The organism is Cupriavidus sp. 01L415 (assembly GCF_056400065.1).
The window spans coordinates 344,535-459,403 of sequence record NZ_JBFTSP010000002.1 but is presented as its reverse complement, the minus strand read 5'-3'; the positions used below and the strand labels follow the sequence as shown (position 1 = coordinate 459,403).

Annotated in this window: 97 protein-coding genes, 2 tRNA genes, 2 pseudogenes and 1 riboswitch (1 of these 102 only partly in view); of the genes and pseudogenes, 37 read left to right on the top strand and 64 right to left on the bottom strand. The window is 64.1% G+C overall.

The genetic code is table 11. The features are described from left to right. Positions 1-1,096, bottom strand: the 5' portion of a protein-coding gene (locus AC1DOX_RS07340) for a 3-hydroxyacyl-CoA dehydrogenase NAD-binding domain-containing protein (RefSeq protein ID WP_441614423.1). 986 nt of this gene lie to the left of the window's left edge; 1,096 of the gene's 2,082 nt are visible here — the first part of the coding sequence; it begins with the start codon at positions 1,094-1,096; its stop codon lies beyond the left edge, outside the window. A gap of 481 nt (positions 1,097-1,577) precedes the next feature. Here AC1DOX_RS07340 and AC1DOX_RS07335 point away from each other — a divergent pair, with 481 nt between their 5' ends. Next, positions 1,578-3,101: an amino acid permease gene (locus tag AC1DOX_RS07335; RefSeq protein WP_441614425.1), complete on the top strand. Its 1,524-nt coding sequence runs from the start codon at positions 1,578-1,580 to the stop codon at positions 3,099-3,101. A 72-nt stretch (positions 3,102-3,173) separates the two neighbouring features. Here AC1DOX_RS07335 and AC1DOX_RS07330 read toward each other — a convergent pair whose 3' ends face one another. The 6 genes from AC1DOX_RS07330 to AC1DOX_RS07305 all read right to left on the bottom strand — a co-directional run bounded on the left by AC1DOX_RS07330 (position 3,174) and on the right by AC1DOX_RS07305 (position 10,154). After that, positions 3,174-3,887, bottom strand: a complete 714-nt coding sequence (locus AC1DOX_RS07330) for an ABC transporter ATP-binding protein (RefSeq protein WP_092133814.1) — start codon at positions 3,885-3,887, stop codon at positions 3,174-3,176. Further along, a complete protein-coding gene (locus tag AC1DOX_RS07325; RefSeq protein WP_441614427.1) occupies positions 3,887-4,684 on the bottom strand; it encodes an ABC transporter ATP-binding protein in 798 nt (265 codons plus the stop codon). The genes AC1DOX_RS07330 and AC1DOX_RS07325 overlap by 1 nt, the downstream gene beginning before the upstream one ends. Then, complete coding sequence (locus AC1DOX_RS07320) at positions 4,681-5,994, bottom strand: branched-chain amino acid ABC transporter permease (RefSeq protein ID WP_441614429.1); 1,314 nt, start codon at positions 5,992-5,994, stop codon at positions 4,681-4,683. The genes AC1DOX_RS07325 and AC1DOX_RS07320 overlap by 4 nt, the downstream gene beginning before the upstream one ends. Positions 5,995-5,997: 3 nt before the next feature. Beyond that, a complete protein-coding gene (locus tag AC1DOX_RS07315; RefSeq protein WP_092133820.1) occupies positions 5,998-6,945 on the bottom strand; it encodes a branched-chain amino acid ABC transporter permease in 948 nt (315 codons plus the stop codon). A 146-nt stretch (positions 6,946-7,091) separates the two neighbouring features. Next, positions 7,092-8,342: a branched-chain amino acid ABC transporter substrate-binding protein gene (locus AC1DOX_RS07310; protein WP_092133822.1), complete on the bottom strand. Its 1,251-nt coding sequence runs from the start codon at positions 8,340-8,342 to the stop codon at positions 7,092-7,094. A gap of 186 nt (positions 8,343-8,528) precedes the next feature. Then, on the bottom strand, positions 8,529-10,154 hold the full coding sequence (locus tag AC1DOX_RS07305; RefSeq protein ID WP_441614432.1) for a 3-(methylthio)propionyl-CoA ligase: 1,626 nt from the start codon (positions 10,152-10,154) through the stop codon (positions 8,529-8,531). Between the two features lie 387 nt (positions 10,155-10,541). Here AC1DOX_RS07305 and AC1DOX_RS07300 point away from each other — a divergent pair, with 387 nt between their 5' ends. From AC1DOX_RS07300 to AC1DOX_RS07275, 6 genes are all read left to right on the top strand, one after another. After that, complete coding sequence (locus AC1DOX_RS07300) at positions 10,542-12,101, top strand: protein adenylyltransferase SelO (protein ID WP_441614434.1); 1,560 nt, start codon at positions 10,542-10,544, stop codon at positions 12,099-12,101. A 96-nt stretch (positions 12,102-12,197) separates the two neighbouring features. Beyond that, positions 12,198-12,605 carry a peptide-methionine (R)-S-oxide reductase MsrB gene (gene msrB / locus AC1DOX_RS07295; RefSeq protein ID WP_441614436.1) on the top strand — a complete coding sequence of 136 codons (408 nt, stop codon included), beginning with the start codon at positions 12,198-12,200 and terminating at the stop codon, positions 12,603-12,605. A gap of 85 nt (positions 12,606-12,690) precedes the next feature. Beyond that, positions 12,691-13,230, top strand: a complete 540-nt coding sequence (locus AC1DOX_RS07290) for a septation protein A (protein ID WP_092133829.1) — start codon at positions 12,691-12,693, stop codon at positions 13,228-13,230. A 27-nt stretch (positions 13,231-13,257) separates the two neighbouring features. After that, the gene (locus tag AC1DOX_RS07285; protein WP_092133831.1) at positions 13,258-13,572 is read left to right on the top strand and encodes a BolA family protein; all 315 of its coding nucleotides are present in this window, start codon (positions 13,258-13,260) and stop codon (positions 13,570-13,572) included. 4 nt (positions 13,573-13,576) lie between these two features. Continuing rightward, positions 13,577-14,371 carry a peptidylprolyl isomerase gene (locus tag AC1DOX_RS07280; protein ID WP_441614438.1) on the top strand — a complete coding sequence of 265 codons (795 nt, stop codon included), beginning with the start codon at positions 13,577-13,579 and terminating at the stop codon, positions 14,369-14,371. A 190-nt stretch (positions 14,372-14,561) separates the two neighbouring features. After that, the gene (locus AC1DOX_RS07275) at positions 14,562-14,993 is read left to right on the top strand and encodes a hypothetical protein (protein ID WP_441614440.1); all 432 of its coding nucleotides are present in this window, start codon (positions 14,562-14,564) and stop codon (positions 14,991-14,993) included. 128 nt (positions 14,994-15,121) lie between these two features. Here AC1DOX_RS07275 and purL read toward each other — a convergent pair whose 3' ends face one another. Together purL and AC1DOX_RS07265 are read right to left on the bottom strand one after the other, a co-directional pair. Further along, the gene (gene purL / locus AC1DOX_RS07270) at positions 15,122-19,168 is read right to left on the bottom strand and encodes a phosphoribosylformylglycinamidine synthase (RefSeq protein ID WP_441614442.1); all 4,047 of its coding nucleotides are present in this window, start codon (positions 19,166-19,168) and stop codon (positions 15,122-15,124) included. Between the two features lie 307 nt (positions 19,169-19,475). After that, positions 19,476-20,090 carry a winged helix DNA-binding protein gene (locus tag AC1DOX_RS07265; RefSeq protein ID WP_441614444.1) on the bottom strand — a complete coding sequence of 205 codons (615 nt, stop codon included), beginning with the start codon at positions 20,088-20,090 and terminating at the stop codon, positions 19,476-19,478. A gap of 224 nt (positions 20,091-20,314) precedes the next feature. Here AC1DOX_RS07265 and AC1DOX_RS07260 point away from each other — a divergent pair, with 224 nt between their 5' ends. From AC1DOX_RS07260 to pgi, 8 genes are all read left to right on the top strand, one after another. Next, positions 20,315-21,667: an amidase gene (locus AC1DOX_RS07260; protein WP_477113998.1), complete on the top strand. Its 1,353-nt coding sequence runs from the start codon at positions 20,315-20,317 to the stop codon at positions 21,665-21,667. Positions 21,668-21,798: 131 nt separating this feature from the next. Beyond that, on the top strand, positions 21,799-22,770 hold the full coding sequence (locus AC1DOX_RS07255; protein WP_092133841.1) for a TRAP transporter substrate-binding protein: 972 nt from the start codon (positions 21,799-21,801) through the stop codon (positions 22,768-22,770). 134 nt (positions 22,771-22,904) lie between these two features. After that, the gene (locus AC1DOX_RS07250) at positions 22,905-23,456 is read left to right on the top strand and encodes a TRAP transporter small permease subunit (protein WP_092133843.1); all 552 of its coding nucleotides are present in this window, start codon (positions 22,905-22,907) and stop codon (positions 23,454-23,456) included. Continuing rightward, positions 23,456-24,766, top strand: coding sequence for a TRAP transporter large permease (locus AC1DOX_RS07245; RefSeq protein ID WP_092133845.1), 1,311 nt, complete (start codon positions 23,456-23,458; stop codon positions 24,764-24,766). The genes AC1DOX_RS07250 and AC1DOX_RS07245 overlap by 1 nt, the downstream gene beginning before the upstream one ends. Positions 24,767-24,906: 140 nt before the next feature. Then, entirely contained in the window at positions 24,907-26,202 is a 1,296-nt protein-coding gene (locus AC1DOX_RS07240; RefSeq protein ID WP_441614449.1) for a D-amino acid dehydrogenase, read from the top strand. A 7-nt stretch (positions 26,203-26,209) separates the two neighbouring features. Next, the gene (locus AC1DOX_RS07235) at positions 26,210-27,841 is read left to right on the top strand and encodes an NAD(P)H-hydrate dehydratase (protein ID WP_441614451.1); all 1,632 of its coding nucleotides are present in this window, start codon (positions 26,210-26,212) and stop codon (positions 27,839-27,841) included. Beyond that, positions 27,838-28,794: a DMT family transporter gene (locus AC1DOX_RS07230; RefSeq protein WP_441614453.1), complete on the top strand. Its 957-nt coding sequence runs from the start codon at positions 27,838-27,840 to the stop codon at positions 28,792-28,794. Before AC1DOX_RS07235 ends, AC1DOX_RS07230 begins: the two co-directional genes overlap by 4 nt. A gap of 188 nt (positions 28,795-28,982) precedes the next feature. Next, positions 28,983-30,611 (top strand): glucose-6-phosphate isomerase, encoded by a 1,629-nt coding sequence (gene pgi / locus AC1DOX_RS07225; RefSeq protein ID WP_441614455.1) that lies wholly within the window; start codon positions 28,983-28,985, stop codon positions 30,609-30,611. Positions 30,612-30,661: 50 nt separating this feature from the next. Here pgi and AC1DOX_RS07220 read toward each other — a convergent pair whose 3' ends face one another. Continuing rightward, on the bottom strand, positions 30,662-31,360 hold the full coding sequence (locus tag AC1DOX_RS07220; protein ID WP_092133855.1) for an ABC transporter ATP-binding protein: 699 nt from the start codon (positions 31,358-31,360) through the stop codon (positions 30,662-30,664). Between the two features lie 100 nt (positions 31,361-31,460). On the opposite strand from AC1DOX_RS07220, the gene AC1DOX_RS07215 reads away from it, so the two are divergent. Beyond that, entirely contained in the window at positions 31,461-32,075 is a 615-nt protein-coding gene (locus AC1DOX_RS07215; protein WP_441615051.1) for an arylesterase, read from the top strand. Between the two features lie 266 nt (positions 32,076-32,341). On the opposite strand, the gene AC1DOX_RS07210 is transcribed toward AC1DOX_RS07215, so the two are convergent. The 8 genes from AC1DOX_RS07210 to mnmC form a co-directional block, all read right to left on the bottom strand. Further along, positions 32,342-34,288 (bottom strand): SurA N-terminal domain-containing protein, encoded by a 1,947-nt coding sequence (locus AC1DOX_RS07210; protein ID WP_441614458.1) that lies wholly within the window; start codon positions 34,286-34,288, stop codon positions 32,342-32,344. Between the two features lie 183 nt (positions 34,289-34,471). Next, a tRNA-Asp gene (locus tag AC1DOX_RS07205) sits at positions 34,472-34,548 on the bottom strand. 49 nt (positions 34,549-34,597) lie between these two features. Further along, a tRNA-Val gene (locus AC1DOX_RS07200) sits at positions 34,598-34,673 on the bottom strand. Between the two features lie 270 nt (positions 34,674-34,943). Next, positions 34,944-37,355: an endopeptidase La gene (lon, locus tag AC1DOX_RS07195; RefSeq protein ID WP_092133861.1), complete on the bottom strand. Its 2,412-nt coding sequence runs from the start codon at positions 37,353-37,355 to the stop codon at positions 34,944-34,946. A 248-nt stretch (positions 37,356-37,603) separates the two neighbouring features. Further along, positions 37,604-38,881 carry an ATP-dependent Clp protease ATP-binding subunit ClpX gene (gene clpX / locus AC1DOX_RS07190; protein ID WP_092133863.1) on the bottom strand — a complete coding sequence of 426 codons (1,278 nt, stop codon included), beginning with the start codon at positions 38,879-38,881 and terminating at the stop codon, positions 37,604-37,606. Between the two features lie 262 nt (positions 38,882-39,143). Beyond that, positions 39,144-39,794: an ATP-dependent Clp endopeptidase proteolytic subunit ClpP gene (clpP, locus tag AC1DOX_RS07185; RefSeq protein WP_092133865.1), complete on the bottom strand. Its 651-nt coding sequence runs from the start codon at positions 39,792-39,794 to the stop codon at positions 39,144-39,146. A gap of 108 nt (positions 39,795-39,902) precedes the next feature. Beyond that, entirely contained in the window at positions 39,903-41,258 is a 1,356-nt protein-coding gene (tig, locus tag AC1DOX_RS07180; protein ID WP_441614720.1) for a trigger factor, read from the bottom strand. A 157-nt stretch (positions 41,259-41,415) separates the two neighbouring features. Further along, entirely contained in the window at positions 41,416-43,419 is a 2,004-nt protein-coding gene (gene mnmC, locus AC1DOX_RS07175; protein ID WP_441614722.1) for a bifunctional tRNA (5-methylaminomethyl-2-thiouridine)(34)-methyltransferase MnmC2/FAD-dependent 5-carboxymethylaminomethyl-2-thiouridine(34) oxidoreductase MnmC1, read from the bottom strand. A 115-nt stretch (positions 43,420-43,534) separates the two neighbouring features. Here mnmC and AC1DOX_RS07170 point away from each other — a divergent pair, with 115 nt between their 5' ends. Next, positions 43,535-44,392: a 23S rRNA (adenine(2030)-N(6))-methyltransferase RlmJ gene (locus AC1DOX_RS07170; protein ID WP_441614724.1), complete on the top strand. Its 858-nt coding sequence runs from the start codon at positions 43,535-43,537 to the stop codon at positions 44,390-44,392. A gap of 4 nt (positions 44,393-44,396) precedes the next feature. On the opposite strand, the gene AC1DOX_RS07165 is transcribed toward AC1DOX_RS07170, so the two are convergent. Further along, on the bottom strand, positions 44,397-44,876 hold the full coding sequence (locus AC1DOX_RS07165; protein ID WP_441614726.1) for a VanZ family protein: 480 nt from the start codon (positions 44,874-44,876) through the stop codon (positions 44,397-44,399). A 146-nt stretch (positions 44,877-45,022) separates the two neighbouring features. Here AC1DOX_RS07165 and AC1DOX_RS07160 point away from each other — a divergent pair, with 146 nt between their 5' ends. Continuing rightward, positions 45,023-45,871: a hypothetical protein gene (locus tag AC1DOX_RS07160; RefSeq protein WP_441614728.1), complete on the top strand. Its 849-nt coding sequence runs from the start codon at positions 45,023-45,025 to the stop codon at positions 45,869-45,871. 63 nt (positions 45,872-45,934) lie between these two features. On the opposite strand, the gene AC1DOX_RS07155 is transcribed toward AC1DOX_RS07160, so the two are convergent. Next, positions 45,935-46,150: a hypothetical protein gene (locus tag AC1DOX_RS07155; protein WP_092133875.1), complete on the bottom strand. Its 216-nt coding sequence runs from the start codon at positions 46,148-46,150 to the stop codon at positions 45,935-45,937. Between the two features lie 101 nt (positions 46,151-46,251). Beyond that, positions 46,252-47,583, bottom strand: coding sequence for an aminotransferase-like domain-containing protein (locus tag AC1DOX_RS07150; RefSeq protein ID WP_441614730.1), 1,332 nt, complete (start codon positions 47,581-47,583; stop codon positions 46,252-46,254). A 103-nt stretch (positions 47,584-47,686) separates the two neighbouring features. Here AC1DOX_RS07150 and AC1DOX_RS07145 point away from each other — a divergent pair, with 103 nt between their 5' ends. After that, complete coding sequence (locus AC1DOX_RS07145; protein ID WP_441614732.1) at positions 47,687-48,283, top strand: DJ-1/PfpI family protein; 597 nt, start codon at positions 47,687-47,689, stop codon at positions 48,281-48,283. A gap of 152 nt (positions 48,284-48,435) precedes the next feature. Then, positions 48,436-49,404 carry a bifunctional helix-turn-helix transcriptional regulator/GNAT family N-acetyltransferase gene (locus tag AC1DOX_RS07140; protein WP_441614734.1) on the top strand — a complete coding sequence of 323 codons (969 nt, stop codon included), beginning with the start codon at positions 48,436-48,438 and terminating at the stop codon, positions 49,402-49,404. 50 nt (positions 49,405-49,454) lie between these two features. On the opposite strand, the gene AC1DOX_RS07135 is transcribed toward AC1DOX_RS07140, so the two are convergent. From AC1DOX_RS07135 to AC1DOX_RS07120, 4 genes are all read right to left on the bottom strand, one after another. After that, positions 49,455-51,587: a di-heme oxidoredictase family protein gene (locus AC1DOX_RS07135; RefSeq protein ID WP_441614736.1), complete on the bottom strand. Its 2,133-nt coding sequence runs from the start codon at positions 51,585-51,587 to the stop codon at positions 49,455-49,457. Positions 51,588-52,265: 678 nt separating this feature from the next. Next, positions 52,266-53,855 carry a gamma-glutamyltransferase family protein gene (locus AC1DOX_RS07130; protein WP_441614738.1) on the bottom strand — a complete coding sequence of 530 codons (1,590 nt, stop codon included), beginning with the start codon at positions 53,853-53,855 and terminating at the stop codon, positions 52,266-52,268. 67 nt (positions 53,856-53,922) lie between these two features. Further along, on the bottom strand, positions 53,923-54,900 hold the full coding sequence (locus tag AC1DOX_RS07125; RefSeq protein ID WP_092133883.1) for a Bug family tripartite tricarboxylate transporter substrate binding protein: 978 nt from the start codon (positions 54,898-54,900) through the stop codon (positions 53,923-53,925). A gap of 268 nt (positions 54,901-55,168) precedes the next feature. Next, on the bottom strand, positions 55,169-56,434 hold the full coding sequence (locus AC1DOX_RS07120) for a 4-aminobutyrate--2-oxoglutarate transaminase (RefSeq protein WP_441614741.1): 1,266 nt from the start codon (positions 56,432-56,434) through the stop codon (positions 55,169-55,171). A gap of 143 nt (positions 56,435-56,577) precedes the next feature. Between AC1DOX_RS07120 and pdxR the strand changes: the two genes are divergently transcribed. Next, positions 56,578-58,113: a MocR-like pyridoxine biosynthesis transcription factor PdxR gene (pdxR, locus tag AC1DOX_RS07115; RefSeq protein ID WP_441614743.1), complete on the top strand. Its 1,536-nt coding sequence runs from the start codon at positions 56,578-56,580 to the stop codon at positions 58,111-58,113. 56 nt (positions 58,114-58,169) lie between these two features. Here pdxR and AC1DOX_RS07110 read toward each other — a convergent pair whose 3' ends face one another. Both AC1DOX_RS07110 and AC1DOX_RS07105 read right to left on the bottom strand, forming a co-directional pair. Beyond that, complete coding sequence (locus AC1DOX_RS07110; protein WP_441614745.1) at positions 58,170-59,162, bottom strand: tripartite tricarboxylate transporter substrate-binding protein; 993 nt, start codon at positions 59,160-59,162, stop codon at positions 58,170-58,172. A 36-nt stretch (positions 59,163-59,198) separates the two neighbouring features. Continuing rightward, a complete protein-coding gene (locus tag AC1DOX_RS07105; protein ID WP_092133892.1) occupies positions 59,199-60,365 on the bottom strand; it encodes a mandelate racemase/muconate lactonizing enzyme family protein in 1,167 nt (388 codons plus the stop codon). A gap of 112 nt (positions 60,366-60,477) precedes the next feature. On the opposite strand from AC1DOX_RS07105, the gene AC1DOX_RS07100 reads away from it, so the two are divergent. Next, positions 60,478-61,401 (top strand): LysR substrate-binding domain-containing protein, encoded by a 924-nt coding sequence (locus AC1DOX_RS07100; RefSeq protein WP_441615053.1) that lies wholly within the window; start codon positions 60,478-60,480, stop codon positions 61,399-61,401. A 40-nt stretch (positions 61,402-61,441) separates the two neighbouring features. Here AC1DOX_RS07100 and AC1DOX_RS07095 read toward each other — a convergent pair whose 3' ends face one another. From AC1DOX_RS07095 to AC1DOX_RS07055, 9 genes are all read right to left on the bottom strand, one after another. Next, a complete protein-coding gene (locus tag AC1DOX_RS07095; RefSeq protein ID WP_441614747.1) occupies positions 61,442-62,440 on the bottom strand; it encodes a Gfo/Idh/MocA family protein in 999 nt (332 codons plus the stop codon). Between the two features lie 25 nt (positions 62,441-62,465). Further along, a complete protein-coding gene (locus tag AC1DOX_RS07090; RefSeq protein ID WP_092133898.1) occupies positions 62,466-62,825 on the bottom strand; it encodes a Dabb family protein in 360 nt (119 codons plus the stop codon). 53 nt (positions 62,826-62,878) lie between these two features. Further along, entirely contained in the window at positions 62,879-63,181 is a 303-nt protein-coding gene (locus AC1DOX_RS07085) for a YciI family protein (RefSeq protein WP_092133900.1), read from the bottom strand. Positions 63,182-63,193: 12 nt separating this feature from the next. Next, complete coding sequence (locus AC1DOX_RS07080; RefSeq protein WP_441614750.1) at positions 63,194-64,075, bottom strand: intradiol ring-cleavage dioxygenase; 882 nt, start codon at positions 64,073-64,075, stop codon at positions 63,194-63,196. A gap of 226 nt (positions 64,076-64,301) precedes the next feature. Continuing rightward, complete coding sequence (locus tag AC1DOX_RS07075; RefSeq protein WP_441614752.1) at positions 64,302-65,270, bottom strand: sugar ABC transporter substrate-binding protein; 969 nt, start codon at positions 65,268-65,270, stop codon at positions 64,302-64,304. Between the two features lie 64 nt (positions 65,271-65,334). Continuing rightward, complete coding sequence (locus AC1DOX_RS07070) at positions 65,335-66,300, bottom strand: ABC transporter permease (RefSeq protein WP_441614754.1); 966 nt, start codon at positions 66,298-66,300, stop codon at positions 65,335-65,337. Further along, complete coding sequence (locus AC1DOX_RS07065) at positions 66,297-67,265, bottom strand: ABC transporter permease (RefSeq protein WP_441614756.1); 969 nt, start codon at positions 67,263-67,265, stop codon at positions 66,297-66,299. Before AC1DOX_RS07065 ends, AC1DOX_RS07070 begins: the two co-directional genes overlap by 4 nt. 1 nt (position 67,266) lies before the next feature. Continuing rightward, positions 67,267-68,775 (bottom strand): sugar ABC transporter ATP-binding protein, encoded by a 1,509-nt coding sequence (locus tag AC1DOX_RS07060; protein WP_441614758.1) that lies wholly within the window; start codon positions 68,773-68,775, stop codon positions 67,267-67,269. Between the two features lie 9 nt (positions 68,776-68,784). Continuing rightward, positions 68,785-70,137: an amidohydrolase family protein gene (locus AC1DOX_RS07055; protein WP_441614760.1), complete on the bottom strand. Its 1,353-nt coding sequence runs from the start codon at positions 70,135-70,137 to the stop codon at positions 68,785-68,787. A 235-nt stretch (positions 70,138-70,372) separates the two neighbouring features. On the opposite strand from AC1DOX_RS07055, the gene AC1DOX_RS07050 reads away from it, so the two are divergent. Next, complete coding sequence (locus tag AC1DOX_RS07050; RefSeq protein WP_441614762.1) at positions 70,373-71,287, top strand: LysR family transcriptional regulator; 915 nt, start codon at positions 70,373-70,375, stop codon at positions 71,285-71,287. Between the two features lie 51 nt (positions 71,288-71,338). Here the strand turns inward: AC1DOX_RS07050 and AC1DOX_RS07045 are convergent, their stop codons facing one another. The 3 genes and pseudogenes from AC1DOX_RS07045 to AC1DOX_RS07035 form a co-directional block, all read right to left on the bottom strand. Beyond that, positions 71,339-72,211, bottom strand: a complete 873-nt coding sequence (locus tag AC1DOX_RS07045; RefSeq protein WP_441614764.1) for an NAD(P)-dependent oxidoreductase — start codon at positions 72,209-72,211, stop codon at positions 71,339-71,341. A gap of 45 nt (positions 72,212-72,256) precedes the next feature. Beyond that, positions 72,257-73,330, bottom strand: coding sequence for a maleylacetate reductase (locus AC1DOX_RS07040; RefSeq protein ID WP_441614765.1), 1,074 nt, complete (start codon positions 73,328-73,330; stop codon positions 72,257-72,259). A 167-nt stretch (positions 73,331-73,497) separates the two neighbouring features. Next, positions 73,498-74,343 (bottom strand): annotated as a pseudogene (locus AC1DOX_RS07035) (tyrosine-type recombinase/integrase); the annotation flags it as partial. Between the two features lie 775 nt (positions 74,344-75,118). On the opposite strand from AC1DOX_RS07035, the gene AC1DOX_RS07030 reads away from it, so the two are divergent. From AC1DOX_RS07030 to AC1DOX_RS06995, 8 genes are all read left to right on the top strand, one after another. Then, positions 75,119-75,544: a hypothetical protein gene (locus AC1DOX_RS07030; RefSeq protein WP_441614767.1), complete on the top strand. Its 426-nt coding sequence runs from the start codon at positions 75,119-75,121 to the stop codon at positions 75,542-75,544. A gap of 162 nt (positions 75,545-75,706) precedes the next feature. Continuing rightward, entirely contained in the window at positions 75,707-76,213 is a 507-nt protein-coding gene (locus AC1DOX_RS07025) for an adenylyltransferase/cytidyltransferase family protein (RefSeq protein WP_441614769.1), read from the top strand. Position 76,214: 1 nt separating this feature from the next. Then, positions 76,215-76,922, top strand: coding sequence for an HAD family hydrolase (locus AC1DOX_RS07020; RefSeq protein WP_441614771.1), 708 nt, complete (start codon positions 76,215-76,217; stop codon positions 76,920-76,922). Further along, a complete protein-coding gene (locus AC1DOX_RS07015) occupies positions 76,870-77,364 on the top strand; it encodes a GNAT family N-acetyltransferase (protein ID WP_441614773.1) in 495 nt (164 codons plus the stop codon). The genes AC1DOX_RS07020 and AC1DOX_RS07015 overlap by 53 nt, the downstream gene beginning before the upstream one ends. A gap of 168 nt (positions 77,365-77,532) precedes the next feature. After that, positions 77,533-78,354 carry a nucleotidyltransferase domain-containing protein gene (locus tag AC1DOX_RS07010; protein WP_441614775.1) on the top strand — a complete coding sequence of 274 codons (822 nt, stop codon included), beginning with the start codon at positions 77,533-77,535 and terminating at the stop codon, positions 78,352-78,354. Continuing rightward, a complete protein-coding gene (locus AC1DOX_RS07005) occupies positions 78,344-79,678 on the top strand; it encodes an aspartate aminotransferase family protein (RefSeq protein ID WP_441614777.1) in 1,335 nt (444 codons plus the stop codon). Before AC1DOX_RS07010 ends, AC1DOX_RS07005 begins: the two co-directional genes overlap by 11 nt. Positions 79,679-79,684: 6 nt before the next feature. Continuing rightward, entirely contained in the window at positions 79,685-80,458 is a 774-nt protein-coding gene (locus AC1DOX_RS07000) for a hypothetical protein (RefSeq protein ID WP_441614779.1), read from the top strand. Continuing rightward, positions 80,373-81,161: an aspartyl/asparaginyl beta-hydroxylase domain-containing protein gene (locus AC1DOX_RS06995; RefSeq protein WP_441615055.1), complete on the top strand. Its 789-nt coding sequence runs from the start codon at positions 80,373-80,375 to the stop codon at positions 81,159-81,161. The genes AC1DOX_RS07000 and AC1DOX_RS06995 overlap by 86 nt, the downstream gene beginning before the upstream one ends. Before the next feature lie 33 nt (positions 81,162-81,194). Here AC1DOX_RS06995 and AC1DOX_RS06990 read toward each other — a convergent pair whose 3' ends face one another. Then, positions 81,195-82,361, bottom strand: a complete 1,167-nt coding sequence (locus AC1DOX_RS06990; protein ID WP_441614781.1) for an aminodeoxychorismate synthase component I — start codon at positions 82,359-82,361, stop codon at positions 81,195-81,197. A gap of 96 nt (positions 82,362-82,457) precedes the next feature. Continuing rightward, positions 82,458-82,544, bottom strand: a riboswitch (ZMP/ZTP riboswitch). 281 nt (positions 82,545-82,825) lie between these two features. Here AC1DOX_RS06990 and AC1DOX_RS06985 point away from each other — a divergent pair. Continuing rightward, on the top strand, positions 82,826-83,872 hold the full coding sequence (locus AC1DOX_RS06985) for an IS110 family RNA-guided transposase (RefSeq protein WP_441614783.1): 1,047 nt from the start codon (positions 82,826-82,828) through the stop codon (positions 83,870-83,872). 1,049 nt (positions 83,873-84,921) lie between these two features. Beyond that, positions 84,922-85,831, top strand: a pseudogene (locus AC1DOX_RS06980) (IS1595 family transposase); the annotation flags it as partial. Between the two features lie 322 nt (positions 85,832-86,153). On the opposite strand, the gene guaA reads toward AC1DOX_RS06980, so the two are convergent. The 3 genes from guaA to guaB all read right to left on the bottom strand — a co-directional run bounded on the left by guaA (position 86,154) and on the right by guaB (position 89,949). Next, entirely contained in the window at positions 86,154-87,773 is a 1,620-nt protein-coding gene (guaA, locus tag AC1DOX_RS06975) for a glutamine-hydrolyzing GMP synthase (RefSeq protein ID WP_441614785.1), read from the bottom strand. Beyond that, positions 87,748-88,392 carry a hypothetical protein gene (locus tag AC1DOX_RS06970; RefSeq protein ID WP_441614787.1) on the bottom strand — a complete coding sequence of 215 codons (645 nt, stop codon included), beginning with the start codon at positions 88,390-88,392 and terminating at the stop codon, positions 87,748-87,750. Before AC1DOX_RS06970 ends, guaA begins: the two co-directional genes overlap by 26 nt. Before the next feature lie 93 nt (positions 88,393-88,485). Beyond that, complete coding sequence (gene guaB, locus AC1DOX_RS06965) at positions 88,486-89,949, bottom strand: IMP dehydrogenase (RefSeq protein ID WP_441614789.1); 1,464 nt, start codon at positions 89,947-89,949, stop codon at positions 88,486-88,488. A 115-nt stretch (positions 89,950-90,064) separates the two neighbouring features. Here guaB and AC1DOX_RS06960 point away from each other — a divergent pair, with 115 nt between their 5' ends. Then, on the top strand, positions 90,065-91,024 hold the full coding sequence (locus tag AC1DOX_RS06960; RefSeq protein WP_441614791.1) for a DMT family transporter: 960 nt from the start codon (positions 90,065-90,067) through the stop codon (positions 91,022-91,024). 90 nt (positions 91,025-91,114) lie between these two features. After that, positions 91,115-91,681, top strand: coding sequence for a DUF4124 domain-containing protein (locus AC1DOX_RS06955; protein WP_441614793.1), 567 nt, complete (start codon positions 91,115-91,117; stop codon positions 91,679-91,681). 34 nt (positions 91,682-91,715) lie between these two features. Here AC1DOX_RS06955 and AC1DOX_RS06950 read toward each other — a convergent pair whose 3' ends face one another. Together AC1DOX_RS06950 and AC1DOX_RS06945 are read right to left on the bottom strand one after the other, a co-directional pair. Next, on the bottom strand, positions 91,716-92,075 hold the full coding sequence (locus tag AC1DOX_RS06950; RefSeq protein WP_441614795.1) for an RnfH family protein: 360 nt from the start codon (positions 92,073-92,075) through the stop codon (positions 91,716-91,718). Beyond that, positions 92,059-92,499 (bottom strand): type II toxin-antitoxin system RatA family toxin, encoded by a 441-nt coding sequence (locus AC1DOX_RS06945; protein ID WP_092133933.1) that lies wholly within the window; start codon positions 92,497-92,499, stop codon positions 92,059-92,061. The genes AC1DOX_RS06950 and AC1DOX_RS06945 overlap by 17 nt, the downstream gene beginning before the upstream one ends. 176 nt (positions 92,500-92,675) lie before the next feature. On the opposite strand from AC1DOX_RS06945, the gene smpB reads away from it, so the two are divergent. After that, the gene (gene smpB / locus AC1DOX_RS06940) at positions 92,676-93,128 is read left to right on the top strand and encodes an SsrA-binding protein SmpB (protein WP_092133935.1); all 453 of its coding nucleotides are present in this window, start codon (positions 92,676-92,678) and stop codon (positions 93,126-93,128) included. Positions 93,129-93,179: 51 nt separating this feature from the next. On the opposite strand, the gene AC1DOX_RS06935 is transcribed toward smpB, so the two are convergent. The 3 genes from AC1DOX_RS06935 to ppsA form a co-directional block, all read right to left on the bottom strand. Continuing rightward, positions 93,180-94,109, bottom strand: a complete 930-nt coding sequence (locus tag AC1DOX_RS06935; RefSeq protein ID WP_092133937.1) for an SPFH domain-containing protein — start codon at positions 94,107-94,109, stop codon at positions 93,180-93,182. Positions 94,110-94,179: 70 nt separating this feature from the next. Beyond that, positions 94,180-94,605, bottom strand: a complete 426-nt coding sequence (locus tag AC1DOX_RS06930; RefSeq protein ID WP_441614798.1) for an NfeD family protein — start codon at positions 94,603-94,605, stop codon at positions 94,180-94,182. A 182-nt stretch (positions 94,606-94,787) separates the two neighbouring features. Further along, positions 94,788-97,172: a phosphoenolpyruvate synthase gene (gene ppsA, locus AC1DOX_RS06925; protein ID WP_441614800.1), complete on the bottom strand. Its 2,385-nt coding sequence runs from the start codon at positions 97,170-97,172 to the stop codon at positions 94,788-94,790. Positions 97,173-97,432: 260 nt separating this feature from the next. Between ppsA and ppsR the strand changes: the two genes are divergently transcribed. Next, on the top strand, positions 97,433-98,359 hold the full coding sequence (ppsR, locus tag AC1DOX_RS06920) for a posphoenolpyruvate synthetase regulatory kinase/phosphorylase PpsR (RefSeq protein WP_441614802.1): 927 nt from the start codon (positions 97,433-97,435) through the stop codon (positions 98,357-98,359). A gap of 172 nt (positions 98,360-98,531) precedes the next feature. On the opposite strand, the gene AC1DOX_RS06915 is transcribed toward ppsR, so the two are convergent. The 16 genes from AC1DOX_RS06915 to rpsB form a co-directional block, all read right to left on the bottom strand. After that, positions 98,532-99,311, bottom strand: a complete 780-nt coding sequence (locus AC1DOX_RS06915) for a TrmH family RNA methyltransferase (protein WP_441614804.1) — start codon at positions 99,309-99,311, stop codon at positions 98,532-98,534. Between the two features lie 9 nt (positions 99,312-99,320). Next, complete coding sequence (gene rnhB, locus AC1DOX_RS06910; protein ID WP_441614806.1) at positions 99,321-99,983, bottom strand: ribonuclease HII; 663 nt, start codon at positions 99,981-99,983, stop codon at positions 99,321-99,323. After that, positions 99,983-101,191, bottom strand: coding sequence for a lipid-A-disaccharide synthase (gene lpxB, locus AC1DOX_RS06905; RefSeq protein ID WP_441614808.1), 1,209 nt, complete (start codon positions 101,189-101,191; stop codon positions 99,983-99,985). The genes rnhB and lpxB overlap by 1 nt, the downstream gene beginning before the upstream one ends. A gap of 13 nt (positions 101,192-101,204) precedes the next feature. Beyond that, on the bottom strand, positions 101,205-102,008 hold the full coding sequence (gene lpxA / locus AC1DOX_RS06900; protein WP_441614810.1) for an acyl-ACP--UDP-N-acetylglucosamine O-acyltransferase: 804 nt from the start codon (positions 102,006-102,008) through the stop codon (positions 101,205-101,207). A gap of 70 nt (positions 102,009-102,078) precedes the next feature. Continuing rightward, positions 102,079-102,531: a 3-hydroxyacyl-ACP dehydratase FabZ gene (fabZ, locus tag AC1DOX_RS06895; RefSeq protein ID WP_092133949.1), complete on the bottom strand. Its 453-nt coding sequence runs from the start codon at positions 102,529-102,531 to the stop codon at positions 102,079-102,081. Continuing rightward, positions 102,528-103,634, bottom strand: coding sequence for a UDP-3-O-(3-hydroxymyristoyl)glucosamine N-acyltransferase (lpxD, locus tag AC1DOX_RS06890; protein ID WP_441614813.1), 1,107 nt, complete (start codon positions 103,632-103,634; stop codon positions 102,528-102,530). The genes fabZ and lpxD overlap by 4 nt, the downstream gene beginning before the upstream one ends. A 50-nt stretch (positions 103,635-103,684) precedes the next feature. Further along, positions 103,685-104,218, bottom strand: coding sequence for an OmpH/Skp family outer membrane protein (locus AC1DOX_RS06885; RefSeq protein WP_092133953.1), 534 nt, complete (start codon positions 104,216-104,218; stop codon positions 103,685-103,687). A gap of 21 nt (positions 104,219-104,239) precedes the next feature. Further along, positions 104,240-106,549 (bottom strand): outer membrane protein assembly factor BamA, encoded by a 2,310-nt coding sequence (bamA, locus tag AC1DOX_RS06880; protein ID WP_092133955.1) that lies wholly within the window; start codon positions 106,547-106,549, stop codon positions 104,240-104,242. A gap of 160 nt (positions 106,550-106,709) precedes the next feature. Continuing rightward, on the bottom strand, positions 106,710-108,113 hold the full coding sequence (rseP, locus tag AC1DOX_RS06875; RefSeq protein ID WP_441614816.1) for an RIP metalloprotease RseP: 1,404 nt from the start codon (positions 108,111-108,113) through the stop codon (positions 106,710-106,712). Between the two features lie 41 nt (positions 108,114-108,154). Further along, positions 108,155-109,333: a 1-deoxy-D-xylulose-5-phosphate reductoisomerase gene (gene ispC / locus AC1DOX_RS06870; protein ID WP_441614818.1), complete on the bottom strand. Its 1,179-nt coding sequence runs from the start codon at positions 109,331-109,333 to the stop codon at positions 108,155-108,157. A gap of 28 nt (positions 109,334-109,361) precedes the next feature. Further along, positions 109,362-110,183: a phosphatidate cytidylyltransferase gene (locus tag AC1DOX_RS06865; RefSeq protein WP_441614820.1), complete on the bottom strand. Its 822-nt coding sequence runs from the start codon at positions 110,181-110,183 to the stop codon at positions 109,362-109,364. 45 nt (positions 110,184-110,228) lie between these two features. Continuing rightward, entirely contained in the window at positions 110,229-110,999 is a 771-nt protein-coding gene (locus AC1DOX_RS06860; RefSeq protein WP_092133961.1) for an isoprenyl transferase, read from the bottom strand. A gap of 48 nt (positions 111,000-111,047) precedes the next feature. After that, positions 111,048-111,608: a ribosome recycling factor gene (gene frr / locus AC1DOX_RS06855; protein WP_092133963.1), complete on the bottom strand. Its 561-nt coding sequence runs from the start codon at positions 111,606-111,608 to the stop codon at positions 111,048-111,050. A gap of 108 nt (positions 111,609-111,716) precedes the next feature. Further along, positions 111,717-112,427, bottom strand: a complete 711-nt coding sequence (pyrH, locus tag AC1DOX_RS06850) for a UMP kinase (protein ID WP_092133965.1) — start codon at positions 112,425-112,427, stop codon at positions 111,717-111,719. Between the two features lie 318 nt (positions 112,428-112,745). Beyond that, positions 112,746-113,624 (bottom strand): translation elongation factor Ts, encoded by an 879-nt coding sequence (tsf, locus tag AC1DOX_RS06845; RefSeq protein ID WP_092133967.1) that lies wholly within the window; start codon positions 113,622-113,624, stop codon positions 112,746-112,748. 229 nt (positions 113,625-113,853) lie between these two features. Beyond that, positions 113,854-114,597, bottom strand: a complete 744-nt coding sequence (gene rpsB, locus AC1DOX_RS06840) for a 30S ribosomal protein S2 (protein WP_092133969.1) — start codon at positions 114,595-114,597, stop codon at positions 113,854-113,856. Between the last annotated feature and the right edge of the window lie 272 nt (positions 114,598-114,869).

The window sequence follows — 114,869 nt, the reverse complement described above, 5'->3', positions numbered from 1 at the left end:
AGGACAGCGACGGGGTCAGCAGGGCCATGCGCTGCTCGACCTTCTCCTGCGTCAGCTTGCCCTTCTTGGCGCTGTTTTCGTAGTTCTTGCGGATCGTGGCCACGCCGCGGTCCAGCGCTTCCTGCTTCGTTTCCAGCATGGTCACCGGAATGCCGGCGTTCAGGAAGTTCATGGTGATGCCGCCGCCCATCGTGCCGGCGCCGATCACGGCGATCTTTTCGATCTTGCGGGTCGGCGTGCCTTCGGGCACATCGGGGATCTTGCTGGCGGCGCGCTCACCGAAGAACGCATGGCGCAGCGCGCGCGATTCCGGCGTGCCGACCAGGTACATGAAGCCTTCGCGCTCGGCCTTCAGACCGGCTTCGAACGGCTTGAGCGAGGCGGCCACGGCCTCCACGCACTTGCCCGGGGCCGGGAAATTCTTGGCCACGGCAGCCACGGTGTTCTTGGCGAAGGCCAGGAAGCCTTCGGCGTTCTCGTGCTTGACCTTCAGGTCGCGCACCTTCGGGTACGGGCCGGGGGCGGCGGCCACGTTCTGGGCAAACTTCACGGCGGCGGGCAGGACGTCGCCATCGACAACCTCGTCGAACAGCTTCGAGCCGGCGAATTTCTCCGAGGGGATAGCCGTGCCCGACACGATCATGTTCAGGGCATGCTCGAGGCCGATCACGCGCGGCAGGCGCTGCGTGCCGCCAGCGCCCGGCAGCAGGCCGAGCTTGACTTCCGGCAGCGCGATCTGGGCGCCCTTCGCGGCGACGCGGTAGTTGCAGCCCAGGGCCAGTTCCAGGCCGCCGCCCATGGCGACGGAGTGGATCGCGGCCACGACCGGCTTGGCCGAGGCTTCCACGGCACGGATCACCGAATGCAGCGTCGGCTCCTGCGTAGCCTTGGGCGTATTGAATTCACGGATGTCGGCGCCGCCCGAGAATGCCTTGCCGGCGCCGGTGATGACGATGGCCTTGACGGCGGCATCGTCCAGCGCACGGGTCAAGCCTTCGACGATGCCCAGCCGGGTACTGTGACCAAGGCCGTTGACGGGGGGATTGTCGAGCGTGATGACGGCTACGCCGTCCTGAACCTGATATTGCGCTGTCATGCGGGTTCCTTTGGTGTCTTGAGTTGTCTCGGGATTCGAATTCTCGAATGAAGGTTTCCTGCCGGGTGTCGCGAGTACTGTTCTTATTCCCGCAATCCCTTGCTCCACGGGCCCTGGGCGCAACCGGGGGCACAAGAGCGGATCAAGCATACACAAAATAGCACGGTCGTTCAATTTCAATTTTCGGCCATGGAAACCGCGTCATGCGCGGGCTTCATGCCGGCTTTTTCCGGCGTTCATGGTGATCCTCGCCCGGGGTGGAATCCCTCAGGGCGAACCCGTAGAAAACGCCCGGCTTATGGCGCCAGCGGCACTTGCCGCGAGCAGGATCGGCGGCATCGAAGGCGCAATCGACTTTATTTGACGCCGTCCTCCAATCGACTAAAAAAGACACGGTAGACTCGCGCCTTTTCGTTTTTGGGGATGGCGTACGCCCCGGCGGCCCACAAGGCCACTGGTCCCCGAAGTTCCAGCGACCCTGATGTCTTCCCACTCCCACCCTCACCAGCACCCGGTCGTCGAGCATGACGACCTGCGCCGCAAGCTCAAGGCGCGCCACCTGACCATGATTGCGCTGGGCGGCGCCATCGGTACCGGTCTCTTCGTCGCCTCGGGCGCGTCGATCGCCCAGTCCGGCCCCGGCGGCGCCCTGCTGGCCTACTGCCTCATCGGCCTGATGGTCTATTGCCTGATGACCAGCCTGGGCGAACTGGCCGTGCACATGCCGGTGGCCGGCTCCTTCGTGACCTACAGCGCCTTGTACGTGGACGAAGGCTTCGGCTTCGCGCTCGGCTGGAACTATTGGTTCAGCCTGGCGGTGACCATCGCCGTGGAGCTGACCGCCGCGCAGCTCGTCATGCAGTACTGGTTTCCCGACGTTCCCGGCGTGGTCTGGAGCGCGGGCTTTCTCTCCCTGATGTTCGTGCTCAATGCGTTTTCCGTGCGCGGCTTTGGCGAGGCCGAATACTGGTTCGCGCTGATCAAGGTCGTCACGGTGATCATCTTCCTGGGCGTGGGCGTGCTGATGATCTTCGGCATTCTCAAGGGCGGACCGCAATCCGGCTGGCACAACTTCACCACCGGCGAGGCCCCCTTCGTGGGCGGTGTGCCGGGCCTGTTCGCGGTAGCGATGATCGCGGGGTTCTCGTTCCAGGGCACCGAGACCGTCGGCGTGGCCGCCGGCGAGGCCGAGGACCCGGCCCGCACGATTCCCCGCGCGATCCGCCAGACCTTCTGGCGCATCCTGATGTTCTATGTGGTGGCGATCCTGATCATCGGCGTGCTGATTCCCTACACCGACCCGAGCCTGCTGCGCAACGACGTGACCGACGTCGGCGTGAGCCCGTTCGCGCTGGTGTTCCGCCACGCCGGGCTGGCCTTCGCCGCCGGACTGATGAACGCGGTGGTACTCACCGCGCTGCTGTCGGCGGGCACCTCGAGCATGTACGTCTCCACCCGGATCCTGTACGGCCTGGCCGTCAGCGGCCGTGCGCCGCGAGCGTTCGGCAAGCTGACACGGGCCGGGGTGCCGTTCAACGCGCTGCTGGCGACGACCGCGATCGGTGCCTTGTGCTTCTTCAGTTCGCTGTTCGGCGACAAGGCCGTGTACCTGTGGCTGTTGAACACGTCGGCCATGACCGGTTTCTTCGCGTGGCTCGGTATCGCGGTCAGCCACTATCGGTTCCGCCGCGGGCTGATCGCCCAGGGGTACCAGCTCAGCGACCTCGCCTACCGGTCCCCGCTGTACCCGTTCGGGCCGATCTTCGCGGGCGTGCTGTGCCTGGTCATCGTGGCCGGGCAGAACTACCAGGCCTTTGCCGATATTCCGGGCCGCTGGCAGGAAATCCTCGCCACGTATATCGGTGTACCGATGTTCCTGGCGCTATGGATCGGCTATCGGCTGGTGCGCAAGTCGCGGATGATCGACTACGAGGACATGCCGTTCGAGTTGCCCAATGCCAGGCGCGCCGTGGACGCGGCGCGCGCCGGGCAAGAGGCGGCATAGAGCGAGCCACGCGGCGCAAGGCGGGCGGCACGGGGGGCTGCAGCACGAGGCGATGTGACCCGCCGTGGCACGCTACACCTCCAGCCACTCCTTGCGCACCTGCGTGTTCGCCTTGAGGTCCGCCGGCGTGCCCTCGAACACGATGTGGCCGTGACCCATCACGTAGACGCGCTGGGAGATGTCCAGCGCGATCGCCAGTTTCTGTTCGATCAGCAACACCGAGACGCCCCGTTCCTTGAGCGTCTTCAGGAAGTCCCCGACCAGCGTGACGATCATCGGCGCCAGCCCTTCGGTGGGCTCATCGATCAGGATCAGGTCGGGGTCGCCCATCAGCGTGCGGCACAGCGTCAGCATCTGCTGCTCGCCGCCGGACAGCACGCCGGCTGCCGTATGCTCGCGCTCCCTCAGGCGCGGGAACATGCGGAACATGTCCTCCTCGGTCCACCGGGGCTTAGGCTGCCGAGGGTTGCGCTTCTCCCCCAGCAGCAGGTTCTGCCGCACCGTCAGCGAGGGAAAGATGTCGCGGTTCTCCGGCACGTAGCCGATGCCCGCATGGGCGATCTCGAAGGTGCGCTGACCCAGGATCTCCTGGTCGCGGAAGCGCACGGAGCCTTCCGCCTTAACCATGCCGAGGATGGCCTTGGCCATGGTCGAGCGCCCCACCCCGTTGCGCCCCAGCAGCGCCACGATCTCGCCCTCGTCGATATGGGCATCCACGCCGTGAAGGATGTGGCTCTTGCCGTAGTAGGCGTGTAATCCGGTGACGTCCAGCATGCGCTTGCCCATCAGTGCGCTCCTTCCATGGCCGGTTCGTCGAGGGTCGTTCCCAGGTAGGCCTCCTTGACCTTGCGGTTGTTGCGGATGGCCGCCGGGGTGTCCGTGGCGATGACCTCGCCATAGACCAGCACCGAGATGCGGTCCGCCAGGCCGAACACCACGCTCATATCGTGCTCCACCATGATCAGCGTCTTGCCGACCGTGACCTTGCGGATCAGCTCTACCGCATGGTCGGACTCCGACCGGCTCATGCCGGCCGTCGGTTCATCCAGCAGGATCACCTCGGCACCGCCGGCGATCGTGATGCCGATCTCCAGCGCGCGCTGCTCCGCATAGGTCAGCAACCCCGCCTGAGTATGGCGGCGATGCTGCATGCCGATCAACTCCAGCACCTCCTCCGCCCGCTCGCGCGCATCGCGCAACTCGGACAGCCGGTGCCAGAACGAATACTTGTAGCCGAGCGCCCACAGCACGGCGCAGCGCAGATTCTCGAATACCGACAGCCGGTGGAAGATATTGGTGATCTGGAAACTGCGCGACAAGCCCATCCGGTTGATCTCGAAGGGCCGCAGTCCCGCGATGCTCTCGCCGTTCAGCTTCACGGAGCCCGAGGACGGCGCGAAGCGACCCGAGATCAGGTTGAAGGTGGTGGATTTGCCGGCGCCGTTCGGGCCGATCAGCGCGTGACGCTCGCCCTTGCCAATCGTCAGCGAGACGCCGCGGATGATCTCGGTCTGGCCAAATTTCTTGCGTACGTCGTTGAGTTCCAGCGCGGGCGTGCCCACGCCTGTCGTGGCCGCCGTCATGCCTGACCTCCGAATTCCGCCTGAATCTTGTCGAGTTCGGCGCGCACGCGCCCCGTCGCCCATCGCCACGCAAAGTAGCCCGCCGTCCAGAGCGCCGCCGCGGCGATCCACGGCGGCAGCGTGCCCGCGTCGAAACCGATGCCGAAGAGCCGCATCGCGGTGCCGTTGGCGCTATCCACCTGCACCTTGTAGACCAGCTCCACGGTCAGGATCATCGCGGCCAGCAACACCAGGCCCGCGGCCGCGGCCTGGCCGTAGGACGGCAGCATCCGGCCGAGCCGCTTCTTCGCCAGCAGCGGCAGCTGCATCAGCAGCAGGCTGGCGATGCCACCCGGCACGAACATCACCATCATCACGAAGAACAGGCCAAGGTACAGCAGCCATGCCTTGGTCAGGTCCGACAGCGCCACCGCGAACAGGACGAACACCACCGCGCCGATGACCGGGCCGAAGAACACCCCGGCACCGCCGATGAACGCCGCCAGCAGCACGCCGCCCGAGCGCACGGCGCTGACGTTCTCGGCCGATACGATCTCGAAGTTGATGGCCGACAGCGCGCCGGAAATGCCCGCGAAGAACGCCGACAGGATCAGCACCAGATACCGCACGCGCTGGGTGTTGTAGCCGATGAATTCCACGCGCTCGGGGTTGTCGCGCACCGCATTGGCAATGCGCCCCAGCGGCGTCTGCGTCCACGCGTACATGGCCGCCATCGACACCAGGCACCATGCGGCGATCAGGTAGTAGACCTGCCGGCCCGGACCGAACGTCAGGCCGAGGAACGACTCCCCTACCACTCGATTGGTGGAGATGCCGCCCTCGCCTCCAAAGAAGTCGGGGAACATCAGCGAACTGGCGAACACCATCTCGCCGATGCCCATCGTGATCATGGCAAACGTGGTGCCGGACTTCTTGGTGGTCACGTAGCCGAACAACACGCCGAAGAACGCGCCGGCCAGCCCGCCCACCAGCGGCAACATCGACACCGGCAGCCAGACCTTGCCCGCGCCGATCATGTTCAGCACGTGCACGGCGATAAAGGCGCCCAGCCCGGAATAGACCGCGTGCCCGAATGACAGCATGCCGGTCTGCCCGAGCAGCATGTTGTAGGACAGCGCGAAGATGATCATGATGCCCATCTGCGACATCAGCGTCACCGCGAAACCGCCCGTGAAGATCAACGGCAGCACCAGCATCATCAGGGCCGTGAGGCCCCAGATCAGCCAGCGCGCCAGGTTGAGCGGCCGATAGCGCATCGTGCGGCCGGTCACGACCTGATCCGGGCGTTGTTGCATGGTTGTCGACTCCATCGCTCAGCTCTCCCGGGTACCCATGAGCCCGCGTGGGCGGAAAATCAGCATCACCACCAGCAACAGGTACGGCAGCACCGGGGCCACCTGCGCCACCGTGAGCTTCCATAGCGAACTGAACGGCGTGGCGTCCGTCACGGCCATGCCAAGGCTGCCGAGCAGGCCGGCCAGGGAGGCATCGATCGTCACCGCGAAGGTCTGCAGCACGCCGATCAGGATCGAGGCAATGAACGCCCCGACCAGCGACCCCATGCCGCCCACCACGGCCACCACGAAGACGATGGTCCCGACCGCCGCCGCCATAGACGGCTCCGTCACGAAGGCATTGCCGCCGATGACGCCGGCCAGTCCGGCCAGCGCCGCCCCACCGCCAAACACCATCATGAAGACGCGCGGCACGTTGTGGCCCAGCGCCTCCACCATCTCCGGGTGCGTCAGCGCGGCCTGGATGACCAGCCCGATGCGCGTGCGCGTCAGCACCAAGTAGATCGCCACCAGCATGCTCATCGACACCAGCATCATGAAGGCGCGGTATTTGGGGAACGACGAGGTGAACACCGTGAACAACGGGCCGTCGAGTTCGGCCGGTATCCGGTACGGCACCGCGGCCAGGCCCCAGACCAGCTTGACACCTTCCTCGATCAGATAGGCCAGGCCGAAGGTGAACAGCAGTTCGGCTACATGCCCGTACTTGTGGACGGTGCGCAGGCCGAAGCGCTCCACGAGCGCCCCGGCGCCGGCCACCAGCAGCGGCGCCAGGATCAGCGCGGGCCAGAAGCCAACCTTGGTGGCGATGGTGTAGGCAAAGTAGGCGCCCAGCATATAGAAGCTGGCGTGCGCGAAATTGAGCACACCCATCATGCTGAAGATGAGCGTGAGCCCCGAGGACAGCATGAACAGCAACAGCCCGTAGCTGATGCCGTTCAACAGCGAGATGACGAAAAATTCCACCGCGGATCCTTGAAATGCATCCCGGATGCCCGGATGCCGCCGCCCCCGGAGCCAGGGACGGCGGTTCAGCGCGGGTCAGGTCCGGCAGGTCAGGAGTATGCAGCAAGTGGCGGCGGCGTCGCACCGCCACCATCGGCCGCCCACGTTCAGCCCGGCCGCTTCATCTGGCAGGAAGTCGGCTGCGCGGCCACGAACGGGTCGAGCTGCGCATTGGTCTTCCAGCCGTAGCCGGTGTTCTCCTGGTCGAACTTGATGTCCTTGCCGTTGACCTTGGTCCATGTGGCCACCACCAGCGGTTGCTGGGCCTGGTGGTCCGTGTTCCGCATCTCCACGGTGCCGTTCATGCTGTCGACCTTGATGCCTTCCAGCGCCTTGGCCACCTTGACCGGATCGGTGGAGCCGGCGTCCTTCATGGCCTTGGCGAGCATGGCGATGCCCGTGTAGGACGCCATCACGTAGAAGTCGTCGTTGTACTTCTTCTTGTAGCCCTCGACGACGTCGGCGCCCTTGAAGCCCTCGTTGTTCGGGTTGTAGTAGCCGACGTACTTGACATGCTCCGCGCCAGACGCGCCCATGGCGGTCGGCACGCCCGTGGTGGCGGCGTAGTAGGTGTAGTAGTTGGTGGTGAGCCCGGCGTCCTTGCCGGCCTTGATCAGCAACGCCAGGTCGCTGCCCCAGTTGCCGGTGATGACGGTATCGGCGCCGGAAGCCTTGATCTTGGCCGCGTACGGCGCAAAGTCCTTGACCTGTGCCAGCGGGTGCAGGTCTTCACCCACGATCTGGATGTCCGGGCGCTTGCGCTTCAGGTACTCCTTGGCTGCGCGCGTCACCTGATGTCCGAACGAATAGTTCTGGTTGATCAGGTAGACCTTCTTGACGTTGGGATCCTTGGCCAGGTAGGTGGTCAGGGCCTCCATCTTCATGTCGGAATTGGCGTCCAGCCGGAAATGCCAGTAGCTGCATTTGCTGTTGGTCATGTCCGGATCCACCGCGGCGTAGTTCAGGTAGATGATCTCCTTGCCGGGGTTGCGCTCGTTGTGCTTGGCCACCGCGTCTTCCAGCGCCAGGCCCACGGACGATCCGTTGCCCTGCACGATATAGCGGATGTTCTGGTCCACCGCCTGCTTGAGGATGGTCAGGCTTTCCTGCGGCGAGAGCTTGTTGTCGAAGCCCACCACTTCAAACTTGTTTGCGCCGCCCCAGCCCTTCTGGTTGGCCACATCGGCCACAAACTGCCAGCTCTTCAACTGGTTCTGTCCCACCGGGGCCATCAGCCCAGACAACGGATCGATGAAGGCAATCTTCACCGTTTCGGCTGCCGCCATGCCCGAAACCAGCGTGGAACCCAGTGCCGCAAATACCGCCACACCGGCTACCAGCGGACGCATCTTGGTCATACCTGTCTCCTTCACTCTATTGTCGTTTGGCGAATGGAACGGCTGCCCGCGGCATTGCGCGCGGACGACCGGGATCCGACGACGGCCACGCCCTCCTCGCGTGTACCGCCGTCTCTGCGGCGCCCCTCGACGGGACGCCGCAAATGCCTGCTGCTGCCTGCTATGGGAAATACGCCTGGATGGGGCTCAGGCGGTGGGCAGCTTGTAGTCCTTGAACTGATCGCGCAGCTTGAGCTTCTGCATCTTGCCCGTGGCGGTCAGCGGGATTTCCGTGACAAAGGCCACGTCGTCGGGAATCCACCATTTGGCGACCTTGCCTTCGAAGAAGCCCAGCAGTTCTTCGCGCGTGACGTCCGTGTTAGGCCGCTTCACCACCACCAGCAGCGGGCGCTCGTCCCACTTGGGGTGATAGGCCGAGATGCACGCGGCCATATGCACGGCGGGATGCGCCGCGGCCACGTTTTCGACGTCGATCGACGAAATCCACTCGCCGCCGGACTTGATCACGTCCTTGCTGCGGTCCGTGATCTGCATGTAGCCCTCCTGGTCGATCGTCGCCACGTCCCCGGTGGGGAACCAGCCATCGACCAGCGGGTTGTTGTCGTTGCGGTAGTACTGCCCGATGACCCACGGGCCGCGCACGAGCAGGTCGCCGAACGCCTTGCCGTCCCAGGGCAGCTCCTGCCCTTCGCCGTCGACGATCTTCATGTCCACGCCGTAGATCACGCGACCCTGCTTTTCGAGGATCTTGTGGCGCTCGTCCTCCGGCAGATCGTTGTGGCGGGCCAGCAGCTTGCACGACGTGCCCAGCGGCGACATCTCCGTCATGCCCCACGCGTGGATGACCTCCACGTCCAGCGCCTCCAGCGCGCGAATCATGGCGGGCGGCGCGGCCGAACCGCCGATCACGGTGCGGCGGAAGGTGGAGAATTTCAGCTTGTTGCTCTGGATGTACTGGAGCAGCCCCAGCCAGACCGTCGGCACACCGGCGGAGAAGGTCACCTTCTCCTGCTCGAACAGCTCATAGAGCGATGCGCCATCGAGCTTCGCACCGGGGAACACCAGCTTGGCGCCGACCAGCGGCACCGAATACGGCAGGCCCCATGCATTGACGTGGAACATCGGCACGACCGGAAGGATCACGTCGCGCGCCGAACAGCCCAGCGCATCGGGCAATGCAGACGCATACGAGTGCAACACCGTGGAGCGATGGGAGTACAGCGCACCCTTGGGGTTGCCGGTGGTGCCGGACGTGTAGCAGAGGCTGGACGCGAGGTTCTCGTCGAACTCCGGCCAGTCATAGTTGCCGTCCTGCGCGTCGATCAGGTCCTCGTAGCAGATCAGCGGGACCTTCGGCTCGGCCGGCATGTGGGCGCGGTCGGTCATGATGACCCAGCCCTTCACCTTCGGGCAGTGCGGGGCCACGCCTTCCACCAGCGGCAGGAACGTCGAATCGAAGAAGACGTAGCCGTCCTCCGCGTGATTGACGATATAGGCGATCTGCTCGGGAAACAGGCGCGGATTGATGGTGTGGCACACGGCGCCCATGCCGGACACGCCGTAGTAAACCTCGAGGTGCCGGTAGCCATTCCAGGCCAGCGTGCCGACGCGCTCGCCCTGTTGCACGCCCAGCGCACCCAGCGCCTGCGCCAGCTTGCGGGCCCGCAATTCGCAATCCCGGTAGGTGTAGCGGTGGAGGTCGCCCTCCGTCCGTCGCGAGACGATTTCGGTGCTGCCGTAATAGCGTGCAGCGTGCTTGATGATGGAGGAAATGAGCAGCGGCGCGCTCATCATTTGACCCATCAGTGCCATGAAATGGTCTCCAGTCTTATATTGATCGGTCGAAAAAACGAACAACCGTTCTTATTTTTGGCCGATTGTTCCCACACCCTGCCAACAGCAAAAATAAAACCCTGGTGATGTTTGCATTTGACGCATGCCGTGACCTCTCTCTCCAGCGGCACGCGGGCCCTGTCATGCACGAAATTGATGTCCGCTATTTGCGTGGCGTGGCGCCGACGCGGACACCCCTTGGCCGACAGGGGAAAACCGGTGCAAGTACAATACTGCGAGCCCAGATGTGTCTCAATATGTCGTTTTCCCCTAGCCTGTTGGCGCACGTGAACAGGGCACGCGGAAACGCCATCCGGCTCCGTACCATTCACCCCGCAAATAGCGCCCCTTGCGCATAGGCTGTCGATGTCCACCGATTCCCACGACGCGTTGAAGCGATCGCCCTACTCCGTGCCGTTCCGCACCGCACCCGGCTTTGCCGCGCTGGGCGAGCGTTTCTTCACCCGACTGCCCCCCACGCCGCTGCCATCGCCCTACCTGGTCAGCGTGGCCCCCGCCGCCGCCGCGCTGCTGGGCTGGGATGCCGGCACGATCGGCCTGGCCGCACGCGAGCCGGACTTCATCGATGCCTTCGTCGGCAACAGCATCCCCGACTGGTCCGACCCGCTCGCCTCCGTCTACTCGGGCCACCAGTTCGGCGTATGGGCCGGCCAACTCGGCGACGGCCGGGCGATCCGGCTGGCGGAAGCGCAGATGCCGGACGGTCCGTGGGAAATCCAGCTCAAGGGAGCCGGCCTGACGCCCTACTCGCGCATGGCCGATGGCCGCGCCGTGCTGCGTTCGTCGATCCGCGAATACTTGTGCTCGGAAGCCATGTTCGCGCTGGGCGTGCCGACCACCCGGGCGCTGTCGATCATCGGGTCCGACGCGCCGGTGCGCCGCGAGACCATCGAGACCTCCGCCGTGGTCACCCGGCTGGCGCCGAGCTTTATCCGCTTCGGCCATTTCGAGCATTTCGCGGCGCGCGAGGACCACGCGTCGCTGCGCCAGCTGGCCGATTTCGTGATCGACCGCTTCTACCCGGCCTGCCGCGACGCGGCCAGCCCCTACCAGGCGCTGCTGCGCGAGGTCTCGCTGCGCACGGCGGACCTGGTGGCCCAGTGGCAGGCCGTGGGGTTCTGTCATGGCGTCATGAACACCGACAACATGTCGATCCTCGGGCTGACCATCGACTATGGCCCGTTCGGTTTCCTGGACGCGTTTGACGCCAACCATATCTGCAACCATTCCGACCAGCAGGGCCGCTACGCCTACAGCCAGCAGCCGCAGGTCGCGTTCTGGAACCTGCATTGTCTGGCGCAGGCGCTGCTGCCGCTCTGGCGCGATGCGGATGCCGCCGACCAGGAGGCGGAAAAGGAAGCTGCCGTGGCCGCCGCGCGCGAGGCGCTGGACCCGTTCCGCGACCGCTATGCCGCCGCGTTCTTCAGTCAGTATCGCGCCAAGCTGGGCCTGCGCCCGCTGGGTGGCGAGGACAACGAGGACGAGGCGCTGCTGACCAACTTGTTCCGCGTGCTGCATGCCAACCGCGTGGACTACACCTTGTTCTGGCGCAACCTCGCCCGCATATCAGCGGCGGATGCGTCGGGCGACGCGCCGGTGCGCGACCTGTTCCTGGACCGAGCCGCGTGGGATGCCTGGGCGGCGGAATATCGCACCCGCCTGCAGGCCGAGCAATCGGACGATGCGGCGCGTGCCGTGGCGATGCTCGCTGTCAATCCGAAATATGTGCTGCGCAACCACCTGGCCGAAACCGCCATCCGCGCCGCGCGCGACAAGGACTTCGGCGAAGTGGACCGGCTGCTGGCGGTGCTGTCCCGGCCGTTCGACGAGCAGCCCGAATCGGAACATTACGCAACGCTGCCGCCGGACTGGGCGTCCGGGCTCGAAGTGAGCTGCTCGTCCTGATGCGGCGTGCCCGCGAGGTTGTAAGGCGCGCGAGGCAAGACCGACTAACTGGCTCCTCGGCGGCCCGGCCGGCCGCCGAACCTGAAAGGAAGCAAGATGACCACGACCAAGACCGACGCCGAGTGGCGTGACCAACTCTCCGACATCGAATACCGCGTGGCGCGGGAAGCCGCGACCGAGCGTCCGTTCACGGGCCGCTACTGGGACCACTGGAACCGGGGCATCTACCATTGCGTGGGCTGCGGCACGCCGCTGTTCGAGTCGTCCACCAAGTTCGATGCCGGCTGCGGCTGGCCGAGCTACTTCCGCCCGATCAACGGCGAAGTCATCGCCGAGCACGTGGACCACACTCACGGCATGACGCGCGTCGAAGTCCGGTGCAAGGAATGCGACAGCCATCTGGGCCACGTTTTCGAGGACGGCCCGGCCCCGACCGGTTTGCGCTATTGCATCAACTCGGCTGCGTTAAAATTCGACGATCGGGATCCGGCCGACCGCGGGTGACGCCGCCGTTACACCGGACGCCAGCATCGATCCGTATCCCGGATCACACGCGGGCCCTCGGGCCCGCCAACCAGACCTCGTCCGCATGAAATTTCTTTTCGACCTGTTCCCGGTCATCCTGTTCTTCATCGCCTTCAAGCTGTTCGGCATCTATCCGGCCACGGCGGCGGCCATCGTCGCCACGGTCCTGCAGATTGCGTGGGTGCGCTTCCGGCACGGCAAGGTGGAGCCGATGCAATGGGTCAGCCTGGTCATCATCGGCGTGTTCGGCGGCGCCACCATCCTGCTGCACAACGAGACCTTTATCAAATGGAAGCCCACGGTGCTGTACTGGCTGTTCGCCGTGACGCTGATCGGCTCGGTGGTCGGCTGGCGCAAGAACCTGGTCCGCGCCATGATGGAAAAGCAGGTCACCCTTCCGGATGCGACGTGGAGCCGCCTGAACGCCGCCTGGGCCGCCTTCTTCGCGGCAATGGGCGTCGTGAACCTGTACGTGGCCTATCAGTTTTCCACCGACACCTGGGTCAACTTCAAGCTGTTCGGCAGCATGGGCCTGATGGTCGTCTTCATCGTGGTCCAGAGCATCTGGCTGTCGCGCCACATCCAGGAAACCCCGTCCGAGTAACGGACCCACCCCAACGAAGGAACCCGGATGGCAGCCGATCCCGCCACCATCGAGGCGCTGCTGCGCGCGGCCCTCGCCCCCTCCCGCCTTGCCGTGCGCGATGACAGCGCGGCCCATGCCGGCCATGCCGGCGCGGCGTCCGGCGGAGGCCACTACGATGTCACGATCGTGAGCGAGCAGTTTGCGGGGCACTCCCGCGTAACGCGTCACCGCATGGTGTATGATGCGCTGCGCGCGCTGTTCCCCTCGCAGATTCACGCGCTGGCAGTGAGCGCATATACCGACCAAGAATATCAATCCCGCGAAGCATCACGCGACGCTACCCGCAACTCTCAGACCTGATTCCATGAAGACCACCGTCCTCTCGTTCAGCCTGGCGGCTGTGCTTGCTGCTGGCAGCCTGCCTGCAATCGCCCAGAACGCCGCCGTTGTGAATGGCAAGCCCATCCCCTCGGCCAAGCTGGACAAGCTGATCGCCGGCACCGGCCAGCCCGCTAGCCCGGAGCTGCGCGACCGTGCCCGCACCATGCTGATCGACCGGGAACTGCTGCTGCAAGAAGCCGGCAAGCGCGGCATCACCCAGCGTGACGACGTGCAGGAACAACTGGAACAGGCCAAGCTGAACGTGCTGGCGGGCGCCGTGTTCGAGGACTACGTGCGGACCCACGGTGCCAGCGACGACGAACTGCGCAAGCAGTACGAGAAGATCAAGTCGCAGTTCGGCAACGGCAAGGAATACCACGCCCGCCACATCCTGGTGGAAAAGGAAGCCGACGCCAAGGCGCTGATCGCCAAGATCAAGGGCGGCGCCAAGTTCGAGGACGTCGCCAAGGCGTCGTCGAAGGACACGGGCTCCGCGACCAACGGCGGCGACCTGGACTGGGCCAACAGCAGCAGCTACGTGCCGGAATTCTCGGCCGCGATGACCGGCCTGAAGAAGGGCCAGATGACCGACACCCCGGTCAAGACCCAGTTTGGCTGGCACATCATCGAACTGGTGGATACGCGCGACGCCAAGATCCCCTCGTTCGAGGAAGTGAAGCCCCAGCTCCAGCAGATGCTGATGGGCGACCAGGGCTGGCAACGCGAGCAGTTCCAGGCGATGATGAAGTCGCTCAAGGACAAGGCCAAGATCCAGTAAGGACCTTCGCACTGCCCCAAGAAAAAACCGGCGCTTCGGCGCTGGTTTTCTTTTTGGGACGCGGCACCGGAGGGTCCCAGATCACCGGGTTAAGCGCGCTAAGGCACACTTTGGTGACATCTTTCCATTTCCGCTGGTCGGGCCCATCGGTAAAATCCGAATTCTGGTTGTTTGGTGCCGGTCGCCGGGAATGACCCGTGCGCCGCGCCGCCAGAACACAACAGAGGGCAATGCGACGATGGGCGTAACGAGCGGCTACTGGCACATGTGGCACCTCTATTCCAGCGGCATCATTTACTGCGCGCTGGGCATGCCCAATATCGAGTGCACCGGCATGCGCTGGCGCCACCTCCACCCCTACGTGCCTACGCGCGACCGCTACGCGCAGTCCAAGCTGCTGCAGGCCACGATCGCCTACATGGAGATCCACGGCGAGATCGACGTGCCGCCCGATTCGGACCGCATGCGGCTGCTCTATTCGCGATACCTGCCCTGGAGTGCCCGACTGTATATGCCGTCGATGACGCCCCCCGATGCGGGCACACCCGGAGACCCCGAGTCCCCCGACGGGGCAGATGGCAGCGGTGGAGCCGGCGGGGCAGCGCCTGCCGCGGTGGCGTAGGCTCGCCTGCAAGACTGCCGCATCTGCTCCCCGCCTTTCCCCCTTCCCCTATACAGCTCTCCGCACCCCAAACAATAAGGCCCGCTTACGCGGGCCTTATTGCTACTGCGGCGAGTCGAACCTGGCGGTTATCCCACCCACTTCCGCGCATTGCGGAACATGCGCATCCACGGGCTGTCACCCTCGGCCGCTTGCTTCCAGGCATCCGGCGCCCAGCTCATGGTCGCGGCACGGAACACGCGCTCCGGGTGCGGCATCAGCACGGTGAAGCGGCCGTCCACGGTCGTCACCGACGTGATGCCTTCCGGCGAACCGTTCGGATTCAGCGGATAGGTCTGCGTTGCCACGCCCTGGTTGTCGACGAAGCGCAGCGCCACCTTGGCAGCGTTGATGTCACCCTGCTGGGAAAAGTCGGCAAACCCTTCGCCGTGTGCCACGACGATCGGAATACGGCTGCCTTCCATGCCGGCAAAGAAGATCGACGACGACTGTTGCACTTCCACCGTGACGAAGCGCGCCTCGTACTGCTCCGACTGGTTGCGCGTGAACTTGGGCCACGCATTGGCACCCGGGATGATCGGGGCCAGGTTGCTCATCATCTGGCAGCCGTTGCAAACGCCCAGCGCAAAGGTGTCCTGACGGTTGAAGAACGCCGCGAACTGCTCGGCCATCTGCGCGTTGAACAGGATCGTCTTGGCCCAGCCTTCACCGGCACCCAGCACGTCGCCGTAGCTGAAGCCACCGCAGGCCACGAAGCCGCTGAAGTCCGCCAGGTTGGCGCGGCCGGCGATCAGGTCGCTCATATGCACGTCGTGCGCGTCAAAGCCGGCGCGATCCATGCTGTACGCCATCTCGATCTGCGAGTTGACGCCCTGCTCGCGCAGGATGGCCACACGCGGGCGGGCGCCGGTGGCGATGAACGGCGCGGCGATGTCTTCGGCCGTATCGAACGTGAGCACCGGGCGAATGCCGGGGTCGCTGGCATCCAGCAGGCGATCGTATTCGCTGTCCGCGCAGGCCGGGTTGTCGCGCAGGCGCGCGATGCGCCAGCTGACTTCGGTCCAGTTGCGTTGCAGCTCGGCGCGCGCGGCACCGAACACCTTCTTGGCGTCGCGATAGATCTCGACCTGGTCGGACGCATTGGGCTTGCCGATCACATGGCTGCAGGCCGACAGGCCCGCTTCGCGCAGCACGCCGAACACGGTGTCGCGCTCGTCCAGGCGCACCTGGATCACCGCGCCAAGCTCTTCCGAGAACAGCGCGCGCAGCGTCTGGTCGTTGCGACGCTCGGCCACCTGCTGCGCCCAGTTCTTGGCGTCGCCGTAGTCCTGCTCCTGGCCCGGGTCCAGCGCGAGCATATCCACGTTCAGCGACACGCCGCAGTGGCCGGCAAACGCCATCTCGGCCACGGCCGCGAGGAAGCCGCCATCCGAGCGGTCGTGATAGGCCAGCAGCTTGCCCTCGCGGTTCAGGCGCTGGATCACGTTGAAGAAATTCTTCAGGTCTTCGGCGCTGTCCACGTCCGGCGCGCTGTCGCCCACCTGCTGCGTGACCTGCGCCAGGATGCTGCCACCCATGCGATTCTTGCCACGACCCAGGTCGATGGCGATCAGCACGCTGTCACCCAGGTCCGTGCGCAGTTGCGGCGTCAGCGTCCGGTTGACGTCATCCACGGCGGCAAACGCCGAGATGATCAGTGACACCGGCGCCACCACTTCCTTGTCGCCCTCGGCATCCGACCACTTGGTGCGCATGGACAGCGAATCCTTGCCCACCGGGATGCTGATGCCCAGTGCCGGGCACAGCTCCATGCCGACCGCGTGCACGGTGTCGTACAGCCTGGCATCCTCGCCGGCGACGCCGCACGCGGCCATCCAGTTGGCCGACAGCTTGACCTTGCCCAGGTCCTTGACCGGCGCGGCGGCCAGGTTGGTCAGCGCCTCGCCGATCGCCATGCGCCCGGACGCCGGGGCGTCGATCACGGCCAGCGGCGTGCGCTCGCCCATCGTCATCGCTTCGCCGGCATTGCCCTTGTAGTCGAGCGTGGTCACGGCCACGTCCGCCACCGGCACCTGCCATGGGCCAACCATCTGGTCGCGGGCATTCATGCCGCCAACGGTACGGTCGCCGATCGTGATCAGGAACGACTTGCTGGCGACGGTCGGGTGCCGCAGCACATCCTTGACCGCCTGCTCCAGCGCAATTCCGGTCACGTCTACGGCCGGCAGTTCCTGCGCCACGCGCGTCACGTCACGGTGCATGCGCGGCGGCTTGCCGAGCAGCACATCCATCGGCATGTCGACCGCGTAGTGCGCCTTGAGCGACGCGTCCACGTGCGCATCCACTAGTTGCAGCTGCTTTTCTTCCGTGGCCACGCCGACCACGGCAAACGGCGCGCGCTCGCGCTCGCACATCGCCTGGAACTGGGCAAAGCTGTTCGGGCCGATCGCCAGCACATAGCGCTCCTGCGACTCGTTGCACCAGATTTCCGCCGGGGACAGGCCCGACTCTTCCAGATGCACCTGGCGCAGGTCGAAGCGCGCACCGCGGTCGGCGCCGTCCACCAGTTCCGGGAATGCATTCGAGATACCGCCCGCGCCCACATCGTGGATCGACAGGATCGGGTTCTCATCGCCCAGTTGCCAGCACGCGTTGATGACTTCCTGCGCGCGGCGCTCCATTTCGGGGTTGCCGCGCTGGACCGAATCGAAGTCCAGATCGGCCGTGTTGGTGCCGGTGGCCATCGAGCTGGCGGCGCCGCCGCCCATGCCGATGCGCATGCCCGGGCCGCCCAGCTGGATCAGCAGCGTGCCGGCCGGCAGCGGGTCCTTGTGCGTGTGGCCGCCGTCGATGTTGCCGATACCGCCGGCAATCATGATGGGCTTGTGATAGCCGCGTACGGTGCCGCCCACGTTCTGCTCGTAGACGCGGAAGTAGCCGCCCAGGTTGGCGCGGCCGAATTCGTTGTTGAACGCGGCGCCGCCGAGCGGGCCTTCGATCATGATCTGCAGCGGCGAGGCGATGCGGTCCGGCTTGCCGGTCACGCCGGCCTTGTCGTCCGGATTGCGATGGGCCATCGGCTGGGCCGCGTCGCGCGCGTTCTCCCAGGATTCGACGGCGTCCGGCAGCATCAGGTTGGACACCGTGAAGCCGGTCAAGCCCGCCTTCGGCTTGGCGCCGCGGCCGGTGGCACCTTCGTCGCGGATCTCGCCGCCGGCGCCGGTGGAGGCCCCCGGGAACGGCGAAATGGCGGTCGGGTGGTTGTGGGTTTCCACCTTCATCAGGGTGTGGGTCAGCGCCTCGTGGCGGCCGTACTTCTGGTCCGCGCCACGCGGGAACCAGCGCTCGGCCACATCGCCTTCCATCACGGCGGAGTTGTCCGAATATGCCACGATCGAACCCTGCGGGTTCAGCTGGTGCGTATTGCGGATCATGGCGAACAGCGACTTGTCCTGGTTCACGCCATCGATGGTCCAGGTGGCGTTGAAGATCTTGTGGCGGCAGTGTTCGCTGTTGGCCTGCGCGAACATCATCAGCTCGACGTCGGTCGGGTTGCGGCCGAGCTTGCCATAGGCGTCCAGCAGGTAGTCGATTTCGTCCTCGGACAGCGCCAGGCCCATCGCCGTGTTGGCCTCGGCCAGCGCGGCGCGGCCACCCGCGATGTCGATGAACTGCAGCGGCTTGGCCGGCAGTTCCTGGAACAGGCCGGCGGCGTCCTCGCGCGTGGCGACCACGGTCTCGGTCATGCGGTCGAACAGATGCGCGGCAACGGCGGCGCGCACATCGGCGCCCAGCGTCTTGCGGCCGCGCAGCAGGCCCTTCTTGCAGATCACGGTGATCTCGACGCCGCGCTCGATGCGATGCACGTGGTTGAGGCCGCAGTTATGGGCGATGTCGGTCGCCTTGCTGGCCCAGGGCGAGATCGTGCCGAAACGCGGGATCACGACAAAGCGGTCGCCATCGGTCTGGGCGGTGAACGGCGCGCCATAGGTCAGCAACGCAGCGATGCGCGACTGGTCCTCGGCGGACAACGGGGTGTCGGTGTCGACAAAATGCAGGAACTGGCCGTGCACCGATTCAATATCGGCGTCGATCTGTTGAAGCGCGGCAAGCAGCCGTTGCTGACGGAAGGCGGAAAGCGCCAAAGCGCCGGGGAAGCATGAGAAATGCGCCATGATCGTAGCGGTCGGGAGGCGAAGGGAGGTCGGGGCAGGCGGCCGCCGACATCGCTGGATGGGGTGCCGGCTGGCGGAAAACCGCTATTGTACCTTGCCGGCGACCGCTTTTTGCATTGCGCAATGGGATGGAATCGGACACGGGCGTCGTGTCCGGCCTTCCGTGCGGGTTATGCGCGCAATCTTTGGGCGCGGCACCGTTTTGGTGCCCTATAAAGCACTTCGGTTTGGCGCGTCCGGAACAACGCGTTGCGGCACCCAGGTGACGCCGAACCCACACTGAAAAGAGGACAGCGCACCGGGCCGGTCAGAGCGACGTCGCCGACCGCGCGGCCTGCTCGTACAGGCCAGTCAGCACCCGTAGCAGCCGCGCCAGCTCGCCAATCTCCAGATTTTCCTCGCTGCCCTCGGTGAAATTGCTGGTCAGGCACTGCTCGCGGATCTCGCGATAGCGCGCGCAAGCCTCGGTACCGGCCTGGGTGGTCGCATAGGTGGCTTCCTTGCCCACCCGCTCGCCCGCCACGAGCCCCAGGCCCGCCAGCTTCTTGAGCGCGTACGTCACCAGGTGGGTGTCCTCCACGTTCAGCACGAAGCAGATATCGGCCAGCCGCTTGGCGCGGCCACGGTGGTTCACATGGTGCAGCACCAGCACATCGAGGAAGGTCAGGTCGCGCACTCCCGCCGCGCCCATGCAGCGCACGACCCAGCGGCTGTAGGCGTTGTAAGCCGTGTTCAACCCGAACTCGAACTCGGACAGTTCCGGGCTGCGCACGGACACCAGATGCGACGAGGACACGATGTTGACGCCCGCAGCACGGGCCAGCGAAGGGGCCGGCAATGAGGCTGACGACGGGGCTGGGGCGTGGGGGGCGGTCGATGCAGGCACGGCACCGGACGGGATCTGGACTGGCTTGCGTGCCATGCGAAAAGTCTCCTGTTCCTGGATATCAATGACCCGATTCGCGCGGCAAACGCCGGCGTGGCGCGGATGGCGATAGGTGAAAGCCCGAAGCGCCACCGGGCAATTTTGGCTTGACAGTTTATTGGCAAATTATGAGCATGAACACTTTAATTCACACAGGCAATGGGTGAAAGCGGCCTCATGTTGCGGCGCCTTTTCCCGTCTCCCGCCTGCGCACCCGCGACATGCTGCCTGACCTCGACACCCTGCACGCCGCCCTGCGCGCCGGCACCACCTGCCGCACCGACCTGATCGCCCAGGCCGCCGCCGCGGCCGCCAGCCCGGCCGGCAACGCGGTTTTCCTGCACCCGACCTTCGACGCCGCCAGCCAGGTGGCCCGCGCCGCCGATGCCGCAGCGCGCGCAGGCAAGCCGCTGCATCCGCTGGCGGGCCTGCCGGTGTCGATCAAGGACTTGTTCGATGTGGCCGGCGAGGTCACCCGCGCCGGCTCCGCCGCGCGGCAGGATGCAGTGCCTGCCGCCGCCGACGCCACCGTGGTCGCCCGCCTGCGCGATGCGGGCGCGGCACTGGTCGGCCGCACCAACATGACCGAGTTCGCGTTCTCGGGCGTTGGCATCAATCCCCATTTCGGCACACCGGTGAATCCGTGCGGCACGGCCGTCGCACGCATCCCGGGCGGATCGTCATCCGGCGCGGCGGTTTCCGTGGCAATCGGTGCCGCCGTGGCGGCTCTGGGCAGCGATACAGGCGGGTCGATCCGCATTCCAGCCGCACTGTGCGGCATCACCGGCTTCAAGCCCACGGCACGCCGTGTACCGCTTGCCGGGGCTTTCCCGCTGTCCTATACGCTGGACACCGCCTGCGCCATGGCTCGCACCTTGTCGGATTGCATCGCCGTCGACAGCGTGATCGCCGATGCGCCCGTCATCCCGCGCGTGACGGCGGCCGGGGCGATCCGGCTGGCGATCCCGCGCCAGTTGCTACTGGACGATCTGGACGACGCCGTCGCGCGGGCCTTCGACCGCGCCATCGGCCGGCTGTCCGCCGCGGGCGTACGGATCGAACATGTGGACCTGCCGGAGCTGAACGAACTGGCGGGCCTCAACGCGGCCGGCGGTTTTTCCGCGCCGGAGGCGTATGCCCACCATCGCGCGCTGATGGCCACGCATCGGGACCAGTACGATCCGCGCGTGCTGGCGCGTATCGAACGCGGTGCCGCGATGAGCGCCGCGGACTACATCGCCCTGCACCGTGCGCGGCTCGACTGGATCGCCCGCATGGAAGCCCGCCTGGCATCGTTTGACGCCGTGGTCTGCCCCACGGTACCGATGGTCGCGCCCGCCATCGCGCCGCTCGTTGGTGACGATGCGCTGTTCTTCCGCACCAATGGCCTGCTCTTGCGCAATACCTCTGCATTCAATTTTCTCGATGGCTGCTCGGTCTCGATGCCGTGCCACGCGCCCGGCGAACTGCCGGTCGGCCTGATGCTGTCCCACGGCCCGATGCGCGACGCGCAGTTGCTGGGCACGGCCCTTGCATTGGAAGCCATCGTCCAACCTTCACAGCGCGGCGGCTGAGCCACCGCCACGCCCGTGATCGCGGCTGCCACGCATGTCTCAAACATCTGAGACATGTGCAGCGGCCTCCAGGTAGTCCCAAACCCGCGCAGTCGGGCAGGCGCCCTTGCGCAACACCAGGAGAGATCGAGATGCGAGTCAAGGCAATGGCAGTCGCGGCGGCGGGCATGCTGCTGGTCGCCACGGCGGCACGGGCGGAAACCAAGTGGGACCTGCCCACGGGATATCCGGCCACCAACCTCCACACGGAAAACCTGCAGCAGATGGCCAATGACGTCGAAAAGGCCACCGGCGGCAAGCTCAAGATCGTGCTGCACCCCAATGGCTCGCTGCTGAAGGCCAACGAGATCAAGCGCGGCGTGCAGACCGGCCAGGTGCAGATGGGCGAAATCCTAATGTCGACGCTGGCCAACGAGAACCCCGTGTTTGGCGTCGATGCCGTGCCGTTCCTGGCCACCAGCTACGGCGATTCGTACAAGCTCTGGCAGGCCTCGAAGCCCGTCACGGACAAGGTGCTGGACCGCCAGGGTATGAAGCTGCTCTACGCGGTGGCCTGGCCGCCGCAAGGCATCTACGCCAACAAGCCGCTCAACAGCGCCACCGACATGAAGGGCCTGAAGTGGCGCGCCTATAACCCCGCCACCTCCAAGATCGCCGAACTGGTCAGCGCGCAGCCGGTGACGATCCAGGCCGCCGACCTGGCGCAGGCGCTGGCCACGGGCACCGTCAACTCGTTCATGTCCTCAGGCGCCACCGGTGTGGACACCAAGGTATGGGAGTCCGTGAAGTACTTCTACACCGTGGATGCCTGGCTGCCGAAGAACATGCTGGTGGTCAGCAAGAAGGCCTTCGCCGCGCTCGACAAGCCCACGCAGGACGCGCTGCTCAAGGCCGTGGCCGATGCCGAGAAGCGCGGCTGGCAAGTTTCCGAGCAGAAGACCCGCGAGTACCTGGCCACGCTGTCCAAGAACGGCATGTCGGTGGCGCCGCCCTCCCCGCAACTGAAGACCGATATGCAGAAGGTTGGCCAGGTCATGGTGGACGAATGGGCGAAGAGCGCGGGCGACGACGGCAAGGCGATCCTCGACGCGTACAGGAAGTAAACCTGTCCGCGGCCTGTCCGCAGCCTGCACGCCGCATCTCTCCGCACCGCGCACGCGGACGGCCACGGCCGTCTGCGTGCCGGGAAGCCCCGCCCTTTTCATTTCTTGGCTGTACGTAGCCCCCCAGAGGCACCATGGAAGCCCCCACCCCTCGCAAGCGCTGGCTGGACCACCTGCTCGATGTCTGCGCCGTGCTCGGCGCGCTTTGCATCCTCGCCGTCTGCATCGTGATGATTGCGATGTCGATCTCGCGCGAAACCAATATGACCTTCAAGGGCGGCGATGACATCGTCGCGTGGCTGTGCGCCGCGTCCGCCTTCCTGATTCTCGGCCAGACCTTCCAGCACGGCGGCATCGTCCGCGTGGAGATGCTGCTGGAAGCCGTGGGCCCGAAGCGCCGCTGGGTGCTGGAAGTCCTCTCGCTCACCATCTGCCTGGTGTTCTCCGGCTATGCCGCCTGGGCGCTCGGCACCTTCGCATGGCAGAGCTGGGACATCGGCGATGTGTCGCAGGGCCAGATCGTCATCCCGCTGTGGATTCCGCAGAGCTTCGCGGTGATTGGCGCCCTGGGATTCCTGCTGGCCGTCGCTGATGAATGGCTGCGCGTGGTGCGCCGGCAGAAGCCCCGCTACCAGTTGGCGCAGGAAGCCAAGCTGGCCTCCGGTGATTTTGGGGAGACCGTCTGATGAGCACCGTACTCGTTGCCCTGATCCTGCTGGTGGTGATGATCATCTTCCTGGCGGTCGGCGCCTGGATTCCCGTGGCCATCGCCGTGACCTCGTGGGCCGGGCTGGTGATCTTCTCCGACCACGATGCGCTAGTGAACCTGGCCAACGCGTGGTGGTCGTCGAGCGCATCCTATACGCTCGCGTCGCTGCCGCTTTTTGTCTGGATGGGCGAGATCCTGTTCCGGACCAAGCTGTCCGAGCAGATGTTCAACGGCCTGTCGCCCTGGCTCAACTGGCTGCCTGGCCGGCTGATGCACGTGAACATCCTCGGCTGCGGCATCTTCGGCTCGGTGTCGGGGTCGTCGGCCGCCACGTGCGCGACCATCGCCAAATCCGCCCTGCCCGAACTCACGCGGCGCGGCTACGACGAGCGCATCACGCTCGGGTCGCTCTCCACGGCCGGCACGCTCGGCATCCTGATTCCGCCGTCGATCACCATGGTGGTCTATGCGGTCTCGGCCGATGTATCGATCATTCGCGTGTTCCTGGCCGGCTTCCTGCCGGGCCTGCTGCTGATGCTACTGTTCTCGGGCTATATCGTGGTCTGGGCGCTGATGAATCCGGAAAAGACGCCGGCTGCGGAAACCTATGGCTGGCGCGCGCGGCTGGCATCCATCCGCCAGCTCATGCCCTGCATCATCCTGATCGCGTTCATCACCTGGATCATGATGGCCGGCTACTCCACCGCCACGGAGGCCGCGGCCTACGGCGTGGTGGCGTCGCTCGCGCTGGCCTGGGCCGGCGGCTCGCTCACGCGCAAGGCATTCTGGGAAAGCCTGATGTCGGCCACGCGACTGACCGCGATGATCATGTTCGTGCTGGGCGCCACCTCGTTCCTGTCCGTGACGATGAGCTTTACCGGCATCCCGCGCGCATTGGCCGAATGGGTGGCGGCGCTGCACCTGTCGCCCTGGTCGCTGATCGCGGTGCTGACCATCATCTACATCCTGCTCGGCACGGCGCTCGACGGCATCTCGATGATCGCGCTGACCACGGCCACGGTCCTGCCGATGGTGCAGGCGGCCGGCTTCGATCTGGTATGGTTCGGCATCTTCATCGTCCTGCTGGTGGAGATCGCCGAAGTCACGCCGCCGGTCGGCTTTAACCTGTTCGTGCTACAAAGCATGACCGGGAAGGACAGCAACTACATCGCCAGAGTGTCATTGCCGTTCTTCATGATGATGGTGGTCGCCATCGGCATCATCACCGTGTGGCCCACCGTGGTCACCTGGCTGCCGGACGTGGTGATGGCGAAGGAACTTAAATAGAGACAGCGGCGCGCCAACGAGCGCGCCGCAAACAGGCGGTACGTGGCCGAGAGGCAGACGGAAATACGGGATACGGGGATCGGGGATCGGGGATCGGGACGGCAGGCCAGAGGGGGTCATCCACAGGAAACACCACCAAGATGCACGTCATCGTCATCGGCGCCGGCGCAATCGGCGTCTGCTCCGCCTGGTACCTGCGCCAGGCGGGCTTCGAAGTCACCGTACTGGACCGGCGCGGCGCGCCCGCGCAGGAAGCCAGCTTCGGCAACGCAGGCGTCATCGCGCCCGGCTATGTCACGCCCTGGGCGGCCCCGGGCATGCCCCGCAAGATTCTTCACGCGCTGTTCCAGCGCGAGTCGCCGGTGCTGTTCCGCCCCAGCGCGGACCCCGCGATGTGGCGGTGGATCGCCCGCTGGCTGCGCGAATGCCATCCCGAGCGCTACCGCGCCAACAAGCTGCGCATGCAGCGCGTGGCCTTCTACAGCCGCGAATGCATGCACCGGTTGCGCGCGGAACTCGAGATCGAGTACGAGCAGTCGCGCGGCTACCTACAACTGTTCCGCACGCAGCAGGACGTTGACATGGCCGCGCCCGCGCTGGCGTTGCTGCGCGAGAACAATGTGCCCCACCGGCTGATCGATGCCGGCGCTTGCCGCCAGCTTGAGCCGGGACTCGCCGACGATACGGCGCTGGCCGGCGGACTCCACCTGCCGGAGGACGAGTCGGGCAACTGCCCGATGTTCGTACGTCGCCTGCACCAGCTTGCCGATGCAGCCGGCGTGAAGTTCCGCTTCGAAACCAGCGTGGCCCGCCTGCGCGCCGGCAAGGAGGATGGCCTGACGGTGGAACTTGCCGCGCCAGGCCGTGGCGCCACGGCGGAAACGCTGAGCGCGGACCGTGTGCTGATGGCCGCCGGCGTCGGCAGCGCGGCGCTGCTGCGCCCGCTGGGGTTGCGCGTGCCGCTGTACCCGGTCAAGGGCTACTCCGCGACGGTGATGGTCCGCGACGAACTGCAGGCCCCCCTTGGGGCGCTGATGGACGAGTCGTTCAAGGTGGCCATCACGCGCATGGGCAACCGGCTGCGTGTGGCCGGAACGGCGGAACTGGGCTCGCGCCGGCTGGACCTGCGGCCGGCCGCCCTGCGCACGCTGATCAGGGTGGCGCGCGACTGGTTTCCCGTGGCCGGCCACTACAACGAAGCCACGCTCTGGGCCGGCGCCCGGCCGATGCTGCCCGACGGACCGCCGCTGATCGGGGCGACCAGCGTGCCGGGCCTGTTCCTGAACCTTGGCCACGGCTCGACGGGCTGGGCGATGAGTTGCGGATCGGGCAAAATTGCGGCCGACCAGATCGCCGCCAGCGCGGGACAGGGTGATGGGCCTGCCATCGACATGGAAGGCCTGACCCCGGCGCGCTACGGGCTAGCGCCTGACTGACCCCGACATGAACGCCACCGCCTCTTCGTCCCCTTCGTCCCCTGCATCCCCTGCACCGCGACCCGCCACACCCACCGAGCCCGCATGGCTGCCACTCGACGCGACCGGCGCCGACGCGACCCCGCTCCACGATGTGGCTACGATCCGTCGGATCGAGCAGGCCGGACTGGCGGCATTGCCCCCCTTCACGCTGATGGCCCGCGCCGGCGCGGCCGCCGCCGACTGGGTGGCACAGCACGTGCCGGCAGGACGCATCCTCTTCCTGGCCGGACCGGGCAACAATGGCGGCGATGCACTGGTCGCGGCCACGCGGCTGCACCAGGCCGGCCGCCAGGTGGAAGCGTGGCTGACCGCCGAGCCGGACCGCCTGCCCGCCGATGCGGCACGGGCCTGGCTGGAGGCGCGCACGGCCGGTGTTCCCTTGATGTCCTTGCCGCCGGACGCCAACACGACGCTGCCGCCCTGGCCCACTGCATGTACAGCAATCGTCGACGGACTGCTTGGCATCGGCCTGAACCGCGCAGCGGACGGCGCCGTCGCCCGCTGGATCGACCATCTGAACGCCTCCGGGCTGCCGGTATTCGCACTCGACATCCCAAGCGGCCTTTTTGCCGATACCGGCGCCGGGCAGCCCGCCGTGCGCGCCCGGCGCACGCTGACCTTCCTGGCCGCCAAGCCCGGCCTGCTGACGCTGGATGGTCGCGACTGCGCGGGCGAGATCGACATCGCGCCGCTCGGTCTGCCCTATCCGCCGACGGAAGCGGCCGTGGCCTGCGTCAACCAGCCAGTCGGTTTCGTGCAGGCATTGCCGGCGCGACAGCACGCCGCGAACAAAGGCCATTTCGGGTCGCTGGCCGTGATCGGCGGCAGTCTTGGCATGACCGGGGCGCCGCTGCTCGGCGCGCGCGCGGGCCTCTATCTCGGCGCGGGCCGCGTGCATGTGGGTTTCCTCGCCCAGCCCGCGCCCGTGATCGACCCGGTGCACCCGGAGCTGATGCTGCATCCGGTGGCGGAGATCGCCTTCGATGCGATGACCGCGGTTGTGGCCGGCCCTGGCATGGGTACCGGCGCGGCCGCGCGCAAGCAACTGGGCCAGTTGATCGACGCGTGCGCCAATGCGGCCTCGCCGCCGTCGCTGGTGATCGATGCCGACGCGCTCAACTTGCTGGCGTCGGACGCCGCGCTGGCGCAGGCGTTGCGCGATAGCGGGCTCGCCCATGTGATGACCCCGCATCCGCTCGAAGCCGCCCGCCTGATGGGCTGCGCCGTCGCGGAGATCCAGCGCGACCGGCTGGCGGCTGCCGCCGCGCTGGCCACGGCATGGCGGGCCACCATCGTGCTGAAGGGATCGGGCACCGTGATCGCCGATGCCGACGGCACGCCGATGGCGATCAACCCGACCGGCAATGCCGCGCTGGCGACGGCTGGCACGGGCGACGTGCTGGCTGGCATGATCGGCGCCTTCCTCGCACAGGGCATGCCCGTGCCAGCGGCCGCACGCGCGGCGGTGTGGATCCATGGCCGCGCGGCCGACCGACTCGTCGCAACCGGCACCGGCCCGGCCGGGATGACGGCCAGCGAGCTCTGCCTGCCTGCGCGCGAGGTGCTCAACACATTGCTGCGAGGCGCCGCGGCATGACCCAGGCCGCCTCGATCGTTACCACCGAAGATCCGCGCCGCCGCCTGCTTACCGGCATTGTGCTGCTGGTCATAGGCCAGTGGATCCTGAGCCTGCTTGACGCCACCGGCAAGACGCTGACGCAGCAGGGCCTGCCCGTGGTCGCCGTGGCGTGGGTGCGCTACCTCGGCCATGTGGCCGCGATTTTCCTGCTGCTGGGGCCGGCGCGATGGCAGCAGCAGTCGCGCCCCGCACAGCCGCGGCTGCAATGGTTGCGGGGCGGGCTGATGCTGGCATCGACGCTGGTCTTCTTCAGCGTGCTGCGGCTGATGCCGCTGGCGCAGGCCACCGCCCTCAACTTCTGCGCACCGCTGTTCGTGGTGGCGATGTCGCCATGGCTGCTGGGCGAGCGTCCCGGCCCGCACGCGCGCTGGACGCGCTGGATCGGCGTGGGCATCGGTTTTGCGGGCATGCTTGTGGTGGTACGGCCGGGTGGCGAACTGAGCCCGCTGGGCGTTGGCCTCGGCCTGTTGTCCGCGCTGCTGTTCGCGCTGCTGCAGATGCTGACGCGTCGCATCGCCGCCCATGACGCACCGATGACCACGCTGATCCAGAGTGGCGTGACCGGCGCGGCGCTGACCACGTTGCTCGTGCCCTTCTTCTGGTTCGAAGCCGTGCCGACGCTGCTGCAATGCGCGCTGCTGCTGTCCGCCGGGATCACGGGATCGCTCGGCCACTATTTTGTGATCCGTGCGTTCCAGTACGCCGACGCATCCTTCCTGAGTCCTTTCCTGTACTTGCAGATCCTCTCGGCCACCGCCGTCGGTTACTTCGCATTCGGACAATTGCCGGACTGGACCACAGCACTGGGCATCGCCGTGATCTGCGCCGGCGGTGTGTGCGTGGCAGGCGGCGAGCCCGTGCTGCGCGCCGTCGCCGCCCGGTTGCCCGCACGCGGCCGCCCGCGCACTTGAGCTCTCACGTCGGACAACGACCGATAGGGTTGGCGATCCGCGCCTGCTAAGGTGGTATGTGGCTGCCCGCCGGCAATCAGAAATGCTTACAAAAGCTGTGCGACTTCGCGCATTTGTCATCACACGCCGGCGGTATACTTGCCTTGGCCCGCTTGACGGGCCTTCGCCCCTGAACTACAGAAGACCGCATGCCGACTGACCTCCACGCCTGGGACGCCCTCCGCCAACACCTCGATGCCATTCGCGATACGCCGATGCGCGAGTGGTTTGCCGACGCCGACGCCGGGCGACGGGTCGAGGACTTCTCGCTGGAAGCCGCCGGCCTGTACCTGGACTACTCCAAGAACCGCATCACGTCCGAGACCTTCGCGCTGCTCATGAAGCTCGCCGAAGAAGCCGGCGTGAGCCAGCGCCGCGACGCCATGTTCGCGGGCGAGCATATCAACGCCACCGAGGACCGGGCCGCCCTGCATGTGGCCCTGCGCGCTCGGCCTGATGCGCCGTTCAAGGTTGATGGCGCGTCGGTCATGCCCGGCATTCACGACGTGCTGCGCCGGATGCGGGATTTCTGCGAACGCGTGCGCAGCGGCGCATGGACCGGATCGACGGGTCACGCCATCACCGATATCGTCAATATCGGCATCGGCGGTTCGGACCTGGGCCCGCGCATGGTCTGCCGCGCGCTGGCGCATCTGGCCGATCCCGCCGGCCCGCGCATGCATTTCGTTTCCAACGTGGACGGCACCGAGCTGGCCGAAACGCTGGTGCGCCTGGACCCGGCCCGTACGCTGGTGATCGTTTGCTCCAAGACGTTCACCACGCTCGAGACGATGGCCAACGCCTGCAGCGCGCGGGACTGGTTCCTGCGCAAGGGCGTGGCCGCGAGCCAGCTCGCACGGCATTTCGTGGCGGTATCGACCAATCGCGAAGCCGTGACCGACTTCGGCATCGATCCCGCCAATATGTTCGAATTCTGGGACTGGATCGGTGGCCGCTTCTCGCTGTGGTCGTCAGTGGGCCTCTCGATCGCGCTCGCCGTGGGGTTCGATGCGTTCGAGGACTTGCTGCTTGGCGCACGCGCCATGGACGAGCACTTCCGCACCGCCCCGCTGGCGCGCAACATGCCGGTGGTCATGGGCACGCTCGGCATCTGGTACCGCAACTTCCACGGCATGCCGACGAGCTGCATGGCGCCGTATTCGACGTCGCTCGAGCTGTTTCCCGCCTTCCTGCAGCAACTGGAAATGGAGAGCAACGGCAAGTCCGTGCAACTCGACGGCAAAGCCGTGCGCGCGCACACGTCGCCGGTGGTCTGGGGCACGGCCGGCACCAATGGACAACACGCCTACTTCCAGATGATTCACCAGGGCTCGCAGATCGTGCCGGTGGATTTCGTCGCGCCGCTGGTGCCGCCGCGCGAACTGCCCGGCCATCACGCCAAGCTGCTGGCCAACTGTTTTGCGCAAGGCGAGGCGCTGATGCGCGGCCGCAGCGTGGAAGAGCTCCGCGCCGCCGGCATCACGGACGAGGCGCGCATCCCGCACATGGTGTTCGATGGCAACCGGCCGAGCAACACCCTGCTGATGGAAGACCTGACGCCCCACGTACTCGGCGCCCTGATCGCGCTATACGAGCACCGCACGTTCGTGCAGGGCGTGGTGTGGAATATCAATTCGTTCGATCAATGGGGTGTGGAATTGGGCAAGATCCTGGCGCGCCCGATCGAGGCAGAACTCAATGGCAGCGCGACGGCTACCCACGACGCATCGACCCGCTCGCTGATCGCCCGCGCGCGGCGCGTGCTGTCGCGCGCCTGAGAGGTTGCCCAACGACGCCAGGATCTTTCTGAAACGATCTCTGAGCCGCTTTACACCTCGGTGCCCATCCATTCGTCGCTGGCCACCCGGCCGGCGTCGATGGTGAGGATGCGCGCGCAACGCGCCGCCACGGAGCGGTCATGCGTCACGAGTACCAGCGTCGATCCCGCGTCGCGGTTCAGTTCAAACATCAGCGCAATCACGGCTTCGCCGGTGGCGGTATCCAGGCTGCCCGTCGGCTCGTCCGCAAACAGGATATCCGGCCGCGCCACGAATGCCCGTGCCAGCGCCACGCGCTGCTGCTCGCCCCCCGAGAGCGTGCGTGGATAGTGCGACAGCCGCTTGCCCAGCCCCACGCGCTCCAGCATCTCGGCGGCGCGCTCGCGCACGCGGTCCGTCTCGCCGCGGAGTTCCAGCGGCAGCATCACATTCTCCAGCGCCGTCAGATGCCCCACCAGCTGGAACGACTGGAACACAAAGCCGACATGGCGGCCGCGCAGTGCGGCACGCTGGTCTTCATCCAGCGTGAACAGATCCTGCCCATGCAACCTGACCGCGCCGGTGCTCGGCAGATCCAGCCCGGCCAGCAGGCCCAGCAACGTGGACTTGCCCGATCCGGATGCGCCGACAATGGCCAGCGTTTCGCCAGGCGTGACGGAAAACGAGACGTCATGCAAAATCGTCAGCGAACCCGTCGTGTCGGCTACGGTCTTTCCGAGTGACTCGACAGCGAGAATGGAAGAAGACATGAGCAAGTGGATTGGATACGGTTGGCGCCACAAGGCGCTGGTGGCGTGCGGTGCGATACTGGCCACGGTAGCGCTGACGGCGGCCCTGGCCCCGGACGTGATGGCACAGGGATCGGCGCAGGCAGCCAACAGGCCTGCAGTGGCCACCACGCCGGCGGTACTGGTGCTCGGCGACAGCCTGTCCGCCGAATACGGCATCGCCCGCGGCACGGGTTGGGTCAGCCTGCTGCAGGATCGCCTGCGCACGGAGCGGTTCGATTATAGCGTCGTCAATGCCAGCATCAGCGGCGAGACCACCATCGGCGGCAAGACACGCCTGCCCGACCTGCTGAAGCGCCACAAGCCCGCCATCGTGGTCGTGGAACTCGGCGCCAATGATGGCTTGCGCGGCCTGCCGCTCCCGTCGATCGAATCAAACTTGCGCAGCATTCTCAACGATGCCCAGAAGGCCGGCGCCGGCGTGCTGCTGGTTGGCATGCGAATCCCCCCCAATTTCGGCCAGGACTACACCGATCGCTTCTTCGCGCTGTATCCCAAGCTGGCCACGGAGTATCGCGCAGGCCTGGTGCCATTCTTCCTCGACAAGGTCATCACGCGGCCCGACTGGTTTCAGGACGATCGGATCCATCCGACGTCGGCCGCCCAGCTCACGCTGCTCGACAATGTCTGGCCGCAACTGAAACCATTGCTGAAGACGCACTCGAAACCACGCTGAGCGTGCGCTGCGGGCGCAGCTGCATCGCACACGGACATTGCGACGGGTACCGCTAGTACAGCGCTATTGCGACGCAAACACCGTGCAAATACGGTTGCAGTCGCGGGTGCAGACGCGGTGCAAACAAAAAGCCCCTGCTGCATAAAAAACACCCCAAAAGTTGGTGTCCAACTTTTGGGGTGCAGTTCACGGTGTCCAAGACCGCAGGGGCTTTTTGCTGGCTGGCGCCATTCCGGCCGACATCAGGCCGCCTTGATTTTCATCGCTTACTTCGCGGCGGCCTCGCTGGCCGGGGCGGCATCGGCCGCCACCACCGGACGCAGGATCTTGACCTTGGCCCGCGCCTTCAGCGCTTCGTAGTAGGCGCCGAGTTCGGTCTGTCCCGCGAGCTGGCTCAGCTGCTGCGACTCGGCCTGGCGTTGGCCGGCGTTCGCTTGCGGCGGCGTGCTGACCTTCGCGATGTGGTAGATCCCGTAACCCTCGGCACCCAGGTCCACGCCCACCACCGACGGCAGCTTGGTAGAATCGGCACGCATGATGGCTTCCACTGCCTTCGGCGAAACACCGTCCGCCTTGGTGCGCGACACGACGATGGTCGGGCCGAAACCCTCCGCGCTGCCGCTCTTCTTCAGTGCTTCCAGGCGCGCCTCGCCATCCTTGCGGGCCAGCTCGGCCGCCTGCCGGGCAACATAGGCCCGACGCACCTGCGCTTCCACATCCTCGAACTTGCGGGGCGTGGCCGGGCGATAGTCCGCGATGCGGGCCGCGACCAACGTGGTCGGACCGACCTGGACGGCCTCGGTATTGCGCTTGTTCTTGATGGCGTCGTCGCTGAACAGCGCCTTGAGCAACTTCTCGTTATTCAGCGGGTTCTCCGCGCCCAGGGCCGGATTCGGCTGGCGGGTCACGTTGTCCGCGGTCTGGATCGTCAGCTTGAACTTGTCGGCGGCCGCCTTGAGGCTGTCGGACTGTTCGTAGACGGTGTTGCCGAAAGCATCGGCCAGTTCCGCGTACTTCTTGCCGGCCAGCTGCTCCTTGAGTTCGGCTTCCAGTTCCGGGCGCACGGCATCGAGCGACTGCGTTTCCGCCGGCTTGAGGCCCGTCAGCTTGATGATGTGGTAGCCGTAGTCGGTTTCCACCACGTCGCTGATCTGGCCGTCCTTGAGCGCATACATCGCGTCCTCGAACGGCTTGACCAGTGCCCCGCGCCCCATGAAGCCGAGGTCACCGCCCTTGTCCGCCGAACCCGGGTCTTGCGAATTCTTCTTCGCCACATCGGCGAAGGTCTCCGGATGCTTGCGCAGGTCCGCCAGCAGCTTCTCGGCCTTTTCCTTCGCGGCCTTGCGATCGGCGTCCTTGCCATCCTTCGGGGCGGCGATGAGGATGTGGCTGGCACGACGTTGCTCTTCGGTACGGAAGCGCGCGATGTTGCTGTCGTAGAAGGACTTCAGCTCTTCCGGCGTCACGGTCTGGCTGGCGGCCAGCGCATCGCCCGACAGCACCAGATACTCGACCTTGGCCTGCTCGGGCGTGGTGTACGTCGACAGGTGCGCATCGTAGTAGGCCTTCAGCGCGGCGGGCTCGACCTTGACCTTCGACGTGAAGTCGGCGGGCTTGATCACCAGCGCCTGCACATCGCGCTGCTGGTCGCGGATGGCGATCAGGCGGTCCAGCAGGGACTTGGGCATGAATGCCGTCGTGCCAATGGCGCCACCCAGCTGCTGCGTGGCCAGTTCAAAGCGCAGCCGCGCATCGAACTGCTCCGGCGTCATGCCTTGCGATGCCAGCAACTGGATGTAGGCCTTTTCGTCGAGCTTACCTTCGGCGGTTTTCAGCTGGGCAATCGCCGGGATGTTCTGAATGGCCGCTGCAACCTGCGCGTCGGAAACCGTCAGGTGCTTCTCCGTGGTGGCGTTGGAAACCACGCGCTGCAGGATCAGTTGATCCAGCACGGCCTGGCGTGCCGCACCGCCCTCGAACATGCGCGGATCGTAGTTGTTACCCAGCATCTGGCGCATGCGCTCGCTCTGGTCCCGCACTACGTTGTCGACTTCCTGCACGGAGATCGCGCGACCGTCCACTTTGGCCGCGTCGTGCGAGCTGTCCATGAAGCGCGAGTAGCTCTCGACACCGAAGAACACGAACGACGGGAAGACAAGCACCAGCAGCAGCAGAAGCATCAGGCGCCGGTTGTTGCGTACGAAATCAAGCATGCTGATTCGGGTAAGGGGTTGGCACGAAGGACAAACTTCGCGATTCTAGCAGGAGCCGGCCGCTACACCGCGATTTGCTGACGCGCGGACGTCACGTTGCGGGTGGAGAACAAAGACCACGGGAATGCGAAGACGGCAGGCGCGAAAACAAAAATGCCCGCTGACGCGGGCATTGTTTGTATCTGGCGGAGTGGACGGGACTCGAACCCGCGACCCCCGGCGTGACAGGCCGGTATTCTAACCGACTGAACTACCACTCCTGTGTCGGTACCTGCCGGGAAAAACATTGCCTGGAGCGCGATGGTGAAGTGGTGGGTGCTGAGGGGCTCGAACCCCCGACCTACGCCTTGTAAGGGCGCCGCTCTACCAACTGAGCTAAGCACCCACTAGACCATCGCAGGCATCGCCTGCAGGATTTAACTCGCTTCGCACGACTCGGCAGTTACTGCTGTTTGCCGCTGTTTGCGTTGCGAGGCCGCGATTGTAATACGAGACTTTTCGGTTTGCCAAGCGTTGATTGCAACAATCTTGCCGTCGCCGCGCAGGTCCCATGCGGGAGCCGCGCGGGTGCTTCGCAATGACCTTTCCGGTCGGCCATCAAAACAAAAACGCCGCGGGTGTGACCCCGCGGCGTTCTGGTCATCGCAAGCGACGATCAGTGATGAATCATCTCGACCTTGGCCGTGGCCTTGTCCGCCACCTCGGCGGGCTTGGCCTCTTCCTCGGCCAGCGGCTCGGGCTTGCGCTCGAGTGCCAGCTCCAGCACCTTGTCGATCCAGCGGACCGGCACGATCTCGATGGCATTCTTCACGTTGTCAGGAATCTCGGCGAGATCCTTGACGTTCTCCTCGGGGATCAGCACGAGCTTGATGCCGCCACGGTGGGCCGCCAGCAGCTTCTCCTTGAGGCCACCGATCGGCAGCACTTCACCACGCAGCGTGATCTCGCCGGTCATGGCGACGTCCGCCCGCACCGGGATGCCGGTCAGCACCGACACCAGCGCTGTCGTCATCGCACCACCCGCAGAAGGACCGTCCTTGGGCGTTGCACCTTCGGGCACGTGGATGTGGATGTCGCGCTTCTCGAACATCTCATCCGCAATACCCAGGCGACGCGCCCGCGAGCGCACCACTGATCGCGCCGCCTCGACCGATTCCTTCATCACGTCGCCCAGCGAACCGGTGCGGGTAATGTTGCCCTTGCCGGGCATGATCGCGGCTTCGATCGTCAGCAGGTCGCCGCCAACTTCGGTCCACGCCAGACCGGTCACCTGACCCACCTGGTTTTCCTTGCCCGCCAGACCGAAGTCGTACTTGCGTACGCCCAGGAACTTGTCCAGGTTTTCCGAATCGACCTTCACCGCGCCAGACTCCTTCTTCAGGAGCAGCAGCTTGACTACCTTGCGGGCAATCTTCGACACCTCGCGTTCCAGCGACCGCACGCCAGCTTCACGCGTGTAGTAGCGGATGATGTCGCGGATTGCAGCCTCGCTGACGTCGATTTCACCGACCTTGAGGCCGTTGTTCTTGATCTGCTTCGGCAACAGGTAGCGCGTGGCGATGTTGACCTTTTCTTCCTCGGTGTAGCCCGACAGGCGGATCACTTCCATCCGGTCCAGCAGCGGCGGCGGAATGTTCAGCGAGTTCGACGTCGCCACGAACATCACGTCCGACAGGTCGAAGTCCACTTCGATGTAGTGGTCCTGGAACGTGTGGTTCTGCTCCGGGTCCAGCACCTCGAGCAGCGCCGACGACGGGTCGCCACGGAAATCCATGCCCATCTTGTCGATTTCATCGAGCAGGAAGAGCGGATTGCGTACGCCGACCTTGGACAGGCTCTGCAGGATCTTGCCCGGCATGGAGCCGATGTAGGTCCTGCGGTGGCCGCGGATCTCGGCCTCGTCCCGTACGCCACCCAGTGCCATGCGCACGAACTTGCGGTTCGTTGCGCGCGCCACCGACTGGCCGAGCGAGGTCTTGCCCACGCCGGGAGGCCCCACCAGGCACAGGATCGGCGCCTTCACCTTGTCCACGCGCTGTTGCACCGCGAGGTACTCGAGAATGCGTTCCTTGACCTTTTCCAGGCCGTAGTGGTCTTCGTCCAGCACGCGTTCGGCGTTGGCCAGGTCATTGTTGACCTTGCTCTTCTTGCGCCACGGCAGGTTGACCAGCGTGTCGATGTAGTTGCGTACGACAGTCGCTTCGGCCGACATCGGCGACATCAGCTTGAGCTTCTTGAACTCGGCGTCAGCCTTTTTCTTGGCTTCCTTGGGCATGCGCGCAGCCTTGATGCGCTTGTCCAGTTCCTCGAGGTCGGCACCTTCCTCGCCCTCGCCCAGTTCCTTCTGGATGGCCTTGACCTGCTCGTTCAGGTAGTACTCGCGCTGGCTCTTCTCCATCTGGCGCTTGACGCGGCCACGGATGCGCTTTTCCACCTGCAGGATGTCGATCTCGCCTTCCAGCTGCGACAGCAGGCTTTCCAGGCGCTCGGTCACATTGACCATCTCCAGGATCTTCTGCTTCTGCTCGAGCTTGATGGGCAGGTGCGCGGCGATGGTATCGGCCAGGCGACCAGCCTCGTCGATGCCCGACAGCGAAGTCAGGATCTCGGGCGGGATCTTCTTGTTCAGCTTCACATACTGGTCGAACTGCGACACGATGGCGCGACGCAGGGCCTCGGTTTCGGCAGATTCGGCCGCTGCGGGCGGCACAGGCACGGCTTCGCACATGAAGTGCGAATCGTCCTCGCTGACCTCGGTGATATTTGCGCGCTGCGTGCCTTCCACCAGCACCTTCACGGTGCCGTCGGGCAACTTCAGCATTTGCAGGATATTGGCGATGCAGCCGACCTCGTACAGGTCGTCAGCAGTCGGCTCGTCCTTGGCAGCCGTCTTCTGAGCCACGAGCATGATGCTCTTGCCCGACTCCATCGCAGTCTCAAGCGCCTTGATGGACTTCGGGCGACCCACGAACAGCGGGATCACCATGTGCGGAAACACCACCACGTCGCGCAGCGGCAACAGTGGGAGGCGAATCGGCTCAGCCGGGAGGAGTTGTGTTCCGGACATCATTTTCCCCAGTCAGTCATTTAAGGCGTAAATAGGGTCACGCGAATCGATTGCAAGATACCTGCCACTGATTCTTCATGCAGAAAAACATGCTGCAAACTGCACTTGCGACCCTCTCTGAAACAGCATACCCGCGTTTCCTCCCGTTCGTCGGTCGAATTGAAGAAAAAAAGCCGTTCGCTTTCACGCGAACGGCCGCTTGCCATTTTAGTCAGTGTGGTATGCACCACGCGGAGCAGGCGCGTTCGTCAGTTGGACCCCGCGACCTTGGGCTGCTGCTCCTCGTACATCAGCAGCGGGGGTGCATCGCCGGTAATCGTGTTTTCGTCGATCACCACCTTTTGCACACCTTTGTAGTTGGGCAGGTCATACATGACATCCATCAGCGACTGCTCCAGGATGGAACGCAGCCCGCGTGCCCCCGTCTTGCGGCGGATGGCCTTGCGTGCGATCGCTGACAGCGCCGCCGGGCGGATTTCCAGCTCCACGCCTTCCATCGCCAACAGCTTCTGATACTGCTTGACCAGTGCGTTCTTCGGCTCGACCAGGATCTGCACCAGGGCGGTCTCGTCGAGCTTGGCCAGAGTGGCCACCACCGGCAGACGACCGATCAGTTCCGGAATCAGACCGAACTTGATCAGGTCTTCCGGCTCGGTCTGCGGCAACACTTCGCTGACGTCGCGCTCTTCCTTGCTCTGCACCTGCGCGGCAAAACCGATGCCGGTCTTGTCCGAACGCTGCATGATGACCTTTTCCAGGCCGTCAAACGCGCCGCCGCAGATGAACAGGATGTTGGTCGTATCGACCTGCAGGAAATCCTGGTTAGGGTGCTTGCGGCCACCTTGCGGCGGCACCGAGGCCATCGTACCTTCGATCAGCTTCAGCAACGCCTGCTGTACGCCCTCGCCCGACACGTCGCGCGTGATGGACGGGTTGTCCGACTTGCGCGAGATCTTGTCGATTTCGTCGATGTAGACGATGCCGCGCTGGGCCTTCTCGACTTCGTAATTGCAGTTCTGCAGCAGCTTCTGGATGATGTTCTCGACGTCCTCGCCCACATAGCCGGCTTCCGTCAGCGTCGTGGCATCCGCGATCACGAACGGCACGTTCAGCAGTCGTGCCAGCGTCTGCGCAAGCAACGTCTTGCCCGAGCCGGTAGGCCCGATCAGCAGGATGTTGCTCTTGGACAGTTCGACGTCATCCTTCTTGCCAAGATGCTTCAGGCGCTTGTAGTGGTTGTATACCGCTACCGCCAGAATTTTCTTGGCCTGCTCCTGCCCGATCACGTACTGATCCAGGCTCTCGCGGATTTCGTGGGGCGTAGGCAGATCCGACCGCGTGGCCGCGCTGGCGTCCTTGTCGGTCGCGGCGGCCTCGTCACGGATGATTTCGTTGCACAGGTCGATGCATTCGTCGCAAATGAACACCGACGGGCCTGCGATGAGCTTCTTCACCTCGTGCTGGCTTTTGCCGCAGAACGAGCAATACAGAAGCTTCTCGCTGGATGAACCTTTTTTATCCGCCATAGGAATCAGTCACATTAGCAGTGTGTGCCCCGCGCAGCGGGAGAGCCCACGGGAAACGCATTAAACGCATCATACGCCAAAACAATTGGCACAGTCGGCGGCATCCCCGGCCTGTGGGGCAAAACGCAAAAACGAGGCACACAGCCTCGTTCCGGTGTAGCCTGCGTCATTTGGCGCGGCCTTGCGGCGGTGCCGGCGCCTGGCGCCGGACGCTGCCCGATCCATGCGGACCGGGCTACCGCGCCGACACACCGGCATCGGCTCACCCGCGGCGGGAAATGACCTTGTCGATCAGACCGTAGTCCACCGCCTGGTCGCCACTCATGAAGTTGTCACGATCGGTGTCGCGGGCAATCTTCTCGACCGGCTGGCCCGTCACCTCGGACAAGATGCTGTTCAGGCGTTCGCGCAGGTACAGGATCTCGCGCGCCTGGATCTCGATGTCCGAAGCCTGGCCACGGGCACCACCCAGCGGCTGGTGGATCATGATGCGCGAGTTCGGCAGCGCGCTGCGCTTGCCCTTGGCACCGGCCGCCAGCAGGAATGCGCCCATGCTGGCCGCCATGCCCATGCAGAGCGTGGACACGTCCGGCTTGATGAACTGCATCGTGTCGTAGATTGCCAGACCGGCGGAAACCGAACCGCCCGGCGAATTGATGTACAGCGAAACGTCCTTGTCAGGATTTTCGCTTTCCAGGAATAGCAGCTGGGCCACGACCAGGTTGGCGGTCTGGTCGTTCACTTCGCCGACCATGAACACCACGCGCTCCTTGAGCAGGCGCGAGTAGATATCGTACGCGCGCTCGCCCCGGCCGGACTGCTCGACGACCATCGGCACCAGTCCGAGACCCTGGGTTTCCAGAGCAGAGGCCTGCGTGGTGGCGAGACGGTCAAGCAAATCATTGCGGGTCATGCAGGTTCTCCAGATATTCAGGAATTGCGTCAATCGGCCCGCGCGCGAGACCCGTTGACGGCGACCGGTACCGCACCGGGAAGGCGCGGCAGCCGGTCATGCCCGACCTCAGGCTTGCGGAGCGTTGGTCTCGGCGGTGAGTTCCTCGAACGACACCGTCTTGTCCGTGACCTTGGCCTTGTCGCACACGAAATTTACCACGTTGTTTTCGAGCACGTAGGCTTCCATTTCCGCCAGGCGTTGCTGGTCGCCGTAGTACCAGCGCATGACTTCCTTCGGGTCTTCGTAGCTCCGCGCGAAGTCCTCGATTTCAGCCTTGATCTGGTCTGCCTTGGCGTCCAGACCGTTGGCCTTGACGATCTCGGCCAGGATCAGGCCCAGCTTCACGCGGCGCTCGGCCTGCTGGGCGAACATCTCGGCCGGAATCGGCATGTCCTTGGCGTTCGGCATGCCACGTTGCTCGAGGTCGCGACGAGCCATTTCCACCAGGCGCTCCTGATCTTGCTCGATCAGCGACTTCGGCACGTCCAGATCGCTCACCTTCAGCAGCGCGTCCATGACCTGGTCCTTCAGCATGGCGTGCGTGCGGCGCTTGACTTCGCGCTCCAGGTTTTCGCGGATGTCGGCGCGCATCTTCTCGACGCTACCGTCTGCGATGCCGAGCGACTTCGCGAAGGCGTCGTCCACCTCCGGCATGTGGGCCCATTCCACCTTCTTCAGGGTAACGGTGAACTCGGCAGTCTTGCCGGCCACTTCCTTGCCGTGGTAGTCGGCCGGAAATGCCAGGGGGAAGGTCTTGCTTTCGCCCACCTTCAGGCCCAGCGCCGCTTGTTCGAACTCGGGCAGCATGCGGCCTTCGCCCAGCACGAAGGCGAAGTCGTCGGCCTTGCCACCGGGGAATTCGACGCCATCGATCTTGCCGATGAAGTCCAGCGTCACGCGGTCACCGTTCTTGGCGGCCACGTCGGCGCCACCGTCACCGTGGGCACCGGCTTCGCCACGCGTGTGGTAGTGCACGCGCTGCTTGCGCAGGATGTCGACAGTCTTGTCGATTTCGGCGTCGCCGATCTCGGTCTTGGTACGGGTCACTTCGGCAGTCGCCAGGTCACCGATCTTGACTTCCGGGTACACCTCGAAGGTGGCTTCGAAGGCCACTTCGTCCTCGGCCACGCCATCGGTCTTCAGGTCGAACTTCGGCTGGCCGGCCACCTTCACGTCCTGAGCCTGCGTGATGTCGAAGAACTTGCGGGCGGCCTTGTCGAAGCGCACTTCGAATTCGACTTGCTGGCCGTATTGCTTCTCGACCATCTTCATCGGCACCTTACCCGGGCGGAAGCCGGACATCTTCACCGTCTTCGACAGACGCACCAGGCGTTCCTGGGTTTCCTTCTGCACTTCGGCCTTGGGAATAGCCAGGGTCACCTTGCGGTCCAGCTTGCCGAGGTTTTCAATGACGTTCGACATGGTCGTTAATCCAATCCAGAAATGTTGTTGTCAGCGCAACCGCCTGCGCACCGGCTTGCGGCACGTGCTCGCGAGCGAGGGTCTTCCGCGCAAACGGAAAACGAGGATTATCGCACGGTTTTGATTCGCTTCCGGCAGTTTTTACCCTGAGGCAGCCTTACGCTTCCTCGGGATCCATCGCTACCGTGTCAAAAGCGCGTCCGTGACGCAGGGCGCGCAGCAGCAGCCGGGCGGGGTCCACCGCATCGGCCAGTTCAGCCTCCAGCGGCAGCGGCTCGCCCTCCACCTGGCTGGCGATCAATTCCGCACCCAGCGCTGCCCATGTGAGGCCGCGCGACGCATATGCAAGTGCCGCATAGAGCCCGGGCAGCCGCGGGATAGTCCGCAGATGCGCACCGCGCAGCACCCCGGCATGGGCCAGCGCCTGCGCCTCGTCCGCGATGGGGCCGATCAGCGGCAGCCGGTTGTGCGTCACGGTCCGCACGCCGACGTAGCCTGCCAGTGCGGCGGGGTCCAGGTGCGCGATGGCGTCGGCGCGGTCCGGCAGCAGCGAGGACAAGCGACCGAGATTCGCCGCGTGCACATCGGGTCGCAGCGTGAGCGGGCCCTCGTCCGCGTCATAGCTCGACCCGATGCGCACGCCGCCATCGGCCCCACGCGGCAGCAGATAACCGCCCCCTGTCACCACGCAATCCGGCCAGCGGCCGAGTGCGTCGACCTGCCCCGCCGACAAATCCGTCAGCTGCCCGCGCACGCGCCGCAGCGCCAGGAACCGACCCGAAGTCAGTCGCTCGGCCTCATGGGCATTGGCCAGCACCATCACCGGCGCGCTGGCCAGCACGGTGCCGTCCGCCGCCCTTGCCTGCCAGATGTCGTCTGCCGCCTCGATCGCCGCCACACGGCAGTTGAACCTTGCATCCACCGCCGCGCCGGCCCGGGCAAGCTGCGCACGACAGATATCCGGCGGCGCCACCCAGCCACCGCGCGGAAACCACAAGCCGCCACGCGGCACGGTGGCGCCATGGGTCGCGGCCGCCTCTTCCGGCGCCATCCAGCGCACGAACGATTCGGGGAAGCCGAGCGCCGTCAGCGCGGCGCGCTGGGCGTCGCCCTCGGCATCGCCCTCGCCGATCTGAAGCACGCCGCAACCATGCCAGTCGACCGGATGCCCGGATGCGCCCAGCGCCGACCACGCTCGCAGCGCATGCAGGTTGCCTGCCCGGGACAAGCGGGACAGCAGACTGTCATCGGGCGAGACATGCGCGTGCATGGCCGCCGCCCGATGCCCGGAAGTCTGTCGCGCCGGTCCGTCATGCGCGTCGAACAGCGTCACCCGCCAACCGCGCATCGCCAGACTTTCGGTCACAGCACAGCCAGCCAGCCCGGCACCGATCACGATGGCGTGGCGGTCCTTCCATGCACCGGCCGCCGGCGGCGCGTGGCGCCGATTCTTCCAGGCCGGGGCGAACCGCGCGACGGTCATGTGCCGCTTGCCGCCAAATCCCGGTGCCTTCGCCACATCGAAGCCAACCGCCTGCAGGCCGCGCCGGACGAAGCCCGCCGCTGTATAGGTCGCTAGCGTTGCATCGGGCCGCGCCAGCCGCGACAACCCGCGGAAGACCATGTCGGACCACATGCCTGCGTTGCGCGACGGGGAAAAACCATCCAGATAGAAGGCATCCGCACCCGCGACCAGCCGCGGCAGCATCGTCTCGATATCGCCAAACGCCAGCGTCAGCGTGACCCCGCCCGCCTCGAAGGACAGCCGGTGCATCCCCGGCAAGGGATCAGGCCACTGCTGCTGCAGTTGTGTCGCCAGCGGCAGCAGGACACCCAGGCCGGCGTGCAGTTGCGCCAGCCCTTCACGGGTAAACGGGTGTTTTTCGATCGAAACGAAGTGCAGGCGCCGGCAGCGCTGCGGATCGTCGCGCCAGGCCTGCCACGTGGCCAGAAAATTCAGCCCCTGGCCAAAGCCGGTTTCGACGATGACGAACTGATCGCGCCCGGACCAGTTGGCCGGCAAGCCATTGCCGCCGAGGAACACATGATGGGCCTGCGCCAGTCCCCCGCGAGCGCTGTGATAGACATCGTCGTAACGTGGCGAATATGGGGTACCGTCGTCGGACAGGATCGGCTCGGCTGGCTCGAGGGCACGCGGCATGGCGGGAATCGGATCACGGGAAAACGGCGGCGGATGGTAGCATAGCGCCCTTCGCGCCACGCGCCCGCCGACAGCGTTTTGCGGCAACGTTTGCGCACCGTCATCCCGCCTTGCCATGCTCAGTTATCGCCACGCCTTCCACGCCGGCAATCATGCCGATGTCCTCAAGCACGCCGTCGTCGTCCAGTTGCTGGAACATCTCACGCAAAAGGACAAGGCGTTCTGGTATATCGACACCCACGCCGGCGCCGGGCTCTATGCGCTCGACCATGCCTACGCACAGAAGAAGGCCGAGTTCGAGACCGGCATTGCGCGCATCTGGCAGGCCGCCGCCAGCGGCCAGGCCCTGCCGCCGCTGCTGGACGAGTATCTCGACCAGGTCCGCACCCTGAACACCGATGGCAGCCTGAAGCACTACCCCGGATCCCCGTGGCTGGCGTGGCAGATGCTGCGTGACCATGACCGGCTGCGCCTGTTCGAACTCCACAGCACCGAGATCCAGGTCCTGCGCGACAACTTTCGTGGCGCCGGCCGCAAGGTCATGCTCTACGACGGCGACGGCTTCAACGGCATCAAGGCAATCCTGCCGCCTCCGCCGCGCCGCGCCCTCGTGCTGATCGATCCGTCCTACGAGGACAAGCAAGACTACGCCCGCACCGTCCAGACGCTGGAGGAAGGACTCGAACGTTTTGCCACGGGCGTCTATGCGATCTGGTATCCGGAAGTGCAGCGCCGGGAATCGATCCAGTTGCCGGCCCAACTGAAGCGGCTGCCGCTGAAGAGCTGGCTGCACGTGTCGCTGACGGTCAAGCATCCGGTTGAGGGCGGGCTGGGCCTGCACGGCAGCGGGATGTTCATCGCCAATCCGCCGTGGAAGCTCAAGGAAGCGCTTCAGGAAGCGATGCCGCTGCTGGTCGACCTGCTCGGCCAGGACGGCGGGGCGAAGTTCACGCTGGAGTCGCTGGACAACTGACGTCCTAGTTTCCCGCCGCGCCCTGGTTTCCCGCCGCCTTCCCGGCGGGCTTTCCATCTGACTTTTCGGCGGGATTCCCTGCCGCCGGCCCAGCTGCCGGCAGCGGCCGCGGCCAGATCCTGGCCAGCGCGGCCTCGACTCCCAATCCGAGCGCAATGCCGATCGTATCGGCCAGCAGATCGAGCCACGACGGCTCGCGGTCGCCGGACATCCCTTGCAGCACCTCGATCAGCGCGCCGTAGACCACCAGTCCGACGAGCACGCGCCACCTCCGCGCCGGCCAGGCGCGCAATCCCAGCACAGCCAGCACGGAAAACGCCAGCAGATGGTTCGTCTTGTCCCAGCCCGTGGTCGGCAATGGCGTGGACGGCGGCAGCAGTGACAGCACCATCACGGCCAGCGCGCAGAGCCAGAACAGCAAGCGGAATCGGGAAATGGTGAGAATCGGCACGCCGGTCGGTTCAGGAAGGTTGGACGGATCCAAGGCAGGGTCGCACATCCGAAGACCGGACAGCGTTGGAAATGGCACTGAAACCGCGAAATTCCCTCGCTCTTGCCATCCCCCTCGCCTATAAACGCAGAGTCGTCCAAGAAAACGTCTAGATGTAAAGAATAACGAGGGAGGCAAAAATGGAAAATTCAACAGATGCTCAGGGCGCGGAACAAACCGAGACGTTGTACGCGTGGTGCGTTCCAGCCTGGTTCAACGGCAGCGTCCTCGACCATACTTGGGTCACTTCCTACGACAACCGAACAGTGCAGCACCAATCCATCAATGACGTAAAGGGAGCCGGGGATTTCTACTGGTATTCGTGGGGGTCATTCCATCCGAAAGGAGGCGTTCCAGGACGCCCGGATGGCTTCATCGTCAGCAGTGGCGCTTCATTAAGCCTGGCGCGATGCCTGTGTGATCCGAATGTTGAGTCAAAGACACATCAAGGCGCCAGAGGAACCATATTCTCTTACGGTATCGATGGCGTCTGTCACCAGTTGGCAAACCAGATCCTGTGGGCTACAACGGCAGTGAATCCCCAGGCAAAGACTGTCAATGGGGTACGCGGCTATTGGCTGAGCAACGCGGCCTATGGCACATACGGACTGCAGCACGCTGCCTGGAAAGCGAAGAAGGCGCGTTGTCAGCAGAATCAGTCATCAACCTCTTCGGCCCTCGCAATGGCGAATGACCCTGACGATTTCGAAACTCACGCGATCGAAACATTGCGAGGCCACGCCACCGCCGAACAGATTGCCGATTTGTTGGGGCACAGGCAGCAATTTACTACCCGCCTGGCACTGAATCTGCGCCAGGCGACGTCGGCCCAGGAGCTGAATGAACAGCTCAACAGATTCTTTGCCAGGGCCGTCGAGATTCTCGGCCCGGAAAATTTCGAGCGAGTCTTCGGCACCCCAGCCGATGCAAACTTCGACCTGGTCGACCCCAAGATTTTCGAAGAGTCGCAAAAGAATCCCAATCCTTAGGCCTAGCGCCGCCAGCGCGCTCCGGCCTGAATACGTGCCCGCCTTGCGCGGGCTTTTTGATACCTACTGCTTGCGCTTCAGCGCCGCCACCACCCGTTCGTTCAGCCCGGCGCGGTAGAGCGTGGCGCCGACCTGCACCAGCAGCGCCCTCTCCTTCCCCTGGATCGTCGGGTCGGTCAACAGCACCGCGAGCCCCGTCACCACATCGTCAATTTCCAGCTCCTGGTCATCATCGAGCGCCAGGCGCTCGAATTCCCGGATTACGTCATCTGGCCCCATTTTTGTCTTGCCCTTGCAATGGAAAGTACTCAGTCTAGCGCAGCTCGCGGTCATCACCCCCCCAAGCCGATGACTATCTCATCAAGTACCGCGTGCGTGGGTCAGTAGGTCTGGTCGCTAATCACCCGCGCCACCGTTTCCAGGGATCGCTTGAGCGTGGCCAGGCTAACGGAGCCGAGTGCCAGTCGGATGGCATGAGGCACCTGCGCTGAAGTTGCGAACGGTTGAGCTGTCGACACGGCAATGTGCTCACGCATCAATGCCATGGCGATCGCATCCGCGCGAACCTCCTGTGGCAGCGGTAACCAGACGAAGTACGACGCAGGATGGCTGACCCGCTCCAGCCGCCCCAGAACTTCAGCGACAAGGCGCTGACGCAGTGTGGCGTCGCGCCGTTTGTCTGCCTCAAGCCTGGCCACGGTGCCGTCCTCGATCCAGCCGCAGGCAATCGCCGTCATGGCTACCGGGGTGTTCCAGGTCGTCGCCCGGATGGCCCGCTCGAGCTTTGGAATCCATTCATCGGGCGCATTGACGAATCCAACGCGCAGCCCCGTCGCGACACTCTTGGACAAGCTCGACACATAGACCGTTGCTTCCGGAGCCAGCGATGCCAAAGGCGGCGGAGCGCCTTCCGCCAGGAACGCGTAGGCGGCATCCTCGATGAGGATCAGTCCATGCTGTCGTGCGATGGCGACAAGTTCCCGACGTCTACTTGCGCCCATCACCCAGCCGAGCGGGTTATGTAGCGTCGGCATGGCGTACACGGCGCGCACCCTCCGTCGCCTGCACAGGGCCGCCAGTGCCTCCAGATCGGGGCCTAGCCCGGCCGCGGGAATCGGGGCGAGTTCCAGCCGGTTGGCCTCGGCGGCGAGCTTGAATCCCGGGTACGTCAGGGCATCCACAGCCACCACGTCGCCGGGCTCGAACAAGGCCATGGCGGCGATCGTCAACCCGTGCTGCGCACCGCTCACCAGCAATGTCGTGTCGCCCGATGCCGCCAGACCGCGGCTGGCCAGGTGGCGTGCCACGGTCGCCCGCTCGTGCTCGCGGCCGCCGTGGGGCTGGTATCGAAGCAAGGCCTCCAGGTCGCCTGCCGCCGCGAGTTGTCGCAGCGCTGCGCGGAGCAGGTCTGCCTGATCCGCCAACGAGGGATTGTTGAAGCTCAGGTCCGCCGTGTCTGCGCTCCAGGCATACAGGTCAACGCCCTGACCGCGCGGGAGCGCCTCCTTGACGAAAGTGCCGCGGCCGGTTTCGCCGCTCACCAACCCCATCGCCTGCAGTTCCGCATAGACACGCGTGGCCGTGACCAGCGCCAGCCCTTCCCGAGCTGCGAGATCGCGGTGCGTTGGCAGTCGCGTTCCGGGACGCAGGCGCCCCGCGCGAATGTCGGCCGCCAGACGATCGACTAGTTGCTTGTAGCGGGACTGAGCCATGCCGGAACGTATCCATGACAATTATTTGAATGTATCGATTATCGGTTCTAGGATGGCGCGATACAACGCCCCCCCCCCAACCTCTCCACCTCACGAGGCCGCCATGCACATCGCCATCCTGACCTTCGAAGGCTTCAACGAACTCGACTCGCTGATCGCGCTCGGGATCCTGAATCGGGTGAGGAAGCCCGGCTGGCGGGTTTCGATCGCCAGCCCCGCGGACAACGTGCGTTCGATGAACGGGGTGGTGATGGAGGCGCAAGTGTCGCTACAGGACGCATGCGATGCCGACGCCGTGCTCGTGGGCAGTGGGATACGAACCCGCGAAGTCGTCGCCGACGCCACGTTGATGTCGCAACTGAGGTTCGACCCGACGCGTCAGTTGCTGGGCGCGCAGTGCTCGGGCACTCTCATCCTCGCCAAGTTGGGCCTGCTGCACGACGTTCCGGCCTGCACGGACCTGACCACCAGGCCGTGGGTCGAGGAGGCGGGCGTGGCTGTGCTCAATCAGCCATTCGTGGCCAGGGGCAACGTCGCGACCGCCGGCGGATGCCTGTCTTCGCAGTACATGGCGGCCTGGTTTATCGCGCGTCTCGCAGGCATCGAGGCGGCAAGCAGCGCGATTCACTATGTCGCGCCGGTCGGGGAGAAGGAAACCTACGTCACGCGCGCGATGGAGAATATTGCGCCGTTCCTCTGATGCGCACCGGGCCCCAGCCAAGGACCAGAGCGATTCCCTCCACTCACTGAACCGGCAAGAGATCCCGGCAAAGATCAGGCTTGAACAAGTTGCGACCCGCAACTATATTTCCCGACTATCCCCTGCAATATGCAGCCGACGCGAGCCAGTTCATGGACCTTATCGATATTCCTGCCACACCCCGAGAAACGACGATCCTTGAGCTCCGGGAGTTTTCCCGAAGACTGGTTCGCGAACTCGGCTTTATGCGCACGACCCTGGCCGATAGCGATCTTGCGCCTTCGGCGGTTCACGCTGTCATCGAAATCGGCATGGCGCCGGGTATCAGTGCAAAGGACCTGGGCAACATCCTGCGATTGGACAAATCGAACACCAGCAGGCAGGTCGCAAGGCTGGAAGCCAGCGGACTCGTGAAGCGCACGGTCTCCACTGACGACGCCCGATCGTCCGAGTTGTATTTGACGCCGGCAGGACAAAAGCTCCGGAAGAAAATCGACCAGTTTGCGACGGACCAGGTATCCAACGCGCTTCGACGCGTGGTGCCCGAAGACCAGCAAGCCCTCGTCCGCTTCCTCGCGCTTTACGCCGACGCGCTCGCGCAAGACAACGCGGTCAAGACACCCTCCGGCGGTGCCGAGGCCACGCGGATTCTGGAGGGCTACCAACCCGGCTGCATTGGCGATGTTGCAAGCCTGCACGCCCGCTTCTACTCGGAACGCTGGGGCTTCGGCGCCTTCTTCGAGAAGAAGGTGGCGACCGAGCTAGCCGAGTTTGCCGGCGCGTTGCCAGCCGAAGGCAAGGCCCTTTGGCTCTATTCCGAAAATGGCCGGGCACTCGCTTCCCTGGCCATCGACGGCAATAACGAAACCGGCATCGCCCATTTGCGATGGTTCATCGTAGACGATTCGTTGCGCGGCTCCGGTGTCGGACGGCAACTCATGTCGCACGCCATGCGTTTTGTCGACGAGCGATTTAGCGAGACGTATCTCTGGACGTTCAAGGGACTGGATGCCGCACGCCATTTATACGAGTCGTTCGATTTTCGATTGACCAGCGAATCAGAGGGGACGCAGTGGGGAACCAAAGTCGTCGAGCAACGATTCAATCGGCGCTCTGCCTGATTCCACCGCGGCGCCCTCCCAGCTACCGTCAATTCATTAACGTACCCCGCTCACAACGATTTCACAAATTCGATCATTTGCTTGCGATCGTCCGCTTGCATTGCCTTGAAGCGATCGCGCGCGGCGCCGCCCTGCCCGCCGTGCCAGAGAATCGCTTCCTCGATCGAACGGGCGCGGCCGTCATGCAGATAGCGTGTCTGCGGGTCGATGCTGGCCAACAGGCCCAGACCCCACAGCGGCGCAGTACGCCATTCGGCCCCACTTGCCTTGCCTTGCGGATAGTTGTCCGCCAGGCCGACGCCCATGTCATGCAGCAGCAGGTCCGTGTAGGGGTGGATCAGCTGGTTGCGCAACTCGGCAAACTTGTGCGCGCCTCCCGTCGTCAGGGATGCAGCATGGCAGGACGTGCAACGCGCCTGCGCAAACAACCGGCCACCACGTGCCACGCGGTCCTGCGCGGTGCGTTCGGCCTGCTCCGCGGCGGTCACCGCGCCAGGGTTGCTGGCCAGTTGGTCGACAATAGTCGGCGCCGGCACCCCCAGATATTGCTGCCCGGCAAAGTGCCGCCGCGCAGGCACGCCCAGCAAGCTCAGGTAGTGCGTGATCAGCTTGACTTCGGTGTCGCCCAATTCCGGGCTGTTGGCGTCCGCGGCACGGCAGCCGCCGTCAGAAATCGCCCGGCCGCAAAAATGCTTCGGCAGCAGCGAGGTGGTCACGCCCATGTCGCCGCTGAGCGCATCGACGGTCTGTTGTTGCACCGTGGACGAGGTGGCCTTCCACCCGAAGCGCCCCACGCGCGGGATCGCGGGGTTGTGCGCGTCCGGCACGATCTGCAGACGGCCTACGGTGCCATCCGGGTCTGATGCGCTGGCCCGCGCCAATGCAGCCAGAGCCGACTCCGGCACCGCTTCCAGCAGCCCCATGCCGACGAGGTGCGGCGATGCGCGCACCGACATGCGCTCCGGCATCGGCAAGCTGTTGCCGTTGACGTCCGTCAGCGCATAGATCGGCGTCTGCAGGGTGTAAGCCGTGCCATCCGGGTACTTGCCATCCGTGTTCCGGTATCCCGTGACCTTGAGCACGCCGTTGCGGCCGTCATAAGTCTTGCCGGCATCGGTGACCAGCCCCTGCCAGATCCGCCCGCCAAATCGGCGGTCGACGGTCACGCCGCCGCTGGCATCGGTATCGCCCGTCAGCACCACCATATTCGCGAGCGGCGTGTTCATGCCCGGGCTGCTCTTGCCATTGTTCGTGTGACACTGGATGCAGGCGGCCTCCTGGAACTTCGGACCCGCCCGGCCGGCCAGCGTGTTGAACAGCGTCGGGTTGCCCGCTTCCACGTGGGCGCCAGTCAGGAACGACGAGTGAAACAACCGGCGGCCTTCCACAAACGGCTGAATATTCCGGCCGGCGATATTGGGCGACACCTGCAGCAACTGCATCTCGGGCTCGTTGGAGGTGTCCTCGTGCAGCGTCATCATCGCGCCACCAGCAAGGGCCTCGGACGGCAGCAGCTTCGTATCCCACGGAATCGCGGCCGCATCGCAACACCCGCTGCGGAACCACGGCTGGACGCCGGTCGTACCGACCTTGTAGGTGATGACGTCGGCGTAGTAGTTGAAGCGACCCAGCGCGTTCCCCTGCTTGCCTGCCAGGAAGATGCCGAGCTCGAACTCGACCAGGTCGCCAGCCCTGAGCCCGCGATTCAGGCGGGGCAGCGTCGTGATCTGCTTGACCAGCACGAATTCCCCGTCCTGCGGCGGCACGTTGAGATCGGTGTCGTAGTTGCTGTCCGGGTCCTCGCCCAGACTGCCGTAGTTGGCGATCGGCGTCTTCAGGTCCTGGCCATCGCGCAGCATGCCAAACGGCAAGCGCTTCATGCCGCCGTTATCGCCGTAGAGCGCCACGGCGGTCGGCCCGGCCGGATCGCCATCGCGACGTCCAATAAACCCGAAGCGGAAATTGGTGCCATACATCCACCATTGCGGCTTGACGACCAGCGTCAGTATCCGTTCCGCCGCATTGGAGGGCGAAGCATTCTCGTAGATCGTAATCTCGTGCGTTCGCCGTTCGAAATAGTGAGGCGCGAATATGCCGTACAGATCCCCACCAACATTCGTACCGGTTTCCGACTGCTCGCGGGCATGCCGGTCGCGAACGCGTCCACCGACGCGCGTCACCATCGTGCCGTCCGGCAGTATGTATTGGGTCGACGGCTCGATCTCCGACCAACTCAGCGGCGCATACTCGCCGGGCGTCTGCGGGGCACCGCCCCCCGGTGAGCCGGCATCTCCGCCCGGACGATCGCCACCACCTCCACCGCACGCGGCAAGGAAGCAAAGCGCGACCATATTTCCCAACACGGCGCCCCGGCAGCGCCTAAATCGCCGGATGAATTTCCCTGAAAGATTCAACACGATATTGACCCATTTTTTATGCAGCGTTTATTTTTGGTTTATCCATTTTAAATCATGGCGCGCGATACTTTTCCGCATTGACGCGCGCACGCTGATTCAGGCACGGCCATTGGAATGCCGCGACTGCAGGATGGAGCCCTTCTCTCTGTGGAGATCGGGCGGTCAGTCTTTTTATGGTGCGGGAAGATAATCGATTTGCTCGCGCGCGGGAGCCAGCGATTATTGGACGCAGCGTTCGGAAATCCTAAACGATGGTGGTGACTCGTCTTGCACAGCGTGGAGAGCGGCAACCTGGTCCGCTATCACCCATTCATGCGGCTGCGTGAATACGCCCAACTATTGATAAGTTGTGGCGCATTCCCCACGGACGCCATGACCTGCCTTTTTCATTTAACTCGGATCTGATAAAAGGCGGCCGCCCAAGAGAGCGGACCGCCTTTCCGGTCAGAACCCCACCGCCTGCCCATCGCGCCGCGAATCGGACGCAGCGACATAGCCGTGCGGCGCCTTGTAGATCAGTTGCGCGGAGCCGAATTCCAGGCTGTCGCGCGGCGCCACTTCCACGCGGTGACCGCGCTCGCGCAGCGTTGCCACCACGTCCGGAGGCAGGTGCGCCTCCACGTTGACCACAGGGCCGGCTTCCACGCGGAAGCGCGGAGCATCGCTCATGGCCTGCGGGTTTTGTCCGAAAGCCGCCAGCCGCGCCATCATCTGCACATGGCCCTGCGCCTGCATGGACCCGCCCATCACGCCGAACGCCATCACCGGCGCGCCATTGCGCGTGACAAAGCCCGGGATGATCGTATGCATCGGCTGCTTGCCCGGCGCCACGCAATTGGCATGACCCGGCTTCAGGTTGAAGCCTTCGCCACGGTTATGCAGCGAGATACCGGTGCCCGGCACCACCACGCCCGAGCCAAAGCCGCGATAGTTGGACTGGATGAACGACACCATCGACCCCGCCGCGTCGGCAGCCGCCAGGTACACGGTGCCGCCGGTCTTCGGCGTACCGGCCGATGGCGTGCCCGCGCGCTTGAGGTCGATCAACGCGGCACGCTCGGCCAGGTAAGCCGGATCGAGGAACGCGGCGGGCGCATGCTGCATCGCCGCCGGGTCCGCTACGTGCCGGTGCAGATCGGCAAAGGCCAGCTTCATGGCCTCGATGCTCACGTGATAGAAGTCCGGGCTGTCGACGCCCATGCCCTCGAGGTCGAAGCGATCCAGGATACCCAGGCCAATCAGCGCGGCAATGCCCTGGCCGTTCGGCGGAATCTCGTGCAGCGTGTAGCCACGGAAATCCTGCTTGATCGGTTCCACCCACGACGGCGTGTGCGCGGCCAGATCGTCGCCACGGATGGCACCGCCGGTTTCCTCCGCGAAAGCCACGATGCGCGCGGCCAGTTCGCCCTTGTAGAAGCTCTCGCCGTCGCTCTCGGCAATCTTCTTCAGCGTGGCCGCCTGCGCCGGGAAGCTCCACCGCTCGCCAGCTTGCGGCGCGCGGCCATCGCGCAGGAAGGCCTGGGCAAAGCCCGGCTGATCGCGCAGCACCGGCACCTGAGCGGCCCATTGGCGGGCGATCTGCGGCGACACCGCAAAGCCTTGTTCCGCGTACTCGATCGCCGGCGCAAACAGCCGCGCAAACGGCAACTTGCCGAAGCGTGCCGACAACGCCTTCCAGCCCGCCACCTGGCCCGGCACGGTCACCGTATCCCAGCCCACGGACGGCATGCGCTCGCGGCCCGCGAAGTATTCCGGCGTCCAGCGTGCCGGCGCGCGGCCGCTGGAATTCAACCCGTAGAGCCGCCCTTCATGCCAGACCAGCGCGAACATGTCCCCGCCGATGCCGTTCATGACGGGCTCCACCACCGTCAGCGCAATGGCACTGGCAATGGCGCTGTCGATGGCGTTGCCACCTTCGTACAACATGCGCAGGCCAGCCTGTGCGGCCAGCGGCTGGCTGGTGCTGACGGCGTTGGCAGCCAGCAGCGGCATTTTCTGGGAGGGATACGGGAAGGACCAGTCGAAGGGCAACATGGGCAAGATCGGTTCGGAAAAAGTGAAGTGGCGCCCCGGACGGCGCCACGGGATTGCGATATGCCGCTTATTGCAGGGCCACGCCGGATTGTTTGACGAGCTTCTCGGTGCGCGGAATCTCCGCGTTGATCATGGCGGTGAAATCGCCGACGCTGCCGCCGCGCGGTTCGGCACCGGTAACGGCCAGCTTCTCGCGGAAGTCCGGCGTGGTCAGCAGCTTGTTGATCGACACATTGAGCTTGTTGACCACATCGGCCGGCGTGCCCTTGGGCGCGACGATACCGTACCACGGGGCGATATCGAAACCTGCATAGCCTTGCTCGGCAATGGTCGGGATCTCGGGCGCCTGCGGCGAACGCTTCGCGGTGGACATGCCCAGCGCGCGCAGCTTGCCGGACTTCACAAACGGCAGACCGGTCATGATGGTGTCGAAGTACATCGACACCTGGCCCGACAGCAGCGCGGGAATCGCCTCGCCAGCGCCCTTGTATGGCACGTGTACGATGTCGATGCCTGCCACGGCCTTCAGCATTTCACCGGCGATATGCGACGTGGTGCCGGTGCCGAACGATGCGTAGCTCAGCTTGCCCGGATTGGCCTTGGCATAGGCCACCATCTCAGGCAGCGTCTTGAACGGCAGCGACGGACTGGAAAGCAGGATGTTCGGCGTGATCGCCACCACCGCAACCTTCTCGAACGCGTCCGGATCGTAGCTCAGCTTCTTGTACAGGAACCGGTTGGTCACCATCGAGGCCGGCCCGGACATCAGCAGCGTATAGCCATCGCCTGGGGCCCGCGCGGCGGCTTCACTGCCGATCATGGCGGCCGCGCCGGGGCGGTTTTCCACCACGAAGCTCTGGCCGAACTCCTTGCCCAGACCCGCGCCCAGCTGACGCGTGATCAGGTCGGTGGCGGAGCCCGCCTGGAATGGCACCACGATGCGCACGGGCTGCGTGGGCCAGTCGCGCGGACCTTGCGCCGACGCCAGCGACGACGCGGCTAGCATGGTGATGGAAAGTAGTGCCCGGAAAGAAGAGAAACGCATGTCTGTACCCTCGTTGTTTCGAATGATGGCCAGCCCCGATGACTGTCGGGAATGGCCCTCTTTCGTCCGCAATATGTGTGCCACTGGCATTGCGGCGTCTTCGACGCGAACCCCTTCCGCCCCCTTCGATACCGCGAAGTTTGCGTGGATGACGCACCGGATTGGTTATGGTGTGGCCGGTGCGTGCGGGGCCGGTCGTGTCTCCTGGTGCCGGAGCACCGTCAAGGTGCCCGGCAATCTCCTGGTGGTTGCGTGTGGCGTGGCCCGCCTATTCGGCCAGCGCCTGCGTCAGCACCGCCAACGCGGCGTCGAACTGGGCTTGCGGAACCGTCAGCGGATAGAGGAAGCGGATCACGTTGCCATGGGTGCCGCAGGTCAGCAGCACCAGCCCGGCTTCCAGCGCGCGGCTCTGCACGCGCTTCGCGTGGTCGGCACTGGGTGCCCCGGTGGCGGGATCGCGGAATTCGGCCGCGATCATCGACCCCAGGCCACGGACTTCGGCCAGCGCGGGGCACTGCTTGCGCAGGCCGTCCAGGTGTTGCCGCAGTTGCGCGCCCAGCGCCTCGGCGCGTTCGCACAGCTGCTCTTCGGCGATGGTGTCGATGACGGCGTGCGCGGCCGCCACGGCCAGCGGGTTGCCGGCATACGTGCCGCCCAGGCCGCCCGGCAGCGGTGCGTCCATGATGGCTGCGCGGCCGCACACGGCGGACAGCGGCATGCCGCCGGCCAGGCTCTTGGCCATCGTGATCAGGTCGACTTCCACGTCGTAGTGCGACATCGCGAACAGCTTGCCGGTACGGCCGAATCCGGTCTGCACTTCATCGGCGATCATCACGATGCCGTGCTTGTCGCAGATGGCGCGCAGGCCGCGCATGAAGTCCGCCGGCGCGGGCTGGAAGCCGCCCTCGCCCTGCACCGGCTCGACGATGATCGCGGCCACGCGTTGCGGATCGATATCGGACTTGAACAGGTTGTCCAGCGCGTACAGCGCCTGTTCGGTGGTGACGCCGTGCGACGCGCTCGGGAACGGCGCGTGATAGATGTCCGACGGGAACGGACCGAAGCCCACCTTGTACGGCACCACCTTGCCCGTCAGCGCCATGCCCAGCAACGTGCGGCCGTGGAACGCGCCCGAGAACGCGATCACGCCGGCGCGGCCGGTATGAGCGCGCGCGATCTTGATGGCGTTCTCCACGGCCTCCGCGCCCGTCGTGAACAGCGCGGTCTTGTTCAGCCCCTTGATGGGCACCAGCCCGTTGATGCGCTCCGCCAGCGACACATAGCTCTGGTACGGCACCACCTGGTAGCAGGTGTGGGTAAAGCGTTCGAGCTGCGCCGCGATGGCCTGCATGATGCGCGGGTGGCGATGGCCGGTGTTGAGCACGGCGATGCCGGCGGCGAAGTCGGTATAGGCACGGCCTTCCACATCCCACAGCGTCGCGTTTTCGGCCCGGTCCGCGTAGAAGTCGCACATCACGCCGACACCGCGTGGCGTGGCAAGGGAACGGCGTTGATTCAGTTCGATGTTTTTCATGATCATGGAGCGGTGATGGCAGGTCGGCGCCTGGACGACACGACGTACGGACGACTCGCTGGCGATTGCACAGCGATGTCGTGCATTTCAATCAGATTTGGCCCTACAATCCAGCGCCACTTTCATAAATCCAATGGTGCCAATTGAAGTCGATCTGCGGTGACCTCCTGCTCCAGCGCCTGGGCCCCGAGGGGCTCGGGGCTTTCGGCAAGCCCCTGAACCGGGGGCTCTACGAGTGCATTCGCGGCGCCATCCTCGATGGCAGCCTGCCACGGGCCACGCGGCTGCCGCCGCAGCGCGACCTGGCCGCCGAACTCGGGCTGTCGCGCAATACGGTGATGTACGCGTATGAACAGCTGCTGGCCGAAGGCTACCTGCGCGCCCGCACGGGCAGTGGCACCTTTGTGGCCGACACGGCACCGGAAAGCTATCTGAACGCCACAGCGGCAGCGATCACCGACGCGGGCCCGCGGGCGATGCCCGGCCTTTCGCCCCGGGGCCAGCAACTGCTGGCCAATGCGTCGGCCTCGCCCACGCAATGGGGTGCCTTCATGCCGGGCGTGCCGGATCTGCGGCGGTTTCCGCATCGGCGCTATGCCCAGATCTCCGCACGCCTCTGGCGCCAGCCGCCACCGGAATGGCTCAGCTATGGCCACGGCGGCGGCCTGCCCGCCTTGCGCGAGGCCGTGGCGGCACATCTGCGCGTGGCGCGGTCGGTGCGGTGCGATGCCGAACAGGTGCTGATCACCGAGGGCATCCACCAGGCCATCGACCTGGTGGTCCGCCTGCTGGGGTCGACGGGCGATCAGGCATGGGTGGAAGAACCAAGCTACTGGGGCATTCGCGGCGTGCTGCAAGTCAGCGATATCGGCATGGTGCCGATGCCCGTGGACGATGAAGGGCTGACGCTGCCGGAGGCCGACGCGGGCCGCCTGTCCGGACGAACGGAGCCCGCGCCGCGATTCATCTTCGTCACGCCGTCGCACCAGTATCCGCTGGGTGCGGTGATGAGCCTGAAGCGCCGGCGTGCGCTGCTGGAGTTCGCGCGCCAGCACGGCAGCTGGATTGTCGAGGACGACTACGACAGCGAGTTCCGCTTTTCCGGGCAGCCGATTCCTTCGCTGCAAGGGATGGAAGCCGACGCGCCCGTCATCTACATCGGCACGTTCAGCAAGACGCTGTATCCGGGCTTGCGCATGGGCTACCTCGTGCTGCCGCGCGAACTGGCCGGCGCGTTCCAGACCGCCCATGCCGAGCTCTATCGTGCGGGCCATCTGATGACGCAGGCCACCGTCGCCGAGTTCATGCAGGCCGGCGACTATGCCGCGCATATCCGCCGCATGCGGCCGCTCTACGCCCGGCGGCGGGCCGTGCTGGCCGCGCTGATCGAGCGCTACCTGGGGCCCGGCGCGCTGAATGCGCAAGGCAGCAATGCCGGATTGCATCTGGTGCTGCGCCTGCCCGACGAGGCCGACGACGTGGCAATCACCGCGGCGGCGCGCGCAAAGGGCATCATGGTGCGGCCGCTGTCGCGGTACTACCTGGGCACGCCGGTGCAGAGAGGACTTCTGCTCGGGTACGCATGCGTGCCCGAGGAAGACATCGGCCCCGCGTTCGATGTGTTGCTGGGATGCCTGGGGGAAAGCGGCCACGCTGCCCACGTAGCGCGCATCGGCTGATGCGTGCTCGTATGGCCGCCATCGGGCTTCCCCGACACCGGCCCGGGAAGAAACCGTTACTCCGGCTGAATGCCCGCGTCCTGGATGATCTTCGACCAGCGACTGGTCTCGCCCTCGAAGAACTTCCTGTGCCCAGCCGGCGAGAGTCGATCGTCGCTGACCACCGTCACGCCTAGCGCTTCTTCACGCTGGATAAGGGCCGGATCCTTCAGTGCCGCCCGGAGGGCCGTGTTGATCTTTGCCAGCACCGCCGGTGGGGTCCCGCGCGGCGCGTAGAGACCGTGCCAGACGGTGAAGTTGAATCCCGTCAGCCCCGCTTCGTTGAGGGTTGGAATGCTTGCCAGCGCCGGCACCGGCGAGCGCTGGGCACTCGTTACGCCGTAGGCTTTCACCTTCTTGGCCTCGATCTGGGGGGTGCTGTTCGTGGCTTGCTCGCACATCAGGTCGACCTGGCCACCCATGATGTCGGACATGGCGGGGGCCGTCCCCTTGTACGGCACAAAGGTCATGTTGCTCTTGAACGCGCTTTGCAGCATGAGGCCGCAAAGATGGGAAGCCGATCCCACGCCGGCATTGGCGAGGTTCAGCTTTCCACCGTTCTCCGCAATGAACTTGCGGAGGTCCGGCAGCGCGTTCGGCGGAAGGCTGGGCCGGCCGATCAGGGTCGAAGGCGCCTCATTCACCAGGCCGAGAAACTCCAGGTCGGCAGTCTTGTAGCCGAGTTTCTTGTAGAGCGACGGTGCCGTCGCCAATCCGATGTGGTGTACCAGCAGCGTGTACCCATCCGGCGCGGCCCGGGCAACACGCGCCGTTCCGATCGTCCCGCCAGCGCCAGCCGTGTTCTCCACCACGACGGTCTGCCCGAGGGTCTTGCGCATGGCCTCCGCGACATCACGCGCGATCTTGTCGCTCGGGCCACCGGCCACGAACGGGACAACCAATGTGACCGGCTTCTCCGGGTACTCCGCATTCGCCGAACCCGAAGCACAGAATGCCCCGCCCGCAATACAAAGCGTGACCGCACAGGATGCCGCTTGCTTGTTCAACATGGTTGTCTCCATTGTGGTTTTTGACGTTCGGCAGCCTCAGGCCGACATCTCTTGCATCACGCTGTAGAGATCGGCCTTGCCCTCGAAGCCGATGCCCGGCAGGTCCGGCATGGTCAGGTAGCCCTTTTCGACCTTGACGCCATCGGGGAAGCCACCGAACGGCTGGAAGAGATCGGGGTAACTCTCGTTGCCACCCAGGCCCAGGCCCGCGGCGATGTTCAGGGACATCTGATGGCCGCCGTGCGGAATGCACCGGCTTGCCGACCAGCCGTGCTGCTTCAGCATGTCGAGCGTGCGCAGGTATTCCACCAGGCCGTAGCTCAGCGCGCAGTCGAACTGCAGCCAGTCGCGGTCGGGGCGCATGCCGCCGTAGCGGATCAGGTTACGCGCGTCCTGCATCGAGAACAGGTCCTCGCCGGTCGCCATCGGCTTGTCGTAGTAGTTGCGCAGCGTCGCCTGCAGCTCGAAGTCCAGTGGGTCGCCCGGCTCCTCGTACCAGAACAGGTCGTATTGCGACAGCGCCTTGGCGTACTGGATCGCGGTATCGAGATCGAAGCGACCGTTCGCGTCGACCGCCAGCTTCTGGCCGTCCTGCAGCACGCTGAGGATGGCGTCGATACGGCGCAGATCCTCATCCAGCGACGCCCCGCCGATCTTCTTCTTGACGACGGTGTAGCCACGATCGATGTAGCTGCGCATTTCGTCCTTGAGTTTGCTGTAGTCCTGGCCGGGGTAGTAGTAGCCGCCGGCCGCGTACACGAAAACCTTGCGATCGGGCGTGCCATTCCCGTAGCGATCCGCCAGCAACTGGAAGAGTGGCTTGCCTTCGATCTTCGCCACGGCATCCCAGACCGCCATGTCGATCGTGCCAATCGCCACGGAACGCTCGCCGTGGCCGCCCGGCTTCTCGTTCTTGAACATGGTGTCCCAGATCTTGTGGGGATCGAGGTTATTTCCCGTGGCGTCGAGCAGTGACTCGGGATCGGCTTCCATCAGGCGCGGGATGAAACGTTCGCGCATCAGCTTGCCCTGGCCGTAGCGGCCGTTCGAGTTAAAGCCGTAGCCAACGACGGGCTTGCCATCCCGGATCACGTCGGTGATCACCGCCACAAGGCTCAGCGTCATCTTGCTGAAGTCAATATAGGCATTCCGGATGGGCGAGCTGATCGGAAAGGTCTTTTCGCGAATCTCGACGATTCTCATGGTGTGTCTCCTGATGCACCGGCGCGGCGATGCGTGAGCTGTGGGAATCGGTAGATTAGGCGCAAGACCTTGAACTAGAATGAACCAAAATTCACAAGATAATTCACTTAAAGTGAAAACTGACCTTGCGTCCGAATTGGAGTTCTTCGTGCTGGTGGCCCGGCTCGGCAACCTGTCGGCTGCGGCGCGCGAGCTCGACCTGACGCCGCCCGCGGCCACCAAGCGGCTGGCGCTCATGGAGGCCCGGCTGCGGGTGCGGCTCGTCAATCGCACGACGCGCAGCATCAGCCTGACCAACGAAGGCGAGACCTATCTGGCCTATGCGACGAGGATCCTCGCGGATCTGCGTGAAATGGAGGACGCCGTATCGAGCAGCGGCGCGGCGCCACATGGCCTCCTGCGCGTCAATGCCACGCTGGGTTTCGGCCGCACCGTCATCGCCCCGCTGGTTTCGGATTTTTCCAGGCGCTATCCGAACGTCGAAGTGCAACTGGAGGTCACGGACAAACCGGTGGATCTCGTCGAGAGCGGCTACGACCTCGCGATCCGGTTCGGCACGTTACCCGACAAGCGCCTGAGCGCCAGGCGTGTCATGTCGAACCGTCGCTTCCTCTGCGCATCCCCGGTCTACCTCGACAAATTTGGAACGCCGACGACGCTCGCTGACCTGGCGGATCATCGCTGCATCATTCACCGGCAGAACGATAGCGCCCACGGCGTGTGGCGGTTCGTTCACCAGGGGCAAACGGAAGTGGTGAAAGTTGATGGCGCGCTGTCCAGCAATGACGGCGACATCGTCCTAGGCTGGGCGCTCGATGGCCACGGAATCCTGATCCGGTCGGAATGGGATCTGGCCAAGTATCTGGAAAGCGGACGGCTGAGGGTGGTCTTGCCAGACTTCACGCTGCCGTCCGCCGATCTCTTCGTCTATTACCCCCAACGCCGGAATCAAACGGCGCGCACAAGGGCCTTTATCGACTTTCTGGTCGAGAAGTTCCAGAAGCCTGCGGCGCGGACCGGAAAGAAGGGAGCGTAGCGGCGCTCCACTGCCCTTGCCTGGAGCAACGGCATTGCTCTTAAGGCGCGGCGGCGTCGCCGCCACGCTCGCTGGATTCCACAATCGCCTCCAGCAGCCTGATGTTGTCCACCAGCTCGCCGGCCGTGAACGGGTAGGTCCCGCTGCCTGCCACCGCGTCGGCCCAGGCCTCGAAGTTGGCCAGCACCGCATCGGTCGCCTCATACATGCGTTCCGTGCGAGGTACGCCAGTGCCACTGCAATGCGTCAGGCGAGTGGGCAGACCCTGATCGACATTCCCTTCGGACACGATTTCCACCCAGCCTTTGTCACCGAACACCGCGATGCGCCCATGGAACGGCGTGACCGAGAGGAGGCTGATCGTGGCCTGCACACGCGAAGCGAAGGCGATGGTGGCGGTGGTGAAATCGCGCACGGGCTCGGGGAAGATCAGGGACTCGGTGCGCGCGCGCACGCTGCTGGCCCCGCCGGCCAGCGCGACGAAGACGTCAGTGATGTGAATGCCGACCGCCGTCATCATGCCGGCGGGCGCATGCTTCGCGTCCAGGCGCCAGTTCGACGGATCGAGCTTGCGGAACAGATCGTGACTGACATTGGCCTCCATATGCAGCAGGCGCCCAAGTTCGCCAGCGCGCACCATCCGCATCAATTCGGCGATGGCGGGCTCGAAGCGGCGCTCGTGCCCCACTCCCAGCACCTTGCGCTGGCGCGCACAGGCCTCGACAATCCGCTGCGCGCCGGCCGTGGTCATGGCCAGCGGCTTTTCGCAGAAGACCTCCTTGCCAGCTTCCAGCGCCGACAGCACCTGCTCCTCGTGCAATGCATGCGGGGTGGCGAGGATAACGCCGTCGATATCGGCCCGTCCGAGCACTTCCGCCAGATCGGCGGCGAGTTCCACGCCTGACTCGCGCGTGAACTGCCGGGCTTCCTCCGTCGCCATCGGGTCCACGGCCACGATCACCTTGAATTTCGCACTCTTGCTCAACGTGCGGATGATCTGCTTGCCCCACCATCCCAACCCGGCTACAGCAACTCTCACGATCTCTCTCCTTTGCGTGGATCTGTCAGTCCACTAGCGGCGCGGCGATGAACGCCCCTCCCTGCTCCGCATGCGCCACGGTGCCGTCGTAGTCGACCTGGTGCCTGGCGATGCGCAGGTCGCCCAGCTCGCGCTTGACGCGCAGATGCTCGGGATGGGTCGCGTAGGCCTCCAGGGCGCTGTGCGACTCGAACTCCGAGTACAGGACGACGTCGCAGGCGTAGTCGACGCGACTCGAATCGACGCCGATCTCCAGGTGCCGCAAGCCGGGAATCCGGCCGCGCAGCCCTTCGAAAGCGCCCTTGAGCCGCGCGATGGCATCGCGCTTCGCGCCCTCGCTGTCTCCGCGCAGGTTCCACATCACGATATGTTTGACGATGGGCAAAATGGCCTCCCTGGCTGACGCTGCCTGACGTGGTGTTGGTGAGAGAAACCGGCTTACGCCGCAGGGAATCCGGCGCGTTGCGGCCACATGTTGCTGAACGCATGAACCGAACTGGTGGCATAGACGCCCGCCACCGTGAACGGCTCTTCGGCCTGCCAGCGGCGCGCCGCCTCGATCGACGGGAAGTCGATCACCAGCAGGCTGCCGACCATGGTCTCGCCGTCCTCGGCCAGCAGCGGGCCGGCGAAAGCGATCTGGTTCTCCACCGCGCGCAGGTAGGCCTTGTGGTCGGGGCGCACGCGCAGGCGCAAGTCGCCAACGCCGGGCTTGTCGATCAGATGGAATACGTAAAGCATGGCACTGCCTCCTTACTGGTTTGCCGTTGCCGGTTGGGCGGGATTGAGCACGAAGTCAAAATCGAGCGTGTAGAAGGGGTTGTCTGACCGGGTGCCGTCTGGCGTCGTGCCAGAGTCGTGGCGCACCCAGTCCGCTACCAGCGACGAACGCACCCCGAACACGGTGTCGGAGTCCAGATAGGTGTCGCCGTCACGAAACACATGCGTGACCAGCGTCTCATATCCGGGGGCCGAAATCATGAAGTGCAGGTGCGCGGGGCGCCACGGATGCCGCCCCATGGCTTCGAGCATGCGCCCGACCGGGCCGTCGTGTGGAATCGGATAGCACTCGGCGACGATGGTCTTGAAGTGATAGTGCCCGGACGCGTCGGCGTGCAGCGTGCCGCGTCCCTGAGCGCTCGTGCGCCCGGCCTTCTGCACATCGTAGAAGCCCTCGGCATCGGCTTGCCAGACTTCCAGTTTGGCGCCCGGCACTGCCTCGCCCGTGATGCTCCGGACATTGCCGCTGACATAGCACGGCTCTCCCGCCATGCCGTTGCCGACGTCGGCGCCGAGCGCGTAGTCGGGCGCATCGTCGACGTAGAACGGGCCGAACACCGTGGCCTCCGTGCAGCCCTGGGGCTTGCGATGGTTCTGCGCGGTCACCAGCGTCGACAGGCCCAGCGTATCCGACAGCAGGATGAACTCCTGCCGGCTCGGGTTGCAGGTATGGCCGACGTCGGTCAGGAACTGGATGCCGGCGGCCCACTCCTCCTCGGTCAGCCGGACCTCCCTGGCGAACGCGTGCAGATGCTGGATCAGGCTGGTCATGACCGTCTTCAAGCGGCGATCCGTCATGTCGGCATTGCGTGCCAGCACCGCCTGGGTAATGGTCTCTTCATTGAGATTTCGCATGGTGTTCCTTTCTCTTATTGCTTTCCTCAGTTTTACGAGGCGCCATCAAAATGAAGCGATAGCGGTTCTGGCTAGGGCGAAGCAGGGGTTTCGGATCGCACGCGATCCGCCTGCGTAGCGGCATGCGCCTACTGGCGCATGCGCGCCCTGCAAGGGCGCGGCCGCAGACAGTACAAGTGGTACGGCAAGGCCGCGCAACGACGCCAGAATCATTTTGATAGTGCCTCTACGCCTTCGCGCCGTCTTCCCAGCGCGGACAGGTGCGCTTGTCGACAGGCACGTCGAGCGGCTGATAGTTGGTCTTGTCGATCACGGCGGCCGGCAGCACGATGTCTTGCTTCACCGGCAGCCCGCGCAGCTTGCGGATCGCCGCCATGGTGCCAAGGCAGCCCTGGGCGAAGCCGTTGTAGTCGCCGGTCGCCAGCATGGTGCCGGCCTTGATCGCGTCGATCGCTTCCTTGGTGCCGTTGATGCCGGAGACCAGGGCCTTGCGGTTGGCCCCCTGCAGCGCCTCGATGGCGCCGATGGCCATGGCGTCGTTGGCGGCGAACACGGCATCGATCTGCGGGTAGGACTGCATCAGGTTCTCCATCACCTGCAGGGCCTGCAGGCGCTGGTAGTTCGCGGGTTGCGTGGCCACCAGCTTGACCGCCGGGAAGGCCTTCAGCGCGTCTTGCACGCCGCGCACGCGATCGGTGTTGGTCAGCGATCCCTTGACGCCTTCCAGCAGCACCACATTGCCCTTGCCGCCCATCGACTTGAACAGGTGCGTGGCCGTCTTCAGGCCGAGTTCGTAGTCGCTGGCGCCGACGAAGGACACAAAGGTGCCCACATCGCTGCGATCCGTGACGTTGACCACCGGGATGTTCGCCGCGTTGATCTTCTTCACCCCCGGCGCCATGGCCTTGTAGTCCACCGGCACGAAGACCACCGCATCCGGCTTCTTGACGATGACGTCCTCGATCTGGCTCATCTGCTCGGGAATGCTGTCCGGCTTGGTCGGGATGTAGTGCGTGACCTTGGCGTTCATGCTCTTTGCCGCCGCATCCGCGCCCTGGCGCAGCACCTGGAAATACGGGTTGGTCTGGTTCTTGGTAAAGACGGCGATCTTCTCGCCGTCGGCATGGGCGGCCGGCGTGGCCAGCAGCCCGAGTGCCAGCATGGCGGCGAACGGCTTCAGCTTGTGCGATTGCATAGGGTGTCTCCTTGGTTTTCGAATAGCGCCGGCATGTGGTCTGCCGGCGTTGCTGCAATTTCGCTTACCTGGTACCCAGCCGGCGCCGCGACAGGGTGTCCAGGAAGACAGCAAGCACGACGATGACGCCGGTCACCAGCGGCTGCCAGTTGGCGCTGACGGTGAGCAGGTTCATGCCATTGAGCAACAGCGTCAGGATGATGGCGCCCACCAGCGTGCCGGAAACCCGGCCCACGCCGCCGAACAGCGACGTGCCGCCGATCAGTACCGCGGCAATCGCGGGCAGGGTCAGCGTCTCGCCGATATCGCCCTCGGCCGAGTTCAGGCGCGCCAGGAACACCAGGCTGGCCAGCCCGGCCATGGCGCCGCTCACCACATAGACCATCACCAGCCGGCGCGCCACCGGCACGCCGGACAACCTGGCGGCGACGGGATTGGCGCCGATGGCGTAGATTTCCTGCCCGTAGGTGGTCTTCTGCGAGATCGCCGTGCCGGCCACCAGGAAGGCCAGCATCAGGAAGACCGGAATCGGCACGCCCCACAGATAGCCGCTGCCGACGGCGCGGAACGCCGGCGCGAAGCCGTGGATGGTGTCCCCGGCCATGAACCAGTAGGTCAGGCCGTGCAACACCCAGAGCATCCCATAGGTGGCGATATAGGGCGGGATGCGCAGCGCCGCCACCAGCAGGCCGTTGCCCAGGCCGATCAGCACGCCGCTGCCCAGGCCAACCCCTACCCCAAGCATCGTCGAGCCGGTGGCCTTCATCACGCTCGCCGCCAGGCAGGCGGACATCGCGACATTGGCCCCCACTGACAGGTCGAGACCGCCGGTCAGGATCACCAGCGTCAGTCCGGAGGCCAGCAGGAACAACAAGCTGGCCTGGCGCAGCACGTTGAGCAGGTTGCCGAGCGTCAGGAAGGCGTCCGACGCCACCGCCAGCGCCACGCAGAGAAGCCCGAGCGCGAATACGCGGTAAGCGAAGGAGCGGGCGTCAGCCGACAGCGGCGCCCGGGCGATGACGGTATTCATGCTTTCCCCTTGAAGGACTCGATCAGCAGCACGACCAGCACCAGCAGGCCGATGGCCGCCACCTGGATCGACGATTGCACGCCGACCAGGTTCAGGCCGTTGCGCAGCACGCCCACCGCCAGCACGCCCAGCACCGTGCCCGGCAGCCAGCCATTGCCGCGATCAAAGGTGGTGCCACCCACGGCCACCGCGGCGATGGCATCGAACTCCAGCCCGATGGCCGCCGTGGGATGACCGGCGTTCATGCGCGCGGTCATCAGCAGCGCGGCCACGCCCGCCATCACGCCGCCCAGTGCGTACACCGCGATCAGCCAGCGGTTGACGCGCACGCCGGCAAACTTGAGCGCTTCGCGATTGCCGCCGAGGGCGAACACATTGATGCCAAAGCGGGTGCGGTAGAGCAGCCAGTGGAACAGGCCGTAGAACGCGCCGGCGATCCAGATCGGCACCGGAATACCGAGCCACTCACCCGCGTAGAGCAGCGGAATGGTGTCGCCGATGCCCACCACGCTCTGGCCGTCCGTGACCGCCAGCGACAGCCCCTGCGCCACGCCCATCGTGCCGAGGGTGGCGACGAAGGGCGGAATGCCCAGGCCCGCCACCAGCGCGCCATTGAGCAAGCCGAACAGCAGCCCGACGCCAAGCGCCGCGAGCACCGCCAGCCACAGCGAGCCGGTTGCCACCATCACCATGGCCAGCGCCACGCCGCACAGCGTGAGGACGGCGCCCATCGACAGGTCCAACCCTTCCGTCATGATGATCAGCGTCATGGGCAAGGCGATCAGCAGCAGGATGGTGGACTGCGTGCCGACGTTGAGCAGGTTGGCCGTGCTCAGGAAGCCATCGCCGCCAATGGCAAACGCGAGCGTCAGCAACAGCAGGACCCAGACCGATCCGGGCAGCTTGCCGAGTGCCGGCGCCATCGGCAGTGCCACGGCGCGCGGGAGGGCGCGGGTATCAGGCATATCAGGCATCGTTCATCCCCAGTTGCAAAATGCTTTCCTCGGTCATGTCTCCATGCGCAAGTTCGCCGGCGATGCGGCCTTCGCGCATGACATAGGTGCGGTCGCAGACGTTGATGATCTCCGGCAACTCGGAGCTGATCAGCAGCACCGCGGCACCCTCCTTCACCAGCCCGTCGATCAGCGCGAAGATCTCGGCCTTGGCGCCCACGTCGATGCCGCGGGTCGGCTCGTCGAAGATGAACAGCCTGGATTCGGCGATCAGCCATTTGCCGATCACGATCTTCTGCTGGTTGCCCCCCGAGAGGAACTGCGCAAGCTGGTCGCCACCGGGGGTAGCAATACGCAGGCGGCCGATCTCGCGCGTGGCCAGCGCTTCGGCCTTGCCGCTGCGATACCAGTGGGCCGGGAAGGCGCGCCGCAGTCCGGCCAGCAGCAGGTTGTCGCGCACAGTGCGGATCAGGGCCAGCCCCTCGGTCTTGCGGCTCTCCGGAATCAGCGCCGCGCCCAGCGCCCGCGCCTTGTCCGGGCCGCCCTTCATCGACTTGCCGAAGATGCGGATCTCGCCGTGACGGATCGGGTCCGCACCGAACACGGCCCGGGCGACCTCGCTGCGGCCCGAGCCCACCAGTCCCGCCAGGCCGACGATCTCGCCGGCGCGCACCTGCAGGCTGATGTCCTCGATGCCGTTGTCGGCGCTGACGCCGCGCATCTCCAGCGCCAGGTCGCCGGTGGGCCCGCCGCGCTCGCGGCTGTAGCTCATGTCGACCTTGCGGCCCACCATGCGGGCCACCAGCTCATCGGGAGTGGCATCGCCCGGCAAGTAGCTGCCGACCTTGCGGCCGTCGCGCATCACGGTGATGCGGTCCCCCAAGGCGAACACCTCGGCCATGCGGTGCGAGATGTAGATCATCGACACGCCTTCGGCCTTGAGCTTGCCGATCACCGAAAACAGCTTCTCGGTCTCGCGGTCGGACAGCGCCGCGGTCGGTTCGTCCAGCACCAGGATGCGCGCATCCTGCGACAGCGCCTTGGCGATCTCGACCATCTGCTGCTGGGCCACGCCCAGGCGGTGCACGGGCGTACGCGTGCTCAGGTCCATGCCGAGGATATCGAGCAGGCGGCGAGCTTCGGCATGCATCCTGGCGTGGTCGACCGAGCCCGGCACGCGTCCGCGCGGCTCGCGCCCCAGGAAGATGTTCTGCGCGATGTCCAGGTACGGCACCAGCGAGAACTCCTGGAAGATCACGGCGATGCCGAGCCGCATGGTATCGGCCGGGCGGGTGACGGTAACGCGCTGCCCGTTGTGATAGAACTCGCCGGCATCGGCCACGTACACGCCGCACAGCACTTTCATCAGCGACGACTTGCCCGCGCCGTTCTCGCCGAGCAGCATGTGCACTTCACCGGGGTAGATCGCGAAGGACACGTCGTCGAGCGCCTTGACGCCCGGAAAGCCCTTGCAGATGCCGCGCATCTCGAACAGCGGTGTCATGTCGGTGATCGCGTTCATGGTCTCTCCTTATGCGTGGGCGGGCGTGTGGGCGTGCTTGTGAAGCAGGCGCTCGCCGGAGGCGCGCAGCGTCTCCAGCCTCGCCGGCAGCCCGTCGACCAGCAGGCGGCCGCCGCGCTTGCGAGCCACGCCGGCCACGAACACGCTGTCGATATTGGCCAGGCTGGCCTGCATCACGACGGCGCTGACCGGATCGTGCAGCGGCATCATGTTGAGCCGGCGCGCGTCGATCAACACCAGATCGGCCTGCTTGCCCGCGGCCAGCGAGCCGATGCGGTCGGCCAGGCCGAGCATGCGCGCGCCGGCCATCGTGATCCATTCGAGCGCGTCACGGCAGCTCACCTCATGCCGGGCGGCAATCTCGCCGTGCTGCGCGCGGTAAGCGGCATGGTCCAGCGCGCGCTGGATGCCCAGCGCGATGCGCGCCGCCACGAACATCTCGCCGGACAGGCCGGGTTCCAGGTCCACGCCGAGCGAGGGTGCCGCGCTCAGTCGACGCAGCCGGCCCGTGATGGGAAAGCCGTGGCCCTGCGTCAGCTCGTTCTCCGGCGTCAGCGAAAAGCTCATGCCCGCATCGACAAAGCGCGCCAGTTGCGCATCGCTCAGGTTGTTGCCGTGCACGATGTTGATGTGCGGGCCGAGCAGGCCGGCGGCTTCGAGCCGCTCCCAGCCATCGGGCGTACGCGCGGCGCCCCCGCCCTGGTGCATGCTGGCCAGCAGGCCGAACTCGCGCGCCAGCGAGAAGTCGTGCAGCGCCACATCCATCGTCGAATAGTGCGGGCCGAGAATCGCCAGACCCAGGCTCACGAGGCTGGAACCCTGCAAGCGCCGGGCGAGACGTTCGACTTCGCTGCGTGGATGCGGGGTTTCCCAGAACGGGGCCACGCCGGGCTTCGGGTCCGGCTTGGGCGAGCCGTGCAGGAAGGCGGCGCGGATACCGGAATGCTCCAGCGCGTCGAGCGCGGCATCGCTATGGGCGGGCGTGGGATTGTTATGGCACCAGTCCACCAGCGTGGTGGTGCCGCAGTCGAGCTGGTTCCACGCGCCGACCTCGGTGGCGATGTGGATGTCTTCGGGCGTGAAGCGCGTAGCCAGGCCCGCATGCATCTGCCGGAAGTATTCCGTCAGCGTCCACCCGGCTGCCACGCCGCGCAGCGCGGTCTGCCAGGTGTGCATGTGGGCATTGATGAAACCGGGCGCCACGATAAAGCCGCGCGCATCGATCTGCTCGGCATCGGGGGCGTCGATATGCGGCGCGATGGCGGCGATACGCTCGCCGTGGATCAGCAGGTCGCCGACGAACTCGCCATGGGCGGGCTCCATCGTGACGAGCGTCGCCCCGCGAATCAGGGTACGCGTCATGCCATTTGTCTCCTTTGGCCCGGTGGCTGGCACTGATTCAGCCGCCTTCGCATTCATCGCCTTTCCAGGCGCTTTCGTAGTTTTTGCGTGCCCGGCATCGCTTGCTGCAAACGATTGCCGCGAGAGCACCGAGGCAGTCTATACTCGCCAAAAGCGGAAAAAAACGACGTACAAGAAAATCTTCTTTCCACTGCGCGGGAGAATCCCGCACACCGAAAGGAGGCGGAGACAAGGCATGGACCGCTGGACCGAAATCGAATTGTTCGTACAAACCGCCGAGCTCGGCAGCATCACCAAGGCCGCCGAAAGCCTGGAGATCTCGAACGCGGCGGCCAGCCGCTACCTGAGCGCGCTGGAACAACGGCTCTCCGCACGGCTGATCGAGCGCAACACGCGCCGGCTGTTCCTGACGCAGGTGGGCGAGGAGTTCTTCAAGCGCTGCAAGGGAGTGCTGGCGGAGATGAAAGAGGCGGAAGCCGACGTCAGCGCCACCGTGCTGGAGCCCAGCGGCATGCTGACCATCACCGCGTCACTGTCGTTCTCGATGAAGCATCTGGCGCCGCTGATGCCCGAGTTCACCGAGCTCTATCCAAAGGTGAGCGTCAATATCCTGACCGCCAACCGCTATTACGACATCATGGACAGCGGTATCGACCTGGCGATCCGCACACGCGAGTTCGAGCCCGATTCCAACCTGACCGTGCGACGGCTGGCGGAGACCCGGCGCGTGCTGGCGGCGTCGCCGCGCTACCTGGATCGCAAGGGCACGCCGCGCAGCGTGGAAGACCTCGTCGATCACGAAATGATGATCTACGCGTACGCCAACCGCCCCAATGAGCTGGCGTTTACGCGCGATGGCGAAAAACGCGTGGTGTCGGTGCGCAGCAAGATGGAGTCAAACGACGGCCAGGTGCTGCGCGCGGCGGCACTCGAAGGCATGGGCATCCTGGTGCAGCCCAAATACATCCTCTATGACGACATCGTCGCGGGCCGCCTGATCCCCGTGCTCGATGACTGGGACTTGCCGAGGCTGACCGTCAATATCGCCTTCCAGAACCGGCATCACTTGCCGGCACGGGTGCGGCTGTTCATCGAGTTCCTGGTCGGCCATTTCCAGCGCATGGACTACGAGCGCAAGTGGACCTCGTAGCCAGCGCGGATCGCTCGGCGAAGACCGGACGACGTCCGGTCCGGGCAATCCCTAGGCCGCCCTCACGCCGGCAGCTAGCGCCGCCGACTTGATCACCGCAGCATAGTCGTCACCAGCCATGCCCTGCGCGGCGGCACCCTGCAGCATCTGGCCGAACAAGGCCGTCAGGCCCATCGGCACACGCAACTGCGCGCCCGCGTCCAGGATCAGCCCGACGTCCTTGAGCATCTGGTCCACCGTAAACGTGGGCGTGTAGTCGTGCACGGCCAGCTGCGCCGACTTTGCCTTGACGATCGGCGACGCCACGGCGCTGGCATTGATCACCTCCCACATGGCCGCCCAGTCCAGACCACCCTTCTTGCCCAGCATCAGCGCCTCGGCCAACATGCCGCTGGTCAGCGCGATCAGCAGATTCACGACCAGTTTCATCAGGCGCGCTTCCTCCCCCTCGCCAAGATAGAACTGGGCCGGTCCGAGCGCAGCCAGCAAAGGCCGGACGCGCTCATAGGCGGATTTCGGGCCGGACACCAGTGCCGTCAACTTCGCCGCCTCGGCCATGTGGTTGTTGCCCGATACGGTGACGCGCAGGTAGCCGATATCGCGCGCGGCCAATGCAGCGGCAGCCTCGGCCGACGCCGTGGGCGAGACCGTGCTGGTGTCGATATAGAGCGCGCCCGGCCTGGCCGCGGCGGCCACCTGCGCGGCAACGGCTGCGAAGGCGGCATCGTGCGGCATGGAACTGAATACGACTTCCGCCTCGCCAACCGCTTCGGCGAGCGACGCCGCCACGGAAAGGCCGGCCTGCCGCGCCGCCGCGACTTGTGCGGGCGCCACGTCATGGACGAGGACGTCGTTTCCAGCCGCCGCCAGATGGCGCGCCATCGGCAAGCCCATCTTGCCGGTTCCGATAAAGCCAATCTTCATGGTCTCGCTCCAGGTTCTTGTTTGGGTGTCACGGGAGGCATGCCCTCATGCGGGCCGCACACCGTCGTAGGCGGCTTGCAGCAAGGCGCGGATCGGCTCACGCTCGATCTGGCGGGGATTCCAGTAGGGGTTGGCCAGCGCGATGTCGGTGGCGCGATCGAGGTCCTCCTCCCGCATGCCAATGTCGCGCAGCGCGACGGGTGCGCCATGACGCGCAGCCAGATCGAACAATGCGGCCGGCGCCGAAACATCCGTCACGCCGATGGCCCGTTGAATGCGCGCCATCGCCTCGGGTGCCGCGGCGGCGTTGTACGCCATGGCATGGGGAAGCACGATCGTGTGGGTCTCGGCATGGGGCAGATTGAAGCTGCCGCCCAGCGTATGGCACAGCTTGTGGTGCAGCGCCATGCCGACGCTGCCGAGCACGGTGCCGCACAGCCACGCACCGTAGAGACACTGGGCACGCGCGTCGAGATCGGCCGGCTTGCGGAAGACCGCGGGGATGCCGCTGGCCAGGGCCCGGATACCCTCCTCGGCCATCATCGACATTACCGGGTTGGCTTCGCGGGCATAGAGGCCTTCGGCCGCATGCGCCACCGCGTTCAGTCCGCTGGTCACGCTCAGCCCCACCGGCAGCCCTACCGTCAGTGCCGGATCGTAGATGACGGTGCGCGGCAGTACGCGCGGGTCGCGGCCGGTTCGTTTCAGGCCGGCCTCCGTGAGTCCGTAGATTGGCGTCATCTCCGAGCCCGCGTAGCTGGTGGGAATCGCCACGATCGGCATGCCGGTTTCCAGCGCGATGGCCTTGCCCAGGCCGGTGGTCGAGCCGCCGCCGATGGCCACGGCGCAGTCGGCACCGGCCGCGTGCGCACGGGCCACCGCCTCGCGCGCACTCTCCACCGGCACATGCATGACGGCGCCGGCAAAGATGCCAGCCGACCGGGCCCCCAGCAGGTCTGCAATGCGCTGTGCATCCGCTACCTGGTTGGGGGTGCACAGCACCAAAGCCCGCGCGGCGCCAAGCCGCTCGACCTCTTCTGCAACCCGCCCCGACGTGCCCGCACCGAACACGACGCGAGCCGCATTCGCCTCATAGATGAATGGCTGTGACGTTTGCATGGTCTCCTTTGTGGCGTGCGAATACGAATGACTGAACGCTATATTTCCGCGCGCCGAAAGGAAATAGCCCCTGCGGAAAACACTCTTTAGTCTGGTGGAAAAATCGGGGAAATTCGCTGGTCAGGCTCGCACCGGCGACGAAACACGCCTCGAGGCGGACGCGACGCGGCGTTCGACATGCAGCGGTCGGCGTCATAGCGCGACGGCAGCACGAACTTGGAACCGGCCGCACACGTGTGCAGTGCCACGAAGATGTCGAGCGCCTGGCGCGACAGATAGACGACATGGGGGTTGCGCCCCTTCATCCGCTGCTTCGGAATGGTCCAGGTCGCGTTCTCGAAATCAACCTCATCCCAAGTGGCTTGGATCAGTTCGCTCTCGCGCACCAGCGTCAGCAGGATCATGCGTAACGCCAGCCGGATGGTCGGATAGGTCGCCACCGATTCCATCTGTCGCGCCATCAGGCGGATCTCAAGCGGCGACAAGGCGCGATCCTTCGGCACGAAGGTCGCGATCGACGCGGCCCCCACATCAGCGGCAGGGTTCTCCACTTTCTCGCCGTGCAAGATGGCGAAGGCATAAACCTGCTTCACGATGTCGCGGATGTGCACTGCGGTGGCGGGCGCGCCGCGCTCCTTCACCTTGTTGCACAAGGCTCGCAGGTCGTCGGAGGCAATTTCGTTGAGCTGGCGATTCTCGAAGGCCGGCAAGATGTCCCGATCAACGATGCTCTTGCGCATCGCCTTGGTGCTGTCGGCCATCCGGGCGCCCGCCAGCCACTTCCCGGTCATCTCGCCGAAGGTCTTGGCAGCGGTCAGGCGGCGCTTCTCGCGCTGCTTCTCAAGCGCGGGAGACTTGCTCTGAGCGACGGCTTTTTTGGCGTCGATCAGCTTTTCCAGCTCCCTGATGGCACGAGATAACGGCGACTGCTCAATGTGCAATCTCTCGGCCGCCCTCGTGAAATGAAGCTCTTCTGCGACGGCCAGGAAGCACTGCAAATGACGCAAATCCATCCTAGCCCTGCCTGGTCTGCTACGCATGCACTCTCCCGCTAGGTGAGGCATTCGGGCAGAAGCGATTCACCAGCGGCCGATAGTACCGATCTTCATACATGGAGCATCTCCTAAACGAGTGAACGCGGCTGCCGGATGCGCAGCCTACCGCGACATAGTCCTGAGGAAGGACGAACCGATATCAGCCCTCTGTTTCGACCTACCTCATCACGCCTCAAGAAGGCGCCATGACTTGAGCCTTGGTCGGCCCGCCATATGACGCTGCAAACGTTAGAGGTCCTGATCGATGTTGAAAATGCTTCTCGTCTTCTGCCAAGCCAGGCTCTCAAGTGGGAACTTGAATCTCTATACAGTCCCCGGAGACAGAATCCTGCAACAGGCGTAGCTGTGCCATCACTGAGCACTCGTTGCAAGCGCGCTTCAACAATCCGCAAGTCGCACGTACGATCAAATTCAGACATAAATACTCGACGTTGGATGTAGATCGATGGCCGCAAAAGTCAAGGAAGCTGGGCGCTAACGTTACTCCCACCATCATCAAGATTGATTCCTTTGATTGCCTATTTGCGTTTTGATTCGCAACATTTCATCACATTAAAAATAAAGACAGAAATCAAGATCATTTAGGCACAACGGGAATAAATATCTCGACGCATTGGGAGATCATTCCACCAGCTCGTAGGATTCAAGTACCAAGGTCAATGGATTATTCAAAAGGAAAGATGGCGCCAGCTTTAATGACTTATGTTTGTCTTTTCCGATCAGGATGCACGGTATGAAATCAAGCACGTCACGCAGGATCGTGGCGGCTGCAACTCTGGCGGCCTGCTTCGTGTCGCCACACGCGGCTTCGGCCTTCGGTGTGACGGACGCCCACCGTCGTTCCACTTACTTTGCAGTCACCCATTGGGCGGCGGAAGTTGGCTACACAGTCATCTGGCAGCCGCGAACCACTGCCGGTACGATTCTTGACTTCCCCGCTCCGTCACGCGAAGTGCATGAGGATTTCTGGTTTGCGGTGGAGGCGCTGGTGACCGGCGCCGCGTATGGACGCGCCAACATGTATTGCATTCCACCTTCGGAGTTCCGAATCGAGGCGATCATCGACGATCGCGTGCGCTTGGTATATGTGCTCGGCCGCCCGACCTTGCGACGCTGTACTGCTCCGAACCTGTCAACTCGAGACCCCAATAACGTTTGATATCCCAGAGCCTGCCTAAATGGAAACGCAGGAGCGATATTAATACCATTCACCTAGATATGAAAAAATATCAACCGAACTCAATAGCTCAGTTAATTGTCGACATATCTGTATTTTTCAATATCGGCGTTCACACGTCGAGGCTCCCTTTCAGGAGGGACAATGCGCCAAAACGAGATCGGAACCTCGCGTGTCGCACGCGATATTGCCCAGCTCGCACACGAGATTGGCACAACGCCATCAGCAGGGAAGGTGGTGCTTTGCCATGGATGCTTCGACCCGCTTCATTACGGTCATCTCCTGCACTTCCGAGAGGCAAAGACGTTTGGGAGCATGCTCGTGGTGACGATCACTGCAGATATGTTCGTCAACAAGGGCGGCGGTCGGCCCATCTTCACCGCTGAGCAGCGCGCAGATCTGGTCGGGGCATTGCGGATAGTGGACCGGGTCGGCATATCGGAGTCCGAAACTGCAGCGGCAGTCCTTGAGGTCGTGCGGCCTGCGATCTTCGCGAAGGGTTTAGATTACGTCGATTCCCGCTCGCCTCTGCTGCGTGCCGAGCTGGCTGTTGCGAAGCGCCTCGGGATAGAAATCCGCTACACGGGCAGCGTCAAGTTTTCCGCCACCGAAATGTGCGTGCAGGCCGGTTGGCTCGATCGGCGGCGCTGAGATGCAACCCAACCTCCTGGTGGTCTTCGACCTGGACGGCGTGCTCGTGGAAACACACCACTTCCATCTCGAGGCCTGGCGCCAGGCCTCGATCGAAGTGGCGGGCATCCTCGTTGAGGACGTACTGCTCGACGGCATTCGCGGTCGCTCGAGGCAGGAAACCATAAATCACCTGTTCGGGGGTGAAGCATTGCCATGTGAAGTCCAGGCGAGGCTTATCGCACGGAAGGCGGCGCTGTATAGGGCATCAGTCATGCAGGATTCGTCCCGTTTGCTCGTGGCAGGCGCGAGAGAACTGTTAAGGGATCTTGAGGCGGGTGGCTATGCCATAGCGCTCTACTCAGCAAGCAGTGTTGCGCGAGAGGTGATCAGCGCGGTCGGCATCAGCAGCTTCTTTTCTTACGTGTCGGATGGTCTCGATGCAGGTCGCCCCAAGCCGTATCCGGACCGACTGGTGCGGATGCTGGCAGCGCTTGGCATCGCTCCTGGGAACGCCGTCCTGCTCGAAGATTCTGAATTAGGCGCCCTTGCGGCAAGAGTAGCTGGAATGCGGGTGCTGGGGATCGGCAGCAGCCTACTACAAGACTGTCCGACGTTCGCCCGAATCGATCAGCTTTCCGCACAAGCCATCAGGAATTACATCATTGGAGACCGTCATGAGCAGCAAAGCGGTGAACCCTGTCATCTGCATTCGTTCATCAGCGCCTGACGACATCGAACCGCTGAAGATGATCGTGAGAGACAACGATCCCCATCTCGTCCCTTCGTTCGAGAGAGACTATCAACTGGTTCACGTAGCGGAACGCCTTCCCGCATCGGGCCACTTCCTCGTGGCGAAAATGGAGCATGGCTTGGTAGGCGTCACCGGCTACCGGCCTGATGCGTGGGGCGCCCGAGACATTTGGTGGTTAACGTGGCTGTACATCTCACCGAAGTTCAAACGACGGGGCATAGCAACACGACTGTTCGCTACGGCGCAACAGGAGCTTCGCGGACTAGGGTGCCGGAAGTGCTACCTGGATGTCGGCGATTTAGAGTCCCAACGCGCCGCGGTGGCCTTTCACGAACGGGACGGATTTCGGCTCGAAGGCACCTTGCTGGACTTTTGGGCATCGGGGATGCATCACCATATCTTCGGGAAACTCCTTTGAACAGTGTCGATGATAGCTTCGCTTTGTCCCGTTTCCGCGTCGCGGAGCGGAGTGAATTGCAAGCAGGCAAGCACGAATTGTTCGCACTGAGTACTGGATCGGTCGATCTTGCTCAGACGCAGCGCGCCGTGGCCGCATTCAGCCGACGGCCATATCAGGAAGCAGGAAATGAATGAGTCATTTGACATGCGCGATCTAGTCCAGACGATCGGCATTCGCGACTATGGCGAGGACACCGTCGGCCTGTTGCTGACAGGCAGCTTTGCCAAGGGTAACGCGACCCCGCACAGCGACGTGGATCTTATTGTCAGCTCTGCGGACATACAGGACGGCGGACAGCGGATCTTCCGGCACTGTGGCAGGTTGGTGAACTTAAAGATTCAGTCCCGCGAGACGTTGGCATCGGTCCTTGTCGACCCGCAGAGCGCCTGCCGGTATCTCACTGCCCTTACCTACTCCGTCCCCCTGATCGACCGAGACGGGTTCCTGCAAGACTTGCTGGACAAGGCCCGCAACTTCGACTGGACTCCCGAACTGATCTACAGCGCGCATCGTGATGCGGCCGCAGAATTGATCGCTTGGTTGGAAGAGGTCCACAAGGGCATCGCGGGTCTCGAATTGGGGGACTCAGGAAGGCTCCTACAAGCCGTCCACGGTTGCTCCTGGGGCATGTTGCGGGTTGTTCAGTTGCACCTTAGGGTCCTGGAAGGCGGCGACAACACGGTCGTCGATGACGTCATGGCTGCCGTGGGCGCGGCTGCCGAGTGGCCCACGCTCCTGAGGACGGCAATCGGACTCACAGGGGCCAGTCTTTCCGACCGAGTTGAAGCAGGCCTCGAGTTGTTCTGCGCCACCTCAGAGCTTGTCCAGTCCTCGTTCCTTCCCGACGAGATGCGGATGATCGAACCGAGCCTGGCACAGACCCGCGAGTTCCTCACCTCCCGTCCGCGCCACTGGGCGAACCAACCAACAGCCGCCAATGCTCACTGAAGCCACTTCTTCTGTTGGATCGTCGGGCTCGCATCTCGTTGGTGACGTCATGTCGGCCTGGAACGCTTTCAGGTGCAGCGGCCCGGTAAAAGTGTCCCACGCGCGCGGTTCAAGGGTCTGGACCGAAGACGGCCGGGAGATGTTGGATTGGATCATGGGCTGGGGATCACTCCTGTTGGGCCACACCCCGCCGTTTGCCCGCGCCGCGATGCAGGAGGCCAACGAAGACGGATTCGGCTTCCAGTACGAGACGTCTGATAACGAACGACTGGCAGCGCGGCTCGCGACCCTGATCCCAAGCGCCGAGCGGACGCGCTTCGCAAACTCCGGAACAGAGGCAACATTGCACGCACTCCGTGTTGCAAGGTTCGTCACCGGACGCAGAAAAATCCTCAAGTTCGAGGGCCATTTCCACGGAGTCAATGACTACCTTCTGTTCGGTGTGGATGGCGGCACGAGGCTTGGTGAAACTATGGCTGGCGGAACAATCGAACCCGTTGCCGGCAGCCGAGGCCTTCCCGAGGACGCGCTGAGGAATTTGGTTGTGGTCGTACCCTTCAATGATGCGTCGGCCGTCGAATGTGCATTCGCGCAGAATCGAGGCGAAATCGCGGCCGTCATCGTCGAGCCCGTGTCGCTCAACATCGGATGCGTCTATCCGCGGCCGGGCTTTCTGAAGCTACTGCGCGAGAAGTGCGATGCCGAGGGATCGCTGCTCATCTTCGACGAAATCCTCACGAACTTCCGTCTCGGTCCATCGGGGGCGCAGGGCGCCTTCGGCGTTGTACCCGACCTGACTTGCCTCGGGAAGGCACTAGGATGCGGCTTTCCGGTGGCCGCGCTTTGCGGCCTGTCGTCACATATGGACGTGCTCAGCCCCGTGGGAGGCGTGGAGATGGCCGGAACCAATACCGGCCGCAGACTTTCGATCCTGGGCGCGCTGCATGCGATCGAAGCAATGGTCGCACAAGAGGCGTGGCGCTCGGTCCAGGTACTTCAGGACATCTTCGTCGACGGGGCGCGCGAGATCTTCGCGCGACACGGGGTACCCGTCTATGTCCAAGGAGCAGGCGGCCGCATTGGTGTTCATATCGGGCTGGACCGGCAGCCGCAGAACTTCCGCGATGTCACCGCCAAGTGGAACCGTGACTATCACGTCAAGTGCTACATGGCCTGTGTCCACGCCGACCTCTTCGGCTTCCTTCTCCCGCTAGGACCCTGTCCGGAGCCCGTAACGCTTTCCGCAGCGCATACCGCGGCGGACATTCAAGAGACACTCAATCGGCTGGAATCTGTCCTGAAAACCCTGCCCCGCTACCACTGACGAAAGATGACATTTACCGGCTTCGAGCTGCCGACGGCGAGCAGTGATTGGCGCATCACGAGGCAGACTTACTCGGCGGACGAGGATTCCTTCTACGAGTCTCTGTTCTATCTATCCAACGGATCGTTGGGCGTAAGGGGGACCGTCGACTTCGCCAATCCGTACGCCCGGCCCGGCCTTTTCCATCGCAAGCTCTATGGCCCAACCACGTTCGGCACGCGACAAATCATCAACGCGCTGAACCCGACGTTCGTGTGCGTAGAAGTCAACGGGAGTCCCCTAGGCTCGCTGCTCGCCGACGCCCACCAGTTTGAGCAGGCGCTTGACATGCGCCATGCGTACGTCGAAACGAATGTTCGCTGCTCACTGGGCGGAGCACCGGCGGGCATCGGCATCCGCCGTCTCGTTGTTTCTGGCAACGACACGATCGTGAGTGCCATCCGGATCGGAGCGCCATGCGGCAGCATCGTCACGTGCCGCCAGGGTGTGCAATTCGGCCACGGGAACATGGATCTGGCCGGAAGGCGGGAGCACGTCCGCATTGAGCAACTTGAGATTGTTGACTCGGTGGCGGACACGACGGGCTTTGGGATCGCTTGCCGGACACGGGCGGACGGCAACATCGTCTGCGCATTCATCTGCGCCACGCCCCCGGGCAGCGCCATTGACCATTCGTCCGCTTCCTTCATCCAGCATGGGGTGTTTGGATTGTCGCACCATCCCGCCCCCGCCAGTGAATGTCAATATCCATTTTTCGATAATTCAGAAAGAAATTTCTGACCTTGGGGGAAATCCATGGATCAGGCATGGATTTCACTCCACTGGACATGATGTGATCCCCCTATTGAGTACAGGTGGTGACTTGTTTGCTCGTGGCGGGGCACCGAATCATTCCCTTTTGCCGCCATTCTTGCCAACAAGCCATCTAGAGCGAATGCCTTACACGAGGGAGCTAATTCACTCTTTCGGTGCCTCACCTCAACGCGCACGAATGGCTAAGATAAGGGCTGGGGAAGTTATAAAACCACATCGCGACCTGCACCCGAATTGGTTCAACAAGGTACGCGTTCACATTCCAGTCGTGACAAATCCAAATGCACTATTTCACGTGTGGGAATATGACAACATCCTGAAGCGAGAAGACCGAACTGACTTTCACATGACGGCTGGTACAGGCTGGGTCTTCGACACATGGCGCGCACACGCGGTAACAAACTTCTCTCAGGAGGATCGGATACATCTGATCATCGATCTCGAGCCGCGCGATCGTCTCTTCTCCCTAATGTTCGACGGAGTGCCCGAGCAAGGGGTACGCAAATGCCTCGCGTATGAATACCCCCGGGAATACCGCACCGACATGGAGACTCTACGCTGGCTGACCGGTGGCAACATCGATGCTGGCATTCATCTATGGCGGACAACAATCGTAGATTGCAATCCACAACTGAGCCAATACCAGTATGATCCGGAGTTCTGGATCTAACGAGGCTGTACCTTAGGGAATATGCCCGATCTCTCAGGCGGCGGCATGCGCGTCTCTAGTCCATGCGCGCGCATTGTTTGCCTCCAATATCCGGGATTTCCATTGACATTCCTGCCACTCGAGTTCCGGATCTGAGTCGAGCACAATGCCGCCACCTACTCCATACACTCCGGACCCTTTGTCGTTGAGTAAAAGCGTGCGAATAGCAACGTTCAACGAGAAGTCTCCGTTTGGCGCCAGCCAACCGATGCTGCCACAATACAGGCCGCGATCCGTACCCTCCAGCTCATGGATGTAGCGCATCGCCGCGATCTTAGGAGCGCCAGTGATGGAGCCACACGGAAACAATGCTCGTAGTACGTCCAGAAGCGAAGTTTGGCCAATGTCCGCGCTGATGGTGGACGTCATAGTCCAAATCGACGGATAACGTTCCAACTCGAACAGCCTCTCAACAGTGACCGAGCCAACACGTGCAATCTTGCCCAGATCGTTACGTAAAAGATCAACAATCATCGCATTTTCGGCGCGATCCTTGACACTGGCCAGGAGGGCGCGAGCCGATCGTTGATCTTGGATGGCGTTAGCATAACGCGGAGCTGTGCCTTTCATCGGACGACTGGTCACCCTCCCATCTTTGCGACACAGAAAGAGCTCCGGTGAAAAAGACAATATATGCTGCCCTTCGATGCGGATATACGCAGCGTGTGCGGCAGGATGGCGATTGATCAGAGTCCGGTAGAGAGCTACTGGATCTCCCACAATTTCGACATCGATGGGAAATGTATAGTTGACTTGATAGACGTTGCCTTCCTCGATCAAACACCGAATCTTTTCGAGTCTTTGTTTGTATGTCGCGAAACTAATCCGTGGGCAGGCGGAAACGATTTGGCTCACCTGGCCTACTTCGGGCGGGTGCCACACCGCCTCAGTCTCCGCGCGCTCGAACACAAGAGCAGTCAAGCGAGGTTCATCGCTATGTGCGGATGAAGTTCTCGCTTGCCGAGCTAGCGCTGGCTCCAGCCATTCACCCAGCGAATAGGACAGTATCAAGGCAATCCAGTGACCTTGTTGCCTGCTTGCCTCGATGGCGGCCATGGCTGTAGGAACGTCACTAGGTGCATACGCCTCAATTCGGCGACGCAACCCATAGAGGGCCAGAGCGCGCTTGGCGATCGTGTTCTCAAATCGACAGATCGTCATCGACCACCTCCTGTACCGCTCCGACGGTGTATCGAGATACGGGTGCGTGTGGGCTTGCATCTCCGGGCATTGCTTACCCTCCATGCGGATGAAAGAGAAATATGCCCAGGCGCGCGGCTACGCGGCAAATGTCGCATTCCCCGATAGTTATCTATCTCTGAGTCGCCAGTTCAGCGACTGGCTGAATTGTCGCATAAATGATTGCCGAAACACAACGCCTAAGATAGCTATGGTACGGTGAAAATTCTTACGTTCACTTAATATTAAATTCACTCAAGTTGATATGAATAAGTTTCTACGAAACCTTCTTCGCTACAGATTGTCCTTCCTCTATACCTTTTAGGTGAAGCCGACTGTTGAACCGGGTTCGAATGGGCGTTAATGGGATGGACGCCCCCTCCCCGTGAAGGTACATGAGTGCCAAACTGGTGAGCATGGCAACCTCTCAAACAGGAGCATCCCTCATGAAGGTCACGACGATCGGCATCGACTTGGCGAAGAATGTGTTTCAGATCCACGGTGTGAATGAGCTTGGCAAAGCGACGTTGAGGAAGCAGCTCAAGCGTGCCCAGGTGGCCGAGTTCTTTGCGACTCTGCCGCCGAGTGTAATTGGGATGGAGGCGTGTGGCAGCGCGCACCACTGGGCCCGTAAGCTGCAAAGCTTTGGGCACACGGTGCGGCTGATGGCGCCGCAATTCGTCAAACCGTACGTCAAGACCAACAAGAACGATGCGGCCGATGCTGAGGCGATCTGCGAAGCGGTAGCACGACCGAACATGAGATTCGTGCCGATCAAGAATGTTGAGCAGCAAGCGGTGCTGGCACTGCACCGTGCGCGCCAGGGCTTCGTGAAAGCGCGTACCTCGCAGGCCAACCAGATCCGCGGATTGCTGGCTGAGTTTGGGTTGGTTGTTCCCCAGGGCATTGGGAACATTGCCAGGCAGGTCCCGGAGTTGATCGAGGACGCGACCAACGAGTTGCCCGGCTCGTTCCGTCTGCTCATCCAGCGACTGCTGGAGCATCTGAAGGAACTGGACCGTCAGGCCGATGAAATTGGCGCGCAGATCGAGGCATGGCATCGGGATAACGAGTTGAGCCGCAAGCTGGCGCAAGTTCCAGGAATCGGCCCGATTACCGCCAGTGCACTGGTAGCGACCGTAGGCAACGCGCGGAACTTCACCAGCGGCCGCCAATTGGCGGCGTGGCTTGGCCTTGTGCCTCGACAAAACTCCAGCGGAGGCAAAAACGTCTTGCTCGGCATCAGCAAGCGAGGGGATACATATTTGCGAACGCTGCTCATCCATGGCGCTCGCGCGGTAATCTACAGGGCCAAGCCCAAAGGGGCGACGAGTGGTTGGCTCCAAACATTGCTCTCGCGACGCAATGTCAATGTGGCTGCCGTGGCGCTGGCAAACAAGAATGCAAGAATCATCTGGGCGCTGCTGACACAGAACCGAGACTTCTGTCCTGAGTATGCCCCTACCGCAGCGCGGCAGCCTGCGCAGGCCTGAACTCAACGATAAAAACGCGCGCAAGAGAAATCTCCAGACCATCGATTGCTCAGGCGATCAAACAGTGATGGCAAGACGGTCAGACCGTGGTTGGCAGAAGCCTGATATGCAACACGAGCACGAGGCTCGCAGCGTTGATAAGGCGCCGACCAGCGGATTCCATCAGGGACGGCAGGCATGAGCCTGACATCAAGTCCGGATACATGACTGCAATCTCGACCTTCTATCCATTGCTGAATGCATCGTTTGACAAACCGGGGGCGTCCATACATGTTGCATATATCCGGGCGTCTGGCTGGGCCCTGACGTTTACGCGCAACGGTCTGGGCGGCGCCCCTGTTAACTCTTCGGGTAACTGCGTAGAATCTCGATTTTTGCAATAGAGATGTGCAAGGACAAACACAGCGGGGAGAGCCAAAGGAGATCTACCGTGTCAGGAACTGGGCTCGATGCCTCGATTCTCACTGCGCCACCGGTTGGCACAGGGGTATGAATGCCGAGTATGCAAAACTACGTGGACACAGCACAAGAATAAGGCGAACCCATTCTCGCCCTGGACCATCAAGCGCCAGTAGCGCTTCATGGTCGTTCAGGCCGTAGGCTCCTGGCCTCTACACGTGGCCTCGATCACCTCAGGATGACCGTTTAGGGAGCCCCAACGGACGTAGCTTGGGCATAGGCGAAGTGGCAGCTTTCGAGCTGGAGGTACGCCTCCTGGAAAAGCGTGACATAGTCTTACCACCTTTATCCAGGGACGAAATTCCAAGTGAATAAGTCCATGGTTGTGATCTGCAGTCGCGTCGACCTGACGTCCTCGCCGCGCTATCGTTCGCGAGCAGCGTTCGATAGCGGTCTGACCGCTAAAGACGAATGTCAATGACTTTCTTCTCTAGTGGCTGTAGAGCTCGTCAATGCCCTCCTCCCGGTCGAGGCCAAAGCAAGTTTGCAGTCGATTCGCTCATGAAGGCGATTATTCGCTGCGCAGCGAATAAAGCCATTACGCCGATAAGCGCGATCCATTTAACCGGAGCTCGGCGCATACTACCGCCATGAAGCGCCCGAGCGCAGGCATTCACTACCCCGGTTCCTTCGGCAAGTTCCAGACGTAGTTCCAGTCCGACGCCGACTGCTTGGACTACCTCGAGTGGCTGCGATGGCCGTCCGGGTTCGTCTGCCCGGAATGCGGCCACGCTGGTGAATGGCGCCTGGGAGACGGGAGGTTCATGTGCACGGACTGTGGCAGCCGCACGTCCGTGACGGCGGGAACCATCTTCGACCGAACCCGCACGCCGCTCACGGTCTGGTTCGCCGCATGCTGGAACTTCGCCTCCGGCAAAGACGGAATCTCGGCTTTAAGTCCGAAGCGCACCTTGGAGATCGGTTCGTACCAGACGGCTTGGGCGATGCTGCACCGGCAGCGATCCATCTTGGTTCGTCCCGATCGGGAACTCATGCGCGGCAAGGTAGAGCTGGAGCAAACGTACATCGGCGGGTTCGATCCCGGGTTACCTGGAGGGCGCGCCCAAGGGAAGAAGGTCCTGACGTGTGTCGCGGTCGAGCTCATCGAGCCCAAGGGATTCGGCCGCTGCCGGTCGCTGCTGGCCTTCGTGTCGACGAATGTCGAGCCGGGGGCAACAGTGATCACCGATGCTTGGCAGAGCTACCGAGGATTGGAGAAGAAAGGCTACATCCATGACCGTCGCAGCCAGCGGGCAGCCAGCGCGCGTGGCGAAGACCCGGGCGCGCTGCTGCCAGGCGCATCGGATCGCGTCCCTGGCAAAACGCTGGCTGCTCGGCACCCACCAGGGAGCGGTAGACGCCGCGCACTTGCCCAGCTACCTCAATGAGTTTGTGTTCCGCTTCAACCGCCGCCGCTCACTTAGCCGCGGGATGCTGTTCTACAGAGTCCTGGAACTCGCCGTTGCACATGACCCAGTGCGCTACCAGGACCTCGCGCGGACGAAAAGGCCCAAAGCCAAGTGCCCCACGGGCATCCTCCAGGCTTGGAGCGCCCTCGGCAGAACCGGCCGTGGAGGCAGCACGACTCCGGTTAAATGGATACCCCCAAAGGCCGATTATTCGGCTATAGGCATTTTCGCTGCTCTGCGACCCAGTCTCGTATCGCTCGCCGGGACAACCGCTCAATGCAATCACTTAGAGCTAAAGCGGAAATGGAGAGCACTCGACACAACCGGCTTCCACGGCCGCACGAAAAGCAAGCAGCAAAAAAACAAGGCGCCTCGAAGGCGCCCTGAATGCATAACTATATGTGCTTTTAACGTCACTCCCACTCGATCGTCGCGGGCGGCTTGCCCGAAACGTCGTACACGACCCGATTCAGGCCACGCACTTCGTTGATAATGCGATTCGAGCAACGGCCCAGCAGCGAGTACGGGAGATGCGCCCAGTGCGCCGTCATGAAGTCCGTCGTCTGCACCGCGCGCAGCGCCACCACATAGTCGTACGTGCGGCCATCACCCATCACGCCGACCGACTTCACCGGCAGGAACACGGCAAATGCCTGGCTGGTCAGGTCGTACCAGCTCTTGCCCACCTGCTGCGGCTCGCACAGGCCAGCGGCGGCGTCCTGCTCGGTGGCGATCGTCTTGCGCAGTTCCTCGATGAAGATGGCGTCGGCACGGCGCAGCAGGTCGGCGTAGTCGCGCTTGACCTCGCCCAGGATCCGCACGCCCAGGCCCGGGCCCGGGAACGGGTGACGGTAGACCATCTCGGGCGGCAGGCCCAATGCCACGCCCAGCTCGCGCACTTCGTCCTTGAACAGGTCGCGCAGCGGTTCCAGCAGCTTCAGGCCCAGCGTTTCCGGCAGGCCGCCCACGTTGTGGTGGCTCTTGATCGTGGTCGCCTTCTTGGTCTTGGTGCCGCCCGATTCCACCACGTCCGGGTAGATCGTGCCCTGCGCCAGCCACTTGGCGTTGGTCAGCTTCTTCGCCTCGGCCTGGAACACCTCGACGAATTCGCGGCCGATGATCTTGCGCTTCTGCTCGGGATCGGTCACGCCGGCCAGATGGCCCAGGAACTGCCCGGAGGCATCGATGTGGACGACCTTGGCGTGCAGGCGGCCGGCAAACATCTCCATGACCATCTTGCCTTCGTCCAGGCGCAGCAGGCCGTGATCGACAAACACGCAGGTCAGCTGGTCGCCGATGGCGCGGTGGATCAGCGCCGCGGCCACGGAAGAATCCACGCCGCCGGACAAGCCGAGAATCACCTCTTCGTCGCCGACTTGTTCGCGAATCCTGGCCACCGCTTCGGCGATGTGGTCGCGCATCACCCAGTCGGCCTTGGTGCCGCAGATCTCGAGCACGAAGCGCTCGATCATCTCGCGGCCCTTGGCCGTATGCGTGACTTCCGGGTGGAACTGCACGGCGTAGTAGCCGCGCGACTCGTCGGCCATGCCCGCGATCGGGCAGCTTGGCGTCGATGCCAGCAGCTTGAAGCCCGGCGGCAGCTCGGCGACCTTGTCACCGTGGCTCATCCAGACCTTGAGCATGCCGTGGCCTTCGGCGGTGGAAAAGTCCTCGATGCCGTTCAGCAGCTTCGTATGGCCGTGGGCGCGCACCTCGGCATAGCCGAATTCGCGATGGTCGCTCCACTCCACCTTGCCGCCCAGCTGCACGGCCATCGTCTGCATGCCGTAGCAGATGCCCAGCACCGGCACGCCCAGGTCCCACACCGCCTGCGGGGCGCGGAGCTGGTGGTCTTCATAGGTGCTGGCGTGGCTGCCGGACAGAATCACGCCCTTCGGCGCGAACTCCCGCACGAAGTCGTCGGAAACGTCGTTGGGATGGATCTCGCAGTAGACGTGCGCCTCGCGAACGCGACGGGCGATCAGCTGCGTGACCTGCGAGCCGAAATCAAGAATGAGGATTTTGTCGTGCATGATTGGCGTTTGGCGGTGCTTCCGGTTCGGGTTCGGGCATCACCTCGGTGCCCGGGCCGTAGCCGGGCGGCGGCGTGATGACCGGCTCGCGCCGGTATTCGGGGAATGGCTTCTGGCGTGCCTGGCTGGCGCCGCCGGGTTCGTTTTCGGGGGGAGACACATCGGCCGGACGGACGTCCCGTCCCGCCTTTCGTTCCGCTTCGCGTTCGGCCTGCAGCTCGCGTTCGCGCAGACGCACCTTCTTGGCGGCCGGCAGTTGCACGACGGCGAAGACGATCAGCACCGCTGCCAGTGTCAGCAGCCAGATCTTGCCGGCGCCCTGCACGGGCATGTCCAGGAACATCGTCCATGCGGCGATCAGCACGGCACTGGCCAGGTTCACCTTGCCTGCGGTCCGCGCCACGGTCACGGTCAATTGCCCGTTGACGGTAGCCTGGAACAGCAACCAGGAAAAACCAATCATCGCCACGCCCAGCAGCTGCCCGAACAGGGCCGGCTGGGGCTGCGGCAATTGCAGCGCGGCGTACAGCGTGGTGAACGGCGACATCAGCAGCAGGATGCCGAGCAGCAAGTCGAGCAAGGCGTCGAAAAACAACACGGCTCGCAACAATACTTTCATGGGCGCTCCTCTTGCGGCGCGGCCGCGCGACCCCGTCAACCTCGACGGAGCCAGCGCGGCCGTGTTGCCCTTCCCGGGCGGGCCATATCGGGATCAGTCGATATGGTAGTTCGGCGCTTCCTTGGTGATCTGCACATCGTGGACGTGCGACTCGCGCATGCCCGCGGCGGTGATCTGGACAAACTCGGCGGACTCGTGCCAGTTGGCAATCGAGCTGCTGCCGCAGTAGCCCATCGAGGCACGGATGCCACCGGTCAGCTGGTGGATGATCGCCATGACCGAGCCCTTGTAGGGAACGCGGCCTTCGATGCCTTCCGGCACCAGCTTGTCGACGTTGGCCGTGTTGTCTTCCTGGAAGTAACGGTCCGCGGCGCCGTCCTTCATCGCGCCCACGGAACCCATGCCGCGGTAGCTCTTGAACGAACGACCCTGATACAGGAATACTTCGCCGGGCGCTTCCTCGGTGCCCGAGAACATGCCGCCCATCATCACGGTGTGTGCGCCGGCCGCCAGGGCCTTGGCCACATCGCCGGAATAACGAACGCCACCATCGGCGATCAGCGGCACGCCGGTGCCCTTGAGGGCTTCGGCCACGTTGGACACGGCGGTGATCTGGGGAACGCCCACGCCGGCCACGATACGCGTGGTGCAGATGGAGCCCGGGCCGATGCCGACCTTGACGCCGTCGGCGCCATGTTCGACCAGCGCCAGCGCGGCGGCGCCGGTGGCAATGTTGCCACCCACGACCTGCACATGCGGGAAATTCTGCTTGACCCAGCGCACGCGGTCCAGGACGCCCTGGCTATGGCCGTGCGCGGTATCCACCACAACCACGTCCACGCCGGCCTTGACCAGCAGTTCCACACGCTCGTCGTTGTCCGGGCCAACGCCAACGGCGGCGCCAACGCGCAGCTGGCCGTGGTCGTCCTTGCTGGCCAGCGGATTGTCGACAGCCTTCTGGATATCCTTGACGGTGATCAGCCCGCGCAGCTCGAACGCGTTGTTCACCACCAGCACACGCTCCAGGCGGTGGCGATTCATCAGGCGCTTGGCTTCTTCCAGCGGCGCGCCTTCGGCCACGGTCACCAGCTTATCGCGCGGCGTCATCTTGGCGCGCACCGGGGCGTCGAGTTCTTCCTCGAAACGCAGGTCGCGGTTGGTGATGATGCCGACGACAGTCTTGCCTTCCAGCACCGGGAAACCCGAAATACCGTGCTGCTGCGACAGGGCGATCACATCGCGCACTTTCATTTCCGGCGAAATGGTGATCGGATCACGCAGCACACCCGATTCATAGCGCTTCACGCGCGCCACTTCGCGCGCCTGGTCGGCGGGCTTCAGATTCTTGTGGATGATGCCGATCCCGCCGGCCTGTGCCATGGAAATAGCAAGGCGCGCTTCCGTCACGGTATCCATGGCGGCGGAAACCAGCGGAATATTCAGTTCGATCGAACGGGTCAGGCGGGTGCGGAGGGAAACATCCCGAGGCAGGACGGCCGAATAGGCCGGGACGAGCAGCACGTCATCGAATGTGAGTGCTTTCTGGACAAGACGCATAGCAAATCCTCTAGGCGCAAAAGCAGATTATACAGGAATGCAGGATTTGCTGATGCGTTCTTGCAAGGCCTTTGCTATTCTCGGCCTCCCTTTCAGACAACGATATCGGGAGACCATGGGAATCGGCGTGTTGTGTGGCCTTCTGGCGGGTGCGTTCTGGGGCATGGTGTTCATCGCACCGAAGCTGCTGCCGGTGTTTTCGCCATGGGAGCTGGCCATCGGCCGATACCTGGCCTACGGGCTGGTGGCCCTCCTCGCCGCCCTGCCCCTGCTGGCGCGCATCGCCCGCAAGCTCACTCGCGCGGACTGCGTGGCGCTGCTGCGGCAAGCCTTCACCGGCAACCTGCTGTACTACGTGCTGCTGGCGTTTGGCGTTCAACTCGCTGGCGTGGGGCCCACGTCCCTGATCATTGGCATCCTGCCGATCTCGGTCACCATCATGGGTCGGCGCGACCACGGCGCTGTGCCGCTGACCCGTCTGATCTGGCCGCTGCTGGTGGTCGCCACCGGCATCGCCTGCATCAATATCGATCTGTTCGGCGGCGGCGCCGGCGCGCATGGCGCTGCCGTGGGTGCCGTAGTTAGACCAGTCTGGCAAAAGATTGCGGGCGTGGCCTGTGCGGCGGGGGCACTGGTCTGCTGGACGCTCTATGCCGTGGACAACGCCCGCTACCTGCAGCGCAACCCGCACTACAGCGGCAACGAATGGTCGGCACTATATGGGCTGTCGACGGGACTGGTGTCCGTGGTGCTCGCGGCCATCGGCTGGCTGGTGCTCGGTGATGCCCTGACCGCACCGGGCAGCGGCCGCGACTGGCAGTGGTTCTGGATGGTCAATGCCGCGGTGGCACTCGGGGCGTCGCTAATTGGCAACAACCTCTGGAACATCGCCAGCCGCCGGCTGCCCCTGACGCTTTCGGGCCAGATGATCGTATTTGAGACGCTGTTCGCGCTGGCATATGGGTTTGTGTTCGATCACCGCTGGCCGCGCCCCCTGGAAATAGCCGCCATCGTGTTGCTGATGGTCGGCGTGGCCTGGTCCGTGCGCTTGCATGCCACGGACAAGTCTCAGTAGACTACCGGGCAATGACGCGGGGGTCACATCGTTGTCAACCCCACCGCAGTCTGATAGCACCATCGCCCAACCCGTCCAGACGCCTTCGCCATGAATCGATCGTCCGCGCTGTACCTGCTTGTCGCCGCCGCTGTTGCCGTCCCCGGCACGGCCTTCTCCCAATGGCAATGGAAGGACAGCACGGGACGCATGGTGTATAGCGATGTGCCGCCACCGCCATCCGTACCTGACCGCGCCGTTATCATTGCGCCCGGCCGGGCTCCCGGGGCCTATCGTCCGGTGGAAGCGGATGCCGCCGCCAAGGGCGACAGCGCCAAGGCCGAAGGCCAACCCGAAGCCAGGCCGGAGGCACCTCGTGCGCGCCCGGCATCCGCCCGGGTGAAAGACAAGACGGATGCCCCGGCCGATCCCGATCAAGCATTCCGCGAACGCCGCGAAGCCAGGCTCAAGGCCGACCTGGAAGCCGCCACCAAGGAACGCGAACAACTGGCACGCCAGACGCGGTGCCAGGAGATGAGCAACTACGCCACGGGCCTGCGCGAAGGCATGCGCGTGTCAAAAGCCGGCCCCGACGGCTCTCCCAATCGCCTGAGCGGCGAGGAGCGCGTGGCCGAACTCGCGCGGATGAACGAATCGATCTCGCAGCACTGCAGCTGAAAGCCGGCGGTTGACCGCGGCGCCCTGGGGGTCGTCAGCCCTCCTGGCCACCCCCGCCGCGCAGCCACTTCAGGCCCTCGCGCGTTCCCGTCTGGCGGGTCTTCTGCACCCGCTTGCGGCGAGCCTGCTTCGGATCGGCCGTCAGCGTCCGGTAAACCTCGACCCGATCGCCAGTGCGCACCACCGTGTCAGGAGTCTTGAGCTTGCCGTAGATCCCTACGCGAAGCGTGGACGGATCGACCTCGGGATACGCCTCGACCAGCCCGCTGGCATTGATCGCCCCAATTACCGTCGTGCCCGCCGCCACCTCGATGTCTTTCAGGAACACGCCGTCCGGACGGGCATAACAGACCGACACGCGCACGACGTCCGCCGCTTCAGTCTTTGTTGCCATAAACCACCTCGGCACGCTTGACGAAGGAGTCGACGAAGGTATTCGCGATCATGCTGAATACCGGACCGATGATTTTCTCGAGAATGAAGCTGGAAAACTCGTAGTGCAGGTGGAATTCGATCTTGCAGGCGTCGGCACGCAGCGGCGTAAAGCGCCAGGACCCATTGAATGTCTTGAAAGGACCATCGGCGAACGTCATATCGATGCGAGTCGGACGCTCCTGGACGTTGCGCGTGTGGAAATACTGCTTGATGCCGTTGAAGTGAATATGGAGCTTGGCGTCGAGCAGCGTTTCGGTCTGCTCGAAGACCTCCACGCCGCCGCACCACGGCAGGAACTTGGGATAGTCCTCCACGCGGGTGACCAGGTCGTACATCTGCTCGGCCGAGTAGCCGAGCAGGACGGATTTATGGACGTCTGCCATGTATTCGGATTGCGGGGCGCGGCCGGGGCTGGGCCGGGGCCGGATTGGTTTGCTAGAATCCCGATTTTAGCCGACAGGCGCGCGCACGGCACCCCCGGCGCACATTTCCGCCCCGGCCAATCGCTTTTCACGCCTGCCGCGCTGCGGCAGTCTCGCTTAGGAACCCACCCCACCGCATGACCATCGCTGACAACAAGAAGGCCTTTTTCGACTACTTCATCGAAGAGCGATTTGAAGCCGGGATCGTGCTGGAAGGCTGGGAAGTCAAGGCTATCCGCGCCGGGCGCGTGCAAATCAAGGAAGGCTATGTCGTCGTGCGCGACGCGGAGATGTACCTGATCGGCGCCCACATCAGCCCGCTGCAAAGCGCCTCGACGCATATCAAGCCGGACCCGGTACGGACCCGCAAGCTGCTGCTGAAGGCTGACGAGATCAAGAAACTGATCGGCAAGGTGGAGCAGCGCGGCTATACCCTGGTGCCGCTCAACCTGCATTACACGCGTGGCCGCGTCAAATGCGAGATCGGACTCGGCAAGGGCAAGAAGCAGTTCGACAAGCGCGAAACCGAGAAGAATCGCGACTGGCAGCGCGAAAAGGCGCGCCTGATGAAGAGCGACAACAAGGAATAAAAAAACGGAGGCTTCGGCCTCCGTTTTCGTTCGAAGGGGCGGATATTGCTGTCAGGCGGCCTTCTGCCCTTTTACGATCTGGAGCGCGGACGCAATCATCGAACTCATCTCCCCCAGATTGCCCGGCACAATCAGCGTATTGCCCTGCTTGGCCAGATTGCCAAACGCCGCCACATACTCCTCGGCCACCTTCAGGTTAACGGCCTCGGAACCGCCCTCCCCCCGGATGGCGTGGCCGATCTTCGCAATCGCCTGCGCATTGGCTTCCGCCACGGCGAGGATCGCCGAAGCTTCCCCCTGGGCCTTGTTGATGGCCGCCTGCCTTTCGCCTTCCGATTTCTGGATAGCCGCCTCGCGCGCACCCGACGCAAGGTTGATCTGCTCCTGACGCTTGCCTTCCGATGCCGCAATCAGCGCGCGCTTTTCACGCTCGGCGGTGATCTGCGCCTGCATTGCGTGCAGGATCTCCTTGGGCGGCGTCAGGTCCTTGATTTCATAGCGCAAGACCTTCACGCCCCAGTTGGCCGCCGCCTCATCGAGCGCATTGACCACGCTGTGGTTGATGAACTCACGCTCCTCGAAGGTCTTGTCCAGTTCGAGCTTGCCGATCACGGACCGCAGCGTGGTCTGCGACAACTGCGTGATGGCCACCACGAAATTGCTCGACCCGTAGGACGCCTTCATCGGGTCCGTCACCTGGAAGTACAGCACGCCGTCCACCTGCAACTGCGTGTTGTCCTTGGTGATGCAGACCTGGCTCGGCACGTCTAGTGGAATCTCCTTGAGGATGTGCTTGTAGGCGACCCGATCGACGAACGGCACCACGATCGACAGACCCGGCGTCAGCGTTGCGTGATAGCGCCCGAGCCGCTCAAGCACCCATGCATGCTGCTGCGGGACGATCTTGATGCCCTTGGCGATCAGCACGATGGCGCCGATGAGCAGGATTAGCGGAAACAAGCCAAGCTGGTACGCAAGCATGTACAACTCCCCCCAAGAAGGAAACGGCAAACGACAAGAATGTTGGGAACGCCGGCAGGGGAAGCCCGGCTCAGCGCGGCGAGACGATCAGCGTGGCGCCACGGATCTCGATGATGCGAAATCGCCCTGGCACTGGCTCGCTGCCGGAGACCAGTTCCACGGTCCAGTCGGCCCCGCGATATGGCACGCGGGCGCGCCGGTAGCTGTCCCAGCCCGGCACTTCCAGCTCCTGGCCAATATCGAGATTGACGTCGGGATTGGTCGACGCCTCGCTCCGGCGCAGCTTGCCGAAACGCGTCCGGCGCAGCCCGACGATGCATGCGATGGCCACCAGCGCCGCGGTCACGGTCTGGATGGGCACCACGGCCCCCAGCAGTGCCGCAACGCCGCCCGCAACCACGCCGACGGCGATCATCAGCAGATAGAAAGTCCCCGTCGCCATCTCCGCGATCACCAGCACGACCGCGGCGGCAAACCAAAGGTAGTACGACGCCATCCCGCTCCTTTCGTCCAGATACAAGACATCCGGCCAATAAAAAACCCCCGCGACACGCTTAAGGCGTCTGCGGGGGCAGATGGAACACCTGCCGCAGGGCCGGTGCCGCGCGGCGCACCGACCAGGTCGGGCGCCGTCTTGGGATGAAGCTATTGTGACGCGAAATGCCTTGGGAAGCCAGATCAGGAAGCCAGCTGTTGCCAGGTTTCCACCACGGAGTCCGGATTCAGCGAAATCGACTTGATGCCTTCCTTGGCCAGCCAGGCGGCGAAGTCCGGATGGTCCGAGGGGCCCTGACCGCAGATGCCGACGTACTTGTCCAGGCGCAACGCCGTGGAAATGGCGCGTTGCAGCATGAAGCGGACAGCCGGATCGCGCTCGTCGAAGTCCCGGGCCAGCAGTTCCATGCCGGAATCACGATCCAGCCCCAGCGTGAGCTGCGTCAGGTCGTTCGAGCCGATCGAGAAGCCATCGAAATACTGCAGGAACTCCTCGGCCAGGATGGCGTTGGACGGCACTTCGCACATCATGATGATGCGCAGGCCGTTTTCGCCACGCTTCAGGCCGTGCTTGGCCAGCAGCTCGATGACCTTTGCCGCCTGACCCAGCGTCCGCACGAACGGCACCATGATCTCGACGTTGGTCAGACCCATTTCGTCGCGTACGCGCTTCATGGCCTTGCATTCCATCTCGAACGCTTCGGCGAACTCGTCGGAGATATAGCGCGAGGCGCCGCGGAAGCCCAGCATCGGGTTTTCCTCGTCCGGCTCATAGCGCGAGCCGCCGATCAGCTTCTTGTACTCGTTCGACTTGAAGTCCGACAGACGCACGATCACGGGCTTCGGATAGAACGCCGCGCCGATCGTCGCGATGCCTTCGGCCAGCTTGTCCACGTAGAACGCGCGCGGGCTGGCATGGCCACGGGCCACCGATTCGACGGCCTTCTTCAGGTCCGCATCGACCTGCGGATAGTCGAGGATCGCCTTCGGGTGGACGCCGATGTTGTTGTTGATGATGAACTCGAGGCGAGCCAGACCCACGCCGTGATTCGGGATCTGCGCGAAGTCGAACGCAAGCTGCGGATTGCCCACGTTCATCATGATCTTGGTCTCGATCTCCGGCATTTCGCCGCGCTGGACCTCGGTCACTTCGGTCTCGAGCAGACCATCATAGATGCGGCCTTCGTCGCCTTCGGCGCACGACACCGTCACCAGCGTGCCATCCTTGAGCAAGTCGGTCGCATCGCCGCAACCCACCACGGCCGGCACGCCCAGTTCACGGGCGATGATGGCCGCGTGGCAGGTACGGCCACCCCGGTTGGTCACGATAGCAGCGGCGCGCTTCATCACCGGCTCCCAGTTCGGGTCGGTCATGTCGGCCACCAGCACGTCGCCGGGCTGCACGCGTTCCATCTCGGACGGATCGTTGATGACGCGCACCGGGCCGGTACCGATCTTCTGGCCGATGGCACGGCCACTGGTCAGCACCGGGGCGGTGCCCTTCAACTTGAAGCGCAGCTCGGCCTTGCCGGCGGCCTGGCTCTTCACCGTTTCCGGACGCGCCTGCAGGATGTAGATCTTGCCGTCCTTGCCGTCCTTGCCCCACTCGATGTCCATCGGGCGGGCATAGTGCTTCTCGATGATCATGGCGTACTTCGCCAGCTCGGAGACATCGTCGTCCGTGATCGAGTAACGGTTGCGCAGTTCGGGCGGCACGTCCACGGTCTTCACGCGGCCGGCTTCGCCCGGGCCCGTGAATTCCATCTTGATCAGCTTCGAGCCGATCGAGCGGCGGATGATCGGGTACTTGCCAGCCTGCAGCGTCGGCTTGAAGACGTAGAACTCGTCCGGGTTCACCGCGCCCTGCACCACCGTCTCGCCCAGGCCGTAGCTGGAGGTGATGAAGACCACGTCCGGGAAACCCGATTCCGTATCGATGGTGAACATCACGCCCGAAGCGGCCAGATCCGAACGGACCATGCGCTGCACGCCGGCGGACAGCGCCACCACGTCGTGCGCAAAGCCCTTGTGGACGCGGTAGGAAATGGCGCGGTCGTTGTACAGCGAGGCAAACACGTGCTTGATCTTGTCGAGCACGTCGTCGATGCCGCTGACGTTGAGGTAGGACTCCTGCTGGCCTGCAAACGAAGCGTCGGGCAAGTCTTCAGCGGTGGCGGACGAACGCACGGCGAACGAGGCCTCGGCGCCTTCGCGCGCGGACACGCGGGCGTAGTGGTCACGGATCTCCTGCTCCAGGCGCGGCTGGAACGGGGCGGCGGCCACCCAGCCGCGGATCTCGGCGCCGGCTTCCGCCAGGGCCTTCACGTCGTCGACGTCAAGCGTCTTCAGGCGTTCGGAAATGCGGGCGGTCAGGTTGTTGTGCTGCAGGAAGTCGCGGAACGCCAGCGAGGTCGTGGCGAAACCACCGGGAACGCGGACGCCGGCCTCTGCCAGCTGGGAGATCATCTCGCCCAGCGAAGAGTTCTTGCCGCCGACGATTTCCACGTCATGCATGCGCAACTGCTCGAACGGCAGCACATAGGCGCCGTTATCTGCCTGGTTGGTCATAAAAGCCTCAAAACAAAGTAAGAAATCTTTTGCACCGACCGGTATGTTGTTGGCGTTCTGTTCCCGGTGGATCGCTTGGCTAAGCATTCCCTGAGTTTGCCGTCGGAAGGGTCCTATGCTGCGGCGCACATTGTCAACAATCCCACCGCAGATCGTTGCCCCGTCGACGTCGGCTGAATTGCTTAGCCAAAAGATCGCCGCTATTCTACCGTGCCGCACCGCACTTCCGCGCAGAGGCGGCTTCAAATAATTGATCAGACATGTCCCTCCCCGAAGCGCCTGATGCGTCTCAACCGGCGCATGCGCCCGGCACGACAACCGTCCCGGCCCCTCAGACTCCGGCAGCCACCCCTGCCAGCGCCGATCGCCCTGCCGTACGTACGGTTTTTATCGTTTCCGATGGCACCGGCATCACGGCGGAAACGTTCAGTCATTCGATCCTGGCGCAGTTCGAAATGCGCTTTCGGAAAGTTCGGATGCCGTTCGTCGATACGCCGGAAAAGGCACATGTCGCCGTCGGCAAGATCAATGAGGCGTTCTACAACGAGGGCGCGCCACCCATCGTATTCACCACGCTGGTCAACGCCGAATCGAACAAGGCCATGCGGCGTGCGAAGGGGATGATCCTGGACATGTTCCAGACCTTCATCGAACCGCTGGAAAAGGAACTGGGCCTCAAGTCCACGCATGCCATCGGCCGCTTCCACCAGAACGCGGACACGGAGGCCTACAAGAACCGGATCGAGGCCATCAACTTCTCGCTGGCACACGACGACGGCCAGTCGCACAAGAACCTGGAAGAAGCTGACGTGATCCTGGTGGGCGTGTCGCGCAGCGGCAAGACCCCGACCAGCCTCTACCTGGCCATGCAGTATGGACTGAAGGCCGCCAATTACCCGCTGATCCCGGATGATTTCGAGCGCGGGCGGCTACCGTCGGCGCTCTATGCGTTCAAACCGAAGATCTTTGGCTTGTCGATCGATCCGCACCGCCTGACCGAGATCCGCAATGAGCGGCGCCCGGGCAGCAAATATGCGGCACTGGAGAACTGTCGCTATGAGGTCAATGAAGCGGAGGCGATGATGCGCCGCGAAGGCATCAAGTGGCTGTCTTCGACGCACAAGTCCATCGAAGAGATCGCGACGACCATCCTGCAGGAGATCAAGGTCGACCGCGACAACTACTAGCATTTTGAGAATCGTCCCGTGGCCCGGTGGTGGCTACGGGCGCAGCATTGTGTGGTCAAGACTTGCCGCAGGACCAATGACCGCAATGACTGCGATGACCACCATGACTGCCATGACTGCAGGCCACCAGATTTGCCACGGATCGGGCGGCACGACGACCGCCCCGGCGACGCTACGCGCGCCGCTGGCGAATCGCTTCAAACAGGCACACGGCCGTCGCCGCCGCCACGTTCAGCGATTCCAGCCCGCCAGGCTGCGGAATGCCCACGGTGCGCGATACGCGCGCCATCCATGCCTCGCTGACGCCAGCGCCTTCGTTGCCAACCACCCATCCGACAGGCTCGCGCAGGTCGGTGTCGAACACAGCCGCATCCGCGTGGGATGACGTCGCCAGCAACGGTACCGCCAGACGGCTCTCCAGCATCTCCAGCGAACAATGCTCGACGATATTGAGATGGAAGTTCGCACCCATGCCGGCGCGCAGCGTCTTGACCGACCATGCGAATGCACAGCCAGTTGTCAGGAACGCGTGCGGAATCCCCGCTGCGGCGGCACTACGCAGGATCGAGCCCACGTTGCCTGCATCCTGAACGCCATCGAGGATGATGCAATCGGTGTCGATCTTCGACGGCAGGTGGCCCGCCGGCGTGTCAACCACCAGCATCAGGTCGACGCCATTCACCACACTGCTGATCTGCGTGAACAGCGCGTCGGCCAGCACGACCACCCTGTCGGGATCGACCTGGTCCAGCAGCGAACGTACCTCGGCATGGTCGTAGTGACGTTCACCCACCACGCAACTGGCAGGCTGTCCCAGCGCAGCGATGTACGCCTGCGCCAGATGAACCCCATCGAGCACGGATTGCCCCGCCTTGCGGCGTTGATGCGTGGAGCCCGTCAGGGCCTTCAGGTGCTTGAACAGCGCGTTGTCGCGCGAGGTGACGTGCTTCAAGGAAGTGTCTCAGAAAGGCAGTGCGTCGCGCTGCAGCACCACGCGAACCGGCGCGAACGACCGGCGGTGATGCGGCGTGGCACCGAACTGCTCCAGCGCAGCAAGATGTTGAGGCGTGGGATAGCCGACGTGCTTGTCGAACCCGTACTGCGGATACTCCCCATGCAAGGCGTGAAGCTCGCGATCCCGCGCCACCTTGGCCAGGATCGATGCCGCGGAGATGGCGCGAATCTTCGCATCGCCCTTTACGATGGCTTCCACGGGATACGGGACCTGCGGGCAGCGGTTGCCGTCCACCTGAACAAGGTCGGGAATGACGCCGCTGGCCGCGAGGCCCGCAACCGCCCGCTGCATCGCCAGCATCGAGGCGTGAAGGATATTGAGCGAATCGATCTCGGCGACGGATGCCGAGGCGATATGCCAGCCGAGTGCGCGCTCGCAGATGCGTTCGAAGAGCACTTCGCGCTTGTCGGCAGTCAGAATCTTTGAGTCGGCCAGGCCCCGGATCTGGCGATCCGGGTTGAGCACCACCGCGGCCGCATAGACCGGGCCGGCCAGCGGCCCGCGCCCCGCCTCGTCCACGCCGCACAGGCGCCGGACCACGGCGACTGTCTGCGTCAGCTCCAGGCCCAGTTGCGGAGACGGTGTCGTATCGGCTTTCGTGCGGGCCATCAGCGCACTCCCCGCCCGTGCATGAGTTCGACCACAACGCCGGCAGCCAGGTTGGCGGTATCGCGTTTCAGAGTCTCGTGCATGGTAGTGAAATGCTCGCGCAGGAAGGCAATATTGCCTTCGTCGTTGAGCTGCAGCAGCGTCTCGCGCGCTAACGCCTCGGGCGTGGCGTCGTCCTGCAGCAACTCGGGCACGACAAAACGGCCTGAGAGAATATTAGGCAGTCCCACGTAAGGCAGATAGCCCTGCCGTTTCATGATCTGCGCTGTCAGCCAGGGCACCTTGTAAGAAATCACCATTGGCTTCTTGTACAGCGCCGCTTCAAGCGTCGCCGTGCCGCTGGCCAGCAGCACCACGTCGGCGGATTCCATGGCCAGATGCGATTGACCTTCCACGATCGTCAGGTCGATCTCCGGATACTGGGCATGGAGTGCTTCGACGATCGCACGCAGCGGCGCGCTGGCGGCGGGGAGCACGAAAGCCAGGTTGCCGTCCATGCGGTGCATGCGATCCATGGCCGCGAAGAAGGTGGCACCGAGGTTGCGCACCTCGGACTGACGGCTTCCCGGCAAGACAGCCACAATCCGCTTGCCGTCCGGAAGGCCCAGCTTTTCGCGCGCGCCTGCGACGTCGGGCACCATCGGGATCACATCGGCCAGCGGATGGCCGACATAGGTCGCGGGGATGCCGGCCTTCGCGTAGATCTCCGGCTCGAACGGGAACAGGCAGAGGATGTGGTCAACGGCGCGCGCAATCGTGCGGATGCGGCCACCCCGCCAGGCCCATATCGATGGACTGACGAAATGCACGACCGGAATACCTGCGCGGCGCAGCGGCACCTCCAGCCCGAAATTGAAATCGGGGGCATCCACGCCGATAAAGCACAGCGGTGGTTGCGCCAGCAGCTTGTCTCGGACCGCCCGGCGCGTGGCCAGGATTTCCCGCAAGGAGCCAAGGACTTCGACGTAGCCGTTGACGGACAGCGTCTCCATTGGCCAATGGGAAACAAAGCCCTGCGCCATCATTCGGCGGCCACCAATCCCGGCAAAGTCCACGGACTCGCCCAGCCGTGCGTGGAGCCCTTCCAGCAGCAGCGATGCCAGCAAGTCGCCCGAGGCTTCCCCGGCGACCATGGCGATCGTGCCGCGCTTGTTCACGTCCATTCCCGCGACAGCGGGCAGTTCGGCCTGCACTGCGGCGTCGACCATGTCCAACCGGGCTTCAGCGAACAATGCCGCGCTGCGTGGCGGCCAGGAAGTCCACGAAGGCACGCAGCGGCACGCCGGTGGCAGCGTCGAACTGGGCCAGCAATGCGGCAATCTCGTTGCGCGCGTCGTCAAAACTCAGGTCGGACTTGTACAGCAGCTTGTAGGCCTGGCGAAGCGCGGCGATCTGGCCCGCGTCAAAGCCGCGGCGACGCAGCCCTTCCACGTTGATGCCATGAGGCGTGGCCTTGTTGCCGTTCTTGTCGCTGGCCGCGATCACGAACGGCGGCACGTCCTGCACGAGTGCCGAGGCACCGCCGAGCATGGCATGCGCGCCGATGCGCACGAACTGGTGCACACCGCTCATGCCGCCCAGGATGGCCCAGTCGCCCACTTCCACGTGGCCGGCGATCTGCGCATTGCTGGAGAACACCGTGTTGTTGCCCACACGGCAGTCGTGCGCGATGTGCACGTAGGCCATGATCCAGTTGTCATTGCCCAGGCTGGTCACGCCGCGATCCTGCACCGTACCGGTATGGATCGTCGTGAATTCACGAATCGTGTTGCGATCGCCAATTTCGAGCCGCGTCGGCTCGTTGGCGTACTTCATGTCCTGCGGCACACCGCCCACCGATGCGTACGGGCCGATGCGGTTGCCTTCGCCGATGCTGGTGTGGCCTTCGACGGTGGTATGCGAGCCGATCCGGGTGCCGCTGCCAATCCGCACATTCGGGCCGACGATGGAAAACGGGCCGACGGTAACATCGGCGGCCAGTTCTGCCTTCGGATCGACCAGTGCGGTGGGATGGATTTGCGTCATACGTCCTGTCCTGTGGTGTGTGGTCTGTAGTGAGTCCCGCGGCCAGGCGCGGGGACGGGCTCGGCAGCGGTCAGCCTTCAGCCTGCTTCACCGTGCACATCAGCTCGGCTTCACACGCCACTTCGCCGTCGACGGTGGCGCTGGCCTTGAACTTCCAGATGCCGCGAATGTAGCGCTCCACGGTCACGTTCAGATGCAACTGGTCGCCGGGGTACACCACGCGCTTGAAACGTGCGCCGTCGATGCCCACGAAGTAATACAGCGCGCCTTCCTTGCGCTCCATATCGGCGCCGAAGGTCAGCAAGCCGGCCGACTGCGCCAGCGCTTCCAGAATCATGACGCCCGGCATCACCGGCTGGTCCGGGAAATGCCCCATGAAGTACGGCTCGTTGATCGTGACGTTCTTCAGGGTCTTGATCCGCTTTTGCGGTTCGAACTCGAGCACGCGGTCGACCAGCAGGATCGGATACCGATGCGGCAGCAGCTTCAGGATCTTGCGGATGTCGATGTCGGAGGCGGTCATGATGATTTCTCTTCGTCTTGTTTGCTATTGGACCCGGCGGATTCGCCGCGCAGGCGGCGCTCCAGCTGCACCACGCGGTCGCGCAGCTTGCTCAGCCCGCGCACGATGGCCGCATTGCGCTCCCATTCGCCATGCGTCGTGAACGGAAACACGCTGGTGTAATGCCCACCGGGTTTGGTAATCGATTTGGTAATCGATGTGCCGCCGGACACTGTGGTCCGGTCGGCGATATTCAAATGGCCAGAAAAATTGGCCGCGCCCCCGATCACGCAGAATTTGCCGATCTTCGTGCTGCCCGAAACCGCAGCCGTGCCGGCAATCACCGTATGGGCGCCCACGTGCACGTTGTGCGCGATCTGCACCTGGTTGTCGATCTTGCAACCGTCCTCAATCACCGTATCGGCCATCGCACCACGGTCGACGGCCGTATTGGCGCCGATCTCCACGTCATTGCCGAGCACCGCACGGCCCACCTGCGGGATCTTGACGTATTCGACTCCGGCCGGCCCGATATCGGGCGCAAAGCCAAAGCCGTCGGCGCCAATCACCGCCCCGCTGTGCAGGATGTTGCGCGCACCCACCACGCAACGATGATAGACAGAAACATTGGCGTAGATGAGCGTATCTTCGCCGATCCGCGCGCCTGCGCCGATAAAGGCATTTGCCAGGATCCGCACGCGCTCGCCCAGTTGCGCACCGGCCTCGATCACCACATTGGGACCAATGAAGCAGGAGGCCGGTACCACGGCGTCCGCGGCCACGCTGGCGCGCGGATCGATGCCAACGCGCGGGTCGGCATTGGCTTCGCGGTCGAAACGCTGGGCCACGCGAGCAAAGCAGACGTACGGGTTGCGTGCCACGAGCCAGTTGCGGCCATCGGCGTGCCCTTCGGCGCGAATACGCTCGAGGTCGGCAGGCGACACGATGACGGCACCGGCCCCCGAGGCCAACGCCTGCGGCAAGTACAGCGGATTGGACAGGAAAGACAGGTCGCCGGGGCCGGCCTGGTCAAGCGGTGCCAGACCGCTCACGGCCAGGTCGGGATCACCCACAACCTGCGCGCCGTTCTCGGTGGCGAGCTGACCCAGTGTGGGTGTCTGCATGGCGGTACTTCCTTGGAGATCGAAACAGCGGCGAACGAAAGGCGCGCCGCTTACTTGCCCGTGCTGCCGGCGTTCAACGCCTTCATCACGTCATCGGTAATGTCGATGCGCGGATTCACGTAGACCGCTTCCTGCACGATCAGGTCGTACTTGCGCTGCTCGGCCAGCTGACGGATCACGCGATTGGCGCGTTCCAGCACCTGGGCCAGCTCCTCGTTCCGGCGCTGGTTCAGGTCTTCACGGAATTCGCGCTGCTTGCGCTGGAATTCGCGATCCAGGTCTGCCACCTCACGCTGGCGGCGCTGGCGATCAGAGTCAGCCAGGACGGCGGTGTCCTTGTCGAGCTTGTCGGCCATGCCCTTGATCTTCTGGGCCATGTCCTGCAGTTCGCGGTCACGCTTGGAAAATTCCTGCTCGAGCTTGACCTGCGCCGCCTTGGCGGGCACCGAGTCACGCAGGATACGTTCCGAGTTGACCGCGGCAATACGAGCCTCCTGAGCCATCGCCGGCGCTGCCGCGCACAGGGCCGCAGCGGCCAGCGCGGCCGCGCTCAGGGATTTCGTCAGTGAAGTATGGAGTTTCATGAAACAAATCCTTTGTGGGGATCAGAACGCAGTACCGATCTGGAACTGGAAGCGCTGGACACGGTCGGTCTCGTCCTTCTTCAGCGGGAAGCCCATGCTGACCTTGAGCGGACCGATCGGCGACAGCCAGGACATACCGAAACCGGTCGAATACTTCAGGTCGCTGACCGTAATTGGCGCGCCTTCCTGGTAGACGTTACCGAAGTCGAAGAACGTGAACAGGCGCAGCGTGCGGTCCACGCCCGAACCCGGCAGCGGGAACACGAACTCGACGTTACCGATCAACTTGGATGCGCCGCCAACCGGGTTGCCGTTCTGGTCCTTCGGTCCGAGCGTGCTGGTCTGGTAGCCGCGCACCGAACCGATACCACCGGCGTAGAAGTACTTGAACACCGGGAACGGCGTCGCGCCGTAGCCGTGGCCGTACGCCACTTCACCGTTCAGGGCCAGGGTAAAGGCCTTGGACAGCGGGTAGAAATACTGCTGCTGGAAGCTGGCGCGGTAGTACTGGGTGTCGCCGCCCGGTACGCCCACTTCCAGGTTGGCCTGAGTGTACGGACCCTTGGTCGGGATCAGCGCGCTGTCACGACGGTCTCGCGCCCAGCCAATCGTAAACGGGAAGTTGTTGATCGGATCGCCACTGGTCTTGCCAATCTTGTTCAGCCATGCCGTGTACTGGCTCGGCGTGTTGACCGACGTGTAGACCTGCGTGCGTTCGTAGCCGATGCCGAAGAACACCGTATCGTTCTCGGAGAACGGCACGCCGAACTTGAAGCCACCGCCGGCGGACACGATCTTGTAGTCCTGGTCACCGGTGTAGTACAGCGGACGGGACGTACGGTAGTAGATATCCGTCGACCGGCTGATACCGTCCACCGTGAAGTACGGGTCGTACTGCGTCAGCGCGATGGTACGGAACGACTTGGCCGTGTTCACGTCCAGCCCCAGGCTGGTACCGGAACCGAACACGTTGTCCTGGCGCAGGCCGGCCTGCAGCACGAGCTTGTCCGTGGACGAGAAGCCCAGGCCCAGGCTAATCTGGCCGGTCGGCTTTTCGGTCACGTTGACGTTCACATCCACCTGGTCGGGCGCGCCCGGCACGTCTTCGGTGGTGATGTTGGTGTCCGTGAAGTACCCGGTACGATTGATACGCGCCTGCGATTGCGTCAGCTTCTCGCTGTCGAACCACGAGCTTTCCATCTGGCGCATTTCACGACGCACGACTTCGTCGCGGGTCTTGCTGTTACCGACCACATTCACGCGACGCACGTACACGCGGCGGCCCGGGTCCACCATCAGCGTCAGCGCCACTTCGCGCTTTTCCTGGTCAACCTGCGGCTGCGGGTTGATCGTCGTGAACGCATAGCCATAGGTACCCAGCAGGTCCGTGATGGCCTTGGTGCTGGCGGTCAGCTTTTCGGACGAGAAGATGTCGCCCTTCTTCAGCTGCAACAGCTTTTCCATCTCCGCCTGCTTGCCCAGCGTTTCACCGGCCAGGTGGATTTCGGACACCTTGTACTGCTCGCCTTCCTTGATGTTCAGCGTCAGGAAGATGTCCTTCTTGTCCGGCGTAATCGAGACCTGCGTGGACTCGATCTGGAACTCCAGGTAACCGCGGTTCAGGTAGTACGAACGCAGCGCTTCCAGGTCAGCCGTCAGTTTCTGCTTCGAGTACAGGTCGTTCTTGGTGTACCAGGACAGCCAGTTCGGCGTGGACAACTGCATCTCATCGCGCAGCGTGCTTTCCTTGAACGCCTTGTTGCCGACGATATTGATCTGGCGGATCTTGGCGACCGGACCTTCTTCCACGTTGAACACCACGGACACGCGGTTGCGGTCCACCGGGGTCACCGTGGTCTGCACATCCGCCGCGTAGTAGCCGCGCGCCACGTACTGGCGCTTGAGCTCCTGCTCGGCCTTGTCGATCAGGGCCTTGTCGTAGTAACGGGCTTCTGCCACGCCCACGGCACGCAGGGACCGGCGCAGCGTGTCCTTGTCGAATTCCTTGATACCGACGAATTCCAGCTGGGAGATCGCCGGACGCTCTTCCACCTGCACTACCAGCACGCCGTCTTCGGCGCGGATCTGCACGTCCTTGAAGAAACCGGTGTTGTACAGCGCGCGAATGGCATCCGCGCCCTTGTCGTCGGTGAAGGTCTCGCCGACGCGGACAGGGAGGTAACCGAAAACGGTGCCCGGCTCGACGCGCTGCAGGCCTTCAACGCGGATATCCTTGACCACGAACGGATCGGCGGCCCAGCCCGCCGGGCTCCACGCCGCGATAATGGCACTCGTCAGCAGGCCCAGCGAGATGCGCTTATGTCTGATCAATGTTGATCCCCTCTTCCTCTTTGATTCCATGCAGGGTTTTGGCTCCGATGCCGTCCGGGACTACGCCTGACAACGCTGGCAAGGCCGATCCGTCCCGACGGGAAAATGTCCCCCAGGATGCGACCGCCCCCCGCCGACACACGTTTCGGGCTGCGCGAAGCTAGCCGCGCGCAAGAAACAGTCGGCTGACGTCATTGAACAAAGCGAGTGAGGTCAGGAGCAAGATGCACGCGATGCCGACCTTCTGCAGCATCGCTTGCCAGTGGTCTGGTACGGGCCTGCCAGTCAAAAATTCCACGCAATAATACAGCAAATGCCCCCCATCCAGAACCGGAATGGGTAACAAATTGAGCACACCGAGGCTGACGCTGACCAGTGCCAGGAAACTCACGAACGGCTGCCAGCCCAGGTTCGCCGCGCGGCCCGCATAGTCCGCCACGGTCAGCGGACCGCTCAGGTTCTGCAGCGAAGCCTGCCCGACGAGCATCTTGCCGAGCAGCTTCAGGGACAGCGTACTGGTGCTCCAGACCTGTCCTGCAGCGCGCGCCAGCGCCTGCATCGGCGGATAACGCACGATTTCCGTCTCTACAGCCTGATTCAGCGCCGCCCCGAGCTTGCCGGTCGGGCCAGCGGGCGCGCCCGAGGCATCCCTGGCACCTTCCGCGGCCGGCGCCGAATCCAGCCTCACCGGTACGTCCAGCCGCTGGCCGGCGCGTTCGACGCCCAGCGTCACCGGCTCGCCCGGACGAGCCCGGACGCCCCGGATCAGCTCGCTGGCCTGGGTCAGCGGCTGGCCCTGCCAGGTCACCACGCGGTCTCCGGCCTTCAGGCCGGCGCGCTGCGCCGCCGAATCCGGCACGATCTCGGTGATGGTGACCGGCCCACCCTTCAGGTTCAGCCCCAGCGTGGCCAGCGGGTCCTGGTCCGGATTGCCGCCCGTATTGGGCAGCCGCGACAGCGTGACGTCCCGCTCCGCACCGTCGGCACCGCGTACATGCAGCACCGCGCGTGCGTCGCCGAAGCCTTCGGCGAACACCGCCATGCGCAAGTCGTTCCAGGAGCGTACCGCTTCCGTGTGGTCGTTCGCGGTCAGGGACAGGATGCGATCGCCCTCGCGAATGCCGGCTTGCGCAGCCACACTGCCGTCTACGGGGGCGGCCACCACCGGCACGGGTTCGCGCATACCGCCGGCAAACAGGACCACGTACAGCGCGATGGCCAGCGCAAAGTTGGCCACCGGCCCCGCTGCGACGATCACAAAGCGCTTGCCGACAGGCTGTCGGTTGAAGGCGCGCGGCAGATCGGCGGGGTCGATCGGCGGATCGACTTCGGGGTCACGCTCGCGCTCGTCAAGCATCTTCACGTAGCCGCCCAGCGGAATGGCGGCCAGCGTCCACTCGGTGCGGTCACGCCCCTTGCTGACCCAGCGGGCCAGGGGGCGGCCGAAGCCGATGGAGAACCGCAGCACCTTGACCCCGCAGGCGCGCGCGGCAAGGTAGTGACCCATCTCGTGCACGAAAATCAGAATGCACAGGGCGACAATGAACGCGATGACGGTTTGCATGGCAAATCACCCCCTCGAGACCTGGCCCGCGCTGCGATCCATCAGCGGCCGGCCAGACGTGTCAGCAATGCCTGCGCGGCGCGGCGAGCTTCGGCATCGGCCGCCAAAACGCCCTCGAGCGTCCCGGCCGAACCGGCGTGCGGAAGTTCGAGGACACCGGCCACCACGCGGGCAATATCGGTAAAGCGGATAGCGCCGCCGAGGAAGGCCTCCACGGCGACCTCGTTGGCCGCATTCAAGACGGCCGGCGCCACGCCACCCGCGCGCAATGCATCAAAGGCTAGTCCCAGGCACGGAAAACGCTCAAGGTCCGGCGTCTCAAAATGGAGGCCGCCGGCGATTGTCAGGTCCAGCGGCGTCACGCCGGAGTCGATGCGCTCCGGATACGCCATGCCATAGGCGATCGGTGTCCGCATGTCCGGATTGCCGAGCTGCGCCAGCACCGAACCGTCGGCATAGGCCACCATCGAGTGCACGATGCTCTGCGGGTGGATCAGCACTTCGATCTTTTCGGCCGGCGCGCCGAACAGCCAGTGGGCCTCGATCACCTCCAGGCCCTTGTTCATCATCGTCGCCGAATCCACCGAGATCTTGCGGCCCATGACCCATTTCGGATGGGCACAGGCCTGGTCAGGCGTGATGTCGTGCAACGTGGACGGGTCGCGGGTGCGGAACGGGCCGCCCGACGCCGTCAGCAGCACCTTCGAAACACCCGCTGCGTAGCGCGGATCGCTGGTCGGCAGGCACTGGAAGATGGCGTTGTGTTCGCTGTCGATCGGCAGCAGCGTGGCGCCATGCTCGCGCACGGCGTCCATGAATATGGCGCCGGACATCACCAACGATTCCTTGTTGGCCAGCAGCACGCGCTTGCCGGCGCGGGCAGCGGCAAGCGACGAGCGCAGGCCAGCGGCGCCGACGATAGCGGCCATCACTGCATCGGTACCGCTGTCGGCGGCAATCGATTCCAGGGCGGCTTCACCGTGGCTGACTTCGGTCTTCAGGCCGGCGGCGCGCAGCAGCGCCTCCAGCTGGCTGGCGGCCTCGGCCGTTCCGACCACGGCCCGTGCCGGGCGGAACTCGACGCACGCGGCGGCCAGCTTGTCGACCTGACGGTGCGCGCTGAGCGCATGCACGGTATAGCGGTCCGGATGTCGACGGACGACGTCGAGCGTGCTTTCGCCGATGGAGCCGGTGGCGCCCAGGATGGTGATACGTTGCATAGACCAGATAACCGAATTCAGATTGTGACTACACCCAGGCCAGCAGCAGGGCCGCCAGCGGGAACACCGGGATCAGGGCGTCGATCCGGTCCAGGACCCCGCCGTGCCCGGGCAGCAGCCGGCTGCTGTCCTTCATGCCGACCTGCCGCTTCAGCAGGGATTCGAACAGGTCGCCGATAATGCTCGCGGCGACCAGCAGCGTGACCAATACCGCCGCCAGACCCAGGCCGCCCTTGTCCGCGATGCGCGAGAACCAGGTCGGCGCGAACGCGTGCGTAGTGGCCAGCGTCAGCGCCACCACCATGACCAGCAACCAGCCACCGATCGCGCCCTCCCAGGATTTCCCCGGGCTGATGCCTGGCGCCAGCTTGCGGCGGCCGATCGCCTTGCCGACAAAATAGGCGCCGATATCGGCCGCCCACACCAGTACCGCAGCCGATAGCAGCACCGCAATGCCGTCGGCACGCAGCACCATCACGGCGTGGCCAAACGCCGGCAGCATGATGAGCCCCATGATGGCGCCCAACACCGCGAAGCCGGGCGTGGCCTTGCGTACACCGCGAGCCAGCAGCATCAGCGCCACGCCCCACGCCACGATGGCGGCTTCGAGCAAGTACGTGACGGCATGGCGCTCGGGCGCGTCATGCCAGGCAATCAGCACCAGCAGGCAGGCCACGGCATAGACATAAGGCCACGCGCGACGCAGGCCGATCAGCCGGCCAAACTCCCATCCGCCAAGCAACACGATTACCCCCACCAGCCCCGCCAGTGCCGCCGGCGGTGCCAGGAACAGGATCGGCAGGATCAACAGCAACAGGCATACGGCGGTGATGACGCGGGTAAGTAGCATGCGCTGCGGGGTTCCGTGGTGAGTTGGAGGAAAACGAGCCGGGGCTCAGGCCGTGCCGGACAGGCCCGGCGCCAGCAGCTGCGCACTGGTCCGGCCAAACCGTCGCTCGCGCTGCCGGTACGAGGCGAATGCCTTGTCGAGCTCGGCGGCATCGAAATCGGGCCAGTAGGTATCGGTGAAATACAGCTCGGAATAGGCAAGCTGCCACAACAGGAAATTGCTGATGCGCTGCTCGCCGCCGGTGCGGATGAACAGGTCGGGCTCCGGCGCGTACGACATGGCCAGGTGCGGTGCCAGCACGGACTCGTCGATCGCGTCCGGATCGAGCATGGGGGACCGCGCCAGCATCTTGCGCATGGCCTGCAGCAGGTCCCAGCGCCCGCCATAGTTGGCGGCGATGGTCACGGTCAGACCCGTGTTGCCGGCTGTGCGCGCTTCGGCGTCGAGGATGAGCTGCTGGATGCGCGGACTGAACCGCGACAGATCGCCCACCACGCGCACGCGGATGTTGTTGGCGTGCATCTTGATCACCTCGCGGCGCAAGGCGGTCATGAACAGGCGCATCAGGAACGAAACCTCGTCCGCCGGGCGGCGCCAGTTCTCGGAACTGAAGGCAAACAGGGTCAGGAACTGCACGCCGCGCGCGGCACAAGCCTCCACCACCGCCCGTACCGCGTCCAGGCCGCGGGAGTGGCCCGCGACGCGGGGCAGATGACGCTGGGTCGCCCAGCGGCCGTTGCCATCCATGATGATGGCAACGTGGCGGGGCACATAGCTGGTATCGGGAACGCCTAGCGTCGAACTGATGTGCTGCATGGGTTGGCGGACGGTGACAGCATCCGGCGGACAGGCCGCCGGGCGCCATCACACCGTCATGATCTCCTTCTCTTTCTCGGCGACGAGCTTCTCGATCTCGGCAACGAACTTGTCCGTCAGCTTCTGGACTTCGTCCTGGCCGCGGCGCTCGTCATCCTCGGAAATGGTCTTGTCCTTGACCAGCTTCTTGAACTGCTCGTTGGCGTCGCGGCGCAGGTTGCGCACAGCCACCTTGGCACCCTCGGCCTCGCTCTTGACGACCTTGGTCAGTTCCTTGCGGCGCTCTTCCGTCAGCGCGGGCATCGGCACTCGGATCACTTCACCCATGGTGGCCGGATTCAGGCCCAGGTCCGCGTCGCGGATGGCCTTTTCGACGGCGCCCACCATCTTCTTTTCCCACGGCTGCACGCTGATCGTGCGGGCGTCGGCCAGACCGACATTGGCTACCTGGCTGATGGGCACCATCGAGCCGTAGTAGTCCACCTGGACGTGGTCAAGCAGGCCGGCGTGGGCGCGGCCGGTGCGAATCTTCGCCAGATCGGCCCTGAAGGCTTCGATCGATTTCTGCATTTTCTGCTCGGCGCTCTTCTTTGTGTCGGCGACGGTCATGTTTACCTCCGGAAAACAGCCAGACAGGATCCCGCCGGACGGGATCGAAAATGAATCATTCTACTCTCAGGCCGGGCCGAATCCGCATTGTGACGCGGCCCGCGCCCATCAAACGTGCACCAGCGTACCTTCGTCTTCACCGAGGATCACACGCTTGAGCGCGCCCGGCTTGACGATCGAAAACACCTTGATCGGCAGCTTCTGGTCGCGGCACAGCGCGAACGCGGTGGCATCCATGACCTGAAGGTTGCGGGAAATGGCTTCGTCGAAGGAAATGGTGGTGTAACGGGTAGCGCTCGGGTCCTTCTTGGGGTCGGCGGTATATACACCGTCCACCTTGGTGGCCTTGAGCACGATTTCCGCACCGATTTCCGAGCCGCGGAGCGCGGCGGCGGTATCGGTCGTGAAGAACGGGTTACCCGTGCCGGCGGCGAAAATCACCACCTTGCCCTCTTCCAGCTGACGGATGGCGCGCGGGCGGATGTACGGCTCGACCACCTGGTCCATGCGCAGCGCGGACTGCACACGGCCTTCGATGTTGGCATGGCGCATGGCGTCCTGCAGGGCCAGCGCATTCATCATGGTGGCCAGCATGCCCATGTAGTCGGCCGTGGCACGGTCCATGCCGGCCGCTCCGCCGGCCACGCCGCGGAAAATGTTGCCGCCGCCGATGACTACGGCGACCTGGACGCCCAGCTTAACGATCTCGGCAATGTCATTGACCATGCCCTCGATGGTGGAGCGGTTGATGCCGAAGGCATCGTCGCCCATCAGGGCCTCACCGGACAGTTTCAGAAGGACGCGCTTGTAGGCTGGCATATTCACCCTCGGGCTGGTTCTCGATCGCTCGTATGAACGGATGGATTGGCGCGGGCGGCATACAGCGTGTGGGCTGCACCGGCCGCGCAAAAATTCGGAAATGCGGGACAGCTTGAAGCCGGTTTTCGCCGTTATCTGCCGGCATCGTCCGTCAAAAGATGCACAGAGGCAGGTGACTGCGAAAACTGGCTGACACGACCGCAGCGGCACGCACATGGCGGCCGCAATTGTGCAGAGGGGCACCTTGCGGCGCCCCTCGGCATTATACGGTGGCAGGGTTGGCTTTCCTCACTGGATGCCGGCCCCGCCACCTGGACATCAGCCCTTCTGGGCAGCAGCCACCTGGGCGGCCACTTCGGCGGCGAAGTCGTCCTGCTTCTTCTCGATGCCTTCACCCACCACGTACAGGGTGAAACCCTTCACGGTCGTGTTGGCGGCCTTCAGCATTTGCTCAACCGTCTGCTTGTCGTTCTTCACGAACGGCTGGTTGAACAGCGACACTTCCTTCAGGTACTTCTGGACCGAACCTTCCACCATCTTGGCGGCGATTTCAGCCGGCTTGCCCGATTCGGCAGCCTTCTGCTCGGCGATGCTGCGCTCCTTGGCGATCAGCTCGGCGGGAACCTGGTCGGCGGACAGCGACACCGGCTTCATGGCGGCCACGTGCATGGCCACGTCCTTGGCGGCGGTCTCGTCGCCGTCGAACTCGACCATCACGCCAATGCGCGTGCCATGCAGGTACGACACCAGCTTGCCGCCGTTGGCGTAACGGGTGAAGCGACGGATCGTCATGTTCTCGCCAATCTTGCCGATCAGGGCGGCACGGGTGGCTTCCACGGTCACGCCGTCGATTTCCAGAGCCGACAGGGCAGCCACGTCGGCCGGATTCTGCTTGGCCACCAGTTCAGCCACCTTGGCCGTGAAGGCCAGGAAGTCGTCGTTCTTGGAAACGAAGTCGGTTTCGCAGTTCAGCTCGATCAGTGCACCGGTCGTGCCGTCGATGAACGATGCCACCACGCCTTCGGCGGTTACGCGCGAAGCGGCCTTGCTGGCCTTGTTGCCCAGCTTGACGCGCAGCAGCTCTTCAGCCTTTTCCAGGTCGCCGTCGGCCTCGGTCAGGGCCTTCTTGCATTCCATCATCGGCGCGTCGGTCTTCGCGCGCAGTTCTGCAACCATGCTTGCGGTAATTGCCGCCATTTGTCACTCCTTGATTGGTTCGGGCCGTCCGCCCCGCATGTCACACGGGACGGCCGGCCGGTGTCTGATCAACTTCGGTCCGGCTTCACCCGCGGCGGATCGTACCCGCGGCGGATGACAACAAAGTCAGTTTGCAAAAAGGGGGCGCCAGAAGTGCCCCCTTTTATTGTCTTGCCACCGTACGGGCGCCGGCAGCCGGTGTACCCCGGCTTCAGGCGCCTGCGGGCAATCAGCCTTCCTGGACTTCGACGAATTCGTCGCCGCCGCGAGCGGCTTCCACCACTTCCTGCACCGCATTGGCACGGCCTTCCAGGATGGCGTCAGCCACGCCGCGCACGTACAGGGCCACGGCCTTGCTCGAGTCGTCGTTGCCCGGGATCACGTAGTCGATGCCTTCCGGCGAGTGGTTCGTGTCGACCACGCCGATGACGGGGATGCCCAGCTTGTTGGCTTCGGTCACGGCAATCTTGTGGTAGCCGACGTCCACCACGAAGATGGCGTCAGGCACGCCGCCCATGTCCTTGATGCCGCCGATGGACTTTTCCAGCTTGATCATCTCGCGCTCGAACATCAGCGCTTCCTTCTTGCTCATGGTGTCCAGCGCGCCGGCTTCCTTGGCGGCTTCCATGTCCTTCAGGCGCTTGATCGAGATCTTGACGGTCTTGAAGTTCGTCAGCATGCCGCCGAGCCAGCGGGCGTCGACGTACGGCATGCCTGCGCGGCCGGCTTCCTCAGCCAGGATCTCGCGCGACTGACGCTTGGTACCCACGAAAAGCACGGTGCCGCGATTTGCTGCCAGTTGACGCACGTACTTCATCGCGTCCTGGAACATCGGCAGGGTCTTTTCGAGGTTGATAATGTGGATCTTGTTGCGATGGCCGAAGATGAAGGGGGCCATCTTGGGGTTCCAGAAGCGGGTTTGGTGGCCAAAGTGGCAACCGGCTTCCAGCATTTCGCGCATGGTCACGGACATGAAAGGTGCTCCAATAGGGTTGGGTCTGAAGTCCGCCCCGACATTCCTGAAAAGGAACACCCCGGATGGGCGGACCAGCGATTTACCAAAAAGATTCTTGATGCCGACCCGCCGGCGCACCGCCAGCAAGTCAGCCCTCGATTGTAGCAACAAAGCGACCCTTCGCTCAAGCCCCGCGAATCGTCTCCCGATGGGGGGGTCGCCCCAACGGCCACAGGACCCGCGCCACTACCCGGCCTGTCGATTTTTCGTCCGGCCGCTCGCCCGCAGCC

Bases quoted from the DNA above. Each gene is read 5' to 3' on its own strand.
- AC1DOX_RS07085 (WP_092133900.1), bottom strand. From the start codon at position 63,181: ATGCTTTACGTATTCCATCTGATCGACAAGCCCGGCGTTGGCGACTTG.
- AC1DOX_RS07230 (WP_441614453.1), top strand. From the start codon at position 27,838: ATGACCCAGGCCGCCTCGATCGTTACCACCGAAGATCCGCGCCGCCGC.
- AC1DOX_RS07330 (WP_092133814.1), bottom strand. From the start codon at position 3,887: ATGGGCAAGCGCATGCTGGACGTCACCGGATTACACGCCTACTACGGC.
- AC1DOX_RS07120 (WP_441614741.1), bottom strand. From the start codon at position 56,434: ATGAAAAACATCGAACTGAATCAACGCCGTTCCCTTGCCACGCCACGC.
- AC1DOX_RS07105 (WP_092133892.1), bottom strand. From the start codon at position 60,365: ATGAGAATCGTCGAGATTCGCGAAAAGACCTTTCCGATCAGCTCGCCC.
- AC1DOX_RS07245 (WP_092133845.1), top strand. From the start codon at position 23,456: ATGAGCACCGTACTCGTTGCCCTGATCCTGCTGGTGGTGATGATCATC.
- AC1DOX_RS06885 (WP_092133953.1), bottom strand. From the start codon at position 104,218: ATGAAACTCCATACTTCACTGACGAAATCCCTGAGCGCGGCCGCGCTG.
- lpxB (WP_441614808.1), bottom strand. From the start codon at position 101,191: ATGGTCGACGCCGCAGTGCAGGCCGAACTGCCCGCTGTCGCGGGAATG.
- AC1DOX_RS07040 (WP_441614765.1), bottom strand. From the start codon at position 73,330: ATGCAAACGTCACAGCCATTCATCTATGAGGCGAATGCGGCTCGCGTC.
- AC1DOX_RS07285 (WP_092133831.1), top strand. From the start codon at position 13,258: ATGGCAGCCGATCCCGCCACCATCGAGGCGCTGCTGCGCGCGGCCCTC.
- AC1DOX_RS07275 (WP_441614440.1), top strand. From the start codon at position 14,562: ATGACCCGTGCGCCGCGCCGCCAGAACACAACAGAGGGCAATGCGACG.
- AC1DOX_RS07155 (WP_092133875.1), bottom strand. From the start codon at position 46,150: ATGGGGCCAGATGACGTAATCCGGGAATTCGAGCGCCTGGCGCTCGAT.
- AC1DOX_RS06945 (WP_092133933.1), bottom strand. From the start codon at position 92,499: ATGGCAGACGTCCATAAATCCGTCCTGCTCGGCTACTCGGCCGAGCAG.
- AC1DOX_RS07070 (WP_441614754.1), bottom strand. From the start codon at position 66,300: ATGAATACCGTCATCGCCCGGGCGCCGCTGTCGGCTGACGCCCGCTCC.
- AC1DOX_RS07080 (WP_441614750.1), bottom strand. From the start codon at position 64,075: ATGCGAAATCTCAATGAAGAGACCATTACCCAGGCGGTGCTGGCACGC.
- pyrH (WP_092133965.1), bottom strand. From the start codon at position 112,427: ATGCCAGCCTACAAGCGCGTCCTTCTGAAACTGTCCGGTGAGGCCCTG.
- rseP (WP_441614816.1), bottom strand. From the start codon at position 108,113: ATGCAAACCGTCATCGCGTTCATTGTCGCCCTGTGCATTCTGATTTTC.
- fabZ (WP_092133949.1), bottom strand. From the start codon at position 102,531: ATGACCGCCTCCGACATCGACATCCGCAAGATCCTGAAGCTGCTGCCG.
- ppsR (WP_441614802.1), top strand. From the start codon at position 97,433: ATGTCCCTCCCCGAAGCGCCTGATGCGTCTCAACCGGCGCATGCGCCC.
- AC1DOX_RS07025 (WP_441614769.1), top strand. From the start codon at position 75,707: ATGCGCCAAAACGAGATCGGAACCTCGCGTGTCGCACGCGATATTGCC.
- AC1DOX_RS06930 (WP_441614798.1), bottom strand. From the start codon at position 94,605: ATGGCGTCGTACTACCTTTGGTTTGCCGCCGCGGTCGTGCTGGTGATC.
- clpP (WP_092133865.1), bottom strand. From the start codon at position 39,794: ATGACCCGCAATGATTTGCTTGACCGTCTCGCCACCACGCAGGCCTCT.
- purL (WP_441614442.1), bottom strand. From the start codon at position 19,168: ATGGCGCATTTCTCATGCTTCCCCGGCGCTTTGGCGCTTTCCGCCTTC.
- AC1DOX_RS07260 (WP_477113998.1), top strand. From the start codon at position 20,315: ATGCTGCCTGACCTCGACACCCTGCACGCCGCCCTGCGCGCCGGCACC.
- AC1DOX_RS06995 (WP_441615055.1), top strand. From the start codon at position 80,373: ATGGGGTGTTTGGATTGTCGCACCATCCCGCCCCCGCCAGTGAATGTC.
- AC1DOX_RS07250 (WP_092133843.1), top strand. From the start codon at position 22,905: ATGGAAGCCCCCACCCCTCGCAAGCGCTGGCTGGACCACCTGCTCGAT.
- guaA (WP_441614785.1), bottom strand. From the start codon at position 87,773: ATGCACGACAAAATCCTCATTCTTGATTTCGGCTCGCAGGTCACGCAG.
- AC1DOX_RS07075 (WP_441614752.1), bottom strand. From the start codon at position 65,270: ATGCAATCGCACAAGCTGAAGCCGTTCGCCGCCATGCTGGCACTCGGG.
- AC1DOX_RS07030 (WP_441614767.1), top strand. From the start codon at position 75,119: ATGAAATCAAGCACGTCACGCAGGATCGTGGCGGCTGCAACTCTGGCG.
- ppsA (WP_441614800.1), bottom strand. From the start codon at position 97,172: ATGACCAACCAGGCAGATAACGGCGCCTATGTGCTGCCGTTCGAGCAG.
- frr (WP_092133963.1), bottom strand. From the start codon at position 111,608: ATGACCGTCGCCGACACAAAGAAGAGCGCCGAGCAGAAAATGCAGAAA.
- AC1DOX_RS07280 (WP_441614438.1), top strand. From the start codon at position 13,577: ATGAAGACCACCGTCCTCTCGTTCAGCCTGGCGGCTGTGCTTGCTGCT.
- AC1DOX_RS07130 (WP_441614738.1), bottom strand. From the start codon at position 53,855: ATGTTGCCCTTCGACTGGTCCTTCCCGTATCCCTCCCAGAAAATGCCG.
- AC1DOX_RS07000 (WP_441614779.1), top strand. From the start codon at position 79,685: ATGACATTTACCGGCTTCGAGCTGCCGACGGCGAGCAGTGATTGGCGC.
- AC1DOX_RS07135 (WP_441614736.1), bottom strand. From the start codon at position 51,587: ATGGTGACGCGCGTCGGTGGACGCGTTCGCGACCGGCATGCCCGCGAG.
- AC1DOX_RS07110 (WP_441614745.1), bottom strand. From the start codon at position 59,162: ATGTTGAACAAGCAAGCGGCATCCTGTGCGGTCACGCTTTGTATTGCG.
- AC1DOX_RS07170 (WP_441614724.1), top strand. From the start codon at position 43,535: ATGCTCAGTTATCGCCACGCCTTCCACGCCGGCAATCATGCCGATGTC.
- smpB (WP_092133935.1), top strand. From the start codon at position 92,676: ATGACCATCGCTGACAACAAGAAGGCCTTTTTCGACTACTTCATCGAA.
- AC1DOX_RS07290 (WP_092133829.1), top strand. From the start codon at position 12,691: ATGAAATTTCTTTTCGACCTGTTCCCGGTCATCCTGTTCTTCATCGCC.
- AC1DOX_RS07255 (WP_092133841.1), top strand. From the start codon at position 21,799: ATGCGAGTCAAGGCAATGGCAGTCGCGGCGGCGGGCATGCTGCTGGTC.
- AC1DOX_RS06970 (WP_441614787.1), bottom strand. From the start codon at position 88,392: ATGAAAGTATTGTTGCGAGCCGTGTTGTTTTTCGACGCCTTGCTCGAC.
- rnhB (WP_441614806.1), bottom strand. From the start codon at position 99,983: ATGGCCCGCACGAAAGCCGATACGACACCGTCTCCGCAACTGGGCCTG.
- AC1DOX_RS07150 (WP_441614730.1), bottom strand. From the start codon at position 47,583: ATGGCTCAGTCCCGCTACAAGCAACTAGTCGATCGTCTGGCGGCCGAC.
- tig (WP_441614720.1), bottom strand. From the start codon at position 41,258: ATGTCGAACGTCATTGAAAACCTCGGCAAGCTGGACCGCAAGGTGACC.
- AC1DOX_RS06865 (WP_441614820.1), bottom strand. From the start codon at position 110,183: ATGCTACTTACCCGCGTCATCACCGCCGTATGCCTGTTGCTGTTGATC.
- AC1DOX_RS07050 (WP_441614762.1), top strand. From the start codon at position 70,373: ATGGACCGCTGGACCGAAATCGAATTGTTCGTACAAACCGCCGAGCTC.
- AC1DOX_RS07305 (WP_441614432.1), bottom strand. From the start codon at position 10,154: ATGGCACTGATGGGTCAAATGATGAGCGCGCCGCTGCTCATTTCCTCC.
- AC1DOX_RS06985 (WP_441614783.1), top strand. From the start codon at position 82,826: ATGAAGGTCACGACGATCGGCATCGACTTGGCGAAGAATGTGTTTCAG.
- AC1DOX_RS07055 (WP_441614760.1), bottom strand. From the start codon at position 70,137: ATGACGCGTACCCTGATTCGCGGGGCGACGCTCGTCACGATGGAGCCC.
- lpxD (WP_441614813.1), bottom strand. From the start codon at position 103,634: ATGCAGACACCCACACTGGGTCAGCTCGCCACCGAGAACGGCGCGCAG.
- AC1DOX_RS07065 (WP_441614756.1), bottom strand. From the start codon at position 67,265: ATGCCTGATACCCGCGCCCTCCCGCGCGCCGTGGCACTGCCGATGGCG.
- AC1DOX_RS06960 (WP_441614791.1), top strand. From the start codon at position 90,065: ATGGGAATCGGCGTGTTGTGTGGCCTTCTGGCGGGTGCGTTCTGGGGC.
- lpxA (WP_441614810.1), bottom strand. From the start codon at position 102,008: ATGACGCAAATCCATCCCACCGCACTGGTCGATCCGAAGGCAGAACTG.
- AC1DOX_RS07215 (WP_441615051.1), top strand. From the start codon at position 31,461: ATGGCACAGGGATCGGCGCAGGCAGCCAACAGGCCTGCAGTGGCCACC.
- clpX (WP_092133863.1), bottom strand. From the start codon at position 38,881: ATGGCGGATAAAAAAGGTTCATCCAGCGAGAAGCTTCTGTATTGCTCG.
- msrB (WP_441614436.1), top strand. From the start codon at position 12,198: ATGACCACGACCAAGACCGACGCCGAGTGGCGTGACCAACTCTCCGAC.
- pgi (WP_441614455.1), top strand. From the start codon at position 28,983: ATGCCGACTGACCTCCACGCCTGGGACGCCCTCCGCCAACACCTCGAT.
- AC1DOX_RS06950 (WP_441614795.1), bottom strand. From the start codon at position 92,075: ATGGCAACAAAGACTGAAGCGGCGGACGTCGTGCGCGTGTCGGTCTGT.
- AC1DOX_RS07265 (WP_441614444.1), bottom strand. From the start codon at position 20,090: ATGGCACGCAAGCCAGTCCAGATCCCGTCCGGTGCCGTGCCTGCATCG.
- lon (WP_092133861.1), bottom strand. From the start codon at position 37,355: ATGTCCGGAACACAACTCCTCCCGGCTGAGCCGATTCGCCTCCCACTG.
- AC1DOX_RS06955 (WP_441614793.1), top strand. From the start codon at position 91,115: ATGAATCGATCGTCCGCGCTGTACCTGCTTGTCGCCGCCGCTGTTGCC.
- AC1DOX_RS06990 (WP_441614781.1), bottom strand. From the start codon at position 82,361: ATGACGATCTGTCGATTTGAGAACACGATCGCCAAGCGCGCTCTGGCC.
- AC1DOX_RS07160 (WP_441614728.1), top strand. From the start codon at position 45,023: ATGGAAAATTCAACAGATGCTCAGGGCGCGGAACAAACCGAGACGTTG.
- AC1DOX_RS07010 (WP_441614775.1), top strand. From the start codon at position 77,533: ATGAATGAGTCATTTGACATGCGCGATCTAGTCCAGACGATCGGCATT.
- AC1DOX_RS07125 (WP_092133883.1), bottom strand. From the start codon at position 54,900: ATGCGTTTCTCTTCTTTCCGGGCACTACTTTCCATCACCATGCTAGCC.
- AC1DOX_RS07145 (WP_441614732.1), top strand. From the start codon at position 47,687: ATGCACATCGCCATCCTGACCTTCGAAGGCTTCAACGAACTCGACTCG.
- AC1DOX_RS07220 (WP_092133855.1), bottom strand. From the start codon at position 31,360: ATGTCTTCTTCCATTCTCGCTGTCGAGTCACTCGGAAAGACCGTAGCC.
- ispC (WP_441614818.1), bottom strand. From the start codon at position 109,333: ATGCAACGTATCACCATCCTGGGCGCCACCGGCTCCATCGGCGAAAGC.
- AC1DOX_RS07045 (WP_441614764.1), bottom strand. From the start codon at position 72,211: ATGAAGATTGGCTTTATCGGAACCGGCAAGATGGGCTTGCCGATGGCG.
- rpsB (WP_092133969.1), bottom strand. From the start codon at position 114,597: ATGTCCGTGACCATGCGCGAAATGCTGGAAGCCGGTTGCCACTTTGGC.
- AC1DOX_RS06935 (WP_092133937.1), bottom strand. From the start codon at position 94,109: ATGCTTGCGTACCAGCTTGGCTTGTTTCCGCTAATCCTGCTCATCGGC.
- AC1DOX_RS07210 (WP_441614458.1), bottom strand. From the start codon at position 34,288: ATGCTTGATTTCGTACGCAACAACCGGCGCCTGATGCTTCTGCTGCTG.
- mnmC (WP_441614722.1), bottom strand. From the start codon at position 43,419: ATGCCGCGTGCCCTCGAGCCAGCCGAGCCGATCCTGTCCGACGACGGT.
- AC1DOX_RS07235 (WP_441614451.1), top strand. From the start codon at position 26,210: ATGAACGCCACCGCCTCTTCGTCCCCTTCGTCCCCTGCATCCCCTGCA.
- AC1DOX_RS07335 (WP_441614425.1), top strand. From the start codon at position 1,578: ATGTCTTCCCACTCCCACCCTCACCAGCACCCGGTCGTCGAGCATGAC.
- AC1DOX_RS07240 (WP_441614449.1), top strand. From the start codon at position 24,907: ATGCACGTCATCGTCATCGGCGCCGGCGCAATCGGCGTCTGCTCCGCC.
- AC1DOX_RS07015 (WP_441614773.1), top strand. From the start codon at position 76,870: ATGAGCAGCAAAGCGGTGAACCCTGTCATCTGCATTCGTTCATCAGCG.
- AC1DOX_RS07020 (WP_441614771.1), top strand. From the start codon at position 76,215: ATGCAACCCAACCTCCTGGTGGTCTTCGACCTGGACGGCGTGCTCGTG.
- AC1DOX_RS07140 (WP_441614734.1), top strand. From the start codon at position 48,436: ATGGACCTTATCGATATTCCTGCCACACCCCGAGAAACGACGATCCTT.
- tsf (WP_092133967.1), bottom strand. From the start codon at position 113,624: ATGGCGGCAATTACCGCAAGCATGGTTGCAGAACTGCGCGCGAAGACC.
- guaB (WP_441614789.1), bottom strand. From the start codon at position 89,949: ATGCGTCTTGTCCAGAAAGCACTCACATTCGATGACGTGCTGCTCGTC.
- AC1DOX_RS07060 (WP_441614758.1), bottom strand. From the start codon at position 68,775: ATGAACGCGATCACCGACATGACACCGCTGTTCGAGATGCGCGGCATC.
- AC1DOX_RS06860 (WP_092133961.1), bottom strand. From the start codon at position 110,999: ATGCAGCACATCAGTTCGACGCTAGGCGTTCCCGATACCAGCTATGTG.
- AC1DOX_RS07320 (WP_441614429.1), bottom strand. From the start codon at position 5,994: ATGGAGTCGACAACCATGCAACAACGCCCGGATCAGGTCGTGACCGGC.
- AC1DOX_RS07310 (WP_092133822.1), bottom strand. From the start codon at position 8,342: ATGACCAAGATGCGTCCGCTGGTAGCCGGTGTGGCGGTATTTGCGGCA.
- AC1DOX_RS07325 (WP_441614427.1), bottom strand. From the start codon at position 4,684: ATGACGGCGGCCACGACAGGCGTGGGCACGCCCGCGCTGGAACTCAAC.
- AC1DOX_RS07005 (WP_441614777.1), top strand. From the start codon at position 78,344: ATGCTCACTGAAGCCACTTCTTCTGTTGGATCGTCGGGCTCGCATCTC.
- AC1DOX_RS07300 (WP_441614434.1), top strand. From the start codon at position 10,542: ATGTCCACCGATTCCCACGACGCGTTGAAGCGATCGCCCTACTCCGTG.